Annotated in this window: 92 protein-coding genes and 2 tRNA genes (1 of these 94 running past the window's edge); 63 read left to right on the top strand and 31 right to left on the bottom strand. The window is 45.1% G+C overall.

Annotation, left to right across the window (positions count from 1 at the left end; genetic code table 11):
* The 4 genes from pcnB to sfsA form a co-directional block, all read right to left on the bottom strand.
* On the bottom strand, positions 1–1292 hold the 5' portion of the coding sequence (gene pcnB / locus ACWYVB_RS12150; RefSeq protein ID WP_046875073.1) for a polynucleotide adenylyltransferase PcnB. 76 nt of this gene lie to the left of the window's left edge; the window shows 1292 of its 1368 coding nt (coding positions 1–1292); the start codon lies at positions 1290–1292; the stop codon falls past the left edge of the window.
* Between the two features lie 101 nt (positions 1293–1393).
* Entirely contained in the window at positions 1394–2257 is an 864-nt protein-coding gene (gene gluQRS / locus ACWYVB_RS12145; RefSeq protein ID WP_395222257.1) for a tRNA glutamyl-Q(34) synthetase GluQRS, read from the bottom strand.
* 96 nt (positions 2258–2353) lie between these two features.
* Positions 2354–2800, bottom strand: coding sequence for an RNA polymerase-binding protein DksA (gene dksA / locus ACWYVB_RS12140; RefSeq protein ID WP_005386584.1), 447 nt, complete (start codon positions 2798–2800; stop codon positions 2354–2356).
* A 136-nt stretch (positions 2801–2936) separates the two neighbouring features.
* On the bottom strand, positions 2937–3653 hold the full coding sequence (gene sfsA / locus ACWYVB_RS12135; RefSeq protein WP_395222256.1) for a DNA/RNA nuclease SfsA: 717 nt from the start codon (positions 3651–3653) through the stop codon (positions 2937–2939).
* A 66-nt stretch (positions 3654–3719) separates the two neighbouring features.
* Here sfsA and hrpB point away from each other — a divergent pair, with 66 nt between their 5' ends.
* The 10 genes from hrpB (at position 3720) to ACWYVB_RS12085 (ending at position 20046) form a co-directional block, all read left to right on the top strand.
* A complete protein-coding gene (hrpB, locus tag ACWYVB_RS12130; RefSeq protein WP_395222255.1) occupies positions 3720–6188 on the top strand; it encodes an ATP-dependent helicase HrpB in 2469 nt (822 codons plus the stop codon).
* Entirely contained in the window at positions 6181–8553 is a 2373-nt protein-coding gene (mrcB, locus tag ACWYVB_RS12125) for a penicillin-binding protein 1B (protein WP_395222254.1), read from the top strand. Before hrpB ends, mrcB begins: the two co-directional genes overlap by 8 nt.
* A gap of 122 nt (positions 8554–8675) precedes the next feature.
* Entirely contained in the window at positions 8676–11006 is a 2331-nt protein-coding gene (locus tag ACWYVB_RS12120; RefSeq protein ID WP_395222252.1) for a patatin-like phospholipase family protein, read from the top strand.
* 268 nt (positions 11007–11274) lie between these two features.
* A complete protein-coding gene (acnB, locus tag ACWYVB_RS12115) occupies positions 11275–13872 on the top strand; it encodes a bifunctional aconitate hydratase 2/2-methylisocitrate dehydratase (protein ID WP_395222251.1) in 2598 nt (865 codons plus the stop codon).
* Between the two features lie 99 nt (positions 13873–13971).
* Positions 13972–14340 (top strand): YacL family protein, encoded by a 369-nt coding sequence (locus ACWYVB_RS12110; RefSeq protein ID WP_012841428.1) that lies wholly within the window; start codon positions 13972–13974, stop codon positions 14338–14340.
* A gap of 188 nt (positions 14341–14528) precedes the next feature.
* Entirely contained in the window at positions 14529–14867 is a 339-nt protein-coding gene (locus tag ACWYVB_RS12105) for a P-II family nitrogen regulator (RefSeq protein ID WP_005396729.1), read from the top strand.
* A gap of 27 nt (positions 14868–14894) precedes the next feature.
* A complete protein-coding gene (locus tag ACWYVB_RS12100; RefSeq protein ID WP_046875065.1) occupies positions 14895–16124 on the top strand; it encodes an ammonium transporter in 1230 nt (409 codons plus the stop codon).
* 152 nt (positions 16125–16276) lie between these two features.
* Positions 16277–17290 carry a Fe(3+) ABC transporter substrate-binding protein gene (locus ACWYVB_RS12095; protein WP_005386566.1) on the top strand — a complete coding sequence of 338 codons (1014 nt, stop codon included), beginning with the start codon at positions 16277–16279 and terminating at the stop codon, positions 17288–17290.
* A 99-nt stretch (positions 17291–17389) separates the two neighbouring features.
* Positions 17390–19015, top strand: a complete 1626-nt coding sequence (locus ACWYVB_RS12090; protein WP_395222250.1) for an ABC transporter permease — start codon at positions 17390–17392, stop codon at positions 19013–19015.
* Positions 19015–20046, top strand: a complete 1032-nt coding sequence (locus ACWYVB_RS12085) for an ABC transporter ATP-binding protein (protein ID WP_282149719.1) — start codon at positions 19015–19017, stop codon at positions 20044–20046. The genes ACWYVB_RS12090 and ACWYVB_RS12085 overlap by 1 nt, the downstream gene beginning before the upstream one ends.
* Positions 20047–20197: 151 nt before the next feature.
* On the opposite strand, the gene ACWYVB_RS12080 is transcribed toward ACWYVB_RS12085, so the two are convergent.
* From ACWYVB_RS12080 to hemL, 14 genes are all read right to left on the bottom strand, one after another.
* Entirely contained in the window at positions 20198–21610 is a 1413-nt protein-coding gene (locus tag ACWYVB_RS12080) for a phosphoglucomutase/phosphomannomutase family protein (RefSeq protein ID WP_395222249.1), read from the bottom strand.
* Positions 21611–21716: 106 nt separating this feature from the next.
* On the bottom strand, positions 21717–24125 hold the full coding sequence (locus ACWYVB_RS12075; protein WP_395222248.1) for a GH36-type glycosyl hydrolase domain-containing protein: 2409 nt from the start codon (positions 24123–24125) through the stop codon (positions 21717–21719).
* An 84-nt stretch (positions 24126–24209) separates the two neighbouring features.
* On the bottom strand, positions 24210–26129 hold the full coding sequence (locus ACWYVB_RS12070; protein ID WP_395222247.1) for a beta-N-acetylhexosaminidase: 1920 nt from the start codon (positions 26127–26129) through the stop codon (positions 24210–24212).
* Between the two features lie 8 nt (positions 26130–26137).
* Entirely contained in the window at positions 26138–27028 is an 891-nt protein-coding gene (locus ACWYVB_RS12065; protein ID WP_395222246.1) for a BadF/BadG/BcrA/BcrD ATPase family protein, read from the bottom strand.
* A 2-nt stretch (positions 27029–27030) separates the two neighbouring features.
* Positions 27031–28770: a glycoside hydrolase family 9 protein gene (locus ACWYVB_RS12060; protein WP_395222245.1), complete on the bottom strand. Its 1740-nt coding sequence runs from the start codon at positions 28768–28770 to the stop codon at positions 27031–27033.
* A 62-nt stretch (positions 28771–28832) separates the two neighbouring features.
* A complete protein-coding gene (locus tag ACWYVB_RS12055; protein WP_005394711.1) occupies positions 28833–29828 on the bottom strand; it encodes an ABC transporter ATP-binding protein in 996 nt (331 codons plus the stop codon).
* Between the two features lie 48 nt (positions 29829–29876).
* The gene (locus tag ACWYVB_RS12050; RefSeq protein WP_005394709.1) at positions 29877–30860 is read right to left on the bottom strand and encodes an ABC transporter ATP-binding protein; all 984 of its coding nucleotides are present in this window, start codon (positions 30858–30860) and stop codon (positions 29877–29879) included.
* A gap of 2 nt (positions 30861–30862) precedes the next feature.
* Positions 30863–31888 carry an ABC transporter permease gene (locus ACWYVB_RS12045; RefSeq protein WP_005394707.1) on the bottom strand — a complete coding sequence of 342 codons (1026 nt, stop codon included), beginning with the start codon at positions 31886–31888 and terminating at the stop codon, positions 30863–30865.
* A 2-nt stretch (positions 31889–31890) separates the two neighbouring features.
* The gene (locus ACWYVB_RS12040) at positions 31891–32877 is read right to left on the bottom strand and encodes an ABC transporter permease (protein ID WP_005394705.1); all 987 of its coding nucleotides are present in this window, start codon (positions 32875–32877) and stop codon (positions 31891–31893) included.
* Between the two features lie 170 nt (positions 32878–33047).
* Positions 33048–34730, bottom strand: coding sequence for an ABC transporter substrate-binding protein (locus ACWYVB_RS12035; protein ID WP_005394703.1), 1683 nt, complete (start codon positions 34728–34730; stop codon positions 33048–33050).
* A gap of 776 nt (positions 34731–35506) precedes the next feature.
* The gene (locus tag ACWYVB_RS12030; RefSeq protein ID WP_048625952.1) at positions 35507–38893 is read right to left on the bottom strand and encodes a hybrid sensor histidine kinase/response regulator; all 3387 of its coding nucleotides are present in this window, start codon (positions 38891–38893) and stop codon (positions 35507–35509) included.
* Between the two features lie 226 nt (positions 38894–39119).
* Positions 39120–40145: a 16S rRNA (guanine(1207)-N(2))-methyltransferase RsmC gene (gene rsmC / locus ACWYVB_RS12025; RefSeq protein ID WP_005394693.1), complete on the bottom strand. Its 1026-nt coding sequence runs from the start codon at positions 40143–40145 to the stop codon at positions 39120–39122.
* Between the two features lie 75 nt (positions 40146–40220).
* Positions 40221–41306, bottom strand: a complete 1086-nt coding sequence (locus tag ACWYVB_RS12020) for an AI-2E family transporter (RefSeq protein WP_394452030.1) — start codon at positions 41304–41306, stop codon at positions 40221–40223.
* A gap of 345 nt (positions 41307–41651) precedes the next feature.
* Complete coding sequence (gene hemL / locus ACWYVB_RS12015; RefSeq protein ID WP_012841437.1) at positions 41652–42947, bottom strand: glutamate-1-semialdehyde 2,1-aminomutase; 1296 nt, start codon at positions 42945–42947, stop codon at positions 41652–41654.
* Between the two features lie 246 nt (positions 42948–43193).
* Here hemL and erpA point away from each other — a divergent pair, with 246 nt between their 5' ends.
* The 3 genes from erpA to vmeK all read left to right on the top strand — a co-directional run bounded on the left by erpA (position 43194) and on the right by vmeK (position 47873).
* A complete protein-coding gene (gene erpA / locus ACWYVB_RS12010) occupies positions 43194–43535 on the top strand; it encodes an iron-sulfur cluster insertion protein ErpA (protein ID WP_005380031.1) in 342 nt (113 codons plus the stop codon).
* 105 nt (positions 43536–43640) lie between these two features.
* Positions 43641–44759 carry an efflux RND transporter periplasmic adaptor subunit gene (locus ACWYVB_RS12005; RefSeq protein WP_395222244.1) on the top strand — a complete coding sequence of 373 codons (1119 nt, stop codon included), beginning with the start codon at positions 43641–43643 and terminating at the stop codon, positions 44757–44759.
* 9 nt (positions 44760–44768) lie between these two features.
* The gene (gene vmeK, locus ACWYVB_RS12000) at positions 44769–47873 is read left to right on the top strand and encodes a multidrug efflux RND transporter permease subunit VmeK (protein WP_395222242.1); all 3105 of its coding nucleotides are present in this window, start codon (positions 44769–44771) and stop codon (positions 47871–47873) included.
* A 65-nt stretch (positions 47874–47938) separates the two neighbouring features.
* On the opposite strand, the gene ACWYVB_RS11995 is transcribed toward vmeK, so the two are convergent.
* Complete coding sequence (locus ACWYVB_RS11995) at positions 47939–49231, bottom strand: peptidoglycan DD-metalloendopeptidase family protein (protein WP_046875053.1); 1293 nt, start codon at positions 49229–49231, stop codon at positions 47939–47941.
* 130 nt (positions 49232–49361) lie between these two features.
* Between ACWYVB_RS11995 and tyrS the strand changes: the two genes are divergently transcribed.
* Both tyrS and ACWYVB_RS11985 read left to right on the top strand, forming a co-directional pair.
* Entirely contained in the window at positions 49362–50549 is a 1188-nt protein-coding gene (gene tyrS / locus ACWYVB_RS11990; RefSeq protein ID WP_065645535.1) for a tyrosine--tRNA ligase, read from the top strand.
* A 418-nt stretch (positions 50550–50967) separates the two neighbouring features.
* The gene (locus ACWYVB_RS11985) at positions 50968–51813 is read left to right on the top strand and encodes a magnesium transporter (RefSeq protein ID WP_012841442.1); all 846 of its coding nucleotides are present in this window, start codon (positions 50968–50970) and stop codon (positions 51811–51813) included.
* Here the strand turns inward: ACWYVB_RS11985 and dacB are convergent.
* Both dacB and ACWYVB_RS11975 read right to left on the bottom strand, forming a co-directional pair.
* Complete coding sequence (gene dacB, locus ACWYVB_RS11980) at positions 51792–53213, bottom strand: serine-type D-Ala-D-Ala carboxypeptidase (RefSeq protein ID WP_395222241.1); 1422 nt, start codon at positions 53211–53213, stop codon at positions 51792–51794. The two genes, ACWYVB_RS11985 and dacB, sit on opposite strands and share 22 nt — an antisense overlap.
* Before the next feature lie 186 nt (positions 53214–53399).
* Positions 53400–54434: a porin gene (locus ACWYVB_RS11975; protein WP_054867131.1), complete on the bottom strand. Its 1035-nt coding sequence runs from the start codon at positions 54432–54434 to the stop codon at positions 53400–53402.
* A gap of 545 nt (positions 54435–54979) precedes the next feature.
* Here ACWYVB_RS11975 and greA point away from each other — a divergent pair.
* Positions 54980–55453 (top strand): transcription elongation factor GreA, encoded by a 474-nt coding sequence (greA, locus tag ACWYVB_RS11970; protein ID WP_005380065.1) that lies wholly within the window; start codon positions 54980–54982, stop codon positions 55451–55453.
* 84 nt (positions 55454–55537) lie between these two features.
* Here the strand turns inward: greA and yhbY are convergent, their stop codons facing one another.
* On the bottom strand, positions 55538–55834 hold the full coding sequence (yhbY, locus tag ACWYVB_RS11965; RefSeq protein ID WP_005380066.1) for a ribosome assembly RNA-binding protein YhbY: 297 nt from the start codon (positions 55832–55834) through the stop codon (positions 55538–55540).
* A gap of 138 nt (positions 55835–55972) precedes the next feature.
* Between yhbY and rlmE the strand changes: the two genes are divergently transcribed.
* From rlmE to ACWYVB_RS11880, 17 genes are all read left to right on the top strand, one after another.
* Positions 55973–56602, top strand: coding sequence for a 23S rRNA (uridine(2552)-2'-O)-methyltransferase RlmE (rlmE, locus tag ACWYVB_RS11960; protein ID WP_005388985.1), 630 nt, complete (start codon positions 55973–55975; stop codon positions 56600–56602).
* A 108-nt stretch (positions 56603–56710) separates the two neighbouring features.
* Positions 56711–58684 (top strand): ATP-dependent zinc metalloprotease FtsH, encoded by a 1974-nt coding sequence (gene ftsH / locus ACWYVB_RS11955; protein ID WP_085342669.1) that lies wholly within the window; start codon positions 56711–56713, stop codon positions 58682–58684.
* A 52-nt stretch (positions 58685–58736) separates the two neighbouring features.
* Complete coding sequence (folP, locus tag ACWYVB_RS11950; RefSeq protein WP_065645530.1) at positions 58737–59567, top strand: dihydropteroate synthase; 831 nt, start codon at positions 58737–58739, stop codon at positions 59565–59567.
* A 19-nt stretch (positions 59568–59586) separates the two neighbouring features.
* Positions 59587–60927, top strand: coding sequence for a phosphoglucosamine mutase (gene glmM, locus ACWYVB_RS11945; RefSeq protein WP_005394663.1), 1341 nt, complete (start codon positions 59587–59589; stop codon positions 60925–60927).
* Between the two features lie 221 nt (positions 60928–61148).
* Positions 61149–61487 carry a preprotein translocase subunit SecG gene (gene secG / locus ACWYVB_RS11940; RefSeq protein WP_005380080.1) on the top strand — a complete coding sequence of 113 codons (339 nt, stop codon included), beginning with the start codon at positions 61149–61151 and terminating at the stop codon, positions 61485–61487.
* A 16-nt stretch (positions 61488–61503) separates the two neighbouring features.
* Positions 61504–61587 (top strand) — tRNA-Leu (locus ACWYVB_RS11935).
* A gap of 56 nt (positions 61588–61643) precedes the next feature.
* Positions 61644–61720: transfer RNA gene (locus tag ACWYVB_RS11930), tRNA-Met, on the top strand.
* A 225-nt stretch (positions 61721–61945) separates the two neighbouring features.
* Positions 61946–62401: a ribosome maturation factor RimP gene (gene rimP, locus ACWYVB_RS11925; protein WP_005394659.1), complete on the top strand. Its 456-nt coding sequence runs from the start codon at positions 61946–61948 to the stop codon at positions 62399–62401.
* A 36-nt stretch (positions 62402–62437) separates the two neighbouring features.
* The gene (gene nusA / locus ACWYVB_RS11920) at positions 62438–63925 is read left to right on the top strand and encodes a transcription termination factor NusA (protein WP_005380084.1); all 1488 of its coding nucleotides are present in this window, start codon (positions 62438–62440) and stop codon (positions 63923–63925) included.
* Positions 63926–63947: 22 nt separating this feature from the next.
* Positions 63948–66659: a translation initiation factor IF-2 gene (gene infB, locus ACWYVB_RS11915; protein WP_005380086.1), complete on the top strand. Its 2712-nt coding sequence runs from the start codon at positions 63948–63950 to the stop codon at positions 66657–66659.
* A gap of 114 nt (positions 66660–66773) precedes the next feature.
* Positions 66774–67169: a 30S ribosome-binding factor RbfA gene (gene rbfA, locus ACWYVB_RS11910; RefSeq protein WP_005380087.1), complete on the top strand. Its 396-nt coding sequence runs from the start codon at positions 66774–66776 to the stop codon at positions 67167–67169.
* Positions 67169–68122, top strand: a complete 954-nt coding sequence (gene truB / locus ACWYVB_RS11905; protein ID WP_395222240.1) for a tRNA pseudouridine(55) synthase TruB — start codon at positions 67169–67171, stop codon at positions 68120–68122. Before rbfA ends, truB begins: the two co-directional genes overlap by 1 nt.
* A gap of 141 nt (positions 68123–68263) precedes the next feature.
* Positions 68264–68533 carry a 30S ribosomal protein S15 gene (gene rpsO, locus ACWYVB_RS11900; protein ID WP_005380094.1) on the top strand — a complete coding sequence of 90 codons (270 nt, stop codon included), beginning with the start codon at positions 68264–68266 and terminating at the stop codon, positions 68531–68533.
* Positions 68534–68825: 292 nt separating this feature from the next.
* Positions 68826–70961, top strand: coding sequence for a polyribonucleotide nucleotidyltransferase (pnp, locus tag ACWYVB_RS11895; protein ID WP_005394655.1), 2136 nt, complete (start codon positions 68826–68828; stop codon positions 70959–70961).
* A gap of 179 nt (positions 70962–71140) precedes the next feature.
* Complete coding sequence (gene nlpI, locus ACWYVB_RS11890) at positions 71141–72061, top strand: lipoprotein NlpI (protein ID WP_012841449.1); 921 nt, start codon at positions 71141–71143, stop codon at positions 72059–72061.
* A gap of 99 nt (positions 72062–72160) precedes the next feature.
* Positions 72161–72583, top strand: a complete 423-nt coding sequence (locus ACWYVB_RS11885; RefSeq protein ID WP_005394653.1) for a MarR family winged helix-turn-helix transcriptional regulator — start codon at positions 72161–72163, stop codon at positions 72581–72583.
* Between the two features lie 124 nt (positions 72584–72707).
* The gene (locus tag ACWYVB_RS11880; RefSeq protein WP_395222239.1) at positions 72708–74054 is read left to right on the top strand and encodes an MATE family efflux transporter; all 1347 of its coding nucleotides are present in this window, start codon (positions 72708–72710) and stop codon (positions 74052–74054) included.
* 53 nt (positions 74055–74107) lie between these two features.
* On the opposite strand, the gene ACWYVB_RS11875 is transcribed toward ACWYVB_RS11880, so the two are convergent.
* The 3 genes from ACWYVB_RS11875 to ACWYVB_RS11865 all read right to left on the bottom strand — a co-directional run bounded on the left by ACWYVB_RS11875 (position 74108) and on the right by ACWYVB_RS11865 (position 78193).
* On the bottom strand, positions 74108–74986 hold the full coding sequence (locus ACWYVB_RS11875) for a U32 family peptidase (RefSeq protein ID WP_041853020.1): 879 nt from the start codon (positions 74984–74986) through the stop codon (positions 74108–74110).
* A gap of 20 nt (positions 74987–75006) precedes the next feature.
* Complete coding sequence (ubiU, locus tag ACWYVB_RS11870; RefSeq protein ID WP_005394650.1) at positions 75007–76020, bottom strand: ubiquinone anaerobic biosynthesis protein UbiU; 1014 nt, start codon at positions 76018–76020, stop codon at positions 75007–75009.
* 133 nt (positions 76021–76153) lie between these two features.
* On the bottom strand, positions 76154–78193 hold the full coding sequence (locus tag ACWYVB_RS11865) for a sensor domain-containing protein (RefSeq protein WP_152811654.1): 2040 nt from the start codon (positions 78191–78193) through the stop codon (positions 76154–76156).
* Positions 78194–78555: 362 nt separating this feature from the next.
* Between ACWYVB_RS11865 and ubiT the strand changes: the two genes are divergently transcribed.
* Both ubiT and ACWYVB_RS11855 read left to right on the top strand, forming a co-directional pair.
* A complete protein-coding gene (gene ubiT / locus ACWYVB_RS11860) occupies positions 78556–79083 on the top strand; it encodes a ubiquinone anaerobic biosynthesis accessory factor UbiT (RefSeq protein ID WP_005394645.1) in 528 nt (175 codons plus the stop codon).
* Positions 79067–79570, top strand: coding sequence for a GNAT family N-acetyltransferase (locus tag ACWYVB_RS11855; protein WP_104970909.1), 504 nt, complete (start codon positions 79067–79069; stop codon positions 79568–79570). Before ubiT ends, ACWYVB_RS11855 begins: the two co-directional genes overlap by 17 nt.
* 64 nt (positions 79571–79634) lie before the next feature.
* Here the strand turns inward: ACWYVB_RS11855 and ACWYVB_RS11850 are convergent, their stop codons facing one another.
* Complete coding sequence (locus ACWYVB_RS11850) at positions 79635–80081, bottom strand: hypothetical protein (RefSeq protein ID WP_012841451.1); 447 nt, start codon at positions 80079–80081, stop codon at positions 79635–79637.
* A 150-nt stretch (positions 80082–80231) separates the two neighbouring features.
* On the opposite strand from ACWYVB_RS11850, the gene ACWYVB_RS11845 reads away from it, so the two are divergent.
* The 10 genes from ACWYVB_RS11845 (at position 80232) to deoD (ending at position 90361) form a co-directional block, all read left to right on the top strand.
* Positions 80232–80642, top strand: a complete 411-nt coding sequence (locus ACWYVB_RS11845; protein WP_047008945.1) for a DNA polymerase III subunit psi — start codon at positions 80232–80234, stop codon at positions 80640–80642.
* Between the two features lie 55 nt (positions 80643–80697).
* Entirely contained in the window at positions 80698–81153 is a 456-nt protein-coding gene (rimI, locus tag ACWYVB_RS11840) for a ribosomal protein S18-alanine N-acetyltransferase (protein WP_005394641.1), read from the top strand.
* A 146-nt stretch (positions 81154–81299) separates the two neighbouring features.
* Positions 81300–82889, top strand: a complete 1590-nt coding sequence (gene prfC / locus ACWYVB_RS11835) for a peptide chain release factor 3 (RefSeq protein WP_012841453.1) — start codon at positions 81300–81302, stop codon at positions 82887–82889.
* A gap of 95 nt (positions 82890–82984) precedes the next feature.
* Positions 82985–83182, top strand: a complete 198-nt coding sequence (locus ACWYVB_RS11830; protein ID WP_046875042.1) for a DUF5363 family protein — start codon at positions 82985–82987, stop codon at positions 83180–83182.
* Positions 83169–83942 (top strand): TatD family hydrolase, encoded by a 774-nt coding sequence (locus ACWYVB_RS11825; RefSeq protein ID WP_395222238.1) that lies wholly within the window; start codon positions 83169–83171, stop codon positions 83940–83942. Before ACWYVB_RS11830 ends, ACWYVB_RS11825 begins: the two co-directional genes overlap by 14 nt.
* A gap of 204 nt (positions 83943–84146) precedes the next feature.
* Entirely contained in the window at positions 84147–85430 is a 1284-nt protein-coding gene (locus tag ACWYVB_RS11820; protein ID WP_006742377.1) for a NupC/NupG family nucleoside CNT transporter, read from the top strand.
* 581 nt (positions 85431–86011) lie between these two features.
* The gene (gene deoC, locus ACWYVB_RS11815) at positions 86012–86788 is read left to right on the top strand and encodes a deoxyribose-phosphate aldolase (RefSeq protein ID WP_006742378.1); all 777 of its coding nucleotides are present in this window, start codon (positions 86012–86014) and stop codon (positions 86786–86788) included.
* A 97-nt stretch (positions 86789–86885) separates the two neighbouring features.
* Positions 86886–88214 carry a thymidine phosphorylase gene (deoA, locus tag ACWYVB_RS11810; RefSeq protein ID WP_048625940.1) on the top strand — a complete coding sequence of 443 codons (1329 nt, stop codon included), beginning with the start codon at positions 86886–86888 and terminating at the stop codon, positions 88212–88214.
* Positions 88215–88282: 68 nt separating this feature from the next.
* Positions 88283–89503 (top strand): phosphopentomutase, encoded by a 1221-nt coding sequence (locus tag ACWYVB_RS11805; protein WP_395222237.1) that lies wholly within the window; start codon positions 88283–88285, stop codon positions 89501–89503.
* 138 nt (positions 89504–89641) lie between these two features.
* Positions 89642–90361, top strand: coding sequence for a purine-nucleoside phosphorylase (gene deoD, locus ACWYVB_RS11800; protein ID WP_006742381.1), 720 nt, complete (start codon positions 89642–89644; stop codon positions 90359–90361).
* 97 nt (positions 90362–90458) lie between these two features.
* On the opposite strand, the gene ACWYVB_RS11795 is transcribed toward deoD, so the two are convergent.
* Positions 90459–91064: a YtjB family periplasmic protein gene (locus ACWYVB_RS11795; RefSeq protein WP_104969748.1), complete on the bottom strand. Its 606-nt coding sequence runs from the start codon at positions 91062–91064 to the stop codon at positions 90459–90461.
* A 91-nt stretch (positions 91065–91155) separates the two neighbouring features.
* Here ACWYVB_RS11795 and serB point away from each other — a divergent pair, with 91 nt between their 5' ends.
* Entirely contained in the window at positions 91156–92136 is a 981-nt protein-coding gene (serB, locus tag ACWYVB_RS11790) for a phosphoserine phosphatase (protein WP_395222236.1), read from the top strand.
* Positions 92137–92200: 64 nt separating this feature from the next.
* Here serB and ACWYVB_RS11785 read toward each other — a convergent pair whose 3' ends face one another.
* On the bottom strand, positions 92201–94549 hold the full coding sequence (locus ACWYVB_RS11785; protein WP_237312462.1) for a PilZ domain-containing protein: 2349 nt from the start codon (positions 94547–94549) through the stop codon (positions 92201–92203).
* Between the two features lie 136 nt (positions 94550–94685).
* Here ACWYVB_RS11785 and radA point away from each other — a divergent pair, with 136 nt between their 5' ends.
* Both radA and fusA read left to right on the top strand, forming a co-directional pair.
* Positions 94686–96065, top strand: coding sequence for a DNA repair protein RadA (gene radA / locus ACWYVB_RS11780; protein WP_046875036.1), 1380 nt, complete (start codon positions 94686–94688; stop codon positions 96063–96065).
* A 215-nt stretch (positions 96066–96280) separates the two neighbouring features.
* Complete coding sequence (gene fusA / locus ACWYVB_RS11775; protein ID WP_012841459.1) at positions 96281–98371, top strand: elongation factor G; 2091 nt, start codon at positions 96281–96283, stop codon at positions 98369–98371.
* A 118-nt stretch (positions 98372–98489) separates the two neighbouring features.
* Here the strand turns inward: fusA and ACWYVB_RS11770 are convergent, their stop codons facing one another.
* The gene (locus ACWYVB_RS11770) at positions 98490–99440 is read right to left on the bottom strand and encodes a LysR substrate-binding domain-containing protein (protein ID WP_065645470.1); all 951 of its coding nucleotides are present in this window, start codon (positions 99438–99440) and stop codon (positions 98490–98492) included.
* 103 nt (positions 99441–99543) lie between these two features.
* Here ACWYVB_RS11770 and ACWYVB_RS11765 point away from each other — a divergent pair, with 103 nt between their 5' ends.
* Positions 99544–99753, top strand: a complete 210-nt coding sequence (locus ACWYVB_RS11765) for a DUF1127 domain-containing protein (protein ID WP_395222235.1) — start codon at positions 99544–99546, stop codon at positions 99751–99753.
* Between the two features lie 68 nt (positions 99754–99821).
* On the opposite strand, the gene ACWYVB_RS11760 is transcribed toward ACWYVB_RS11765, so the two are convergent.
* The gene (locus tag ACWYVB_RS11760; RefSeq protein ID WP_395222272.1) at positions 99822–101513 is read right to left on the bottom strand and encodes an AMP-binding protein; all 1692 of its coding nucleotides are present in this window, start codon (positions 101511–101513) and stop codon (positions 99822–99824) included.
* Positions 101514–101661: 148 nt separating this feature from the next.
* Complete coding sequence (locus ACWYVB_RS11755; protein WP_006742387.1) at positions 101662–102387, bottom strand: helix-turn-helix domain-containing protein; 726 nt, start codon at positions 102385–102387, stop codon at positions 101662–101664.
* 336 nt (positions 102388–102723) lie between these two features.
* Here ACWYVB_RS11755 and ACWYVB_RS11750 point away from each other — a divergent pair, with 336 nt between their 5' ends.
* The 14 genes from ACWYVB_RS11750 (at position 102724) to ACWYVB_RS11685 (ending at position 115227) form a co-directional block, all read left to right on the top strand.
* A complete protein-coding gene (locus tag ACWYVB_RS11750) occupies positions 102724–102903 on the top strand; it encodes a Flp family type IVb pilin (RefSeq protein WP_395222234.1) in 180 nt (59 codons plus the stop codon).
* 5 nt (positions 102904–102908) lie between these two features.
* Positions 102909–103400 carry an A24 family peptidase gene (locus ACWYVB_RS11745; protein WP_395194721.1) on the top strand — a complete coding sequence of 164 codons (492 nt, stop codon included), beginning with the start codon at positions 102909–102911 and terminating at the stop codon, positions 103398–103400.
* Between the two features lie 61 nt (positions 103401–103461).
* Positions 103462–104775, top strand: a complete 1314-nt coding sequence (locus ACWYVB_RS11740) for an AAA family ATPase (RefSeq protein ID WP_395194856.1) — start codon at positions 103462–103464, stop codon at positions 104773–104775.
* Positions 104776–104788: 13 nt separating this feature from the next.
* Positions 104789–105544, top strand: a complete 756-nt coding sequence (gene cpaB / locus ACWYVB_RS11735) for a Flp pilus assembly protein CpaB (RefSeq protein WP_006742389.1) — start codon at positions 104789–104791, stop codon at positions 105542–105544.
* A 7-nt stretch (positions 105545–105551) separates the two neighbouring features.
* Positions 105552–107015: a type II and III secretion system protein family protein gene (locus ACWYVB_RS11730; RefSeq protein WP_395194722.1), complete on the top strand. Its 1464-nt coding sequence runs from the start codon at positions 105552–105554 to the stop codon at positions 107013–107015.
* 13 nt (positions 107016–107028) lie between these two features.
* On the top strand, positions 107029–107253 hold the full coding sequence (locus ACWYVB_RS11725) for a hypothetical protein (RefSeq protein WP_395194723.1): 225 nt from the start codon (positions 107029–107031) through the stop codon (positions 107251–107253).
* Positions 107254–107278: 25 nt separating this feature from the next.
* A complete protein-coding gene (locus ACWYVB_RS11720) occupies positions 107279–108604 on the top strand; it encodes a pilus assembly protein TadG-related protein (RefSeq protein WP_285385488.1) in 1326 nt (441 codons plus the stop codon).
* A gap of 1 nt (position 108605) precedes the next feature.
* The gene (locus ACWYVB_RS11715) at positions 108606–109070 is read left to right on the top strand and encodes a TadE/TadG family type IV pilus assembly protein (protein WP_031781046.1); all 465 of its coding nucleotides are present in this window, start codon (positions 108606–108608) and stop codon (positions 109068–109070) included.
* Complete coding sequence (locus ACWYVB_RS11710; protein WP_005386454.1) at positions 109067–109600, top strand: TadE/TadG family type IV pilus assembly protein; 534 nt, start codon at positions 109067–109069, stop codon at positions 109598–109600. Before ACWYVB_RS11715 ends, ACWYVB_RS11710 begins: the two co-directional genes overlap by 4 nt.
* 4 nt (positions 109601–109604) lie before the next feature.
* Positions 109605–110813 (top strand): AAA family ATPase, encoded by a 1209-nt coding sequence (locus tag ACWYVB_RS11705; protein WP_395222233.1) that lies wholly within the window; start codon positions 109605–109607, stop codon positions 110811–110813.
* Between the two features lie 12 nt (positions 110814–110825).
* Positions 110826–112271, top strand: coding sequence for a CpaF family protein (locus tag ACWYVB_RS11700; RefSeq protein WP_006742393.1), 1446 nt, complete (start codon positions 110826–110828; stop codon positions 112269–112271).
* A gap of 9 nt (positions 112272–112280) precedes the next feature.
* Complete coding sequence (locus ACWYVB_RS11695; RefSeq protein ID WP_006742394.1) at positions 112281–113249, top strand: type II secretion system F family protein; 969 nt, start codon at positions 112281–112283, stop codon at positions 113247–113249.
* A gap of 2 nt (positions 113250–113251) precedes the next feature.
* Positions 113252–114193, top strand: coding sequence for a type II secretion system F family protein (locus ACWYVB_RS11690; protein ID WP_047008928.1), 942 nt, complete (start codon positions 113252–113254; stop codon positions 114191–114193).
* A gap of 20 nt (positions 114194–114213) precedes the next feature.
* Complete coding sequence (locus ACWYVB_RS11685) at positions 114214–115227, top strand: tetratricopeptide repeat protein (RefSeq protein WP_074191742.1); 1014 nt, start codon at positions 114214–114216, stop codon at positions 115225–115227.
* Positions 115228–115343 lie beyond the last annotated feature (116 nt).

Raw genomic sequence — 115343 nt, 5'->3', positions numbered from 1 at the left:
AGGTCGGCAGCCATTGCTTGACGCATTTCTCGGCCTGCATTTTGGAAAGTTTCCCACCACTTGGCAAGCTTCTGAGTGTCACCACCTTCAATTTCACCGCGCATTTCAAGAAAATCAAAGCCAGCTCTAAATTTATTGAGCTCCATCAGGCGGAATGCACGTTTACCGTTACGTCGAGGAAGGCGCAGCTGCAGCTGCCAAATCTCGCGAATGGTTGCTGTGTGGCGTCTTGGAATGGCAATTGTACGAACTTGTTCATCAAGAATGATGTTACTCGCTTCCATAATAGCGTCGTAATGGCCTAGGTTGCGCTCTTCCATCAGTTCATCGGCTTTCGCACACAGTGGGTACCACAGCATTGCAGCAAACATAAATGCTGGATTGATGCGTTTCCCATCTTCGATGCGCATGTCGGTAGAATCTAGGACAAGATCCAACATTTGCTCAGTGTGAGAGGAGTAATCTTCTGTAAAGTGCGCTGCAATCGTCGGGAAGAGCTGTTGGAATAGGTTGTACTCACGCAGTAGGTGGTAGGTTTCTAAGCCGTGACCGGATTGCAATAACTTGAGTGACTCTTCAAAAAGACGCGCTGACGGAATGTCACCGAGCAACGGTGCCATGTGTTCGATTGGTGCCGCGGTGTCTTCTTCAATATCAAAGTCCAACTTTACCGCGAAGCGAACTGCACGCAACATACGTACTGGGTCTTCACGGTAGCGTGTTTCTGGATCGCCAATCAGCCGAATGAGGCGATCTTCTAAATCCTCAATACCACGTGCGTAGTCGTGAATCGAGTAATCCGCGATGTTGTAGTACATCGAGTTAATCGTGAAATCACGGCGCTCAGCATCTTCATCGATGGTGCCGTAGACATTGTCCCGCAGCAGCATTCCTTCTTTCGATTGCTGAGAGATGCTCTTATTCTTTTGCTCTTGGTGGTGACCACGGAATGTCGCAACCTCAATGATATCTCGGCCAAACATAATGTGAGCCAAGCGGAAGCGGCGACCAATCAAACGGCAGTTACGAAATAGCTGTTTGATCTGTTCCGGCGTTGCGTTGGTCGCAATGTCAAAATCTTTTGGTTTCTGTCCAAGCAGTAAGTCTCGAACCCCGCCACCCACAAGAAAAGCATCGAAACCAGCACCATTTAGGCGGTACAGTACCTTCAGTGCATTATCACTGATCTGCTTACGCGAAATGTTGTGCTCTTCACGAGTTATTACATTGAGAGCGAGCTCTGGAATAGTGGCAGGTTCGCTTGGTGTATAGTCGTTTGTATTCATGTGCATCTGGCAATAACTGGGTTTAGTCCAATCTTGCTTTGGTTAGTTTTTGCGCCTCTAGGGCCTAATTTGCGGCTAATGATAGCCTACACAATGCCATTTGAGAATCACGCTGTGATCTCGATCTCTGTTGGAAGCTGTTCCAAGCGCCAGTTTTCGCAGCCCCAACGAAGAATCTCTTCTATGTTGGCCGCTTTTATGGCTTCAGGTATCTCGAAGCCCAAAAATGTCATGGCGCGTAATAGAGTAGGCTTTGGTGTCTCTATATCAATAGCCGTCGCGTGATTTTGTTTCGACAGTTTATTGCCGTTGTTGTCCATCGCCAATGGTAAATGAAAGTAGCTGACTTCAGGCTGCCCAAGTATCTGGTACAGACTGATTTGACGCCCTGTTGGCTCGATTAAGTCTGCACCACGCACGACTTCGGTGACGCCTTGGTCGATGTCGTCCAATACTACCGCAAGATTATAAGCAAATAATCCATCTCGACGTTTAATAATGAAATCTTCATTAACGAGTTGCTCTGGAATTTTAATTGTTCCACGCTTCTGATCGAAGAAATGAGCGACAGGCTTGGTCATTTTTAGGCGAATCGCGCCGTCTTTCAAGTTTTTATCGCGGCAAGTGCCAGGATAAAACCCGCCATGCTCTTTAATTTGCTTTCGAGTACATTGGCAATAATAGGCCTCACCATTTTCGAGCCATGTGTTTATTTGGGCTTGGTAAAGGTCATGACGTTCACTCTGGTATACCACCTCTCCATCCCAATGCAGCTGATAGGCTTTGAGCGCATCTAGGATAAGTTGCGCCGCACCTGGCATTTCTCTTGGTGGGTCCAAGTCCTCAATACGTACTAACCAGGTTCCGTTGTGTGCTTTCGCTTGAAAATAGCTGCCAAGAGCGGCAATCAGTGAACCAAAATGTAAAGGACCAGAAGGAGATGGGGCGAATCGACCTACATAGCGTGTCATGCGTGTATCTCGAATTTAGTAAACAAATGGGATGAAAAGGTAGTCAAAACAAAAAGGGAGCCTGAGCTCCCTTCAATAATCATAATGCTTGGTTGATTAACCTTGCATTTGCTTCTCTTTGATTTCTGCAAGTGTTTTACAGTCAATACATAGGTCAGCGGTTGGACGTGCTTCAAGACGGCGAACGCCAATCTCTACGCCACAAGACTCACAGAAGCCAAAATCGTCTTCTTTGATTTTATCCAAAGTCTTTTCAATCTTCTTGATCAAACGGCGTTCGCGGTCGCGGTTACGCAGTTCTAGGCTGAACTCTTCCTCTTGAGAGGCGCGGTCAACTGGATCTGGGAAGTTTGCTGCTTCGTCCTGCATGTGGTGAACGGTACGATCCACTTCAGCTCTCAGCTGGTCGCGCCAAGCTGTTAAGATTTTCGTAAAGTGTTCAACCTGCTCTGGTGACATGTACTCTTCACCAGGTTTTTCCTGATATGGCTCCACGCCGGCAATGGCTAGGATGCCTATCGTTTTCTTCTTTGATTCTGGCATACAGCATCTCCTACTTACACCTAGTCAACTGCTACGCAGTCAATTTAAGGCGGGTATCTATAGCAAAAAGAGGCGGTGCAAGCAAATACTGAATCGCAAAGTTATCGTCAATGTGAAGACGACATCATTTTTTCTCTTAATTGATAAAATCAATAGCGGAAATCAGCTTCATTCCAGTATCGCTCAGTTCAGCTTTGTAGCAGAGAACTTCCACTCCAGCGTCTTGTGCTTGTTTGAGTAATAGTGAATATTTCGCGTCTATATGGTGCGCCGCGGATACTTTTTCAATACCTGAATGTAAAACAGTGAATAAAAGTATGGCTCTACTTCCATTTTGTGCCATTTCTGTGAGCTCTCTCAGGTGCTTTTGTCCCCGAGTCGTGACCGCATCTGGGAAGTATCCTTGTCCAATAGAGTCGGTCTCATCAAGAAGAGTGACGCTTTTCACTTCTATATAGCACTTTGGCTTGTTGTCTGCGCTGAGCAAGATATCAATTCGGCTATTTTCATTACCGTATTTCACCTCAGTTTGAAGTGTGTCATAACCACAAAGCTCTGAAATGACATTATTTTCAATAGCCTCAACGGCTAATTGGTTGGCGCGCGCGGTATTGATACAAATGCGGTGGCCTTGTTCGGTTTCACTCAACTCCCAACTATTGGGGTATTTTCGTTTCGGGTTGTCGGAAGTGGAAAACCAAACTTTGTTTCCGGGTGTCGCACAACCTGTCATAGCGCCAGTGTTTGCGCAGTGGATAGTACTAATTTCACCGGTATCGAGTTCGATATCGGCAAGAAAGCGTTTATAGCGTTTGAGTAGAGTGGCGGACTCTAAAGCGGGTGTGAAATGCATTTGCTTATTTAGACAAAAATTTTTTTATGTACAATGTTGCCACCATTACACCATAAGGTATTTCCTTTGTCACAATTGCCGATTGAAGCCGTGATGCCTGAGTTGCTGACGGCGGTCAAAAATCAACATCAAGTGATCTTAAAAGCGGCGCCTGGTGCCGGTAAGTCGACCTACTTCCCTTTACAGCTCCTCTTAAACCATTCGGTTGTTGGAAAAATCATCATGCTCGAACCAAGACGACTCGCGGCGCGTAACATTGCCCGTTATCTTGCTGAGCAATTAGGAGAGCAAGTAGGTCAACGCGTGGGTTATCGAGTTCGTGGCGAGGCAAAGGTAAGTTCTGCAACGCAGTTGGAGATCGTGACCGAAGGGATCATGACTCGGATGATTCAAACTGACCCTGAACTGGATGGTGTTGATCTCCTGATCTTTGATGAGTTTCATGAACGCAGCATTCATGCCGATACCGCTTTGGCATTCAGTTTAGAAGTTCAAGAGGCATTGCGAGACGATCTCAAGCTGGTGGTAATGTCGGCAACGCTTGATCAACAAGCCTTACAGTCGTTGTTGCCGGAAGCCAGTTACATTGAATCAGAAGGACGCAGTTTCGACGTAGACATGCGTTACCAACCGTTAGGTGTGAATGATCATTTACCTACGAGTATGGCAAAAACAATAGAAAGTCTTATGAACAAAGAGTCCGGCTCTTTGTTGGCTTTCCTACCGGGCGTTGGGGCCATTAAACAAGTCGAAGAACGTTTATCTCATTTGGCGGATGATATTGAAGTGTGTCCGCTTTATGGGCAACTGAGCTTTACTGAGCAACAAAAAGCCATCACGCCGGCAGAACACGGCAAGCGTAAAGTCGTACTCGCGACCAACATCGCAGAAACTTCACTGACGATTGAAGGCATTCGCCTTGTGGTTGATTCTGGGTTAGAGCGTATTGCCCGGTTTGATTTGAAAAACGGTTTAACACGCTTAGAGCAAACACGCATTGCACAGTCTTCAGCGATTCAGCGTGCAGGACGAGCAGGGCGGATCGAAGAGGGCATTTGTGTTCGTCTTTATTCTGAAAGCCAGTTCAAGCAGCAACCGCTGGTTCCCCAACCTGAAATTTTGCATTCCGATCTATCGAGCTTAGTCATGGAGCTGGCCTTTTGGGGAGCGAGTGATATCAACGATCTCAAGTGGCTTGATGTTCCCGCTAATGCGTCATTGGAACAAGCGAAGCAGCTATTGGTGTCATTGGGACTACTGACGGAAAAAGGGCAATTAACGTCCGAAGGAAAACAGGCGCATGAACTAGGCGTTGAGCCTCGTGCGGCTGCGATGCTAATTAAAGCGCAATCTTACAGTGATAAGATGTTAAATGCTGCTTTGGCGGCGGTCGCACTGATTGAAGAGCCAGAGAGAAACGTTACCAATATCGCTCATAGCTTGCATCGTTGGCTTGTTGGTACTCATCCAAAAAAGTCGCTGTTGTTCAAGCGTGCTCAATCTCTGGCGTACAAATTAGATACGGTATTTGACCTGAAAGGCGTGGATGAAGAAGCATTACCGATGGTGTTAAGTTTGGCATTTCCAGATCGCATTGCGCAGCAGCGCACAAATCAATTTGGGCGATTTACTTTGGCTAATGGTCATGGTGCAGAATGTCGTCAGGAAGACATGCTAGGTGGCTGTGAGTATTTGGTTGCCGTTGACTTAATGCGTTCTCATTCTAACTCCAGTCAAATTCATTCGGCATGTGAATTGGATGTCAATATATTGCGAGCGACCTTTGAAGCGCTATTTTCGTCTGAAGAAGTTGTAGACTGGGATGAAAAAAGAGGGCGTCTAATGGCTGAGCGACAAACAAAACTCGGTCAGCTGGTGGTTGAACGCGAGCCTTTGCCAAGCCCTGGCAAAGAAAAAATGACACAAGCTTTACTCACGTATGTCCGCCGCCAGGGCTTACAGAGTCTAAACTGGACACCGGCAGCGGAGAGCTTGTTGGCTCGGATTCGTTGTGCGGTGGAATGGTTACCCGAGCAATCATGGCCAATGTTTGATGAAGCCAGTTTGTTGGATTCATTAGAAGAGTGGTTAGAGCCGTACATGACGTCCGTCAGTTCGGTTAACGATTTGAGCAAGATAAACTTGGTCGAAGCGCTGAACGCTCGATTAGGTTGGCCACTCAATCAACAGCTGGATGAATGGTTACCAGAGCATTACCAACTGCCGACAGGTTCAAAGAAGCGTATCCGTTACCAGTATGGCCATGAGCCGAAACTATCGGTGCGTATGCAAGAGGTATTTGGTGAGAGTGGCTCTCCTACGGTAGCACTTGGTCGTAAGCGTTTGGTGCTTGAACTGCTTTCGCCGGCACAACGTCCGCTGCAAGTGACGTCTGACTTGGCGGCTTTCTGGAACGGAAGCTATAAAGACGTTCAAAAAGAGATGAAAGGGCGCTACCCAAAACACGTTTGGCCAGATGACCCTGCCAATCATGTAGCAACTACGAAAACAAAAAGACAATTGAATAATGACTAACAGCAAGAAGCCTAGCGCGAAAAAAGCGCCAGCGAAGAAAAGTACAACCAATAAAGGAACGACAAAACCGACTCGACGCACACCGAGTAAAAAGCCGGCTAACGAGAAACATTCGTGGCTGAAAGTTTTGTGGTCATTTAGCTGGAAAGCCGGTATTGCGCTTGCCGCTGTTTTGCTGTTTGTTGGGATTTACTTAGATAGTGTGGTGAAAGAACGCTTTGAAGGTCAGCTGTTTGAGCTGCCAACGGTGGTTTATGCCCGTATCTTGAACTTAAATCCGGGTGAAAATATCACCATTCAAGAACTTCGTAACGAGCTGGATGTACTGAATTACCGTAAGGTAAGTCAGCCTCGCTACCCTGGTGAGTACTCTTCTTCTTCCACTCGGATTGAATTGATTCGCCGTCCATTCGAATTTGCCGATGGTCCTGAACCGGATCGTCACGTGATGCTCCATTTTTCAGATTCTGGTTTACAGCGTATTCAGTCTTTAGAGTCCCGAGGCGATCTTGGTTACTTACGCTTAGAGCCTAAGATGTTGGGTATGCTGGAGAAAGATCAAGATGAGCAGCGTCTGTTCTTGCGTCGTGATCAGTTCCCAGAAATTTTAGTTGATGCACTGCTTGCGACCGAAGACCGGGATTTTTATCAACACGATGGGGTGTCTCCACTCGCGATTGCACGAGCAATGGTTGCAAACATTAAAGCGGGTCGTACTGTTCAAGGTGGTAGTACGCTAACTCAGCAGTTGGCGAAAAACCTGTTTTTGACCCGTGATAAAACGCTGTGGCGCAAAGTTAGAGAAGCGTATATCGCGTTAATTTTGGATTACCGTTACAGCAAAGATCGTATTTTGGAAGCCTACCTTAACGAAGTGTACTTGGGGCAAAGCGGTGGTGAAGCGATCCACGGGTTTGGCTTGGCATCGCGTTATTACTTTGGACAACCGATCCAAGAGCTGCGAATCGATCAACTGGCGATGTTAGTTGGGATGGTAAAAGGACCGTCTTACTACAATCCAATTCGTTACCCTGAGCGCACGAAAGAGCGCCGCGATCTTGTATTACGTTTGTTGATGCAGCAAAACATGCTGACATCTGAGCAGTATGAGCAAGCCGTCAGTCGTTCGCTTGATACGCAGAGCAAACCACGTATTGCGAGCCGTCAGCCCGCTTATTTCCAACAATTGAGCATTGAATTGAAAGAAAAAGTGGGGGAGCGATTTAAAGCGGAAACCGGGCTGCGCGTGTTTACGTCTCTGGATCCGGTGTCGCAAAGTAAAATGGAGCAAGCCATCGCGAAAAAGATCCCGGAGCTAGCTAAACGAGGCGGTAAAGAATTGGAAGCTGCCGCTGTTGCGGTTGATCGTCATAGTGGTGAAATCCGTGCCATGGTCGGCGGTAAACGTGTTGGTTATGAAGGTTTTAACCGCGCGCTCAATGCCAGTCGTCCAATTGGTTCTCTAGTTAAACCAGCGATTTACTTGACGGCTCTAGAACAGCCGGAAAAATATAACCTAGGCACGACGCTGCACGACACGCCGCTAAGCCTGAAAAGCAGTAAAGGTAATGTATGGACACCGCGCAACTACGACCGAAAATACCGTGGTGATGTGCCACTTTATATTGCTTTAGCGAAGTCGCTCAACGTGCCAACTGTGCGCTTAGGCATGGCGCTTGGTATTCCAGAAGTATCCAGTACTTTAGAACGTTTGGGCGTCAACAAAGACGAAATCCGCCCAGTGCCTTCGATGTTTTTGGGCTCGTTTTCTTTGACGCCGTTTGAAGTCGCGCAGATGTATCAGACACTGACGAACTCAGGCAAACGTGCGAAACTGACCGCTCTGCGTTCAGTGATGGATATGGAAGGTAATGTGCTGTATCAATCCTTGCCTCGTTCATCAAGAGCCGTGGATGAGCAAGCAGCATGGCTAACGACCTACGCGATGAAACAGGGGGTTGCTCAAGGTACAGGCCGCTTCTTACAAAGTCAGTTTGGTTGGGCTGCACTGGCAGGAAAAACGGGTACCAGTAACGATAACCGCGATAGCTGGTTTGTCGGTGTTGATGGCCGTGAAGTGACGACAATTTGGCTAGGCCGCGACGATAACAAACCGGTTCATCTAACGGGATCGAGCGGTGCATTACGAGTGTACGCAGAGTATTTGAAGCAACGCATTCCTGAGCGTTTAGAGCTTCCATGGCCAAGAGAGATCACCACGTTAGGATTTAAGCCGACATCAGATGGTGGTTTAGAAATGAACTGTCGTAGTGATTATAAACTGCCAGTTTGGGATAAAACGGGTCAAATAAAGCAGCAGTGTGAGAAGAAATCAAACTGGCTTAACAGCTTATTTGATTGGTAGCATCGCCAAATCAACAACATTAGCTTGTCTCTCTGGTCAATTCTTAGTACATATTAGGGCGTGTTAGTGCGGTGCTGCTAGCACGCCCTACTTGATAAGAAATTCAACAAAGGAAGAAGTGAATGTTCAAAAAGCTGTTATCAAGCCCGTCGACTCGCCATTTCGCGCTTTGGGTTAGTGCCTTTTTGATCACCACTCCTTCAGTTTCCCTCGCAAACTCTCTAGCAAAAACGGATGACTTGGAGCCTCGCCCAAAGGTGGCGGTTGTGCTCGCTGGTGGCGGAGCAAAAGGCGCTGCCCATATCGGCGTTCTCAAAGCGTTAGAAGAGATGCAGATCCCGGTCGATATCGTAACGGGCACCAGTATGGGCGCTTATGTCGGTGGTCTCTATGCTACGGGGATGAGCGCTGATGAAATTGAAAGTTTTATCTACACCGTCGATTGGAGCAGTGGTTATCGAGATCGTGTCGACCGCAGTCAACGCCGAGTTCGTGATAAAGAGTATGAAGACCGCTATCAAATTAACACTGACCTCGGCTTAAGATTTGGTGAGGTTCGTGCCCCAACGGGTGTCGTGCAAGGCCAGAACATGTTGCGCGTATTGCGAGAGACTACAGGGAACTTAGGGCGATTCGATTCTTTTGATGATCTTGCCATTCCTTATCGCTCTGTGGCGACAGATATTCTTGCGCTAGAGGAAGTGGTTCTTGGCAATGGTTACCTCGTGGACGCCATGATGGCCAGTATGTCTGTACCAGGAGCGCTCCCTCCCTATAAGCTCAATGGCCATATGCTTGTCGATGGTGGTGTCGTTAATAATATGCCTGTCGATGTGGCTCGCGCTATGGGGGCAGATGTTGTTATTGCTGTTGATATTAGCACCGACTACAAAACCGAAGATGAGTTTACCGGGCTGTTTACTGTAGCGGATCAACTTTCTAATTACCTAGTCCGTCGCAGTACGCAACAGCAAGTGGACGAGCTTGAACCTCAAGATATTTATATTCGTCCCAATGTGGGCACCATGGAAACGGTCGAGTTCGACAAAATGCCTTGGGCTTTTCAAGCGGGTTACGATATTACCAAGCAGCTTGAAGATAAGCTGCTTGGTCTAAGTTTATCGAACGCAGAATACCAAAAGTACATCGATCACAAGCAAGAGGTACGTAAGACGCTGGTTTACGGTGATAAACGCATTGTTGATGACATTGTGATAGTGAATAACACCCACTACAGCGATGTATTACTTACTAACCGTATTCAATTGAAAACAGGTCGTCGTATTCCAACGGCTGAAATAGAAAAAGCCGTTGAAAATCTCTATGCGTTGGATCGTTTTGAGTTAATCACTTATCACTTTGAAGATGTTGATGGTAAAACATTGTTGGTTTTTGATGTTAACGAAAAGTCGTGGGGGCCAAATTACGTTAACTTTCGATTTTTCCTTGAAGATGACTTCGATACGGATAGCCAATACGGCATCGGTATGTCGACCAATTTTACTAATTTAAATTCGCATGGTGCGGAGTTGGCGTTCAACGTAGAAATGGGCACGGATAAGCTGATAGAAGCTGAGTTGTATTCGCCTGTTTTATCTAGCCAAACGCTTTTTGTTGCTGGCCGTGTTGGATACAGCAGTGAAGATAGAAACTTACCTTTTAGCGAGTTTGAAAACCCGGACCTCAGCTCAGTTAACGACTTCTTACCCGTTTCCTATAATGACTTTGCTTCAGAACTGGCTATTGGCATTCAACCTACGTTATGGCAAGAGTTGCGCCTTGGTGCTCGTTACTCTACAGGAGATATTGAGCTGTCTACCTTGGCCTCGGCAGGGCAGCTAGACTTCGAGCGCAAAGGTATATTTGCGAGCTATCGACTCGATACGCTTGATGATTTTGCATTTCCTACTCGCGGACTGCTGGTCGATCTTGAATATTTCGTATCTCATGACAAGAGTCCGGAAGGCATCACTCTGCTCGACACGGAAAAGATGATTGAAGATACTGTGTATGAAATCTCCGCGCGATTCAAAGGTGCGGTCAGTCATCAGCGTCATACTTTAGTCGGACATGCAGAATATAGCTTTGTAGAAAGTAAAAATTCATCGGTTCCACTTGATCCGAGAGAGTTAGGCGGCTTTTTAAACCTATCTGGCATCCCAAGAAATAGCTTGATTGGACAGAACCTGTTTTTTAGTAGCTTGGTGTACCGATACAAATGGTTCGACAATGACTTTGGACTATTTGAAGCGCCAGTCTACCTCGGTGCATCAGTGGAATACGGTGGAGTTTGGTCAGATAATGATCTGAAGCTGAATGAAGCGCCACTTTACAATGCTGGCTCTATTTTCTTTGGTGTTGACTCACCAATCGGGCCAATTATGTTGGCTTATGGTCGTACCGAGCAAGATTTGGATGCTGTGTATTTGATCGTAGGAACATCGTTTAATTAATCGGGTATGAGAAAGCAAAAACTTGGCATATTTGGTCAAAATTAGCAGAACTTTAGTCGTAAGTTGCTATGTTGGTCAAAATGATAAGATTTTAATTTAAGGTTAAATTTGCTATTATTTTGCCCACAGTTTGGCCTCTACGGCGCTGTTTCTCAATCATAATTGAATGAAAACAAGGGCAATGGAGAGCCAAGTTTCCAAGGATGTTCACTCCTTTACTTTAACAATAGTAATAATAGAGGAGGAACCGCAATGAGAGGAAAAAGTCGTGCTTGAAGCCTACCGTAAACACGTCGAAGAGCGTGCTGCTGAAGGAGTTGTTCCTAAACCGCTAGACGCAGAACAAGTTGCTGGACTTGTAGAACTTCTGAAAAATCCCCCGCAAGGTGAAGAAGAAGTCATTCTTGACCTACTTGAAAACCGCATCCCACCAGGTGTAGATGAAGCCGCTTATGTAAAAGCGGGTTTCCTAACCGCTGTAGCAACAGGTGAAGTTAAATCACCACTTGTGAGCCGTGAAAAAGCGGCTGAACTGCTAGGCACTATGCAAGGTGGTTACAACATCGAGCCGCTAGTTGAGCTACTTGATGACGAAGCACTGGCAGAGATTGCTGTAGAAGCATTGTCTCATACACTTCTGATGTTTGATGCTTTCTATGATGTAGAAGAGAAAGCAAAAGCAGGCAATGCGCATGCACAGAAAGTACTTCAATCATGGGCTGATGCTGAGTGGTTCCTTTCTAAGCCTAAGCTTGAAGAAAAAGTCACTCTAACCGTATTTAAAGTAACAGGTGAAACGAACACGGATGACCTTTCACCTGCACCTGACGCTTGGTCTCGCCCTGATATTCCAGTACACGCACTGGCGATGCTTAAAAACGAGCGTGAAGGAATAAACCCTGATCAACCGGGTACTATTGGCCCGATCAAGCAAATTGAAGAATTGAAAGAAAAAGGTCATCAATTGGTTTACGTTGGTGATGTTGTTGGTACTGGTTCTTCACGTAAATCTGCAACCAACTCAGTACTTTGGTTCATGGGAGATGATATCCCTTACGTTCCAAACAAACGTGCTGGTGGTTATGTGCTTGGTGGTAAAATTGCACCTATCTTCTTCAACACAATGGAAGATGCGGGCGCACTACCAATCGAAGTCGACGTGACTAAGCTCAACATGGGCGATGTTATCGATGTTTACCCATATGAAGGTAAAGTTTGTAATCACGAAACAGGTGAAGTTTTAGCTGAGTTCTCGCTGAAAACGGAAGTGCTGATTGATGAAGTTCGTGCTGGTGGTCGTATCCCATTGATCATCGGTCGTGGTTTGACAGACAAAGCGCGTCAATCGCTAGGTCTTGAGCCTTCGGATGTATTCCGTAAACCTGGTGAAATCGCAGATTCTGGCAAGGGTTACACGCTTGCACAGAAAATGGTTGGTAAAGCGTGTGGCGTAGAAGGCATTCGCCCTGGTACCTACTGTGAACCGAAGATGACGACAGTAGGTTCGCAAGATACTACCGGCCCTATGACTCGTGATGAACTTAAAGACTTGGCGTGTTTGGGCTTCTCTGCTGACCTTGTCATGCAGTCTTTCTGTCACACCTCTGCGTACCCAAAACCAGTAGACGTAAACACGCACCACACACTTCCGGACTTTATCATGAACCGCGGTGGCGTATCTCTTCGCCCGGGTGACGGTATTATCCACTCATGGCTAAACCGTATGCTACTGCCGGATACTGTCGGTACTGGTGGTGACTCACATACTCGTTTCCCGCTAGGTATTTCATTCCCAGCAGGTTCGGGTTTGGTTGCCTTTGCTGCTGCGACAGGCGTTATGCCACTAGATATGCCTGAGTCAATCTTGGTTCGCTTTAAAGGTGAAATGCAACCGGGTATCACACTGCGTGACCTTGTTCATGCCATCCCTTACTACGCGATTCAGCAAGGTCTACTAACAGTAGAGAAAGCGGGCAAGATCAACGAATTCTCTGGCCGTATCCTTGAGATTGAAGGCCTAGAAACGCTAACGGTTGAGCAAGCATTTGAGCTATCTGATGCTTCTGCTGAGCGTTCGGCGGCAGGTTGTACTGTGAAACTGTCTCAAGAGTCGATCGAAGAGTACCTAAACTCTAACATCGTAATGCTGAAGTGGATGATCTCTGAAGGTTACGGTGACCGCCGTACTATCGAACGTCGTATTACAGCGATGGAAGAGTGGCTAGCAAATCCTGAGCTGATGCAAGCAGATAAAGATGCTGAATATGCACATGTGATTGAAATCGATATGGCTGAAATCAATGAGCCAGTACTATGTGCCCCGAATGATCCGGATGACGCTCGCTTGTTGTCTGAAGTACAAGGCACAGCGATTGATGAAGTGTTCATCGGTTCTTGTATGACGAACATCGGTCACTTCCGCGCTGCTGGTAAGCTGCTAGATAAGTTCAACGGACAGCTTGCAACTCGTCTATGGATCGCTCCGCCAACGAAGATGGACAAGGATCAGCTAACGGAAGAGGGTTATTACGGTATCTTTGGTCGTGCTGGGGTTCGAATCGAAACACCAGGATGTTCACTGTGTATGGGTAACCAAGCGCGTGTTGCAGACAAATCAACAGTGATGTCGACCTCAACGCGTAACTTCCCGAACCGTCTAGGTACTGGTGCGAATGTTTACCTGTCGTCTGCGGAACTAGCTGCAGTAGGTGCAATCCTTGGTAAGATTCCAACCAAAGAAGAGTACTTGGAGTATGCGAAGCAAATTGATGCAACCGCTACAGATACTTACCGCTACTTGAACTTCCATAAAATGGATCAGTACACCAAGAAAGCGGATGAAGTGATCTTCCAAGAGCCTGCATAAGTTTAACTGCACAATTAAAAAGCACCTCAAACGAGGTGCTTTTTTTATGGGCGCAATTCGCTATACTCCGCACCAAATTGATACGAAAAGGCAATCTCGATGGAATTTGAATTCATCCGTAACACGTTGATGGGCGAGTACTACGTAAAATGCAGCATGGGGCATGAGATTGTTGGGCGCTGGCTACAAGAAGAAATTGGCAAAGATCCTATGAAGATTGCTCAGGTTGAAAAGCTAATTGAGCAGTCATTTTCAGCGCCTTCTCAAGAGCATAACCTAACAGGTACAGAAATTAGCTTGATGATTCAGGGCGATGAAGTCCTAGTGCAAGAAAACGCATTGGCCCATGACCATGATGTTGAGATGGAAAGTGAATTCGATTTCTACAATGCAGAAAGTACAGCAAGCTGTGGAATAGAGGACTTCATGATTCTTATCGAGCGATGGAAAGACTTTTTGAACATTTAGTGCACAGTTTTGGGTAACTTTCCTTCTGTTGCTTTAAATTTGTGAAAAGGGCGCACCGATATGGTGCGCCCTTTTTGTTTATAGATATGTAAATTGACGTTAGTTTTTATTATTCAATGACTTAAAAACTTGGCACGTAGATTGGATTATTAGAAGTGTTTCAGGATGAAAGCTTCGGAGAGAATTGAATGAAAATAATCAATGCCATTATTAAGCCGTTTAAATTAGACGATGTGCGAGAAGCATTGGCTAACGTCGGTATCGAAGGGATGACGGTATCAGAAGTTAAAGGGTTTGGTCGTCAAAAAGGCCACACGGAACTGTATCGCGGCGCTGAGTATCAGGTCGATTTCCTACCAAAAGTGAAAATTGAAATCGCTACTCACGCGGATAATGTTGAGCGAGTGGTTGAAGCGATTACAAAAGCTGCGCAAACAGGAAAGATTGGTGACGGTAAAATTTTTGTCTACGACCTGAACCAAGCGGTGCGTATCCGAACGGGCGAAATGGACGCAGAAGCACTTTAAGAATTCAAGGGATTGGAGAAACTTATTATGGAATTAACAACAACAGTAACCGAGTTACGTTACGCACTTGACACCTTTTTCTTCCTCATTTCCGGTGCGTTGGTAATGTGGATGGCAGCTGGTTTTGCGATGCTAGAGGCTGGTCTTGTGCGCTCTAAGAACACAACAGAAATTCTTACGAAGAACATCTGTTTGTACGCAATTGCATGTACGATGTTTCTAATCGTTGGTTACAACATCATGTATGTCGACAACGGAGAAGGAGGCTGGTTACCTTCATTTGGTGCGCTGATTGGTACCCAAGGAGAAGGGGCTGATCACTCTCTAGAATCTGACTTCTTCTTCCAAGTTGTCTTCGTTGCAACTGCAATGTCCGTCGTTTCTGGTGCGGTGGCTGAACGTATGAAGCTTTGGTCTTTCTTGGTTTTCTCTGCGATTTTGACCGCATTTATCTACCCAATGGAAGGTTATTGGACATGGGGCGGTGGTTTCCTAGCAGAAGCTGGATTTAGCGACTTTGCAGGTTCAGGTATCGTACATATGGCTGGTGCTTCTGCAGCTCTCGCTGGTGTGTTATTGCTTGGTGCTCGTAAAGGTAAATATGGCAAAAACGGTGAAATCTACCCGATTCCAGGTTCAAACATGCCTTTGGCAACACTAGGTACTTTCATCCTTTGGTTTGGTTGGTTTGGGTTTAACGGTGGTTCTCAGTTGATGGTTTCAGACTTTGAGAATGCAACAGCGGTAGGTCAGATCTTCCTAAACACCAACGCAGCAGCTGCTGCAGGTGCTATTGCGGCGCTATTTGTATGTAAAACGACTTGGGGCAAAGCGGATTTAACGATGATTCTCAATGGTGCGCTAGCTGGCTTGGTTGCTATCACCGCAGATCCTCTATCACCATCGCCATTATATGCAGTTGCTATCGGTGCAGTATCTGGCGCGCTAGTCGTATTCAGCATCATTGGCCTAGATAAACTAAAAATTGATGACCCAGTCGGTGCGATTTCAGTGCACGGTGTTTGTGGCTTCTTTGGTTTGATGGTTGTGCCTCTAAGCAACGGCGATGCTACATTCGGTGCGCAGCTTTTAGGTGCTGTCGTTATCTTTGCTTGGGTATTTGGTGCCAGCCTAGTTGTGTGGGCTATCTTGAAAGCAACCGTTGGAATTCGCGTCACGGAAGATGAAGAAATGGAAGGTATGGACATGCATGATTGTGGCGTCGGTGCTTACCCAGAATTTGTCACTGTGAAGTAATCAATAGCCTGTAATAAATAGTTACACTCTCAACATATAAAAACCTGCTCCGATGAGCAGGTTTTTTAATATTTGTCATTGTCTTCTTATTGAACATACATATAATAACGCAACTGATAAACGTTATCATTAGCATGGTAAAGGATTAAACAATGAAAAAACTGCTAACTCTTTCAGCATTAACTTGCGCAACCTTAGCTCCAACAGCAATGGCTGCTGAAGAAGTGAACGTCTACTCTTACCGTCAACCTTTCCTAGTTGAACCTATGTTCAACGAGTTCACTAAAGAAACTGGCATCAAAGTAAACGTAAAATTTGCTAAAAAAGGCTTAGCAGAAAAGCTAGCTCAAGAAGGCGAGTACAGCCCAGCTGACGTTATCCTTACGACAGACATCAGTCGTCTAGCTGAACTGACAAACAAAGGTTTAGTTCAGAAAGTAGATAGCAAAATCATTGAAGAAAACGTACCAGCTCAATACCAAGATAAAGAGAATGAGTGGTTTGCTCTAACTCTACGCTCACGTAGTGTTTACTCTTCACGTGATCGCGTAGGTAAACTAGGCGCAGATTTCAACTATGCAGATCTGGCTAAGCCAGAGTTCAAAGGTAAAATTTGTACTCGTAGCGGTAAGCACCCGTACAACGTTTCTCTAGTTTCAGCAATGATTGCTCACAATGGCGAAGCAGAAACCAAAGAGTGGTTGGAAGGCGTGAAAGCAAACCTTGCTCGCAAACCACAAGGCAACGATCGTGCACAAGTTAAAGCGATCAAAGAAGGTCTATGTGATGTTTCTCTAGGTAACAGCTACTACCTAGGTAAAATGGTTAACGACAAAGAGCAAAAAGCTTGGGCAGATGCAGTTTACATCAACTTCCCTAACCAAGAGACTACAGGTACTCACGTAAACATCTCTGGTATGGCGATGGCGAAGTACTCTCCAAACAAAGACAATGCTGTGAAGCTAATGGAATTCCTAACGGGTGACAAAGCGCAGCAGATGTATGCAGAAGTTAACTACGAGTACCCTGTTAAAGAAGGCGTGAAGCGTTCTGAACTTGTGGAATCTTGGGGTGACTTTAAAGCAGACAAGCTTTCTCTAGACGATATTGCAGCCAATCACGAAGCGGCAATTAAGCTATTAGACGAAGTGAAATTTGACCTTTAATTCCTTGTGGGGGTATAACAGTACCCCCATTTGATTAAAGGATATGAGATGTATTTGCAACAGCATTTGTATTTCATACAGCCTTGCAGTAATTAGGCGATGAAAGATAAACACTCTTTATGGAAAACCAGTAGTGGGGTAATAACTCTGTTACTGGTTTTGCCGATCTTAGCGATCTTCTACACCGCAATTGGTGAAACGGATGATTTGTTTGCCCATTTAATGGCGACAGTCATGCCGACTTATATTTTTAACACGGTTGCGCTCACTATTGGCGTAATGGTGTTGTCCTTAATTCTTGGTATACCAAGCGCTTGGATAATGGCCATGTGTAAACTGCCGACCGAAAAATGGTTGCAGTGGGCATTGGTGCTACCTCTTGCGATGCCAGGTTATATCATTGGTTATATTTTTACTGATTGGTTTGATTTTGCAGGACCGATTCAGATCTTTTTGCGTGATGTAACCGGATGGGGACCTGGCGAGTATTGGTTCCCTGATATTCGCACCTTGCCTGGCGCGACCTTTGTGTTGGCTTTAGTGCTGTACCCTTACGTGTATTTGCTGTGTCGAGCTGCATTTATGGAGCAAAATGTCTCTTTGTTGCAAAGCGCGCGTTTGCTCAAATGCTCTCCATGGGAAAGCTTTTGGCGCATCTCGATGCCGTTAGTAAGGCCTTCTATCGCAGTGGGCTTGTCGCTGGTCGCAATGGAGACTATCGGTGACTTTGGTACTGTAAGTTACTTCGCTGTGAATACGTTAACTACAGCGGTCTACGATACTTGGTTGGGGTACTCTAATCTTAATGCAGCAGCCAAGATTTCTGCCATGATGCTCGTCATTGTAGTACTGCTTCTCAGTGCCGAACGCTACAGTCGTCGCAAACAAAAGCTTTTTCAAAGCCAATTTAACAGTCACGAAGATTTTCGTTATGAGTTGACGGGCTGGAGAAAGTGGACCGCGCTGGTTTGGTGTTGGGGCTTGGTTTCGGTCGCGTTTATTTTGCCATTACTACAGCTGATTGATTATGCGATAACTTACTTTGCGCAGAGTTGGACCCCCGAGTTTCGTGAATACGCATGGAATAGTTTGGTCGTGTCGGTTATTGCCGCCATTATTGGTGTTGCTGTCGCACTGATCGTTAACTTTACCCATCGCGTCAATGGCAAGCGCGAAAGCTTGGCATTTATGCGTCTTTCTTCGATGGGGTATGCAGTGCCAGGAACCGTATTAGCGATTGGTGTGATGGTCGCAGTACTGTTTATGGATCACCGCGTCAACGACCTTGCTAAAGCCATGGAATGGGGCAGACCGGGACTTATTTTTTCTGGCTCCATGTTCGCCCTGGTTTTTGCCATGGTTGTGCGCTTTTCAGCGGTGGCGATTGGTAGTATCGAAAGTAATTTAAATAAAATTTCGCCTTCGTTAGATATGGCGTCTCGCACCATGGGTTGTAAGCCTAATGCCATGCTGTGGCGTGTGCACTTTCCGCTGGTTAAACGTGGTGCACTGATTGCGGCTCTGTTAGTGTTTATCGAGTCGATGAAAGAGCTCAATGCGGCTCTATTACTTCGTCCATTTAACTTTGAAACACTAGCCACATACGTTTATAACTTCGCCTCGGATGAGCATTTAGAATTGGCCGCTTTGCCAGCGGTTCTGTTGGTTCTTGTTGGGTTGATCCCGCTTGTTGTTGTTAACCGTTCACTGGAGCAAAATCACTGATGAGCTGCGCATTATCAATTAAAAACCTAACTTGCCAATATGATGATCAAACCGTACTGGAATCATTATCTCTTGAGGTGGAACAAGGGCAAATTGTCTGTTTACTAGGTGCAAGTGGTTGCGGAAAAACAACACTATTAAAAGCCGTTGCAGGGCTATTGCCATTAACGTCAGGCGAAATGAGCTTAAATTGCGTCACGATTGATGATGGGGAGAACTGGTTGCCACCAGAACAGCGTAATATCGGGATGATTTTCCAAGATTATGCGCTTTTTCCTCACCTGACGGTGGAGCAAAATATTGCCTTTGGCTTAAAGCATTACTCGACAAAAGAGAAAAATGGCAAAGTTCAAGAGATGCTTGAGCTCGTGCATTTGCAAGGCTTTGGCGATCGTTATCCACATCAGTTGTCTGGTGGACAGCAGCAGCGTGTTGCGATTGCTCGCTCATTAGCTTACAGCCCAGACTTATTGTTGCTAGATGAGCCGTTCTCTAATATTGATACGCAAGTTCGCCATGAGCTGATAAGTGAGATCCGTAAGATTTTTAAGGCGCAAGGCGTGACTGCCATTTTTGTTACGCATAGCCGTGAAGAGGCTTTTGCCTTCGCGGATAAAATGGCAGTGATGAACAATGGTGTTATCGAGCAGTATGGTACGGCATCTGAGCTTTACTACCAGCCTTCAAGTAAGTTTGTTGCGGATTTCTTAGGTGGTGGTAGCTATCTGGCCGCTAAACGAGTTTCGGATTCAGAATATGAAACCCACTTGGGTGTGGTTGAAGCCACAGCCCAACAAGAGATCCCAGTGCAGTCTGAATGCTCTTTGTTGCTAAGGCCGCAACATGTGCAAATTCAATCCGATGAAGAGAGCTCAGTAACGGTGCTGGAGCAGCACTTTATGGGCGACCATTGCCGCTACGTGATTGATGCGAATGGCGACCGTTTGTTGGCTACAGCATCGCAGGCATTAAATATTGGTGAGTCTGTTGCTGTGAAAATTGAAACGCAGGGCGTGCTGGCATTCGCATAACGTTACTGGGTACCTTTACTACTTCTCTTATTCCTTCCTACACACAATAAAAAAGCCCGGCAGTGATGCCGGGCAAGTATTCTTCCCCTTAGCGACAGCTTGAATTACATGACAAGCGTAGCCGAAGTGCTCGAAGCGGGCACAAGGTCAGCTATAAAGATAAGAAGTCTTTAAACTGTTGAAGAACACGTTCCGCAGTGTCCTTATCTTGCATTTCTGCAAAAATACGCAGTAGTGGCTCAGTGCCAGAGAAGCGGGCAATGATCCAACCGCCGTTCTTGAAGTAGACTTTCGCACCATCTTCGTAGCTGACTTTTTCGATCTCAAACTCAAACTCAGGCAACTGCTTTTCAACATAAATTTTGTTGAACAGTGCGTCTTTTTGCGCCGGTTTGAACTTGCAATCGCCTTCTGCCATATAGGCATAGCCGTACTTACCGTAGATTTCATCTAGCAACTCAGACAGCTTCTTGCCGGTTACTGAAATCATTTCAACTAACAAGCTAGACGCGAAGACGCCATCTTTACCTTTGATGTGGCCGCGAATGGTTAGGCCGCCAGAGCTTTCCCCACCAATCAGTGAGTCATCCGCTTCCATTTGAGAACTGATGTGCTTAAAGCCTACTGGTACCTCAAAGCATTTTTCACCGTGGTCTTCAGCAATTTTATCTAGAAGATGAGTCGTCGCGATGTTACGTACCACGGAACCTGTCCAACCTTTGTACTCCAATAAGTAATAATAAAGTAGAATCAGGACTTCATTCGGATGAATGAAGTTACCTTTTTCGTCAATAATACCAAGACGGTCCGCATCGCCATCGGTACCGATGCCAATATCGTAACCTTGCTCTTTTACTAGGTGCATCAAACGGTAGAGTGTCGCAGCACTTGGCGAAGGCATTAACCCACCGAAGTCTGGGTTTTTTCCATCGTTAATCACATCAACGTCACAGCGGCCGTTGATTAATACGGTTTGCAGTGCATTTTTTGCGACACCGAACATCGGGTCAATCAAAACGCGTAGGTTGGCTTTTTTGATCGACTCGATATCAATAAAGTTAATTATCGAATCTACGAATTCGTTCATCGGGTTGATAATTTGAATCAGCTTATCTTCAACCGCTTGTTCAAAATCGACACTTTTTACATCTTGTGCAGTGAGCGTATTGATTTGTGATTCGATTTTCTGGGTGATGATTTCATCTGCATCACGACCGCCTTCAATGAAGACTTTAATGCCGTTGTAATCGGCCGGGTTGTGCGATGCCGTAATACATGCAGAGTAAGCGCAGCCCATTTCCTTCGCTTTAAACATTACGATTGGCGTCGGAACAAACTTATCGATAAAGCTAACGACGATGCCGTTTGCTGCTAAAACTTCGGCAAACCAACGGCCAGCTTTGTCAGACAGAAAACGTCGGTCATAGCCAATGACAAAGCCGCGATCAGCAACAGATTCGTTATTCGTAATGTTTGCGACTGCTTGAGCCACCAAACGTACATTATCTTTGGTGAATTCTTCACCGATGAATGAGCGCCAACCGCCTGTACCAAATTTGATCATGATTCGAACCTCAATAAGGGCGGCAATACACCGCGCCTTAAAATTTTGCTAGCGAACCCAATGCACAAGCTAAGAAGCAAAAGTGAATTGGGACGTTTTGAAGCGATTAACCTAGTGTTACGATCACTTCGTTGACGGAACCTTCCGCTTGCACTGGTACTGATGCGCCAGTGATAGCTTCACCATTCAGAGTGATAGATTTCACGCCTTTGCTTACTGAGTCTGGGTTAACAACTTTGATGTTGTAAGTCGCGCCTAGCCACTGACGAGTGACTTCAAATTCAGGCCAGTTAGTTGGAATACATGGATCGATAGTTAGACCATCAAAACCAGTGCGCACACCTAGGATAAAGTTGGTCACAGCGAAGTATGCCCAACCAGATGTGCCGGTTAGCCATGGGTGGTTTGCACGGCCGTGATCTTGGTGGTCTCGACCCATAATGAACTGCACGTAGGAGTACGGTTCTGCGATACGTTTTTCGATGATGTCGTTTTGGTTGTATGGGTTGAGTGCATCGTAGAACTTCATCGCACGGTCACCGCGCCCCAATTTTGCTTCAGCAACCCAAGCCCATGGGTTTGGATGTGAGAAGATCGCACCGTTTTCTTTTACGCCTTGGTAAACGCGCGTTACAAAGCCGATATCATCATTTGGTGTTGCGAATGATGGTGAGTTCAGATGTAGGCCGTATTCAGAGAATAGATTCTCGTCGACTGCGTCCATTGCCTTTTCACCGCGCTCTTGAGATACCGCACCAGACAGCACCGCAAGAGTGTTTGACTCAAGGTGTACACGGCCTTCTTTTTGTTGCGCTGTGCCAATCTTGTCGCCGTTTTTCGTTAGACCACGGATATACCAGCCGCCTTCTTCGTCCCAAAGGTGTGTTTCACACGCTTCACGCACGTTTGCTGCCATCTCGGTGTATTTCTCAACGTCAGCTTCTTTGCCTAGGTATTTTGCAAGGTCGATGAACTCTTGTAGCGCCCAGAAGTGTAGGAAAGACACCATTGAAGACTCGCCGCCACCTAGGTTTAGACAGTCGTTCCAGTCGGCACGTAGACCTTTACAGATGCCCGTTTGACCCACGTATTCAGCTGAGAAGTCTAGCGCAGCTTTCATGTGGTCATACACGGTTGCATCACCGCCATCCGCGTAAGGAATCACTTCGTCGAAGAAGCTGTGCTCACCGGTTTCCATCACGTATTTACAGATGGTTGGTACTAGCCATAGGTGATCATCAGAGCAAGTGTCTTCAATACCGTGGATCTTATCTTCATCGGACGGAGTAGGAACAACTGTTGGAGACTTAGATGGTTTAACATTTGCTTTTTCAGGATCGAACCAATCAGGATCGAATAGGTGTAGGCCGTAACCCGCTTTTACTTGGCCGCGTAGTAGGTCCACAATGCGCTTGCGTGTCATCGCTGGGTTTGCATGTGGTACGGAAATCGCGTCCTGCGCGGTGTCACGGTAACCAAGACCAGTACGCCCGCCGACCTCAATGAACGAAGCAAAGCGAGACCAAACCACACATGTTTCTGCTTGGTATAGCGTCCAAGCATTGATCATGGTGTCTAGGCCTTCGTTTGGCGATTTCACTTGGAACTTGCCACAACGCTCATCCCAGTGTGCTTTGATGCCAGCAAATGCATTGTCGACTTCAGCAAGGTCTTGGTACTTAGCACGCAAACGTTCACCGTTACCTTTACCGATACCCAGAATGTAAGCAAAGCGAACTTCTTCACCTGGTTGGATAGTAAATTGCTTGTGCAGAGAGCCACAGTGGTTGTAACACGTTTGTGCGGTGTTAAAACACTTACCTTGTTCTACTGCTAGTGGGTTTGCTTCGTCGCGGTATAGACCTAGGAAGCTATCACGTTGACCGTCGTATGAATCTGGATCAAACGTCGACGCTAGGTAGTAGAAGCCTTCGAAATCGTTAGTGTTGTAGTACAGGTCGTATTCAATCACGCCTTCGTTGTATGACGTACCAGCAGAGTAGAGAGACATCTGGTGGTTTTGGTTATCAGATTGAATGTGGCTGAACGAGAACTCAACAAATGAGAATGCGCTGATCGTACGCGGTTTGTCAGAGGTATTCTTGATGACCACATCCCAAATTTCTGCATCTTCGCCTTTTGGTACAAAGAGTGTTTTGGTTGCACTAATGCCGCTGTATTCGCACTTGAATTTAGAGTACGACAAACCATGACGAACTTCGTAGTTCGCTTCGTCTAGGCTTTTGGCAACTGGTTGCCAAGAGATTGACCAGTAATCACCCGTCTCATCATCACGTAGGTAAACGTAGTGTCCTGGGCGATCGAATGTCGCGTTTGGACGGAATTTAGTAACACGGTTGTATTCTGGAGAGTTGTAGAACGAGTAGCCACCCGCGTTGTGCGAGATAACGGTACAGAATTTTTCTGTACCTAGGTAGTTGGTCCAAGGAGCAGGTACATCAGGGCGAGTAATGACGTATTCGCGATTCCCGTTATCGAAATAGCCGTATTTCATTTGTGTCTTTCCTTTTTACTAAGCTGCATCTGCAGCCAAAATTTAAAAACTCTTCAAGCGTGATGTTTCGACATCAGTTTTGTATTACTTCCACGGTTTACGGTAATTCACTCCCTGCAAATCAAGCAGAGGTAGATGGCCTTTCAAACGTGATAAATAGTCGGTCCAATCTCGGTATTGTTTGTCTGTCCAACATGCTTCTGCCATTGCGGTTAAGCGCGGGAAGACCATGTAGTCCATACGAGACTGGTTGTTAATGATTTCGCACCACAATGCTGTTTGAATGCCCCAAATGCGTTTGCGTATTGGATCGTCAGCTGGCACTTCAGCGAGTGGTTCATAGTTGTAAGCTTTTTCTAGCGGCAACGGGTTGGCCCAATCCACGCCCGGTTCTTCTGGTGCGTAATCTTGGGTCATATCTAGGTAGGTGGTTTGTGCAGGTTGTAGCACCACATCGAAACCTTGGCGCGCGCAGTTCAACGCCGCTTCTTCGCTTAACCACGAATAGATCACTGTGTCTTTGCTAACTTTGTCGCCATGCTGTGCTTCTTCCCAACCCAGCATGCGCTTGCCCAATTTACGAAGTTTGTCTTCGGCATGACGCAAGAAGTGCCCTTGCAACTCTTTGTAGTCGCTGTAACCTTGTTGCTCCATTAGTGCTTGGCACGCAGGGCTTTTTGACCAAACCCCGTTAGGTACTTCATCCGCACCGATATGAACATAAGGCGCAGGGAACAACGCGGAGACTTCTTCCAACACTTTATCGATAAACTCATAGCTCCCCGGCAGAGCTGGGTTAATGACGTTGTCGTTGTAATGCTGAATACTGCGGTATTCGGTGGTATCTTCTGCTTCTACCAATAGGTGTGGTAACGACTTGATGGCAGCTCGGCAGTGGCCTGGTACATCGATTTCAGGGATAACAGTGATGCCTCGTTTCGAAGCAAAGGAAACCACGTCTTTGATGTCTTCTTGAGTGTAAAAACCGCCGTAACACTCAGCAAGGTGCGTGTACTGTGGCTCATTGGTTTCATCCAACCCACGCCATGCGCCAATATCGGTTAGTTGAGGCAATGATTTGATCTCAATTCGCCAACCTTCATCATCGGTAAGGTGCCAATGGAATGTATTGAACTTGTAGTGAGCCAACTGGTTGATCAAACGTTTGACTTGCTCAACGGAGTGAAAATGGCGAGCACAATCTAGCATCATACCGCGGTAACGAAAACGTGGTCGGTCTTTGATTGAACAGCAAACCACTTCCATTGAGGCTGGTTGATCGCCAACTTTGATCAGTTGCAATAACGTTGCACAAGCATGGGTAAAACCAGACGAAGATCCTGCTTCAATTTTGATCGACTCTTCTGCTACCTTCAGCTTGTAAGCGCCTTCATCCAAGGTTGGGTTGCCTTTGAAGATGATCTGACTGCCATTGTCTGATGCGAACTCAAATTGATGAATGCGCTTAAGCTCTTCAAGTAACCACTCTTTAGCTGAATTGGCTAGGTTTGAATAAACCGCAACGCCAGCTTGATGATTAAAGCTAAAGCAGTGATCGCTGACTTCTATATGGTTTGGTTTTGGCAATAAAGGCTGCGCATGCGTCAAGCTGGAAGGGATTTCACTACGTTCACGGTACGGTGAAGCCAATACGATCGGCGTGACATCGACTTGAGCTCGCTGAAGGTTGCCGTTGACTTCAAAGTTGACCAAGGCTTCATTGAATCCATCAGAATAGTAACGGAATGGGTTCGAACCAATACTGAACTCGCAGTAAAAATGATGGTTAGCTGCCAGCACCAACCCTTCTGGTTTGAGGGTGCAGTAGCTGCCAATTTGCTTGAGCTGACCATTCGAAATACTATCCGGCAGAATGTAGCGATCAAAAGCAAAAATCAGGCTCCAATTGTGGAGATCTTGATCGCTCAAATTATGGAAAGTCAGTCCGAAACGGCAGTTTTGCTTTTGCTCTGATAGGACGACGAGATCAACACGATATTCCATATCTACTCCTACGCCGCACTGAGCGAGTAAAGGTTATGTTCAGGTTTACCTGCAAACATAATTGCGCCTTCAATCGCGTCAAACTGTGGCTCAACAACCCATTGCTGAACGGGTGGCGAAAGCCAACGTAAAATACGTTCAGCAATGCTGCCCATTAAACAAATACGCGTTGCGCCGCACTTGTTTAATGCCACGAGAAACATTTCTATATCAGCTGCAGTTTGCTTCAGCATCTCAATTGCTAGTGCATCACCTTGTTCTGCATGTTGGAAAATTGCAGGAGAAAACTGGCCATAATCACGAGGAAGCGCTTGTTTAGACCAAGCCACCACGTTATCGACGTCATTTTCGAAATACGCCATGACGTGTTGTGCTAGAGGCGTTTTCTCTCTGATGCCATCTTCTGCTAACAACACTTGTTGAACTAGGCGAAGCCCCATCACTGCGCCGCCACCTTGATCCGAAATAGGGAATTCGCGACCACCGACAACGTGCTGCTCCAATCCTTTAAGATAGATGCCACAAGAACCCGTTCCTGCGATCATGATTGCGCCATCTTCGCCATTGTGTGCACCAACGCACGCGCCGTAAGCATCAGTATTAAGAGTCATACTGGCAAACGGATGAGGAAGAGACATGAAGGCTTGCCAAGATGCTTTGTGCTCAGCACCTGCAAGGGCTAAGCCGACATGCATCGATGCGAAATCTTGTTGTGTCAGGCCACCTTGCTCGGCAGCCGAAGTGATGGATTCAAGAATCGAAGCCATTGCAATTTCAGCGCCTAGCATGATGTTGGCGCTTCCGCTTTTGGCCTCGCCAAGAAAATTACCTTGTGAATCTTTAATCCTGGCTCGACATGACGTGCCGCCACCATCGATACCAACAAAATACATCCCCATGATTATTGTTCCTTAATATTTTTAGAGGTTGCCAACTGAGAAATATGCTGAGCTTGACTCATTATCGCGAGTAAGTACCAAGCGCCATGCGGGATCCATTGTTCACCCCAGCGCCAGTTTTGTAACATGTCGTCTTTTTGTGCTGGTGGGTTAAAAGCGATGTCTTCCTCGTCTTCAAACCCGCCAGTGATTCCGTTACACACACCGCCTTTAGCATTGAAGAAACCATATTGAGGAAGGTAATCAGGGTTGTTACGACCGTGGCCGTCAAGCATGCACATGTCGTATGGATTTAAGCCTACAATCCAGTTCAATGCATCTTGAGCAAACACGGAAAGTTGTTGCTGTATTTCTTGCGACGCTATATGCGGTTGAGCAAGATACGCCATGGTCGCGAGTGAGCCCAATCGAGCATTCTCGCCTTGCCACCAATAGCCGGATTCATTGTTGTGTGCGACAAAAAATGCATCGCGTTTTGACTCATTTACGCCTTTAACATACTGGCGAGGGTAACCGAATGGGTTGGTCACTTTATTGGATATTTTGATCTCAAACTCACACGCTCGGTTAACGATGCGTTTTACAGATTCTGTCTGTACGGAGTCGTCTTCAATTGATAGATATTCGCACAAGGCAATAACGGGTAGGCCAGCTTCAGCTGCGTGAAAGTATGGACGACTGCCGTCTTGGTTTGCAGACCAAAAGTGTTGAATCTGCTCGTCGCTCATTTGGCGGGCAACTAAGCGTTGTGCCCACCAACGGCTCTCTTCCAAGTAGCGAGTTTCTTTGGTGGCTTTAAACAGTTCTACACTGGCTAGTAGCGCACAGTATTCGTCGATAATGTTTTCTTCACCATCATTGAGGTACTGCGTATTGTGCTCTTTTAAGTGCCAGTAACCATTTTCAGCAGCGTTGCGGTATTTTTGTTGATCGTATTCGCCGTGAACACCTAAACGCGACGCCGCGGCCAGCGCTGCGATGGTTACACCGCCGCCTTGTCGAAAGCCTGCTTGGTAGTCGTCAAATTTGTGACCAAGTTGCGTTTCGTAGGCACAGATTTCTCGTTGCGCAGTATCTTTGCTCCACTTATCAAAGACCGTCATGTAGAAGAAGCCTTTTTCGTTTTGCATACGAACAAGGAAGTCTGCACCGAACAGGGCTTCTTCAATAAGACGTGTACGTGTGAAGGCTGCAATGTCTTCGCTTCCTTCAAGCAATGAAAGCCCTTTTAGGATGTTCCAAACCACCATTGGGGTTTGTTGAGGGTTCAAATAATTAGCGTATGAAAGATGACTTAAATATTTACTAACGTCTCCAGATGCGTCGTACCAGCCTCCGTGTACATCAACCGTTTGGTTGGCGTTGAGCACTGGCACTTGTCGATCTTGTTGATCGAAAATTCCACCACAACGTTGTGATTTGAAGTAGTGGATCACATCCGACAAAGTTTGATCCAACAGAATATGTTCGCCAATGGTGAAAGAGGAAGAGCGCGTATCTTCCACTTGCAGGAAATAGTCGCCTGAATCTGTGAAAGGTGAAAAGTCGATGAGGTAGAAATAGCCCTGATGCCAGTTCGCCACTTTACCCTGTTCTTCAACCGCAAAAGTTGCCACGGTTTGCTCGGTAGTGGCACAAATCAATTGGGCAGTGTAAGAAGACAAGTGTGGTTGTTCGGTCTGGACAATGGCTTTCTTTGGGCCCAGATGTTCATAACCAATGTGGTTAGTCAGTAGCAGCATTCAATGTCTCCGGGAAACGATAAAACAGGAATGGGTCAGGCTGAACCTGACCCTCGTTATAATTAATCTTCAAATAAGTAACAGCGAACAAAGTGGTTCTCAGAAAGCTGAGTGACGCCCGGTAGTCGTTCGCGACATTTATCGGTTGCGTGTACGCAGCGTCCTGCAAATGGGCAGCCGACTGAATCTGGTGTCCAAAGTGGGATTTCCCCTTTGTTGCCTTTCAGCTTCTCGTGAATAGACTTCGATGGATCTGGAACCGCAGATACCAAGAGTTGCGTATATGGGTGCTGAGGATCGTGAATGATTTCCTCAGTATCCCCCCATTCAACCATGTGACCTACGTACATAACCGCGAGATCTTCAGCAATGTAACGCGCCGTTGCGATGTCGTGAGTGATGTAAAGCAGAGACATTTGTTTCTCGAACTTCATCTCTTCCATCAAGTTAAGAACACCAGCACGAATTGACACGTCCAGCATTGATGTTGGCTCATCTGCCAATACCACTTCTGCACCTACAGCGATGTTACGAGCTAGGTTTACACGTTGACGCTGACCGCCAGATAGCTGGTGCGGGAACTTTTGCGCGGTTTCTTTTGGCGGAATCAGACCAACTTGTTCTAGTAGGTCATACACACGCTCTTCCAGTTCCTTTTTGTTGCCTGGTGCAATCTTTTTATGGATCAGCAACGGGCGAGCAATATGGTGAAAGATATTGTGTGTAGGGTTTAGTGAGCCAAATGGGTCCTGCCATACCATTTGTACGCCTTCACGGTATGTCATCAAGTCATGTCGAGAGGTAATATCTTGGATATCACGACCTCTGTATTCGATCACCCCCTCTGTAGGGGCGTACATTTTAGCTATCATTTTAGCGGTAGTAGATTTACCAGAGCCTGATTCACCTACTACTGACAAACCGCGGCTCTTGTACATCTTGAATGACACGTCGTTGATCGCGCGCATTTTTGACTGCTTGATTGAGTTACTATTTAAAGGGAAGTCCTTAACGACATGTTTACCCTCAATCAGCAGTTCGCCGAGTTGTTTGCTCATAATTCTCTCCAGTGTAATTTTGTTCTTAGCTAGCGTTATTTTTTGTTGTTAAACCTTAGCTTGAGCAATCGTGTCGCCGTATAAGTGGCAATTTGAAAAACGACCAGGTTCAATTTGACGCAGCTGAGTTGGTACTCGTGTACAAGCTTCGTGGACGCGGTCGCAGCGAGCTTGGAATCGGCAGCCTTGAGGAATCTCTAATAGATTCAAAGGGTTGCCTGGAATACCAGTTAATTTGGTTTTAGGACCAGTTAGTGGAGGGAAAGAGCTACCCAAACCTTTGGTGTAAGGGTGGTAAGGACTTTCCAGAATTTGCTTAGAAGGGGCAACTTCAATCAACTCACCGGAGTACATAATGCCGATTCGATCCGAGAACTCGACCATGAGTGACAAGTCGTGGGTAATGAAAAGGATCGAGAAGCCGAACTCTTCTTTCAGTGCATAGATTTTTTGTAAGATCTCACGCTGAACCACAACATCGAGTGCCGTCGTTGGCTCATCCATGATGATCATCTTTGGATTGAGAGCCAGAGCAATCGCAATGACTAAGCGCTGGCGCATACCACCAGAAAATTGGTGTGGGTAGTCATTTAAGCGGCTTGGGTGAATATCAACGATTTCCAGCAGACCTTCGGCGCGCTTTTTCGCTTGTTCACGTGTCATGTTGGTGTGGCGCATGATGACATCGCAAAACTGCTCTTCCATCGTAAGCACCGGATTTAATGCGTTCATAGCACTTTGGAACACCATCGACATCTCGCTCCAGCGGAATGATTGCATACGTTCATCGCTGTACTTAATGATGTCTTCACCGTTGAAGATGACCTCACCACCAGTGATGAATGCTGGCGGCTTATGAAGACGCATGAGCGAGAAAGCAACTGTGGATTTACCACAGCCAGATTCACCAGCCAGGCCAAAGACTTCACCAGGCGCAATGTCAAAGCTAACGTTGTTACAGGCGCGGACATCGCCCGCATCTGTGATGTAATCTACGCATAGGTTACGGATAGAAATTAGTGGTGCAGTCATGATTATTTATCTCCGCTCCATAGTGCATTTTGTGGTGCCATTTCAGGCGCGCGCTCTTTCTTGTCTTTCTCTGCCAGTTTCTTCCAGCGTTTCATGCCTTTGTGAGAACGAAGCTGTGGGTTAGCAATTTCATCAACGGCAAAGTTAAGTAGAGCAAGACCAGTCACCAAAAGAGTTAAGGCGATACAAGGTGCTAATACTTCCCACCATGCGCCAATCAACATTGCTGATGAGGTTTGCACGTTGTAAAGCATGATGCCCCAACTGATGGTGTTGGCATCGCCCAGGCCCAAGAACGAGATTACAGCCTCAGTATTGATAGCGAGCATTACTGAGCCGATGAAGCTTGCACCGACAATCGGGATTAGGTTTGGTAAAATTTCAACGAAGATGATGCGGAATGAAGACTCGCCCAATACTTCAGCGGCTTTCACAAACTCTTTCTCGCGCAGAGCCATGGTTTGAGAACGGACAACACGTGCGCCCCACGCCCAAGAGGTACCAGCGATAATCAAGGCAATGGTGAGTGGACCTGCTTCGCCAATAAAGGCTGCCAGTACAAAGAGCAATGGGTATTGAGGGATTACCAGCATGATGTTCATCGCTGCACTCAATATGTCATCCACTTTGCCACCGAAGTAACCTGCCGAGATACCAATGACCGTTGCTAGGAAACATACGATGATGCCAGCACCAAAGCCGACACCCAGCGATACGCGAGCACCGTAAGCCACTTGTGACCAAATATCACGACCCATACGTGAAGTCCCCAGAACGTGATCAGCCTTTTTCGACATAATCAGCGTACGACGATCATCTGCTAGATTTTTAGCTACCCAGCCATCAGGATTATTTTGCGCTTGTTTTACGACAAAGCTAGGGTATTCGTGTGGATTACCGGTTCGCTTGTCTGGCGCATGTTTCGTAAGTAAAGGAGCTGCGATCGCAACGAATACGAATACGGTAACAATACCAAGACCGATTCGAGCGAATGAGTTACCTAAAATAAGTTTGAATAGTTCTTTCATGATTATTTGCCTCCCGTACGTAGGCGAGGGTCTAGAATCATGTACAGCATGTCAGCCATTAAGTTGAAGCACAGCATGAACATCGTCATGATAATTAACTGACCTTGAAGTACTTGGTAGTCACGAGCGTGAATTGCGTTAAGTAGCACGGTGCCTAAACCTGGGTAGTTGAAAATCATCTCGATGATCAATTGACCACCAATGGCCATACCCAAAGACATAGATAGCGCGGTTACACTTGGAAGTAGCGCGTTACGTGCGGCGTAATTGAAGACGACACGGTTCTCGCTCAGCCCTTTGCCTTTCGCCATCGTGATGTAGTCTTCGGCGAGAAGGTTGATCATGTTGTTACGCATATTGACGAGGAAGCCGCCGATCTGAACGATGGTTGCACAGAATAGAGGCAGTACTGCGTGGTAACCCACGTTTTTGATGAACTCCCAGCTTGACCAATCAGGGATAGTACCTGGCGTGTAAGCATAGCCAGATGGGAACCATTTTAGGCCGATCGCAAAGGTAAACAGCGCTAACATTGCGATAACCATCTGTGGGATAGCTTGAATGATCAATGTACCAGGCGTTACGAATGCATCGTACTTACTACCACGCTTCCATGCGGCAAAAATGCCGAGTACAGAAGCGATTGAGAAAGAAAGTACAACCGCAGTACCAGCTAGGAAGAGAGACCAGCCAAATGCACTACCTAGTAAAGAGTTAACTGAAAGAGGGTAGAACTGGATTGATGTACCTAGCTCCCAACTTAGAATGTTTTTAATGTACGAAAAGTACTGAATGTAAATCGGCCCATCAACGAAACCGAGCAGTTCTTTCATTGCTGCTATTCGTTCTGGCGTCACCTGTACAGAAGCGTTAGCAAACATCATGGTAACTGGGTCACCAGGCATTGCTCGCGGAATAATAAAGTTTAACGTCGCTGCAACTAAGAGCGCGACAAGATAGAACGACAAACGTCTTAAAAAATAACCCATAACTCACACCTTACTCACCCAGATTTTTTCCCTGTTTCTGGTTTCAGGTCGCTCCTAGCGAAATTTAGAGCGAAAAATCCCCTGACGACGAGCGCCACATATTGGTTTCGTTAACAAGGGATTTTTATAGGCGGCACACGGGATGTATGCCGCTTGAAATGAACTTCTACTTATTTAACTGGTTTTAGGTCCAGCACGTGAAGTAGACGCTCTGGGATACCAGCCCAAATGTTTGGACGGCCCTTAGGATTTTCTTCGTTCCACCAACCAGTGAAGCGAGTTGTGTTGTATTGATACATGTACGCGCCAGATAGCACAGGAATGGTTACTTGGTCCTGAGCAATAATCTTCTGGATACCATGAGCGATTTCTAGCTGTTCTTGCTTATCAGCGGTTTTGTAGAAGCTGTTAAGAAGACCGTCTAACTTATCGTTCTTGTAGAAGTGCATTGCAAAGCGAGGCATACCGTCACCAGACTGTAGCTTCGAGTTGTAGCCGCTGTCCCAGTACAAGTGTGGATCCGCACCGTGGAAGTAGTTGGTGTAAGCAACGTCGTATGTACCTTCTAGCATTGCTTGGTTGTATACCGAGAAATCTGGAGTACGAGCACGTGCTTTAATGCCTACTTCTGCTAGTTGCTCAACAGCTAGTTGTACAGTGTTGTTAAAGTCAGTCCAACCGTTTGGCGATTGAATGAGAAGCTCGAAAGACTTGCCAGATGGTGTATCTACAAAGCCATCTTTGTTTACATCTTTGAAGCCTGCTTTAGCAAGAAGCTTTTTCGCACCTTCGGCGTTGTATGTGTTGTAACCTTTGTACTTGTTGTGCGTCTCTTCGTCAGACCAAGCTTCGAATGCGTAGCCTAGACCTGAAGCAAAGTCATTTACTGTACCGCCACCGTAGAATGCAATGTCGATAATCGTTTGACGGTCTAGCGCCATAGAGAACGCACGACGGAAGTCAACGTTAGTAAGTGCTTCGTTTTTCGCCGCGTCTGGGTTTTTGAAGTTCACTACAAACGCTTGAGTACCCGCTGGTGGGTACCAGTAGTGGTGATTCGGACTTGCTGCAGCGTAAGTGCGGTCGATGTCTGGTACGAATGAAGACGTCCAGTCCATTTCGCCGTTAACGATTTTGCCCAAGAATTGGTCGTTGTTCGCGATTTGTGGCACTCGTAGACAGTCTACATCTAGGTTATCAGCATCCCAGTAATTCGGGTTCTCACACTGAATGTATAGTTGCGGTGTAAAAGTGTCGATTTCGGTAAATGGACCACTACCTACAGGATTTTCGTTTGTGAATGTTGCTGGATCTTTCACTTTGCTCCATACGTGCTTAGGTACAACTGGTACTTTCGCAATTTCGTAAGGAACGTTTGAGTTTGCTTCGCTTAGACGGAATTTAACTTTGTAGTCGTTAACTTTCTCTACGCCAGTAACCCAAGAGTTGATACCAGATTGGTCTAGCTCTGGCTTCTCTTTAACTAGGTTGAAAGAATAAACTACGTCATCAGCGGTAAACGCTTTGCCGTCAGACCATTTTACGCCCTTACGAATATCGAAGGTCACGCTCATTAGGTCATCAGCCATGGTAAAGTTTTCTGCTAGACGAAATACTGGCGTGTTACCGTGCATTTCGTTAAAAACAACGAGCGGCTCGTAAATAAAGTCGGTTGTTGTGTGCAGGTTAGTTGCACCCAAGAAAGGGTTAAAGTTACGAACGAAAGTTGTAAACTCTTTAGGGTGGATAGTCAGTTCACTGCGTTCAGCCGCAGTAGCTACCGATGCAAAACCTGTAGTAGCCGTTGCAATAATTGCTGTTGCTAGTGCTGTTTTTTTAATATTGGCAAGCATAGCTGTTCCTTACTATTTGCTTTCATTTCACTAAATGGAATTGAATGTCATCAATTGATAAACACTCTCCAAGACCTACCTCTTGTTTATGCATTACTCATTACAACATTGAGTTTCGCCAAGAGTGGCCTGTAGGCCTTAGGCAGGAGTAAGAAAACACCTTATCCATAAAATAATCAAACTCGATTCTCGTTAAAAACGTTAAAATATCGTCACTCTCCGTTATAAACGTTATTTTGGCTAAATTTGACTAGAGATAGACCAAAAAATAAACGTTGATATTCGTCGCAGTTTATATCCTCATTAATAGTGAGTGTTAGTAATTGCTAACCTATAATCTATTTAAAATAAAAGCCTTATGATTCTCTTCCTGGTTCGGAGATCTCGCTCACATGCAGAAAATGTGTTAATTAATTAGCTAAAAATTAATCTGCCGTTCTGTTGTGATTGAGTTCGCAATCTCTGTCAATTGTTGGTTAAAAACCGTTTGTTATCTGAAAAATAGTCTCTTTTATCGACAGTTTTCTCTCATTTATTGCTCTTTTTTTATTGTGAAAATGAAGTGTTTTATTCGCTCGACTCAACCTAGTTTGGGTAAGTTATATCGATAGAAGCGTATGTTTGGAATGCCTACCATGAACAACTTTGTCCAGAGGCTTATTCGGCATTTTAATGTGGTAACGGTAGAGAGTCGCTGTATTGTTCGTCTTTAGAGAAAGAGAAGGCTTGGATAATAAAAAGCCCAGCGTATGCGCTGGGCTAGTTTTTGATAGGTATTAGCTGGTCAACAGTCGCTGTAGTTTATCTCGTTGAGCTTCGATGTACGCACGCTCAGGACTCTGTTCTTTACAGTGTTCAAGGATGAATTCTATCGAGCTCAATACCGTTCTCCAACGTGGCGTTTTTGGCAGCGTTTCTATACGCATGTATTTATCCAAAGTGCGTGTTTGCAGAGTGCTACGGTCAAGATAAACGCGCCATAAGCCACTTTGTTCGGCAAATGCGAATTTACTTTCACCAGTGACTGACTCCCAATACTCTAAGGCATGTGTCATTGCGTCGACCAGAATTTCTCGCATTAGCTCTTGTTTGTCTTTTTTGTTACCAAGCGCTTTGTCTGCAAGGCGTGTAAACTCTCCACCGAGTTCTTTCAGCTTCTGCAGTTGGTCTTTATCGCCATCAAAAGCATAACTTGAAAGCACCTCTACTGCGGTTTCTAGGTTGTGTATGCGAGCGGCATTGGCTCCTCCGCCAACATTAAAGATATACATGACATCTAAGCCTGAGCCTTCAGGTAGTTTAAGAATGTCTGCTTCGATGTTTTGACGAATATCTTCAATATAGATATCAATCTTGCCACAGTAATGAGGTTGTTTGACGGTCAGATACTTAGGTGCAATCAACTCATCGGCAGATGAACGTTTTAATTGTTCTAAGTTACGCTTGAATAGCTTGCAAGCAGCTTCATTAGCAAACCGGATACGTTTATCTTCACGCAAACAGATAATCGCTTCAGGAGCCGATTCCAGTTGTTCCAACAATCGCCCTTGAGTTTCTAATAAGCTTGCCTCTACAGCCGCTCGTTGGCGAAGTTCAGATTCAAGTATCTTATTCTCCATGTGGCGCATTTCAGCTTGGCTTGCCGTTAAGTGCGCTTGGATGCGCGCAGCTAGCTCTTGTTTATTGAATGGCTTAGATAAATAGTCGTTGGCTCCTGCTTCAAAGCCTCGTACACGATCTTCTGTTTGACTAAGCGCGGTGAGCATAATGATAGGTAGCTCGGCATGGTCATAAGTTTCACGTAATTCACTGCAGACTTGATAGCCGCTCATGCCTGGCATCATGATATCCAATAACAGGAGTTCCGGTTTTTCCTGCTCAACGAGTGCTAATGTTTCTGGTCCATCAGAGACGGTACGTACGCGATAGCCCTCTAAACGTAAGAAGCTCTCAAGCACACGCAGGTTTACTGGCTCATCGTCAGCGACATACAGTAACGGGCCGTCTGGATTCTCTGGCAGTGATAAGTCTTCATTGTTCTCTACATCGATTTCAGGAATCTGGAAGTGTCCGTGTGCTGCAAGGGTTTGAGTTGTTTGGATCTCTTCTTCACTGGCAAGTGGTAACGTGAAACTGAAGGTGGTGCCGACCATAGGCTGGCTGCTGACGTATAACGAGCCACCCATCAACTCAATCAATTGACGGCTAATCGAAAGCCCGAGCCCCGCACCTTGACGATAGCGACTTGCGTCTTGTCCTGCTTGGATAAGTGGCTCGAAAATATGTTCAAGATGTTCTGCGGGAATACCTTGCCCAGTATCCACAACTTGCACACGAACATGATCATCAACCACATTGGCGGAGATAACGATTTTACCTTCTGAGGTGTACTTAATCGCATTACCGATCAGGTTATATAACACTTGTTCAAGGCGTTGAGGATCGGCAGACACCGCTTTCAAATCCGCTGGTACTTGGTTGATGATACGGATGGTTTTATTTCCGAGTAAATGGCTGGAAAGCTCTAGTACCAGTCGCGTTGCACTGGCTAAACTCACCGCTGACTTCTGGATATCCATGCTTCCGTAACGCATTTTATGATAATCCAATAAGTCATCAACAAGGTTTGCGAGACGTTGCCCACTTTTAATGATGATATCAAGCTGATATTTTTGGCTAGCAGGAATAGCACCGTTAGCGCCGGACGCTAAAGTCTCAGCGATTCCGACCATGCCGTGCAATGGTGTGCGGAGTTCATGAGAAGTGGTGGCTAAGAACTCATCTTTAAGTTTGTCGGCCAATTGCAGTTCATCATTTTGTTTTTGAATGATCTGGATGTTGCTCTCGAGCTCTTCATTTTGCTTCTTAATGGTTTGAATTTTCTCTCGAATAGAGCGTTGCATTCGTTCAAAACTCAGCGCAAGACGGCCAATTTCATCTTTGCGAACCGTATTAAAGGTGGTGTCATCAAGATCTCCGGCAGACACTTTTTCGGCAGCCCAAGTTAACTTCAGCAACGGAGAAGTAATAAAGTTTGATAAATAATGGGAAGCGATTACCACTAGAATGATGGCGATCAGCATGGCGATAACAAACAGTTTTTCGAGTTGATGAATACGAGCGAAAGCTTCGTTTTCTGGTAATTGCACGACGAGTGCCCAAATAACACCACGCGTCTCAATCGGTGCATAAGCAGCGATGATCTCTTCACCTAAACCGTTCGTGTAAGTGCCGACGCCAAATGCACCAGAGAGTGCTTTATCGATCACTTCTAAGCTGTTCTTAATGTCATCTTGCTTGGTGTTAATTGTGCGAGGTTGGTGATCATTTCCAACCAGTAAGGTGTTAATGGATGACTCTCGGTTGGCGTCTGCGGCTAACTTCGTGATGCCATTATTTGGTAAGCGGAACATAGCATAGCTGTGTAGGTAGCCTTGCTGAACAATTGGAGCACCTAACCAAGCGACTTGTTTACCACCTTCCAGTTCGAAATCAGACACAATAACAGGGGTGTAGTCTTCATTCACCTTACGGCGTTCAGTGACGTCATCAGCTAGACGCTTGAAGGTTTTGCCAAGTGCTGAGTCTTTGTAGGGACCTGATAATAAGTTTGTTCCGTAGTTATCGTCTTTGTTGATCGAGTAGGTGACATTACCGTTGATATCGACCAGCAAAATATCATTAAAATCAGAGCGCTTGAGGAGCTCCAAGTAGGCCCAGTGGTAACGTTTATGTAAGAGTCGGTAACGTTCACTTCCGACATAGTTGGAAGACTCGGGTAACGTTGACGTTTTGATTTGATCTCCGCTGCCTTCAATGTAGCGCTGTTGGGCATTTTTACGAGATTCTTCAATGTCATTACCTAAACGACTAAAAGCATTGACGAGACCGTAGAATCGACCACCACTGGCGTAAGCCAGTTCAGAGCGCACAAAGCCCATGACTTCGGTTTCCCGCGCCTCAAAGTAGTCGATAATTTGCTGTTGTTTTGTATCTCGAACAGACAACAAGTGTGAGGTGCTTTGTTCTTGCAGATCTTTACTGTGGGACTGTAGGAAAAAGATCGCAGTAATAGTAAGAGGTGTGATACTGAGCACCAGAAATGCGGTCATCAGTGTACTCTGAAGGCGCTTAAATTTCTGTTTTTTGTAGAATTTAAACATGGATAAGATTACAACTCATAAAGGGCAGTTCTAAAATGTACTTCGCTGCCGAGGTTCTCGTTAAAAACGGATAAGAAGTTCAACTAGATAGAATTAACAAAATTAACGAGTTTTTTTTCTTTGACAAGAAAGTTAGTTGTAAAGCGTGCAGGGTGACGCAGTTTTTCTTATGAGTGTTGAGTTTTTGAGAAAAAATCGCGCAGGTTTGTACCTGCGCGAGGGAAGATTATGACTTTTTCGCGTAGTAGATAGAAAACTTATTGGTCTTATTTAGCGTCTCGCAATTATTAAACGCTCGCTCAATAATTGGTGGATATTTTAAGAAGCTATTCGCGACAATGATCATTTCACCATGGTTATCGAGATACTTTGGAGCCTGACCCAAGAGTGTTTCTGCTGCGTTGTAGTTCGTATCCAAACCACTGTGGAAAGGTGGGTTACTGATGATAAAACGATAATCGTCGGCAGTGTCTGAGTAAATATCAGAGGCGAATACATGGCCGGTTAATCCATTGGCTTTTAGTGTGGCTTGACTCGATGTGATGGCATACGCGTTAATGTCACACATCTCAATCGCAATTTCCGGATTGGCTTTTGCCATGAAAGCACCTAACACCCCAGCACCACATCCAAAGTCGAGGACTTTACCTGATAGAGTAGGTAGGGTTTCGAGTAATAGGCGGCTACCTAAATCGAATTCGCCATGACTGAATACTCCAGGCAAGCTCTTAACAGTTAGTGATTGCTCACCAAGTGTGACCGTATAGGTTTTAAACCAGTCTGCTTGATTGAACGGCTTTGGTTCATTGAGGCAAGTGCCCCAGTAAAATGAACAGCGACGAGCGGAATCGTATTTATTGACCGGGCCATACTCTTTGAACATCTTCTCGATGCTTTTAACACCTGAGCGGTTTTCGCCAACCACTACAATTTCAGTGTTCACGCCTAGTTTCGCCATCAACATCGCCAGAAGGTATTCGGCTTCGGCTTTGGCTTTAGGCCAGTACAAAAGCACCATGTCTGCTTGTGTCTCAGTATTAAACTCAGAACCAAAATGGCTTTTAACCTTGTTATGAGTGCGAATTTGACGGTAGAAGCTGTAGTTTGAAGTGAAGACTTCCACAGATTCACAGTGTTTGGTCAGTTCAAGTGGAAAGAGATCTTCGACTTCACCTGCAACTAAAACATGTTTTCCGTTGAAGTACTCGAGCTGACGCTGAGCTATTTGGCTAGGAGCGATATAAGCAGACATAAATTGGGTTCATCAGAAATAATTGGGGCAGATTTTCGCACAATCTGCCCCAAGCTTGAAGTGATTAAGCTGTGACTAGCTGTTGTCTTGCTGGTTGAGGAAGTCTTTGAATTCTTCTTCGTAGATATTAAACAGTACCATTGTCACGGCAAAAATCAGTGGACCGTAAATTAGGCCGATCAATCCAAACAGGTGCAGACCACCCAGTAACGAGAAGAAAATCATTAGGGTGTTCATGCCTGCGCTGCCTTGCATTAGCAGCGGACGCAATAGGTTATCAATAGAACCAACGACGACCACACTCCACACCGTCAAGAAGATAGCCCAAGTCATATCGCCTGTTAAGAACAAGTACGCCGCTGCAGGAATCCAGATTAGTGCGGTTCCGACCACTGGGATGAATGATGCAAAGCCCATCATCGTTCCCCAGAATAACCCCGGGAAGCCAGCAAGCCACATACCGATACCGCCAGCCAGACCTTGAGCAATCGCTGTCATGAATGAGCCCATCACGGCTGATTTAGAAACTTGCTCTATCTCTGTCAATATGCGGTCTTCTTGGCTACGTGAGAGTGGCAGAATATGACGAATCGCAGAGATAATTTTGTCGTGGTCACGAAGCAGAAAAAACAGCACAAACAGCATCAGGAAGAAGTTCATCAGGAAGTTGGTGGCGTCTCCTAAAATTTTGGCACTGATAGCAACTAGGTTAGAGCCAAACGATGTGGCAAATTGACCAATTTTTTCCGCAATGGCTTTTGGCTCGATTTTATCGAAAGGTAAGTACTCATTAACTATAGCTAAACCTTTGATAACGAAAGGATGTTGGAATATATCTTGGATGCCGCCATTAGTGACCCAGTTGTACGTATTTTGTGAAAAAACAGAGCCTTGTTGAACAATGGCTGCAAACACAAATAGCAGTGGGATAACGATAATAAACGTCAAGACGACACATGACAGCAGTGCGGCCATATTGGGGTGCTTGGGAATTTTTCGCTCAAACCATTCGTGTACCGGAAACATGAGCAAAGAAATGATAAAAGCCATCACAATGGAATTGATGTATGGCTCAACCAATAAGTAGCAAGCAAAAGCAGCGGCGAGTAAAGAGACCATTAGCACTCGGTGACTCGACGTTATTTTTACATTATTTGGCATGAGATTAGTCCAACTTACAGGTGACGTTTACGGTTTGCGCCTTCAAAGATGGCGTTGAACCTTTATTACTTTGCACTCTTAACTCTTTCAAGCTTATGACAATGCCGAATTAGAGCAGAGCAATATACCTTGTTATAATGACCACAAATCAGTCGGTTATCAATCAAGAGATGAACTATGGGTTGTTGCAACGGTGATAAAAAGTGTCAAACCGAGAAAAAAGCCAAACGAATACCGTGGTTTGGCATTGTTATTGGTGTTTTAGCAGTATTGGTTATATTGAATTGGCAATAAAAAAGGACCGTGATAGTCCTTTTTAAATTAGTTATCGCAGCTTTTAAGCGATTATTTTGCTTCTTCTGCAAGAGTTGCAAAACAGCGGTCAGCTGCTTCTAGCGTGGCATCGATTTCTTTTGAACCGTGAGCAAGGGAAGTAAAGCTCGCTTCGAACGCTGAAGGCGCTAGGTAGACACCGTGTTTGAGCATTAAGTGGAAGAAGCGCTTGAAGCGTTCCACATCGCACTTCGTTACGTCTTCGTAGCAAGTCACTTTTTCTTGGTCAGTGAAGAAGAAGCCGAACATGCCGCCCACTTGGTTCACAACCAGAGGAATACCGTGTTTCTCTGCTAGAGACTTAAAGCCATCTGCTAGTTGTTTGGTTTTTGAAGCTAGGCGTTTTTCGTTGCCTTCTTCTTTTAGAAGGTTCAAACATGCATAGCCTGCAGCCATTGCGACAGGGTTGCCAGAAAGCGTACCTGCTTGGTAAACCGGACCCGTTGGCGCAACGTATTGCATTACTTCTTTACGACCACCGAAAGCACCCACTGGCATACCACCACCGATCACTTTACCCAGTGTCGTTAAGTCTGGCTTGATGTTGTAGTGCGCTTGTGCGCCACCAAGTGCCACGCGGAAGCCTGTCATTACTTCATCAAAAATCAGTAGGGCGCCTTCTTGATCACAGATTTCACGTAGACCTTCGTGGAAGCCTTCCACTGGTGGGATACAGTTCATGTTGCCTGCAACTGGCTCAACGATGATACAAGCGATTTCGCCTTTGTTAGCAGCGAATAGCTCGCGTACAGAATCTAGGTCGTTGAATGTTGCTGTTAGCGTGTGCTTAGCAAAATCTGCAGGAACGCCAGGAGAGCTTGGTTGACCAAGAGTCAATGCGCCAGAGCCCGCTTTAACTAGCAAGCTGTCAGCGTGGCCGTGGTAACAACCTTCAAATTTCATGATCTTGTCGCGACCAGTGAAGCCACGTGCAAGGCGAATCGCGCTCATAGTCGCTTCGGTACCAGAACTTACCATGCGGATTTGCTCCATTGATGGAACAAGTTCAGAAACTAACTCTGCCATCGCGATTTCAAGTTCTGTTGGCGCACCGAAGCTAAGGCCGCGTTGCGCTGCGTCAATGACGGCTTCGCGGATAACCGCGTGGTTGTGGCCAAGAATCATTGGACCCCAAGAGCCAACGTAATCAATGTACGCTTTACCATCGGCATCAAAAATCAGTGGACCGTCTGCTCGTTCGATAAATAGCGGAGAGCCGCCAACGCCGTTGAATGCACGAACTGGTGAATTGACACCGCCAGGGATGGTTTGCTGAGCTTTTTGATACAGCTCTGATGATTTGGTCATGGGGTTATCCTCTTTTGATTGCTCGGACCAAGTGGAGCGCATTGTACCTAGCTATAATCAAGTTAGAAACGTTTTGCTTAATTTATGTGTTGTTTCGCAGTGTAATCTTATATATCCGCATCTGTTATAAAGAATCGGCGGTGAATACTTGAACGAGTTTGTCAGGTATTGGATAATCGTCTCAATTAGCACAAATTTGACGTCTTGCTTCAGGCTTGACGCATTACACGAGTGAGAGAGGTCTTCGTGAGCGAAGTAAACGTACCATTATCTTTTTCTGACGCAGCAGCATCTCGCGTTAAAGCATTGATTGCTGAAGAAGAAAACCCAGCATTGAAACTGCGCGTATACATTACTGGTGGCGGCTGTAGCGGCTTCCAATACGGCTTTACTTTTGATGAAAATGTAAACGAAGGCGATACGACAATCGTAAACAGTGGTGTAACACTGGTTGTAGACCCTATGAGTCTGCAATATCTCGTTGGCGGCATTGTTGACTACACAGAAGGGTTAGAAGGAGCGCGCTTCTTTGTAAACAACCCAAATGCAACGACAACATGTGGTTGTGGTGCATCGTTCAGTGTGTAATTAACACCAATCAGGCAGCCAGTGGCTGCCTGAACTTTACGTAGAAGGATGTCACGTAAAGTCGCTCTCGCAGAATATGCAGAGAAATAATAAAAAGGACTTTATATGTCTGGATCGTCTTTCGGACGTCGCATTGTCGAGCGCCCGTGGCTAGTATCTCTTATCCTCATATTGCTTCTTGTTGCATGGCTGGCAATCGGTCAACTGAAAGCACAAGATGATAATCTCAATTCTTCATCCTCTTCAACGAACACCACGCCACTTGCAAAGGTGATGTTCGACACCTTTATTGCTGAACCCACAAGTAAAACCATCGAACTGTATGGGCGGACTGCACCCAATCGTCAAGCGCGCCTTGGCGCTGAAGTCGCCGGTAAAATAGTCAGCCTCAATATAGAAAAAGGTCAAACAGTCAAGCAGGGGCAAGTGATCGCAAGCATCGACAAGCGCGATCTTGGTATTCAGCTCAAGCGGGCTCAGGCGATGCTGTTGGTTAAAGAGAAAGAGTTTAATGCAGCTCAGTCGCTAAAAAGTCGCGGACTACAAGGCGAAGTTGCGTTTGCGACAGCACAAGCGGCATTGGTGGATGCTCGAGCGAACTTGAGTAACGTGCAAACGGCATTAAGAAATACCGAGGTGAAAGCACCATTCGATGGCATTGTTGATCACCACTTTGTTGAGTTAGGAGACTTTGTAGGGATTGGCGATCCTATTGCGACGGTTATTGATTTGGACACTTTGGTGATTGAAGCCGATGTCAGTGAGCGGCATATACAATACCTTAAGGAAGGCCTACAAGCCGATGTAAGAACCATTAACCAACAGCATTATCAAGGTCGGGTACGCTACATTGGGCGTGTTTCTTCTGTTTCTACTAACACCTTTCCAATTGAAATCGAAATTGATAACCAAGACGCAAGAATTCCGGCCGGTATGAGCGCTGAAGTACAGCTGCCGTTGAGTGAAGTGTTGGCGGTAAAGATTACGGCTGCAATGCTAGCACTCGATGAAGAAGGTAATTTAGGTGTTAAAACACTGCGTAATGAGCATGTTGAGTTTGTTCCGATTCAGCTCATTAAGGCCGAGGATGATGGTGTTTGGCTCTCTGGGTTAGGAGAGCGAGCCGATATTATCGTGCTGGGGCAAGGGTTTGTTCGCGATGGCGATCAAGTACTGGCCAACAAAGTTGATGACGTAGTTGTTGAAGCGGCTAGTGAGCAGTAAGGAGCACTTATGTACACTCTGATTGATGCTGCGTTATTCCGCGCTCGCACCATGCTGACATTATTGGTGATGATCTTAATTGCCGGTGTCATTACTTACGTCACAATTCCCAAGGAGTCGAGCCCTGATATTACCATTCCTATTATCTACGTTTCCGTTGGACATCAAGGCATTTCTCCCGTCGATGCCGAGCGTTTATTAGTTCGCCCAATAGAGCAAGAGTTGCGCTCTATTGAAGGCGTAAAAGAGATGACCTCTGTGGCATCAGAAGGTCATGCTTCGGTGACGCTGGAATTTAGTGTTGGAGTGGATCTTGATAAAGCGATGGCAGATGTCCGAGACGCCGTTGATCTTGCGAAGCCAAAATTACCAGAGGACAGTGATGAGCCAACGGTAAATGAAGTCACGTTTGCATCTGAAGAGCCTGTTTTGACTGTTGTTCTATATGGCACCGTACCAGAGCGGACCATTGTACAGATTGCCAGAACGCTACGTGATCGTTTGGAGAGTTTCCGTCAGGTTCTTGAGGTTGAAATCGCAGGGGATCGTGAAGACATCGTGGAGATAGTTGTCGATCCGCTATTGATGGAAAGCTACGGTCTCGATCAAGCGGATATTTATAATTTAATCGCCTTGAATAACCGAGTGGTTGCAGCGGGATTTGTCGATACTGGGTATGGACGCTTTTCGGTAAAAGTCCCATCGGTGTTTGATTCACTGAAAGATGTGCTTGAACTGCCAATCAAAGTGAATGGCAAAGAGGTGATCACCTTTGGCGATGTGGCGACAGTACGACGTGCATTTCGCGATCCTGAAAGTTTTGCTCGTTTAGATGGTGAATCTGCCATCGTTTTGGACGTAAAAAAACGGGCAGGGGAAAACATCATTGAAACGGTCGAGCTGGTAAAAGAAGTACTGGCTCAGGGACAACAACGAGCCGAGTGGCCCGACAATTTGCAAGTCAAATACACTTGGGATCAATCCGACGATGTCAAATTGATGCTCAGTGATCTACAAAACAATATCTTATCCGCAATTATCCTCGTCGTGATCGTCATTATTGCTATATTGGGGGTTAGGACCGCGCTTCTCGTAGGTATTTCTATTCCGGGATCGTTCTTGACTGGGTTGTTGGTGTTATCGGTATTTGGGTTGACGGTCAATATCGTCGTACTGTTTGCCTTAATTATGGCGGTGGGCATGTTGGTGGATGGTGCCATTGTGGTGACAGAGTTTGCTGACAGGCGCATGCAAGAAGGTACGCTACGTAAAGAAGCCTATCGAGATGCAGCAAAGCGGATGGCATGGCCAATTACCGCATCCACTGCAACCACATTGGCTGCGTTTGCTCCGTTACTTTTCTGGCCAGACATCACAGGTGAGTTCATGAAGTACTTACCACTTACTTTAATTGCTACCTTGGCCGCTTCGCTGATGATGGCTTTACTGTTCGTTCCTGTCATCGGTGGGATCATTGGCAAGCCTCAAGTAGTCAATCAGAAAGCTCAGCGAGAAATGGTTGAGCTGCATAACGGCAACTTTGAAAAAGCGACAGGCATTACCAAGCTTTATTACCAGACTCTGTCGGTGGCGATTCGTCACCCATGGAAAGTATTACTCAGCGCGATACTGCTAGCGGCAGGTGTCGGTTTTACCTACAACAAAGCTGGCTTGGGCGCAGAGTTTTTCCCTGAAGTGGACCCTGCCTTTTTTACCGTTAAAGTTCGCTCTTATGGTGACCTGTCTATTCACGAAAAAGACGTTGTTATGCGCGAAATCGAGAAGGTGATGCTCGGTCATGACGAGTTTGAAAGTGTCTACACGCGCACGGGGTCGAGCGATAATGGGGACGAGATTGGCCAGATTCAAATAACGCCTGTGGATTGGCAGTATCGACGCAAAGTGAAAACCATTATTGAGGAACTAAAAGAGACGACAGACCGCTTTTATGGTGTTGAACTTGAATATAAATTCCCGGACGCAGGACCGCCTGTCGAGCATGATCTCGTGATTGAAGTGTCATCACGAAATTTGAGTGTTAGTGCGTTAGATGAAGCAGCCAAAAAAGTACGACATTGGGCTGATGGTAATCCTGCACTGACCAACTTGAGTGATACCACTAATAAGGAAGGGATTGATTGGCAAATTGATATCCAGCGAGATGACGCCTCTCGCTTTGCAGCGGATGCTACTTTAGTCGGGAATACCGTCCAGTTTGTTACGAACGGCTTGAAAATAGGCGATTATTTGCCCGATGATGCGGATGAAGAAGTCGATATTTTGGTGCGCTATCCGCAAGATAAGCGCGACATAGGTCGATTTGATCAACTGAGAGTGAAAACGGCAGCTGGTCTGGTACCGATTACGAATTTTGCTCAAATCAAACCAGATCATAAGCAAGACACTATTCGTCGGGTCGACGGTCATCGAGTTATCAATATTAAAGCGGATATGGTGGAAGGTTACAATTTGGCGCTTGAGTTACCTAAGATTGCCGCTGGAATGGAACAGCTCGACTTACCGGAAGGCATTGAATATAAGATTCGGGGTCAAAATGAAGAGCAAGAAAACTCATCAGCATTCTTGCAAAATGCTTTTATTGTCGCGCTTGGTGTGATGGCTTTGATTTTAATTACGCAGTTTAATAGCTTTTATCAAGCTTTCTTAATCCTTAGTGCAGTGCTGTTTTCTACCGTTGGTGTCTTCGCTGGGTTGCTTATTTTCCAAAAGCCATTTGGTATCATTATGTCGGGAATTGGAGTGATTGCGTTGGCTGGTATCGTGGTAAACAACAATATTGTTTTAATCGATACTTATAATCAGATGCGTAAACGTGGTTTAGAAAAATCTGAGGCTATTTTACGCACAGGTGTGCAGCGTTTAAGACCCGTTTTACTCACGACGGTGACCACCATACTAGGCTTATTGCCAATGGTGCTAGAAATGAACATCGACTTAGTTAACCAAAAAGTGGAATTTGGCGCGCCAAGCACTCAATGGTGGTCTCAACTTGCGACGGCTGTCGCGGGTGGATTGGCGTTTGCGACTTTGCTAACACTGGTTCTGACACCATGCTTGCTCATGCTCGGGAGAGAGCATCACTCCGAAAAGTAAGCTTCATCGTAATGATATTAAAGAAACAAAAAGGGCAGCTGAGCTGCCCTTTTCAATACATCAATTTACTTCATTGCTAACAGTTTGCTGTAGCGCTCAAGTTTGTCCATGCTAATTTTTGCGTTTGCCATGAAAGTTTGTCTTGCTTTGCCTGTTAGGGATTTAGATTGTGGCAAATTCACCGTACGCGGGTTTTTGTGGACACCATTCACAAGGAACTCATAGTGCAAGTGAGGGCCTGTTACACGACCTGTTCCGCCAAGCGTACCAATGGTTTGACCTTGCTTAACGCGTTGACCAGCTCGTACTGTACGTTTAGTTAAGTGCAGGTACTTGGTAATGTAAGTATTGCTATGTTTAATGAAAACGTAGTTACCATTAAATTTGTTGTAAGACGATTTTTGAACGACACCATCGCCAGCCGCCCAAATCGGGGTGCCCACTGGTGCAGCATAGTCCGTGCCTCTATGAGGACGAACGCGTCCTGTTACAGGGTGTAAGCGGCGTGGGTTGAAGTTAGACGAAACTCGACGGAAATCCAACGGCGCGCGCAAGAACGCTTTTTTCATTGCTCGTCCATTTTCGTCGTAATACTTGCCACTTTTCTGATCCAGTATTGCAGTGAAGGTATCGCCTTGGTTTTTAAATATCGCAGCAATGATTTTTCCGCGGCCGATTACTTCACCTTCTACCACTTCCTCTTGGTAAAGCACTCGGAAGCTGTCGTTTTTACGAATATCTAAAGCAAAGTCGATATCCCAGCCAAATATGCCGGCCAGTTCCATGATTTGGTTGCCATTTAATCCTGAAGAGATTCCCGCATTCCAAAAGTTTGATTTGATGGTGGCTTCAGCGTAGTTGTACTGGAAGTCGACTTCTTTTTTATCGACTTCTGAGACGTATTTGCCGTCTTTTAACGTGATACGAAAAGTTTCGAATGCGCTTAATGTTCTTCTTAACTGTACTAAGTCGTTGTTTTCATCAAAACCGAATTGCAATCGATCGCCAGGTCGAAGTCGGGTTAATTGCTTTTCCACTTCTTTGTCTGATGAGACAAGCTCATGCAATAGACGGGCAGAAAGCCCCACGCGACTAAACAAGATGGCGGCACTCTCACCATTTTTCACTTTGTACGTTTCCCAACGCAGTACAGCGGGGGACGCTGGAGACGAACTGTTTAGTGCACTGAGTTCTAGGGAAACTGGCACAGGATAATGTTGACCAACTTTTAATCGGCTCTGCTGTGGGTCTAGGTCTTGCGGATCAGGTAAAAAGAAGAGCGCGAAGATAATCAGCGCACTAAAAAAACCGATCAATACTTTGTGCAAGAGTGGAAGTCGGACAAAAATCGAATGCATGAGGTACTTGATTGCTAAATTAAACGGAAAAATTCACAACTACCTAGTCTAACGTGTTTCAAAATGCATCGCTATTCAAGTAATATGTTCAGCTATTATATTTTTGCCAAATCTGTGGGAGTGAACAAGAATGGCGAGCATTGAAGCTGCACTAGCCGAGATTAAGCGCGGTGTTGAAGAGCTGATTCCAGAAGAAGAGCTTATCGCAAAACTAAAAGAAGACCGTCCTCTACGTATTAAATTGGGTGCGGATCCTACGGCTCCAGATATTCACCTAGGTCATACGGTTATTTTCAATAAGCTTCGCTTGTTCCAAGAGCTAGGTCATGAGGTGACGTTCCTAATTGGTGACTTCACTGCAATGGTTGGTGACCCAACAGGTAAAAACACAACACGTCCACCGCTAAGCCGCGAAGACGTATTGCGTAATGCAGAAACTTACAAAGAGCAGGTATTCAAAATTCTAGACCCTGCAAAAACTAAGATTCAGTTCAACTCTGAGTGGTTATCTGAGCTTGGTGCAGAAGGTATGATTCGTCTTGCTGCAAACCAAACTGTTGCTCGTATGCTAGAGCGTGATGACTTTAAAAAGCGTTACGCGGGTGGTCAGCCAATTGCTATTCATGAGTTCATGTACCCACTTCTACAAGGTTGGGACTCAGTAGCAATGGAAACTGACGTTGAGCTTGGTGGTACTGACCAGAAGTTCAACCTGCTAATGGGTCGTGAACTGCAAAAGTCTCACGGTCAAAAACCACAGGTTGTACTGATGATGCCTCTTCTAGTGGGCCTTGATGGCGAGAAGAAGATGTCTAAGTCAGCAAACAACTACATCGGTATCAGCGAAGCGCCAAGCGAGATGTTTGGTAAAATCATGTCTATTTCTGATGACCTAATGTGGAGCTACTACGAGCTGCTATCTTTCCGCCCTCTGGAAGAGATTGCTCAATTCAAAGCTGATGTAGAAGCGGGCAAAAACCCTCGTGACATCAAAGTATTGCTAGCAAAAGAAATTATTGCTCGTTTCCACAGTGAAGCTGATGCAGATGCGGCAGAGCAAGAATTCGTAAACCGTTTTGCGAAGAACCAAATTCCTGATGAAATGCCAGAATTTGATTTTGATGCAGGTCGCCCAGTGAGCAATCTGTTGAAAGAAGCTGGCTTATGCCCATCATCGTCAGATGCGATGCGTATGGTTAAGCAGGGCGCTGTGAAGATAGATGGTGAAAAAATTGCGGACAGCAAATTTGCTCCAGCAGCGGGTACTTACGTGTTCCAAGTAGGCAAACGTAAATTTGCACGTATTACTATTCAGTAATCAATAATCGCTGCAAATGAAAGCGCCTGATGGGCGCTTTTTTTGTATAAAAATTTAGCGAAAAAGACAAAGTAAAACTTCCAAACATGTTTAACTTTGCTACTATACTCTCGCTGCCAATAATGGCAGCGTTATCGGAGATTTACATGAACAATACCGACCATCCTCCCAGTCGTTGGGTGAGTAAGAGCAAGGGAGCGAAATAACCCGCTTCGGTATTGGCGATCTCCGCCTTACCTAAGTGGTGAGGCATCTTTTCTAATTTTCTTCTCGTTATTTCCTTCATACATTCTGAATAGACAGTGCATCCGCATTGGTTTTCTCTGTGCATCTTAATTGTTGTGTGACTTTAAGCATGCAAGATTGACTTTGCGTGCCTTGTCGATGGTCGTTACCAATGCCAATCGGGAGATTCGCCATGACGGTAATGAACAACACTTTTATTGAAACAACACCAAACTTTTCTGAAGTAGAAATTGGTGCAGCTCGCAATGCATTTTTGCAGTATGAGCAAGAGCAACAAGTCCATTTGCTTACGATCATGCCGATTGATGAGGCAGTAGGTATTTTACAGCATTGCTCTGTCGGTTATGTGAATAGTCTTATTGCTCAACTTGAGCAAGCAGGCCATGACAAACGCGCACGTCATTATGCTCACCAATTAGGTCTGCATATGTCTGAAGTTGATACACCTGATGGTTATTTATCGACTAGTGTTTTGGGGCACGTGAAGCAGCGTATTGGGTGGATCATTGCACTGGCACTTTTAGGGATTGTGTCGGGTTTGATCATTGCTCAGTATGAGGACACTCTTAGCCAGCTCGTTTTGCTTGCGGTGTACATGCCTGTGATCGCTGCGGCTGGTGGTAATACAGGAACACAAGCTGCAACTTTGGTGATTCGTGCTCTTGCAACTGGAGAGCTAAAAAAACGCCAATGGTTAGAAGTTTTGTGGAAAGAGAGCCGCGTTGCTCTATTTATTGCGTTAGCTATCGCTATCGTGATGATTGGACGCATTATGTTATTTAGTGCCGGTCAATCAACAGGGGGCTTTGAACTTACCGATATCGCATTGGCAATAGCGGTTGCGTTATTCATCCAAGTAACAATTTCTACAACATTAGGTGGACTGCTACCAATTATTGCACGAGCTTGCAAGATGGACCCAGCGGTATTGGTGAGTCCAGTTCTTGCGTCTATCGTCGATATTTCAGGGATGTGGATATACTTTAATGTGGTGAACTATTTCTTGGGTATCGCCTGACTAAAGTTCACAATATCACTATAAAAAAGCTGCTCAAAATGTGTAATAGGGGCGATGACAGGTTTGTTATCGTCCCTTTTTTCTGGGAAGTAGTCTGAAACAAACTGAACAAAAACGGTATTAGGTTGACCATTTTTATCCAAGCCATATCCGGCCATGTTGTAAGTTCCGTAGAGGGAGCCGCTTTTGGCGATCAATTGTCCTTTAATTGGCAACTTTCGCATACTTTGTCGGTACTTTAGTGTGCCTGACTCACCTGACTTCGGCATGATGGCGATCAGTTTAAGCTCGTCTTCGTGCTGCCAAATATAACGAAGAATTTCCGCCATTTTGGTGGCGGAGATACGATTGTTTCGCGAAAGTCCTGAGCCGTCTTCTAGGCGCGCATTACGAATATCAATACCAGTGTTGGCGAAAATGATCTGCTTGATCGCCTCTGTACCGTTGGCAAAGCTACCTGACTGAACAAAAAACTTAGCGCCAAGTGTTTTGGTTAATGTATCTGCAATCAAGTTATCAGAGTTTTTAAGCATCTCTTCCAGAATGTCTGGTAATGCCTCTGATTGATGCATGGCGATTAGCTTGCGCTGTTTTTCCGGAGCCGAACCGATCCGAATCTTTCCTGATAACTCAATATTGAGCTGCTTAAGCAAAGCTGCCAATCTATGGCTGGTATAAAGTTCGGGATCTTGAACGGCAAATTTAAGTGGCAATGGTTTCTCCCTCTCAACTAAGCATCCAGTTAGCTTGTAGTTGTTATCAGGGGTTGCGACTAAGCCTAAATCGCAATGACGACTTTTCTTAATCGTTTTAGAAACGGTCTCGACAGTACTTGTTACACGAATAGGTTGATGCTCAGGTACGTAGACTCGAGTCCCACCGTCTTTTTGCGTATAGATAGAAGCCTGCACACAGTTGTTATTGAGTGTGATGGTCGATGCCGGAGCGCTGTAGCAAACTCCCAAGATATCCCACGGCCAGCCCACTGCACGGTTGTAACCAGTGAATGCGCTGTTATCGAGCCATAAGTCACCGTCAATACGTTTTAAGCCATTTTTCTTGGCTAGGGTAAGAAGTGATTTTAAATCGTTGGTTTGGAGCGTTGGATCGCCGACAAAGTAAATCACTGCGTCTGAGCTCGACGCTTCTAGTTTGGTTCGAAAGCGGAAGTTATCACCCAGCTCTAACTTTGCCGCTAATGCTGTGACGATTTTTAATGTACTGGCTGGTGGGAACAGTTGTTCGGTAGGATGAACACCGTCAAGTTCAGCATTTTCACTGAGTTTTTCCGCGACTAAGCTGATGCGAGAGCCTTCCGGCAACACTTCTTGATGAGGGTACGCTTGTGAAAAAGCAGAAAGTAATGAAGAGAATATGAGCAAGGGCCAACGTAAACGCATAATGATACTTTCTAAGGTGAGTTATGTGATTGAGTATACGCAAGTCCTTTCAATATGCTAGGTAACTAAAGAAATGCTTTATATGTCATCAGGAATGAGACATGAGAGAAAGGCGTGCGGCTTAAAATGGAGTATAAAAAATGCCCGCTTGAAGCGGGCATTCGATATTCTAGTCAAAGACCGGAATTAGAAGTCGTAACGTAGACCTAGAGCTAGCTCGTCTTCAGCATCAGCTTTAGATGCTGTAGTGTTGCCACCAACTTTACCTAGTTTATCGCCAGAGTCGATTAGGTTGAAGTTGTATGAAACGTAACCACGGAAGTTAGGCTTGAAGTAGTAAGATGCATCAACAGCGAAGTTGTTAGCAGAAGTTTCGTTGTTAGTTTCTGCGTTGTTGTACGTTGTTGTGAATACTGTTTGACCTAGAGTGTAAGCACCAGCTAGTTCGTAACCAGTGTAGTCACCTTCAGTTTTCGCTTTTTCACCGTCAGTGAAGATACCAGCGAAGTATAGGTCACCCATAGTGTAAGATGCAGCTAGCATGTATTCGTTAGCTTCGTCTTGGTCTGCGTAACCAGCACCTAGCTCAAGACCTGTGTCTGCTACTGCGTAGATTGCAGATAGAGAGTAGCCGTCTTGTTTGTTGTCTGAGTAGTGATCAACGCGATCGTTTTCACCAGCAGGAGTACCGTCTGCTTTTAGCTCTGTACGGTCAGCGAAGCGGTAGCTTGCTTTAACACTTAGGTTTTCGAATTGACCTTTGTAAGCCATCATGTTGTCTGTACGGTCTGCTACAGCTAGTTTGTCTGCTGCAGAGTTACCGTGGTAAGCCATGATATCTGTGAAGTCAGTGATAACGCCTAGTGCACCTTCAGTTTTACCGTATGCGAACTCACCGTAAGCACCACCAAGACCAGCGTAAGCAAGACGAGTTTCTAGATCGCTCTTGTCGTCGCCGTCTACAGTACCGTTTTGAGCAGTCTCAAATTCACCTTCCCAGAAACCAACACCGTATAGGTTGTCATTGATCTCTTGTTTACCAAGGAAGTTTAGACGGATGCGAGATTTGTCTTGAGCGTCGCCATCTTTCATAGATAGACGTGCTTCAGCACGGCCGCCCATTTCTAGAGAAGTGCCGTCTTGGTTGTAAAGTTCAGCTGCGTTTACGCCAGTTGCCATAGCTGCTGCAGATACAGAAAGAGCAATTAGAGTCTTTTTCATCTTATTTGTCCTAGTTAGCTGTCCATAATCATTGTTGTATGGGGGAGAGGTAATCTCTCACAAGTTGTTGGTCTATAATCGGCCAGTAAGCGGTATAATTCGCCCTTGTAAGCCTTTGATCTAACAACTCGCTGGACATGTTTTACTGCTAAAGTTTCCGTATGAGTTAGTAAAATGATATAAATCGTATCGATGAACACTGTTCGATTATTCTGGTTTTTGATTTAACTTTTTGTTTTAAATGATATTTTGTGGCTATAACATTCGTCTGACATTGATTAGTTTTTATCTTTTTTGATGTTTTTGGTGTAATGAACAGTGTTGTTTTTCAACAAATTGCGACAGTGATGCACTCTAGAATCGTTCTAAAAGTGACTTATATCATTATGCCGAAAATGCATAGTCTTACAGCCTTTCGAATTAAGATGATTTCGTCCGGGAGTTTGTTTACACTAAATGAAATACATCTTTAAGCGCACTACCCAGCCCTATGGCAGGGTGGGCTTTTTTTTGTCCAAAGACCCATTTGGGCTTGAGGTTATAAAATGGAAAAAGTTCCAATGACACTACGTGGCGAGCAAAAGCTACGTGCAGAACTCGATCGTCTACTTAAACTACGTCCTCAAATTTCAGAGGCAATCGCTGAAGCTCGTGAGTTAGGTGATTTAAAAGAGAACGCAGAATATCACGCCGCTCGAGAAGAGCAGGGTATCTGTGAAGCACAAATCCGTGACATTGAATACAAACTGTCAGTTGCTCAAGTAATTGATGTAACGAAGATGGAGAACACGGGTAAAGTTATTTTTGGTTCAACCGTAACCTTGATTGACATCGACACCGAAGAAGAAAAAACATACCAAATTGTTGGTGATGACGAAGCAGACATTAAAGCTGGCCGTATTTCAGTAAGCTCACCAATTGCTCGTGGCTTGATCGGTAAGATGGAAGGCGATGAGGTTGCTATTCAAACTCCGGGTGGCGCGAAAGACTTCGAAATCGACCGAGTAGAATACATCTAAGTTGTTGAGAGTAATTTTGTTACTCCAATAAAACGCAAAAAGGTCGCCAATGGCGACCTTTTTTCTTCAGCAACGTAAGTAGAATTACTTACGAGGGATTTCGATTTTACGCTCTTCAGACTGGCGGTATAGCACAAGCACTTTACCAATAGTCTGAACTTTTTCTGCGCCCGTCTCACGTACGATAGCGTCGATGATTAGCTGTTTTGTTTCACGATCTTCTGAAGCAACTTTTACTTTGATCAGTTCGTGATGGTTAAGAGCGATTTCAATTTCTGCTAGCACGGCTTCTGTAAGTCCATTTGCGCCCATTAGCACGACAGGTTTTAAACTGTGAGCTAGGCCTTTAAGGTGCTGCTTTTGTTTGGTGCTTAGGTTCATTACGCGGCCAATTTTCTTTAAAATAAGGGTTGAAAAAAGCTATTTTAACGCCATCTATTGCTGAAGACTATAATTTATTGAGTAATAGGTAGCGCCTATTAAAACAATAGCTCCAATTTGCGCCTTGTTGGGATTAAAATGAGTAAACAAAAACATTCGGCTAGTTCTGGTCGTTGGTTGAAAGAACACTTTGATGATAAATACGCGAATGAGGCTCGTAAAAAAGGCTATCGCTCACGTGCTTATTTCAAGATCGATGAGATTCAAACGAAAGATAAATTGTTAAAGCCTGGGATGACAGTCGTCGATTTGGGTGCGGCACCGGGCGGGTGGTCTCAATATGCTGCTAAGATAGTAGGAGACAGTGGTCAGATCATTGCGTGTGATTTGCTTCCTATGGACCCGATTGCAGGTGTCAGCTTTTTACAAGGCGACTTTCGCGATGATGCAGTATTGGAAGCTTTGCTAGAAAGAATCCAACCTTCAATGGTAGACGTAGTAATGTCTGACATGGCACCTAATATTGCGGGAAATAACTCTGTTGACCAACCTCGTGCTATGTATTTAGTTGAATTGGCTTTAGATATGTGTCGACAAGTTCTAGCGCCTAATGGTAGCTTTGTCGTAAAGGTTTTCCAGGGGGAAGGCTTCGATCAGTATGTGAAAGAAGTCCGAGACATGTTTAAAGCCGTAAAAATTAGAAAACCAGACTCATCGCGAGCTCGCTCTCGAGAAGTCTTTGTTGTAGCCACTGGTTACAAAGGTTAACCATTTTGCTCTCTTGAGAGCGTGTTAACACTATAGCTACAGTGAATGAACTGTAGTACCCTACCTTTAATTACAATTAGTTATCGAGAGGCTTACACCTTGAGTGACATGGCAAAAAATTTAATTCTGTGGCTTGTTATCGCCGTCGTATTGATGTCGGTATTCCAGAGCTTTGGCCCTGGAGAAAGCAATGGCAGAACCGTGGATTACACCACGTTTGTACAGGAAGTTGGCCAAGGCCAGATTCAAGAAGCAACTTTTAAAGACGGTGAAATTAGCTTTGTTCGTCGTGGCGGCGGTGCCAAAATGGTCACTTACATGCCAGTGTATGACCAAAAGCTTCTAGATGACCTAATTAATCAAAACGTGAAAGTACAGGGCACGCCTCCAGAAGAGCAAAGCTTGCTTGGTACTATTTTCATTTCTTGGTTCCCAATGATCTTACTGATTGGTGTATGGATTTTCTTCATGCGTCAAATGCAAGGCGGCGGCGGTAAAGGCGCTATGTCTTTTGGTAAGAGCAAAGCTCGAATGATGAGCGAAGAACAAATCAAGACAACTTTTGCTGACGTCGCTGGTTGTGACGAAGCAAAAGAAGACGTGAAAGAGCTGGTGGACTACTTGCGTGATCCAAGCCGCTTCCAAAAACTGGGCGGTAAGATTCCTACTGGTGTGTTAATGGTTGGTCCTCCTGGTACTGGTAAAACGCTTCTAGCGAAAGCCATTGCTGGTGAAGCAAAAGTACCGTTTTTTACCATCTCGGGTTCAGATTTCGTAGAAATGTTTGTGGGTGTCGGTGCATCTCGTGTACGTGACATGTTCGAACAAGCTAAGAAAGCAGCGCCTTGTATTATCTTCATCGATGAAATCGATGCGGTAGGTCGTCAGCGTGGTGCTGGTGTTGGTGGTGGTCATGATGAACGTGAACAAACACTAAACCAAATGCTCGTTGAGATGGATGGTTTCGAAGGTAACGAAGGTATTATCGTTATCGCTGCGACTAACCGTCCGGACGTGCTAGACCCTGCGCTACTGCGTCCTGGTCGTTTTGACCGTCAAGTGGTAGTTGGTCTTCCAGATGTACGTGGTCGTGAGCAGATTCTAAAAGTACACATGCGTAAAGTCCCTCTAGCAGGTGACGTAGAGCCTTCTCTAATCGCTCGTGGTACACCAGGCTTCTCTGGTGCTGATTTAGCAAACCTAGTCAACGAAGCGGCGCTATTTGCTGCGCGTGGTAACAAGCGTAACGTTTCTATGGTTGAATTCGAATTAGCGAAAGACAAAATCATGATGGGTGCCGAGCGCCGTTCAATGGTGATGTCTGAAGAGACAAAAGAGTCAACGGCTTATCACGAAGCAGGTCACGCAATTGTTGGTCGTTTAGTACCTGAGCACGATCCAGTGTACAAAGTGTCGATCATTCCACGCGGTCGCGCGTTGGGTGTGACTATGTACCTACCGGAGCAAGACCGTGTCAGCATGTCTCGCCAGCATCTAGAGTCTATGATCTCTAGCTTGTACGGTGGTCGTCTAGCGGAAGAACTCATCTACGGTGCTGATAAAGTCTCAACAGGCGCGTCAAACGATATTGAACGTGCAACTGATATTGCTCGTAAGATGGTTACTCAATGGGGTTTCTCTGAAAAGCTTGGTCCTCTACTGTATGCAGAAGATGAAGGCGAAGTGTTCTTAGGACGTAGTGTAACTCAGACTAAACATGTGTCTGACGATACAGCGAAGTTGATTGATGATGAAGTTCGTCAGATCATTGACCGCAACTATGACCGTGCGAAGAAGATTCTTCAAGAAAACATGGATATCATGCATGCGATGAAAGATGCGCTGATGAAGTATGAAACCATTGATGCTCGTCAAATTGATGATTTAATGGAGCGCAAAGCTGAAATTCGTGAGCCTGCGGGTTGGAGTGATAACTCAACTAGCAAACCTGAAGACAGCGAGAAGCCTCAAGCAAAGCCAGAAGTTAAAGAAGAAGCAACGGACGCTGCGAAAGATGCAGAAAAGTCTAGCTCTTCAGAAGCGACTTCTAGCGAAGCGCCTGAAAAGAAAGACTCTGAATAAAGAGTGTTGATAATAATAAACCCCGAGTTATCTCGGGGTTTTTGTGTTTATGATGATGATTACAGCAAATAACAAATCTTTAGATCTTTCCCGTCCACATGTTATGGCCATTCTAAATGTGACTCCGGATTCCTTTTCGGATGGTGGTAAATACAACTCGATTGAACTCGCCCTTGCTCAAGTTGATAAAATGATAAAGGCTGGTGTAAGCATTGTTGATGTTGGTGGGGAGTCGACAAGGCCTGGCGCGCCAGATGTGTCTTTAGAAGAAGAACTTCGACGTGTTGTCCCAGTAATCAAGGCCATTCGTGAAAAGTACGATGTGTGGATTTCGGTCGATACCAGTAAAGCGGAAGTTATGCGTCAAGCTATTGATGCTGGTGCAGATTTGATCAATGACATTCGATCTTTGCAAGAACCTGGTGCTCTCGAAGTCGCAGCAGAAGCAAAGCTTCCAATTTGTCTGATGCATATGAAAGGTCAACCTAGAACCATGCAAGTTGCACCTCATTATGATGATTTGATGAGCGACGTATCTGCCTTTCTAGAAGAACGTATCGCGGCATGTGAAGCAGCAGGGATTGATAAATCTCAACTGATTCTCGATCCTGGATTTGGCTTTGGCAAAACGATAGAACACAATTATCATATGCTCGCTCATCTTGAAAAGTTTCATGAATTCGGCCTGCCAATTTTGGCTGGCATGTCTCGTAAATCAATGATTTTTAAATTGTTGGATAAGCCTGCGGCTGAATGTACAAATGCGAGTGTCGTTTGCGCTACGATTGCAGCAATGAAAGGCGCGCAGATCATTCGTGTGCATGACTTTGAAGAGACAATCGAAGCAATGAAAGTTGTTGAGATGACGAAAAACAATATTTAAAAATAATAAAGGAAAGTTTATGTCGAATAAAAGACGTTACTTTGGTACTGACGGTGTGCGCGGTAAAGTAGGACAATACCCAATCACTCCGGACTTCGTACTTAAGCTTGGCTGGGCTGCTGGTCGTGTACTAGCAAAACAAGGCACAAAGAAAGTTATTATAGGTAAAGATACGCGTATCTCCGGTTATATGCTTGAATCTGCATTAGAAGCAGGCCTTGCTGCAGCGGGACTTAAAGCAACATTTACTGGTCCAATGCCAACCCCAGCAGTGGCATATTTAACTCAAACTTTCCGCGCAGAGGCGGGGATTGTGATTTCTGCATCGCATAACCCATATTACGACAACGGCATTAAATTCTTTTCTTCTGAAGGTACTAAGTTACCTGACGATATCGAGTTGGCGATTGAAGCTGAGCTGGATAAAGACATTGAATGTGTTGAGTCTGCAGAACTTGGTAAAGCCACTCGTCTAAATGACGCTGCAGGCCGTTACATCGAATTCTGTAAGAGTACTTTCCCATCTGAATTGAGTCTTGCAAACTTTAAAATCGTGGTAGATTGTGCGCACGGTGCAACGTACCACATTGCTCCAAATGTCTTCAAAGAGCTTGGCGCAGAAGTTATTGCAATGGGCGTAGAGCCTAACGGCATCAACATTAATGAAGAAGTGGGCGCAACAGATGTTCGTGCGCTTCAAAAGCGTGTCGTTGAAGAGCAAGCGCACCTTGGTTTAGCATTTGATGGTGATGGTGACCGTATCATTATGGTCGACCACCTTGGCAACAAAGTCGATGGCGACCAAATCGCTTACATTATTGCTCGTGATGCTCTTCGTCGTGGCGAGCTAAAGGGTGGTGTAGTTGGTACGTTGATGACTAACTTGGGCATGGAAAATGGCTTAAAGCAGCTAGGCATTCCATTCGTACGTGCCGCTGTTGGTGACCGTTATGTCATGGAACAACTGCTAGAAAAAGGCTGGAAAATTGGTGCTGAAAACTCAGGCCATGTGATCTTATTAGATAAAGTCACCACGGGCGATGCGATTGTTGCAGCACTGCAAGTACTTGCTTCTGTAGTTGGCAGTGATATGTCTTTGCATGAGCTATCGCAAGGCATGACGTTGTATCCTCAGGTTCTAGAAAATGTCCGCTTTGCAGGGGAAAGTAATCCTCTTGAAGCTCAAGCAGTACTAAACGCCGTCGCCGAAGTAGAAGCTACGCTGGGTGATAAAGGACGTGTATTGCTGCGTAAATCTGGCACAGAGCCTTTGATTCGCGTTATGGTGGAAGGTGAGGATGGCGAGCTAGTTCAAAGCTCTGCATTGAAAATTGCCGAAGCTGTAAAAGCAAGTTGTTAATCATTGCGTTAAAGTATGCAGTGAATGAAAAGGGCATCTTTTGCCCTTTTTTTGAGCGCTTAGCGCATTGGCATTGATTTTTTACTAATTTTCCCTTGTCAGCGTTACCGGCTTTCGCTAGTATTGCTCCGCCTCCCGTTAGGAGGTCGCTAGCCTTGTTCAATTATGATTTATTCTCTTGAACGGCGCTGGCTCAACAATTTGGAACATAGGTGGAAAAAATGTTTTCAGTTCTACTTGTGATTTACCTGTTGGCAGCGCTTGGTGTGATTGGCCTTGTGTTGATTCAACAAGGTAAAGGCGCAGATATGGGAGCCTCGTTCGGTGCTGGTGCTTCAAACACAGTGTTTGGTGCTGGCGGCTCAGGTAATTTCTTAACCCGAACAACTGCTATTTTAGCAACCGTATTCTTTATCGTTAGCTTGTTGCTTGGTCGTATGTCTACGCACCAGACTGAATCACAATGGGTAGACCCAACATTAGGTCAACCAGTTGTTGAACAAGTTAAGGATGCAGCGAGTGAAGTTCCAGCCCCTGCGGGTGATGAAATTCCTCAATAAGCTGTAAGGTTTTGATGCCGAGATGGTGAAATTGGTAGACACGCTAGCATGAGGTGCTAGTGCCTTAGGTGTGAGGGTTCGAGTCCCTCTCTCGGCACCATGTATTTACAAACTTGTAAATCACTTGTTTGCGAGTATAATGCTCAGCAAGTCGGACGCGGGGTGGAGCAGCTTGGTAGCTCGTCGGGCTCATAACCCGAAGGTCGTCGGTTCAAATCCGGCCCCCGCAACCAATCTCTTTCTTTAAGAAGAAATCGTAGATTGGCAAGTTTGCGTAGTGCTAACCACACTACGAGTTAAGAGAAGCACTTGTTGGCTATTCTTAACGTATCAGGGTCCAGCAGCATAAAACCCCGACTATCGGGGTTTTTTGTTATCTGAGCTTTTTGAAATAGCTCAGAGACTGCTTGGTTTTTTGATTGGGCTCTGAGCCCTTTTTTTGTTTCTGGAGTGGTTAAATGACTGGTTTAGAAAGACAACTTACTGAAATGCTTGAAGCACCAGTAGAGGCATCAGGCTATGAGTTGGTTGGATTAGAATTCATTCGTGCAGGCGCGCACTCAACGTTACGCATCTACATTGACCATGAAAATGGTATTAACGTGGACGACTGTGCAGAAGTTAGCCACCAAGTTAGTGCGGTTTTAGACGTTGAAGATCCAATTTCTGTTGCTTACAGCCTAGAAGTGTCTTCTCCAGGTTTAGAAAGACCACTTTTTAAAGCAGCACATTACGAGCAATTTATTGGTCACGAGGTCAGCATCGTATTGAAAATGGCTGTAGCAAACCGTCGTAAGTGGAAAGGTATTATCCACGGCGTTGATGGCGAAACAGTGACAATTACTGTAGACGGTCAGCAAGAAGAGTTTGCTCTAAGTAACATTTCCAAAGCTAACCTGATCCCTAAATTTTAGTTCCCTAAAAAAGTTTAAGCTTAGAGGCTAAATACAATGAGTAAAGAAATTTTAGCGGTAGCAGAAGCGGTATCGAACGAAAAAGCGGTACCTCGTGAGCGTATCTTTGAGGCTCTTGAGATTGCTCTAGCAACTTCTACAAAGAAAAAATACGAAATCGAAATCGACGTACGTGTTGCCATTGACCGTAAAACTGGTGAGTTTGTGACTTACCGTCGTTGGTTAGTTGTTGATGATGTTGAGAACCCTACAAAAGAGATCTCATTAGAAGCAGCACAGTACGAAGATGACTCAATCGAACTTGGCGACTACGTAGAAGACGAAATCGAATCAGTAACGTTTGACCGTATTACGACTCAAACTGCTAAGCAAGTTATCGTACAAAAAGTTCGTGAAGCTGAGCGCGCACAAATCGTTGAACAGTTCATCGACAATGAGGGTGATCTAATCACTGGTGTCGTGAAAAAAGTAAACCGTGACACAATCGTGCTTGATCTTGGTAATAACGCTGAAGCGGTAATCCTGCGTGATGACCAACTTCCTCGTGAAAACTTCCGTCCAGGCGACCGCGTACGTGGCCTTCTTTACAAAGTCGCGCCTGAAGCACGTGGTTTCCAATTGTTCATCACTCGTTCTAAGCCAGAAATGTTGGCAGAACTGTTCCGTGTTGAAGTGCCTGAAATCGCAGAAGATATTATCGAGTTGAAAGGCGCGGCACGTGATCCTGGTTCTCGCGCTAAGATCGCTGTCAAAACAAATGACAAACGTATCGACCCTGTAGGTGCGTGTGTTGGTATGCGTGGTGCACGTGTACAAGCTGTTTCTGGCGAACTTGGTGGTGAGCGTATCGATATTGTGCTTTGGGATGATAACCCAGCTCAATTCGTTATCAACGCAATGGCGCCAGCTGATGTTGCTTCTATCATCGTTGATGAGGATGCACACTCAATGGACATCGCAGTTGAAGCTGACAACCTAGCGCAAGCTATCGGTCGTAACGGTCAAAACGTGCGTCTAGCATCTCAACTAACAGGTTGGGAACTGAATGTTATGACAGTTGCTGATCTTCAGAAGAAACACGCTGAAGAATCACAAGCATCTATTGAAAACTTCATGAAGTACCTAGATATTGAAGAAGACTTCGCTCAACTTCTTGTTGAAGAAGGTTTCTCAACGCTAGAAGAAATCGCATACGTGCCAGTTAACGAGCTACTAGAAATCGATGGTTTGAATGAAGAACTAATCGAAGAGCTTCGTGGACGTGCAAAAGATGCACTAACGACGATCGCACTAGCACAAGAAGAGTCTTTTGAAGGTCTAGAACCAGCTGAGGACCTACTTGCACTTGAAGGTCTTGAGCGTGAGATGGCATTTAAATTGGCAGCGAAAGGTGTAGCGACACTGGAAGATCTTGCTGACCAAGGTATTGACGATTTAGAAGGTATCGAAGGCCTGACCGAAGAACGTGCAGGTGAGCTAATTATGGCCGCACGTAACATCTGTTGGTTCGGCGAAGAAGCATAATTTTCGGCAAGGAGGAAGCGGCATGACACAATTAACAGTTAAAGCACTGAGTGATGAGATTGGTACGCCAGTCGACCGCTTGATTGAACAACTTGCTGACGCTGGCATTAAAAAGGCGAGCTCTGACAATGTTACTGATGAAGAGAAGCAGAAGCTTCTCTCTCATTTAAAGAAAGAACACGGTGATAAATCAGGTGATTCAGAGCCGACTCGCCTTACGCTTCAGCGTAAAACTCGTAGTACACTTAGTGTGAACGCGGGTGGTGGTAAGAGTAAGAATGTTCAGGTTGAGGTGCGCAAAAAACGTACATACGTGAAGCGCAGCACAATTGAAGATGAAGCGAAACGTGAAGCTGAAGAAGCAGCACAACGTGAAGCAGAAGAAGCAGCAAAACGTGCAGCAGAAGAAGCTGCAAAACGTGAAGCTGAAGAAGCTGCAAAACGTGAAGCTGAAGAAGCTGCAAAACGTGAAGCGGAAGAAAAAGCGAAACGTGAAGCTGAAGAAAAAGCGAAGCGAGACGTAGATACGAATGCACAACGTAATGCTGAAGAAAAAGCAAAGCGTGATGCTGAAGAGAAAATTAAGCAAGAAGCAGCGCGAAAAGAGGCCGACGAGCTTAAACGTCGTCAGGAAGAAGAAGCTAAGCGTAAGGCTGAAGAGGAAAGTCAGCGCAAGCTTGAAGAAGCTCGCGAATTGGCTGAAAAGAATAAAGAGCGTTGGTCTGCTGCAGAAGAGAAAAAGGGTGATATGGAAGATACAGATTACCATGTAACGACTTCACAATACGCACGTGAAGCCGAAGATGAAGCAGATCGCAAAGTAGAAGGCGGTCGTCGTAAGAAGAAAAAAGCAGCTTCGGGTAAAGACGACCAAGCTCGCGGTGGCCGTAACAACCAACGTGGCGGTAGAGGTCGTAAGGGCAAACTTGCTAAGCCGACTTCAATGCAGCACGGGTTTGATAAGTCAGCAACGGTTGCTAAGCAAGACGTTGTAATTGGCGAAACGATCGTTCTATCAGAACTCGCTAACAAGATGTCGGTTAAAGCGACAGAAGTTATCAAAGTAATGATGAAGATGGGCGCTATGGCGACTATCAACCAAGTGATCGACCAAGAAACAGCACAACTTGTTGCTGAAGAAATGGGCCATAAAGTAGTTCTTCGTAAAGAGAACGAACTGGAAGAAGCAGTACTATCTGACCGTGATACAAACGCAGAAGCAGTTCCACGTGCTCCAGTTGTTACTATCATGGGTCACGTTGACCACGGTAAAACGTCAACACTTGACTACATCCGTCGCACACACGTTGCTTCTGGCGAAGCGGGTGGTATTACTCAGCACATTGGTGCGTACCACGTTGAAACAGACAACGGCATGATCACGTTCCTTGATACTCCTGGACACGCAGCGTTTACTGCAATGCGTGCTCGTGGTGCTCAAGCGACAGATATCGTTGTTCTTGTAGTTGCAGCAGACGATGGCGTAATGCCACAAACAGTAGAAGCGATTCAGCACGCGAAAGCGGCAGGCGTTCCTCTAATTGTTGCTGTAAACAAGATCGATAAAGAAGACGCGAACCCAGATAACGTTAAGAACGAGCTTGCTCAATACGACGTTATTCCTGAAGAGTGGGGCGGTGAGAACATGTTCGTTCACATCTCTGCTAAACAGGGTACAAACATCGATGGTCTTCTAGAAGCAATCCTTCTTCAGTCTGAAGTTCTTGAACTTACAGCTGTAGCTGAAGGCATGGCATCTGGTGTTGTTGTTGAATCTCGCCTAGATAAAGGTCGTGGTCCAGTTGCAACAGTACTTGTTCAATCAGGTACACTAAACAAAGGCGACATCGTTCTTTGTGGTCAAGAATACGGCCGTGTTCGTGCAATGCGTGATGAGCTAGGTAAAGAAATTACTTCGGCTGGCCCATCTATCCCTGTAGAGATCCTAGGTCTTTCAGGTGTACCATCTTCAGGTGATGAAGCAACAGTAGTTCGTGACGAGCGTAAAGCGCGTGAAGTAGCTAACTACCGTGCTGGTAAGTTCCGTGAAGTGAAACTTGCTCGTCAGCAGAAATCTAAACTAGAGAACATGTTCTCTAACATGACTGCTGGTGAAGTTGCTGAACTTAACGTTGTACTTAAAGCAGACGTTCAAGGTTCTGTAGAAGCAATCGCAGACTCACTAGTTAAGCTATCTACTGACGAAGTTAAAGTGAACATCGTTGGTTCTGGTGTTGGTGGTATTACGGAAACTGACGTAGTACTAGCGGAAGCTTCAAACGCAATCATCCTTGGCTTTAACGTTCGTGCAGATGCTTCTGCTCGCCGTGCTGTAGAAGCCGCAGCTGTTGACTTACGTTACTACTCAATCATTTACCAATTGATTGACGAAGTTAAACAAGCAATGGGCGGTATGCTTGCTCCAGAATTCAAGCAAGAGATCATTGGTCTTGCTGAAGTTCGTGACGTGTTTAAGTCACCGAAACTGGGCGCTATCGCTGGTTGTATGGTTACAGAAGGTGTGATCAAGCGTAACAACCCAATCCGTGTACTACGTGATAACGTTGTTATTTACGAAGGTGAACTAGAGTCACTACGTCGTTTCAAAGATGACGTTCAAGAAGTTAAGAATGGCTACGAATGTGGTATCGGCGTTAAGAACTACAATGATGTTCGCGTTGGTGACCAAATCGAAGTCTTCGAAATCGTTGAAATTAAACGTACTCTAGACTAATTGACTAAAATTACTAATATTGTCTTTGAAAGATAAGTAGTAATTGGTTGTTGAATACACCATGGGGGGCTGGCTTTGACCAACCCCCCATTCTTTCTATATAAGAGTAAAGATATGTCAAAAGAATTTAGCCGCACGCAGCGCGTTGCACAGCAGCTGCAAAAAGAACTAGCGATGATCCTTCAACGTGAAGTTCGTGACTCTCGCCTTGGCATGGTGACGATCTCAGACGTAGAAGTCTCTCGTGACCTAGCGTACGCAAAAGTATTTGTGACCTTCCTATGTGTGGGTGAGCAAACACCAGAATCATGTCTAGCAGCGCTACGTGAGCACGAAGTGCACATTCGCATGATGTTAGGTAAGCGTATTCGTCTACGTTTAACGCCAGAAATCCGCTTCCACTATGACAATACGCTTGTCGAAGGTATGCGTATGTCTAACCTAGTGTCTGAAGTCGTTAGTTCAGACAAACAAAAGCAAAAAGATTCTGGTCGTGAGGACGAAGAATAATGGCTCGTCGTCGTAAAGGTCGTCCAATTAATGGCGTTATACTGTTGGACAAACCAACAGGCATCTCTTCCAATGATGCACTGCAAAAAGTAAAGCGAATCTACTTTGCTGAGAAAGCAGGCCACACTGGAGCCTTGGACCCATTAGCGACAGGCATGCTGCCAATTTGCTTGGGTGAAGCGACAAAATTTTCTCAGTTTCTTCTTGATTCTGATAAACGCTACCGTGTGATCGCAAAGCTGGGTGAACGTACCAATACGTCTGACTCGGATGGTGAAGTTGTAGAGACGCGTCCAGTCGATGTTACGTTAGACAAGCTAGAAGCGTGCATCGATCAGTTCCGTGGTGAATCTGATCAAGTGCCTTCCATGTTCTCTGCGTTGAAGTATCAAGGTAAACCCTTGTATGAATACGCTCGTAAAGGCATCGAAGTTCCGCGTGAATCTCGTAAGATCACGGTATATGAGATTGTTCTTCACCGTTTTGAAGGCGATGAAGTAGAGATGGAAGTGCACTGCTCTAAAGGTACCTATATTCGTACTATCGTTGATGATCTGGGCGAAATGTTAGGTTGTGGTGCGCACGTAACTATGCTTCGTCGTACTGGTGTTGCTAAATACCCTTACGAGAATATGGTAACACTTGAGCAACTAAATGAGTTGCTAGAGCAAGCTCACCGCGAGGAACGAGCGCCTCGAGAACTACTGGACCCACTGCTTTTGCCAATGGATACAGCGGTAGAAGACTTACCAGAAGTCAACTTGGTGCCTGAACTGGCGCATATGGTCCAACATGGGCAGCCCGTTCAAGTATTTGGTGCTCCAACTGAGGGCTCACTTCGCCTTACTATGGGTGAAGAACGCTTATTTATTGGCGTTGGCGAAATGAACGAAGATGGCAAAATCGCTCCTAAGCGATTGGTCGTGTTCCGAGATGACGTTGCATCCAAGTAAATGATTGAAAATACCGGCCTGAGTGTCGGTATTTTTATATTGCACGAGATAGGAAATTTCCCTATAATCCGCGCTTCGCGTAGCGGCTGAATCAGAGATTGGCTGCTACAACTTTAAACCTACTCTTATTAGGAGAGAATTATGTCTCTGAATGCAGAAACTAAAGCAGCAATCGTTGCAGAATACGCACAAGGCGAAGGCGACACTGGTTCACCAGAAGTTCAAGTAGCTCTACTTACAGCTTCTATCAACCACCTACAAGGTCACTTCAAAGCGCACAAAGGCGATCACCACAGCCGTCGTGGTCTTCTACGCATGGTTTCTCGTCGTCGTAAGCTTCTAGATTACCTAAAAGGTAAAAACCTAGCTCGCTACCAAGACCTAATCAAACGTCTAGGCCTACGTCGCTAATCAGCGACTGCATAGCAGTTTGTCTAAAAAGGGGCTTTATGCCCCTTTTTTGTTGCCTAAATTTAGCCAAATTAGACTTATGCCGTTATAATACTGGCGGCTAAACCTTGTAAGAGGTTTTCTCAAAAGCTCATAGCATTACAGTCAACCACGTCGACCAAAAGGTCGCGACTATTCAAAAGGAATTTCCGAGTTTCTTTTTACTAGTCGCGATTCGTAATGCCTTGAGTGTCAATTAACACATCTAAGATTTCTTTAAGCACTAAAGGAAGATTAGAAACAAGGAATAACAATGTTCGAAAAACCAGTTGTTAAAACGTTCCAGTACGGTAACCACACAGTTACTTTAGAAACTGGCGTTATTGCACGTCAAGCTACAGCAGCAGTTATGGTCACAATGGATGATACGTCTGTATTCGTATCTGTTGTAGGTAAAAAAGAAGCCGTTGCAGGTCAAGACTTCTTCCCACTAACGGTTAACTACCAAGAGCGTACTTACGCTGCGGGTAAAATCCCAGGCGGCTTCTTCAAACGTGAAGGTCGTCCTTCTGAAGGCGAAACGCTAACAGCTCGTCTAATCGACCGTCCAATCCGTCCGCTATTCCCAGACGCGTTTAAAAACGAAGTTCAGGTTATCGCGACAGTAATGTCTGTAAACCCAGATGTTCAGCCAGATATCGTTACAATGATCGGTACTTCTGCTGCTCTTGCTATCTCTGGCATTCCATTCAACGGCCCTATCGGTGCGGCGCGTGTTGGTCATATCGATGGTCAGCTTGTACTTAACCCTAGCCAAACTGAACTAGAAACTTCTAAGCTTGATCTTGTTGTTGCTGGTACAGAATCAGCCGTACTGATGGTTGAATCAGAAGCGGACAACCTAACTGAAGAAGAAATGCTAGCAGCGGTTGTTTACGGTCATGATCAACAACAAGTTGCTATCAAAGCTATCAACGAATTCAAAGCAGAAGTGGCAACTCCTGCTTGGGATTGGGTAGCTCCTGAAGAAAACACAGCGCTTAAAGATAAGATTGCTGAGCTAGCAGAAGCGAAGCTTGTTGAGGCTTACAAAATCACTGAGAAGATGGCTCGTTACGACCGTATCAATGAGATCGCTGCGGAAGTAAATGAAGTTCTTCTTGCTGAAGATCCAGAAGCGGATACAAAAGAAATTCACACTATCTTCCATGATCTAGAGAAGACAGTCGTACGTCGTAGCATCATCGCGGGTAACCCTCGTATTGATGGCCGTGAAAAAGACATGGTTCGTGCACTAGATGTACGCACTGGTGTTCTTCCTCGCACACACGGTAGCGCGCTATTCACTCGTGGTGAAACTCAGGCTATCGTGACGGCAACTCTAGGTACTCAGCGTGATGCTCAAATCATTGATGAGCTAACAGGCGAGCGTAAAGATCACTTCCTACTACACTACAACTTCCCTCCATACTGTGTAGGTGAGACTGGTTTTGTAGGTTCTCCTAAGCGTCGTGAAATCGGCCACGGTAAACTGGCTAAACGTGGTATCGCAGCAGTAATGCCATCAGTAGATGAGTTCCCATACACAGTACGTGTTGTATCGGAAATCACTGAATCTAACGGTTCATCTTCAATGGCTTCTGTATGTGGTACGTCTCTTGCGCTTATGGACGCAGGTGTGCCAATCAAGTCTTCTGTTGCGGGTATCGCAATGGGCCTTGTTAAAGAAGGCGACGACTTCGTTGTTCTTTCTGACATCCTTGGTGACGAAGACCACCTAGGTGACATGGACTTTAAAGTAGCAGGTACTAACACTGGTATCACTGCACTTCAAATGGACATCAAGATCGAAGGCATCACTAAAGAAATCATGCAAATTGCGCTTAACCAAGCTCAAGGCGCACGTAAGCACATCCTATCTGTAATGGATGAAGCAATCTCTGGTGCTCGTGAAGACATCTCTGAATTTGCTCCTCGTATTCACACGATGAAGATCAGTGCAGAGAAGATCAAAGACGTTATCGGTAAAGGTGGTGCAGTTATCCGAGCTCTAACTGAAGAGACTGGTACAACTATCGAAATCGAAGACGACGGTACTATCAAGATTGCTGCAACTGAAGGCACTGCTGCGAAAGAAGCTATCCGCCGTATCGAAGAGATCACTGCTGAAGTTGAAGTTGGCCGTATCTACACGGGTAAAGTTGCACGTCTAGCTGACTTCGGTGCATTCGTAACGGTTCTTCCAGGCAAAGATGGTCTTGTACACATTTCTCAAATCGCAGAAAAACGTGTTGAGAAAGTGTCTGACTACCTAGCTGAAGGCCAAGAAGTTCAAGTTAAAGTTCTTGAAATCGACCGCCAAGGCCGTGTACGTCTAAGCATGAAAGAAGCGGTAGAAAAGCCAGCTGAAGAAGCTGCTGCTGAAGCACCAGCTGCGAAAGACGAGTAAGACAAAATGAGACTTTCAGCCTTTTATTAGATTAAGGGCCTGAAAGCATGTTATAAAAGGGGAGCATTTTCGCTCCCCTTTTTTTGGTTTATTTCGACGCATTAACCTCAAACGAGGTTATCGCCTATATTGCATTAAGAGAAATAAATTTTGAGCGGTCCAAACAGGAGTATCAATTAGTGAAATGGTTTCAAACCGCAAGTTTATGTGTTGCTATCGCGCTGACCGGTTGTGCAAATACTTCTCAGCAATCAGCACAAAAGTGGCTATATCCACCGATGGCGGTGCCACTTCAGCCTAGCGTTCAACAAGAAGTACAAATCGCGCGTTTATCGCAGTTGCTACAACGTCCTGATCTCAGTGATGAAGTACGCGCTAAAATGCATTATGAGCGCGGTAGCTACTACGATAGCGTTGGTTTGCGTGATCTTGCCCGTTTGGACTTTAACCAGTCTTTGCAGTTGAATCCTGCTCAACCGGATATCTTCAATCTTTTGGGGGTGTATTTCACCCAAGTGGGTGAGTTTGACGCGGCTTATGAAGCGTTTGACTCGACCATAGAGTTGGCTCCGGATAATACCTATGCTGAGCGCAACCGTGCGATTGCACTGTATTATGGTGGCCGAATCGATCTCGCTTTAGAAGATATGACCAAGCACTATCAAGAAATGCCAACGGATCCTTTTCGTTCATTATGGCTGTACATCATCGAAGCTGAGCAAAATCCAGAGCAAGCAAAAGCCAATCTTCAACAGCGTTATTTACGAGATCGTAGTGAAGAGTGGGGATGGGTTCTTGTTGCTATCATGCTACGAGACGTCTCGGACGAAGACGCTCTTAAAGCTATTATGGATGGAACGAGAGAGAACTATCGCCTAGCTGAACGATTGACGGAAACGTATTTCTACCTTGGAAAGCGTAATCAGCTTGAAGGTGACATCGCAAGTGCCATCTCACTTTATAAGCTCGCGATTTCGTTCAACGTTTATGATTATGTTGAGCACCGGTATTCCTTCTTGGAACTGGCACAAATCTACGATCAATTACAGCAAGACAGATTGGCCAAGCTAAAGGCCGCTAAGAAGCAGGAAATTGAATGATTTAGAGCAGCTCGATGAGAGCGGCTTTTTTTATGATTGAACTTGATGAGTGACTCATTTAAAATAGTTAGCCTTGCTAACTAAGTGGTGGTGGATTTTATGGCACTAGAAGAAAGCTTGATTGATTTAGAGCGTTTTTGCGCCAAAGCTTGGCGTGTTTATGCCAAAGAAGATCCGTTATCACATCTAAGCTTTAATGAGTTCGATTATTTACGTGTGATTCAGGTTTACCCTGAGGGTGTACGAATAACCGATCTTGCAGAAGAGTTGCAAGTGACTAAGCCTTCCGCATCGACAATGGTTGTTCGTTTGGAAAAAAAGGGTTTGGTGAAACGCATCGCATGTAATGAGGATGCCCGTGCTAAGCGTGTATTGCTGACAGAAGAAGTCGCAGAAAAAATGTCTTTGGAGCAGGTGGTTTACAAAGATATCTCTGAACAAATGATGCAACAATTAAATCAGCAAGAAGCTGAGCAGTTACAAGCTTTACTGAATAAAGCATTGAGCAATAAGTCATTTTAAATTAAACCAAAGGCCTCCGCTGTACGCATTAACCTTTGGTGTTTCATTTTTCTTTTATTTAATTCAACCATTTAGTTAGTCTTGCTAATTAAATGGTTAGCTTTGCTAACTACTGGTGGCAGTCATGCAAAACTCAATTTATAGACAGTTTTGGAAATATACGATTCCAACCGTCGCAGCAATGCTCGTGAACGGTTTATATCAAATAGTTGATGGCATTTTTATTGGCCGTTATGTTGGTGCTGACGGATTAGCAGGGATCAATGTTGCGTGGCCGATCATCGGTTCTATCCTTGGTATAGGGATGATGATTGGGGTGGGGACTGGTGCGCTAACGTCGATTAAGCAAGGAGAAAACGATCATGAGGGCGCGAAGCGTATTTTAACGACCGGATTGGGGGGGTTGGCGATATTGATGCCGGTCGTTGCTACCATATTGTTCTATTTTTCAGATGAATTTATTCGCTGGCAGGGGGCGGAAGGGCGAGTGTTTGAACTCGCGCTGCAATATCTGCATATTCTGATTGTCGCGTGCGTATTTACGCTAGGCTCTATCGCGGTTCCATTTCTTTTACGCAATGACGACAGCCCGAATTTAGCAACGATGCTGATGGTCATCGGTGCTGTCATTAATATTGTATTAGACTACTTATTTATTGCTTGGTTGGGGTGGGAGTTAACCGGAGCGGCCATTGCTACAGCGCTGGCACAATTGGTGGTAACCGTGCTTGGTATTGGTTACTTCTTTACTTCAAAAGCGACCTTACGCCTTCGAATCAGTGACTTTAAGTTTCAAGTTGATGTTGCACCAAAGATTATAATGATCGGTACATCTAGCTTCTTTATGTACGCGTACGGTTCTGTGATGGTGGCAATGCACAACGCATTATTTGCTCAGTACGGAAGTGCAATGTTGATCGGGGCGTATGCCATTTTGGGATATATCGTGACGGTTTACTATCTGATTGCAGAGGGAATCGCGAACGGTATGCAACCTCTAGTGAGTTTCAATCACGGGGCGCGCAACCCGGCGAACGTCAGGAAATTACTGCAAGTCGCAATGGGGACATCTGTGCTTGGTGGTGTAGCGTTTGTGGGTTTGATGAACCTTTTCCCGTACGAGTTGGTCTCGGTGTTTAACAATGCTGATCAACAGTTGATTGATAGCACGGTGATCGGGATTCGTTTACACATGTTTGCGTTGTTCCTAGATGGCTTTTTAGTCGTGGCGGCTGCGTACTACCAATCGGTAAACAAAGGCAGCAAAGCCATGTTTGTGACATTAGGCAACATGTTGGTTCAACTGCCGTTTTTATTCGTTATGCCGAAACTGTTTGGCGTGACAGGTATTTGGCTGGCTTTCCCATTGTCCAATATTGCGCTGAGTTTAGTCGTGGTCAGTATGTTGTGGCGGGACGTGAAAAAGCTGCTAAACGAAACTTCGGCTGAGCCAACAGTGCAAGCCTGTTAACAATGGCTGATAGAGAAAAGCGAGGTTGGGCCTCGCTTTTCTTTTTTGGAGAGCTAAATGTTTTTTACTTCTAAGCCAGCTAGCTGATGCCAATAGCCATTGCATTGGCGGCTTTCGAGTTTTTCAGGGTTGTCGCCATGCTCGTTTGAGCGAAAATGCTCTAACTCAGAAAGTGTACTCACACCTAGAGGGCTTAAGCGGACCACATCAACTAGCCCTTGCATGCTTGGTAAGTCATTGATCAGGTTATAACAATACCCTGATTGTGTTTGAATACCGTTAAGGTTAAAGACTTCTTGCCCTTCTTGGCTACTGACCTGGATTCCTGTTGGGTATTTGATACAGCAGGTTTCGCAATCGTCTTTCGCTCGGTTTTCAGCTCGGGCTGTGAAACAGCGAGCGGAATACGCTAAAGGTAAATAACCGTGGCTAAATACCTCAACTTCAAACTTGTTACGAATACCAAGCTCGTCACACTGAACTAAAGTATCGTTTAACCATTCGCGAGAGAGCTCGACAGGCATACACCAGCGAACCATACCTTGCTTCAAAAATAAGTTGAGCGTGTGTGCGTTATAAGTATTGATTGCAGGACCAACGACGAAAGGCACTTTATGCTCTGATGCTAATTGAACCGCCGATACGTCATTAGCCTCAATGGCGAAGTCACCGTTATTGATGTACTTCTTCATGATGTTTACTTCACTCGGTGCTTCCAGTAGCGCCATCGTAGAGATAACGACTTGCTTGCCAGAGGCAGATAAGTCTTTAGCGATTTCCAACCAGTGGGCTGATTTCATTTCTCTGCGTTTAGAGCAAACCGATTCACCCAGGTAAATAATGTCTGCAGAGCTTTGTTTTGCTTGTTGGTAGAAGGCTTCTACATCTTGTTTTGGCCAAAAATAGAGTAGTGGGCCAAGTGCGTATTTCATTGAGTTATCCATCTTAACCTCTACTGCCATTTACGGTGGTAAGCACCTAAGGTGGTTTGCGTTCCTTCCGACACATTTGCGAGCGTCGCATCCCATGCGGCTTCAACTTGGTAAGCTTCTGGGTTGGCTTGGTAGCGATCGATCGCGGCTCGCCATGTTCGAGTGACTTGCTCTACGTAAGCTGGGCTGCGTTGGCGCCCTTCAATTTTTACAGATGCGACATTAGCGGCAAACAGTTCTGGCAGCATCGAAAGGGTGTTCAAACTGGTTGGCTCTTCCAGAGCATGATAGCGTTTTTTCTCACCATCAATTTCTGTTTCAAAACGACCTTTACAGAGCGTAGGATAGCCTGCGTTTTCTCCTGCGCAGTAGCGGTCAATTAGGATATTATTTAGACGAGACTCAAGGCCTTGATCAGTTTCTTGCCAACGAACGTATTTGGCAGGAGAACAGGCACCCACAGTGTTTGGGGACTCACCCGTCATGTATGATGACAAATAACAACGGCCTTCGGACATAATACAAAGGCTACCAAAAGCAAAGACTTCTAGCTCGACATCGCTAGTGATGTTGCGCGAAAGCTGCTTCACCTGATGAATCGATAAGACGCGAGGCAGCACCACACGTTTTACGTTGAAGTTCTGTTTATAAAAATCAATGGCTGCGATGTTGGTCGCTGATGCTTGCACTGAAAGATGTAGTTCCAGATCGGGATATTTGCGAGCTGCATACTCCAGAACTGCAATGTCTGCAACAATCAGCGCGTCCACACCCAATGCCGCTGCATTGTCTACCGCGTTCGTCCAGCGCTCAAAGCCATTGGGATGAGCGAAGGTATTCAACGCGACATGAATTTTTTTGTCGCGGTCGTGAACGTATTGCACCGCTTTTTCTAACTTTTTGCCGTTAAAGTTGAGGCCAGCAAAGTGACGGGCGTTGGTATCATCTTTGAAGCCAATGTAGACGGCATCGGCACCGCAATCAATCGCAGTTTTTAACGCAGGCAGGTTACCCGCGGGACACAAGAGTTCCATATGCTCACAATCATTGAGAATAAAAAGGTGTCCGCATTTTATGAAGAATTATGAATAGCGAAATTGACCTAAGTTAGGTTTAGCTCAATAAAGTCGATATTTACCCCTTGAGAGTAAGGGTATCGAGTCGGGGTTAGTTCTTGTGACGACGATTCTGTACAAACAGCTCTTCAATTTCATGTTTTGGCTGTGGGCGATAAAAATGGAATCCTTGAATCGCATTACATTGAAGGTTAGAGAGCAAAGTAGCTTGCTGGTGGGTTTCCACCCCCTCGGCAACGACCGTCAAGTCGAGTGACTTACCCAGATTAATGATGTTTTCAATCACAGTGACCTGTTTGGGTAGCGTGTCGATATCGTTAATAAACGCGCGGTCGATTTTCAGCTCGTCGATAGGGAAGCGCGCTAAGTAGGAAAGGGAAGAGTAACCGGTACCAAAGTCATCGATAGAGAGGGCGAAGCCCAGTTTCTTAATCGCATTCAGCATTTGCAGTGTATGTTCGCTATCACTCATCACGGCACTTTCGGTTAGCTCGAAGGTAATGCAGCTTGGGTCAAGCTCGGTAGTGCGAAGTAACTTTTCCATAAAGTCGATCAGCTGTGGGTTACCAAATTGCTCGGGAGAGAGGTTGATAGCGACACGACCTGGCAGTATGCCTTGTTGTTTCCAACGTTTTACCGTATTGAAAACATCACGCATCACGACGCGTCCAAGGTGTTCGATTAACCCTGCACGCTCGGCGACAGGAATGAATGAACCTGGGCTAATGTAACCTTCGACAGGGTGTTTCCAACGAACGAGCGCTTCGGCACCGTTAATGCTGAAGTCACGCGCGTTAACCTTTGGTTGATACCACACTTCTAACCCGTTCTGCTGCAATGCTTTTTGCAGTTCGATTTCAAGCCACAAACGCATGCGCGCTTCTTTGTTCATCTGGTCGTTAAATTTGATCAGGCGATTTCGGCCACGATCTTTGGCTTCATACATCGCTGTATCAGCATTTTGTAGCAGGATTCGCGCATCTTGCCCGTCTTCAGGGTAACGAACGCTACCAATTGAGCACGCAAGGCGTTTACTGAAGTGGTGCAAGTCGAAAGGCTGGTTGATCAACGAGATAATGCGATCTGACAAAATTTCAGCCATGCGGGTATTTTCTGGTTCTGGCAGAATGACGCCAAACTCATCGCCACCCAAATGACCAATAATCGCTTGATTTGGCAGTAATCGTTTAAGACGGGCTGATACCTCTTGAATCACTTTATCGCCAATGTGGTGACCAAGTGAGTCATTAATATTTTTGAAGTTATCGATATCCAAATAGAACACCAGAAGCGGTGTTTGCTTTTTGATCAGCTGTTCCAAACGTTTGGTAAAACCAAAGCGGTTGTACAGTTTGGTGAGCGAATCAATATGTATGTCTTCATTCGATGCAGAAGACAAATTCTTAGGTGTATCGTCAGCGTCTTGGATCAAGATGATTTGAGACTCGCTGCCTAATATCGCCGTAGAATCTGCGTGTAACTGAACTTTTCGTTCAAAGCCACATCTCGCGCTGGTTAAGCAAACAAAAGGCTTTTCAGAAATTAATGTACTCAAACGATGACTAAACACTTTCTTGCTGTTTTCATCGATGAATAAACGGCTGAGCTCTTCGCCTAGCAACTCATGGGGAGAGTTCAGTCCCAGAAGGCGTGCTGATGCAGGGTTGGCAGAGATGATAATGTCATCTTCGATAAGCAGCAGACCGTCAGGCAGTAGTTGTGTTAATTTCGCAAACTTACTTTCGGACTCCTCTAAGGAGCGTACGAGGATCTGCTTTTCTGAAGTATCCACGGCGTGAAAAACGACAAAGCGAATTTCGTTACCTTCAAAAACCGGTGACAGACTAAAGTGCAGGCTGGTTTCAAGGTCGGTTTCATCGAGGGTGATTTCGGCTTCGACATGCGTTCCTTTGAATGCACGCTGATAGTAAGGGGCCAGCTTTTTATAAAACTGCTCACCCAGTACCTGGCAATCGTTTAAGCCGATGATTTCCTCATGACTTAAACCTGCGATATCGCAGTAACGGTCACTTACCATTCGATAATTGTGTTTTTTATCAAGAATGGCAAAGAAGAAAGGGCTATTTGAGGTTAGCGTGGCAAACCAATGTTTTAATTGCTGGGAAGGCATTAGGGTATTACCGATCTCCAATGAGCCAGATTATTCGTCCGTGTATAAAAAGCGACACCCTGATAAGCCTGCGGCGGTCTACTATCAAGTCCAGTATCGCTTGCCATTAAAGGGCTCGCGGTTTTAACTTTACAGTCGACAATCACATGGATACGCTCAGATAACTATAACTTTGAAAATACGGTTGTAAAAGTGTTTATCCACCTGTTCGCATCAATAATACACGTAACTTCAAAAAAAGAAGCGTTAGTGAACAATAATCCACCAATCTAAAATAAGCACTTTATTGATACATAACAGTAATCTCATTGCCACGATTGCTTAATATAGGCAACCTAATGACAAAGTAACGGATAATGAACGTGTTAAACAAGATTCGCAGTCAACTAGTAAAGAACGCAGCTAACATTTTGCGTTCTCCAGTCCAGTTATTACCACAGCCAATTCAGCAAAAAGCATTGCTGGAAGGGCTAAAAATGGTGTTTAAAGAAGCCTTGGAAGATGGTGACTTTGAGTTCCTTGAAGACAAGTGGTTAAAAGTTGCGATTAAAGACTTGAACTTAGCATGGTACATCAGCTATCAAGACGAAAAATTAGTGGTAGCTGAAAAACCAGTTCAGGAAGATGTGAGTTTTAGTGGTAATCTAAACGACCTAGTACTGATTGCTGGTCGTAAAGAAGACCCTGACACACTGTTCTTCCAACGTCGCCTTTCAATTGAAGGCGATACTGAGCTTGGCTTAGAAGTGAAAAACTTAATGGACAGTGTCGACTTAGAGCAGTTACCGAAAGCAATGCAAGTCGCTTTGAATCAATTGGCTGATTTTGTTCAGAAAGGAGTTCAAGCGCCTGCACAACCAACCGGAGTAGCGAATGCTTATTCGAACTGAAGCCCCTGCGGACATTCTTACCATTGACCGCTTATTGAAACACGCCTTCCCGACGGAAGCTGAAGCTAAGCTTGTGATGCGTTTGCGCGAAAACAGCAAATTCACACTTTCCTTAGTCGCGTGTACAGATGAGGGAGAGGTGATAGGCCATGCTTTATTTAGCCCAGTGACCTTAAATGGTGAAGATTTGTCGTGGCAAGGGCTGGCGCCATTGGCTGTTCATGAAGATTACCGTCGCCAAGGCATCGCTGCAGAGTTGATCAAAGAAGGTTTTGATTCATTGCGTGATTTTGGCTATCCAGTGTGTGTGGTGTTGGGCGATCCTGATTATTACGCGCGCCAGGGCTTTCAATCATGCGACGAGATGGGATTCGAATGCGCTTGGGATGTTCCTAAAGGTGCATTTCGTATCGCAGAATTGGTCGAAGGTCAATGTGCCGGACTCTCCGGACGCATAGATTACGCGCCAGAGTTCTCTGAGCTGTAAATGAAAGAAGCCCACTAACTCAGTGGGCTTCTTTCTTAGTTCATTGAAAACTGAGATAGGGAGATTAGGATGACTGGTCACTTTTCTTCTTACCCCAAACCTCTATTTTTGCTTTCTTACTTAGCCCTAAAACATTGAGTTTTCTGCTGCCCCAACTGCTGTAAGTCATTTCAATCTGTTTTAGCTTCGCTTCTTTTGAGCCAGGAAGGCTCCATGCACGAGTCGATAATCCACTTGTTAGCACACCCATAGAGGTTAGCTTTTTCTCACTACCGTCCGTCATCACGACTTTTAAGTCGTTAATGTCTACCGTGCCCTGCACACATTTCAGTTTAATTTTACTGAAGCTGCGATTTCGAAATAGGCTATTTGGTGTCACGGTATCCGTTTCTGTTTGGAATTTGACGGTTTTCGTTGCAATCAGCTCCCACTCATCGCTGCTATTAGCAAAAACACTCATGCTGGTGGTGGCTACCAGTGCGCAAAGCAGCAGTGTAGGTAAGAATTTCATAATGTACCTCATATGTTATACCTACGGTGTGGCCATTGTCATAGGCAGAACAGTTCAATCATTCCAATGTATTGAGGTGTTCCTTGAAGTCCTTTAGGTATAATCACGATTATTTGTTAGGATTGCCCTCGTTCAAATAGGTGACGGAAAATGTCAATTAACGAGAAACAGTATTTACACGAAATGGGCATCAGCACATGGGAGCTGGTACACCCAGATAGATTGGCAGGTTACCAATCGCCAAAAATCGATTTGCAAAGTTCTTGCAAACTCCTGTTGATCTCTCCGGTATGTCCAGAGAATGAGACGGCGGTTTTGTTTGAAAACATCCTAAAGAGTATGAAGTTAACGCTTGACCAAGCGTTACATATTGAGCCAGAGCGATTTCCATTACTTGGCCAGCACGAGCTTGAGTGGGTTTGGTTTGCAGGGTGTGAAGCCGAAGTATTGCCTGACACTAAACAATTGACATCGCCATTGTTGCAAGATGTGGATGGGAATACCCAACAAAAACGTGCACTTTGGCAACAGATTTGTTCTTACAACAATTCGAGCAAATAAGCATTAATCCCCGTTTTACTGCAATTGGTATTGCACATGAACCCCTAGGTAAATAATGACAACTAAAATCTTACCAATGTGCGCTGAGCACTTAGATCAAGTTTGGCAAATTGAGCAGCAAGCACACTCGCATCCGTGGGCAGAGTCTTTGGTACGTGATTTATCCAGCCGTGGAGCATGTCATCATGTGATGCTCGATGGCGAGATGGTGATTGGCTACTTCTATGCGCAGAATATTGTCGGTGAAGTTACGTTGCTGAATATTGCTATCGCGCCGCATCTTCAGGGTAAAGGCTATGGTCAAAAACTGTTGGATGCGTTCTTAGAACATTGTGAGCAATCAAAAGCGGAGAGTGCTTGGCTTGAGGTGCGAGAGAGTAATAAGCCTGCTATTTATATTTATGAACAAGCTGGATTCAATGAAGTTGATCGACGTCATAACTATTACCCTGCGAAAACTGGCACGGGAAAAGAAGATGCGATCATCATGAGTTATCTCTTCTTTCACTAACGTTAACGCATCCCATTAGGGAAGTCGCCCCTAAAGCGATCAGTTGCCCCTGAGGCAATAATAAGCGAGAATACCGCGCAATATTGAATCTAAAAAGCGTGTTTGCTTTTCGAGCAAGCATTCAGACATCAAAGAAGACCAGTTTCATGTCAAATACACCTTTTCTAAGCGAAGTGTCTAAACGTAGAACGTTCGCTATTATTTCTCACCCGGATGCGGGTAAAACCACCATTACTGAAAAAGTCCTTTTATTCGGAAACGCGATTCAAAAAGCAGGTACGGTTAAAGGTCGTGGTAATGCACAGCACGCAAAATCAGACTGGATGGAAATGGAAAAGGAACGTGGTATCTCGGTAACCACGTCTGTGATGCAGTTCCCTTACAATGATTGCCTGGTAAACCTACTTGATACTCCTGGACACGAAGACTTCTCGGAAGATACATATCGTACTCTAACGGCAGTCGACTCGTGTTTGATGGTTATCGATGCAGCGAAAGGTGTCGAGGATCGTACTCGTAAGTTGATGGAAGTAACCCGTCTACGTGATACGCCAATCGTGACCTTCATGAACAAACTTGACCGTGACGTTCGTGATCCAATGGAAGTATTGGACGAAGTAGAAAACGAATTGGGCATGATGTGTGCGCCTATCACGTGGCCAATCGGCTGTGGTAAAGAGTTTAAAGGTGTGTACCACATTCACCGTGATGAAACGATTTTATACGAATCTGGTCACGGTCATGAGATTCAAGAAGTTCGAATCATCAAAGGTCTAGATAACCCAGAGCTTGATGAAAAAGTCGGTGCAGGCCTTGCGGAAAGTGTTCGAGAAGAGCTTGAGCTTGTTATGGGTGCTTGCCCTGAGTTTGATTTGGAAATGTTCTTAACAGGTGACCTGACGCCAGTTTACTTCGGTACCGCATTAGGTAACTTCGGTGTAGACCACATGCTAGACGGTCTAACAGAGTGGGCACCAGCACCGAAAACGCGTCAAGCGGTTGAGCGTGAAGTTGAAGCGACAGAAGAGAAGTTCTCTGGTTTCGTATTCAAGATCCAAGCAAACATGGACCCGAAACACCGTGACCGTATCGCATTCATGCGTATTGTATCGGGTACTTACACGCAGGGTATGAAGATGAACCACGTTCGTCTTGGCAAGCAGGTGAGTATCTCTGATGCAGTAACCTTTATGGCGGGTGACCGTTCACGTGCAGAACACGCTTACGCGGGTGATATCATTGGTCTGCATAACCACGGTACTATCCAGATTGGTGATACCTTTACTCAAGGTGAGTCACTGAAGTTCTCTGGTATTCCGAACTTCGCCCCGGAACTGTTCCGTCGTATTCGCCTGAAAGATCCACTAAAGCAGAAACAGCTACTAAAAGGCTTGGTGCAACTATCAGAAGAAGGTGCGGTACAGGTATTCCGTCCACTACAAAACAACGATCTGATCGTTGGTGCCGTTGGTGTACTTCAGTTCGATGTTGTTGTGGCTCGTTTGAAGTCTGAATATAACGTTGAAGCGATTTATGAAGGCATCAACGTTGCAACTGCGCGTTGGGTTGAGTGTGATGATGCGAAGAAACTGGATGAGTTCCAACGTAAGAACCAAGCAAATTTAGCATTGGATGGTGGTGATAACTTAACGTATATTGCGCCAACAATGGTTAACTTAAACTTGGCGAAAGAGCGTTTCCCTGATATTGATTTCCGTGCGACGCGTGAGCACTAATCAAAAAGCGGTTTGGGTAAGCTTTAACGCAAACTAGATTTTAAAACGCCCTTGGCTATAAACTTAGCCAAGGGCGTTTTTTATAAGGATGAGATATGAACTGGTTTAAACGAGGATTGAAGCGTTACGACGACTGGTGCAAGGAGATGGGGCTAACCCCCGATCAAAAACGCAGCTGCGTTCCGTATCGAAAAGATCCTGCCCATCAAAATGAAGAGAACAGTGAAGCTCTGCTATTTTCTGATTCTCAGTTTGTCGGTACAGATAAAAAGTCTCAAGATGAAGCTCTTTGATACCCATTGTCACTTTGACTTTGATGTATTCCAAGGTGACTTTGCACATCAACTTCAGCTAGCTCAAACGCAAGGTGTGACAAGAATTCTGATTCCTTCAGTGGGACCTCAAAACTGGGCTCGTATTCAAACCTTGGCAGATCAACATGCCAATTTGTATTACGCCCTTGGGTTTCATCCGTATTTTCTTGAAGATAACGTCGAGCAGCACTTTGCTGAATTGGAACATTATCTAAAACAAAATGTTCCCCAGTGCGTGGCAATAGGAGAGTGTGGGCTAGATTTTGCCATTGATGTTGACCCACAGTTGCAAGAAAAGACACTTGAAGTTCAATTTGAACTGGCTAGACGCTTCGAACTCCCAGTTATTTTACACAGCCGAAAAGCGCACAATCGCCTTATTCAAATGGTTAAAGCGGCGAAGCTCCCTCGGGGAGGTGTGCTACATGCTTTCTCTGGGAGTTATCAGCAAGCAATGGAGTGGGTCAAAATAGGTTTTTTTATCGGTGTAGGAGGAACCATCACCTACCCAAGAGCGAAGAAAACGCGCGACGCAATTCAAAAATTACCACTCAAACATCTCGTGATCGAAACAGATGCACCGGATATGCCTATACTTGGATATCAAGGGGAGTCGAATCACCCAGCCAAACTCATTCATGTCTTTAATGAGCTCGTAGAGTTGCATAACGGCTCAAAGCAATCGATTGCCTCTCAGTTATGGAAAAATAGCAATTTTGCTTTCTCGATATGTGAATAAAATCTAAAGATGTGGTTTGAAATAGAAAACGTTTTCCTGCTTATTGTGAATTAACTCACAAAGCTGGCTGAATCAATCATGAATCTTATAGGAAAGTGTGAGGCTGGCATTACTTTAATTGATTCTGCATGAGTATAATTGCTCCCGCTTTATAGCTCCATTTTGTAACACGCCAATAAATAACTTATAAGGAAGTCATAAACTATGAGCCTGTTTATGAGCCTAATCGGTATGGTAGTGCTTCTTGCGATTGCAGTGGCATTTTCTAATAACCGAAAAGCTATCAATCTAAGAACTGTGGGTGGCGCATTCGCTATCCAATTCGCATTAGGTGCATTTGTTCTGTATGTACCTTGGGGCCGTGATCTACTAAACGGTTTCTCTTCAGGTGTTTCTAACGTTATCAACTACGGTAACGATGGTTCATCATTCCTGTTCGGTGGTCTTGTTTCTGACAAGATGTTCGAAGTATTCGGCGGCGGCGGTTTCATCTTCGCATTCCGTGTTCTTCCTACACTGATCTTCTTCTCTGCACTGATTTCAGTTCTTTACTACATTGGCGTTATGCAATGGGTTATCAAGATTCTTGGTGGCGCACTACAAAAAGCGCTGGGCACTTCACGTGCGGAATCAATGTCAGCAGCAGCAAACATTTTCGTAGGTCAAACAGAAGCACCTCTAGTTGTTCGTCCATTCGTTCCAAAAATGACTCAATCAGAGCTATTCGCGGTAATGTGTGGTGGTCTAGCTTCTGTTGCTGGTGGTGTACTAGCGGGCTACGCTTCAATGGGTGTTCCACTAGAGTACCTAGTAGCAGCATCATTCATGGCGGCACCAGGTGGTCTACTATTCGCTAAAATCCTTCACCCAGAGACTGACCAGCCTCACGAAAGTATCGAAGAAGCGATGGACGGCGGCGACGACAAACCAGTAAACGTAATCGACGCAGCAGCGGGCGGTGCGGCTTCTGGTCTACAACTTGCGCTTAACGTAGGTGCAATGCTAATCGCATTCGTTGGTCTAATCGCGCTGATCAACGGTATGCTAGGTGGCATCGGTGGTTGGTTCGGCATGCCAGAACTAACGCTAGAGCTAATCCTAGGTTACGCATTCTCTCCACTAGCATTCCTAATCGGTGTTCCATGGGCTGAAGCAGTAACTGCTGGTTCATTCATCGGTCAGAAAATCGTAGTGAACGAATTCGTTGCTTACTTGAACTTCACACCATACCTAGGTGAAAACGCTCAAGTAATCGCGGCAACTGGTGAAGTAATGTCTGAGAAGACAACAGCTATCATCTCATTCGCACTATGTGGTTTCGCGAACCTTTCTTCTATCGCGATTCTACTTGGTGGTCTAGGTAGCCTTGCACCAAACCGTCGTAGTGACATCGCTCGCATGGGTGTTAAAGCTGTTCTTGCAGGTACGTTGTCTAACCTTATGGCAGCGACAATTGCAGGCTTCTGCTTAAGCCTTGCAGCACTATAATTAGAATCGGTTCTTAATATATAGACGCCGTTTTACATCATGCCCTGTAGCAAGAGATTGCTGCGGGGCATTTTTCGTTTTTCGGGCTCCAAAATCTCACCGGGTGCCGACCTCAGTCTATGAGTTACGCAGCCGATGGAATAGGGGCTAGGAAATTTTGAGATACAAACCGTTTGCGCTCTATTTGGTGCTACAGTTTTGCGGTGAAACTCTATAATGTATTAATCACAGGATAGTGGTTAAGGTTGATACTTAATCACGTAATGAATATTACATAATCGATGGGCAAATGACTTGCCCAGCAATATCAGATCTAATAGGCGTTTTGCTGTGTGATGTGATATTAAAGACACCGCAATCATAGATTGTTGTGCCATAGGCCAAACTGGTACTGTGCGGTGACAAGGATAGCAATTGGCATATGAAATTTTCGCTGTATATGCCGAGTCTTCAGGGAACCAAGTCCGTTCATTAATAGACTGTTTAGCCATTTACTCACATTGTCTCGACTTGTTGATTATAGTTAGAGACGTGATGTAAGGCTGAGTAGTGAATTTTTTGAATATTGATCGGAGATAGAAATGAGCGATTTAAAAGCAGCAGCGCTACGTGCACTTAAACTTATGGACCTAACTACGTTGAATGACGATGACACTGATGCAAAAGTGATTTCATTATGTCATGACGCGAAAACAGCAGTAGGCAACACAGCTGCAATTTGTATTTACCCTCGCTTTATTCCTATTGCTAAGAAGACACTTCGTGAGCAAGGTACGCCAGAGGTTCGCATTGCAACAGTAACGAACTTCCCACACGGTAACGACGACATCGAAATCGCTGTTGCTGAAACAAAAGCGGCGGTTGCTTACGGTGCAGACGAAGTTGACGTTGTTTTCCCATACCGCGCGCTAATGGCGGGTGATGAGAAAGTAGGCTTCGAACTAGTTAAGCAATGTAAAGAGGCTTGTGGTGATATTCTTCTTAAAGTGATCATCGAAACGGGTGAACTAAAAGAAGAAGCACTAATCAAGAAAGCATCTCAAATCTGTATTGAAGCAGGTGCTGACTTCATTAAAACTTCAACTGGTAAAGTGCCAGTAAACGCAACACCAGAATACGCACGCATGATGCTTGAAGTTATTCGCGACATGGGTGTTGCAGAAACTGTTGGTTTCAAACCAGCAGGTGGTGTGCGCACTGCTGAAGACGCAGCTGCATACCTAGCAATGGCTGACGAAATCCTAGGTGACAACTGGGTTGATGCCCGTCACTACCGTTTCGGTGCGTCTAGCCTGCTAACTAACCTACTAAATACATTAGAAGTGACAGACGAAACTGCTGATCCAGCAGCGTACTAATCCCAATAATATGTCTGAACGGTAGCACCTAAACGGGTGCTACCAAACCTCTTCTATCCTACTTAACCATGGCTCACTGAGAGCATGGGAGGCACTAATGTATTTACCACAAGAAATCATTCGTAAAAAACGTGACGGTGAAGTACTTACCGCAGACGAAATCAACTTCTTTATTCAAGGCGTAGCAAATAACACCGTATCTGAAGGTCAGATCGCGGCGTTTGCTATGACGATTTTCTTCAATGAAATGACCATGGATGAGCGCATCGCCCTAACGTGTGCAATGCGTGATTCGGGCATGGTTATCGACTGGAGCCACATGAACTTTGGTGGCCCAATTGTCGACAAACACTCTACTGGCGGTGTGGGTGACGTAACGTCTTTGATGCTTGGCCCTATGGTGGCAGCATGTGGCGGTTTCGTACCAATGATCTCTGGCCGTGGTCTTGGCCACACAGGCGGTACGCTAGATAAGCTTGAGTCTATTCCAGGCTACAACATCACACCAAGCAACGATGTGTTTGGGCAAGTAACTAAAGACGCAGGTGTGGCGATCATCGGTCAAACAGGTGACCTTGCTCCAGCGGATAAGCGTGTTTACGCGACTCGTGATATTACCGCAACCGTAGACAACATTTCTCTGATCACGGCTTCCATTCTTTCTAAGAAATTGGCGGCGGGTCTGGAGTCGCTAGTAATGGACGTTAAAGTCGGCTCTGGTGCATTCATGCCAACTTACGAAGCGTCTGAAGAGCTAGCGAAATCAATCGTTGCAGTAGCAAACGGTGCGGGTACTAAGACCACTGCAATCTTGACAGACATGAACCAAGTATTGGCCTCTTCGGCAGGTAATGCGGTGGAAGTTCGTGAAGCGGTTCGTTTCCTAACGGGTGAATACCGTAACCCACGCCTACTTGAAGTCACCATGGCTTCTTGTGCAGAAATGCTGGTACTTGGCAAACTGGCTGAGAACACAGAAGATGCACGTGCGAAGTTGATGGAAGCACTAGACAACGGTAAAGCAGCAGCATGCTTCGGCAAGATGGTTGCGGGTCTTGGCGGCCCAGCAGACTTCGTAGAAAACTACGATAACTACCTAGAAAAAGCGGAAATCATCAAGCCTGTTTACGCGACGGAAACGGGCATTGTTTCAGCAATGGACACGCGTGCGATTGGCATGGCTGTCGTTGCTATGGGGGGTGGTCGCCGTGTTGCTACTGATGAAATCGACTATGCCGTAGGTTTCGACGAGTTCATCCGCTTGGGTGAAGTTGCAGATAGCGATAAACCTCTTGCCGTTATCCACGCTCGCAGTGAAGAGCAGTGGGAAGAAGCGGCAAAAGCACTGCGCAGTGCAATCAAAGTAGGTGGTGAGTACACACCAACTCCAGAGGTTTACCGCCAAATTCGTGCAGAAGATATTTAATAGAACAAGTAATTACACAAGGCCTACTCAACCATAATAAAAAGCCGAGTGGGCCTAAGGAACGAGCAATGAAAAGAGCATTTATTTTAGTACTAGACTCATTCGGTATTGGTGCAACCGCTGACGCTGAGAAATTTGGTGATGTAGGTTCAGACACACTAGGCCACATCGCAGAACAATGCGAAAAAGGCTTAGCAGATAACGACCAACGTCAAGGCGCACTTCGCCTTCCAAACCTATCTAAGTTAGGTTTGGCAATGGCACACAAAGAATCAACAGGTCGCTTTGCTCCTGGCCTAGACGCAGAAGCAGAAATCATCGGTGCGTACGGCCACGCAGCAGAGCTTTCTTCTGGTAAAGACACGCCGTCTGGTCACTGGGAAATCGCAGGTGTTCCCGTTCTGTTTGACTGGGGTTACTTCACAGACAAAGCAAACAGCTTCCCTAAAGAGTTGACGGATCGCATCCTTGAGCGTGCTGGTCTTGACGGTTTCCTAGGTAACTGCCACGCATCTGGTACTCAAGTTCTTGATGACTTGGGTGAAGAGCACATGAAAACTGGGCAGCCAATCTTCTACACCTCTGCGGACTCTGTATTCCAAATCGCCTGTCACGAAGAGACATTTGGCCTGGATCGTCTACTAGAGCTTTGCCAAATTGCGCGTGAAGAACTAGAAGATTACAACATCGGCCGTGTAATCGCGCGCCCATTCATTGGCCCGGGTAAAGGTCAATTTGAGCGTACGGGTAACCGTCGTGACCTATCTGTAGAGCCACCATCAGCGACTATCTTACAAAAGTTAGTTGATGAGAAGGGTGGTCAAGTTCATTCCATCGGTAAGATTTCAGATATTTATGCTGGTTGCGGGATCACTAAAAAAACCAAAGCAACAGGCATTCCAGCACTATTTGAAGCAACGAAAGAAGCGATCAAAGAAGCGGCTGATAACACCATCGTATTCACTAACTTCGTCGACTTCGATTCAGCTTACGGTCACCGTCGTGATGTGGCGGGTTACGCTGCAGCGCTTGAGTACTTTGATAGTCGCATCAATGAAGTGCTAGAACTGATGGGTGAAGATGACGTGCTTATCCTAACAGCAGACCACGGCTGTGATCCAACATGGCCAGGTACTGACCATACTCGTGAGCACATCCCAGTATTGGTTTACGGTCAAAAAGTGCCAGCAGGCTCTCTTGGCCGCCGCGAAACATTCGCAGACATCGGCCAAACATTGGCGAGCTACTTCGGTACTTCTCCAATGGATTACGGTAAGAATTTCCTATAATTAGGATATTGAAAACTAGGAGCTGAATGCTCCTAGTTTTATGTTTGCAGTATGCAAGTACTGCTTGTCGGAAATGAGAATACTCTGGCTTATATCGCCTTAAGCGCGGAGCGCTAGAGAAAGGTTAAGGAAAAGAAAATGGCAACTCCACATATCAATGCTGAAATGGGTGCATTCGCAGACGTCGTACTGATGCCGGGTGACCCGCTACGTGCAAAATACATCGCAGAAACCTTCCTTGAAGACGTTGTGCAAGTGTGTGATGTGCGTAATATGTTCGGTTACACAGGCACATACAAAGGCCGTAAGATCTCGGTAATGGGCCACGGTATGGGTATCCCATCATGCTCGATTTACGCAACGGAGCTAATTAAAGACTTCGGCGTGAAGAAAATTATCCGTGTTGGTAGCTGTGGCGCAGTAAACGAAGACATCAAAGTGCGTGATGTTGTGATCGGCATGGGCGCGTGTACGGATTCTAAAGTGAACCGTATCCGTTTTAAAGGTCATGACTTTGCAGCAATCGCAGACTACAAAATGGTTCGCGCGGCAGAAGACGCAGCAAAAGCACGTGGCATTGATGTGAAAGTCGGTAACCTATTTTCAGCGGAGCTTTTCTACACGCCTGATCCAGAAATGTTCGACGTAATGGACAAGTACGGCATTGTTGGTGTTGAAATGGAAGCGGCGGGTATTTACGGTGTAGCGGCAGAATACGGTGCAAAAGCTCTGACAATCTGTACGGTTTCAGATCACATCAAAACGGGTGAGCAAACAACTTCTGATGAGCGTCAAACAACATTCAACGACATGATGCTAATCGCACTAGATTCAGTATTGCTAGGCGATGAAGAATAAGCGACAAAGAGTCATCTTAGTTTCTTGACATTAAGAACTAAAAGAACAGCCCGCACAATGCGGGCTGTTTTTGTATTAGATGTTGATTACCGACTGACTATTTGGTTAGCAGTAGGTTTTGCGTTTTTTTACGGCGGATAGGCTGTCTACGTAAAATCATAATGAATAACATGCCGCACACAAAACTCATTAGCACCATCATGTACATGTAGCGATCACTTTTACGATAGTGGTGGTCAGAAATCGCGGTTACACGACCTGTCTCAAAGGTAACGCGAACAAAACCGATGAGTGCTTCATCGGCAAATACTGGTTCAACCAACTGCTGGCGGCCAATGGAAGCTGTTGCCAAAGGCGTGTCTAAGCCTAAAACTTCGCGTACCGATAGCGCATCTTCACTAGACGCTAAACGTACGCCTTGTGCATCATATATTGTCGCATCAAACACCAAACGGTCTTGTGCTAGCTGGTTTGTCAGCTTAAGTAAGCGTTCTTGATCTTTGGTCAAAATCATTTCACTGGCAGAAAGAGACGCCTGTGAAATCAAAACTTTGGTGAGTGTCTCAAGCTGCTGTGCTTGAATTTTCTCGTTGCCCTTACTGATCACAACACTGTTTTTGATCGTGATAAACAACATCACACACAGTAGGATTAGTGCCAGAATTCTTAGGGCATTCCTTACTGAGAACAAGGATTCACTCATGCTCTTTACTCATCCATTTAAAATAAAACAAAGACTTGCCTTTTTAGTTTGTTGAGGTAACGTTTTAGCAAAGTCATAAGGGATTATATACATGGACGCGTCAAAAAGCTTGCCTATCAGAAAACATACGACACTTTTAAAACGATTACCTGAGACTCGATTTGCCTCCCAACTAGATAAAGCAAAAGCAAACTGGATAGTGTTTGCAGAATACCTTTCGCCACGTCATTTTGAAGACATTGATTTCTTCACAGGTGTCTACAACCCCGTGTTAGAAACGTGGAAAGTTGGCCAATATGAAGTCGCCTTGATGGCAGGAGAGTTGACCCCTCAACACGAAACGATCTTACAAAGCCTCAACTTGGATTACGCCTCGCTTAATGAAGTTCCAGATCTCTCAACCCAAGGTTTGATCGTATTTGACATGGACTCAACGGCAATCCAGATAGAGTGTATTGATGAAATCGCAAAATTGGCCGGAGTCGGGGATGAGGTGGCAGAAGTTACTGAACGTGCGATGCAAGGTGAACTGGATTTTGAGCAAAGTTTGCGTCAACGCGTAGGCAAGCTCAAAGGTGCTGATGAATCAATCCTTGAACAAGTTCGTTCCCAATTGCTATTTATGCCGGACTTTGAAGCGTTAATCGCAACGTTAAAAGCACTAGGTTGGAAAACAGCGATTGCTTCCGGTGGTTTTACTTACTTCTCGGATTACATCAAAGATAAAGTCGATTTAGATTTTGCTCGCTCTAATCAGTTGGAAATCATTAATGGTAAGTTCACGGGGAACGTACTTGGCGATGTGGTTACCGCGCAGATGAAGTCAGATATCCTGGTGGAGTTGGCGGATGAATACGAAATTGAGCAGCACAACACGGTTGCTGTCGGTGATGGCGCTAACGATCTTGTGATGATGTCGGTAGCTGGTTTAGGTATCGCGTACCACGCAAAACCTAAAGTGGAAGCTCAAGCGCAATCTGCGATTCGCTTTGCAGGCTTAGGCGGTGTGCTCTGTATTTTATCTGGTGCACTGGTGAAGCAGCAAAAGGTCAGCTGGAAAGCAAAACCTTAATTTATCCATTCAAAAACACCGCCTTTCTGGCGGTGTTTTTCGTTGACTTGGTATGGCTCTAAATTTACTCGGTTAACTCTAATCTAATTACAACCTCTTCCGTAATGTCTTCAAACTCACTGTAACCGACCAAAGCGGTCAGCTCCTTTTCTAATTTGCTCGCTTGATGTACGCCAAATTGGGTTAAGTCACTTAAGTCTTGTTGCAGCAACGATGTCATCGGATCGAAAATTGGGGCTGTAGATAAGCGAATCACGTAGAAGTCACCCATCATTCGCGCTTTCTTTATAAATTGAATCCGTTCTTTTACGCTATTGAACTCTTGATGAAGCTTAGACTCAATGCCTGTAATTTTATTGCCGACTTTGGCTGCGCTAATGTAGATATCCTGATGCCTTGCTTGAGCTCCCTCTACACGCTTTATCGGCTCTGCGATTAATGTGCTTGTTCGACCTTTAAAGATAGGTTCAAGTGACAACAGTTGATCATGTCCAAGGCGGGCAAAAAGCTCAATGTGCTTAGGTAGCGGCAAATTCACCCCAATAACGGGGGTTTTGATTGAAGACGACGCTGTTTTACTGATAAAAATGGGTGTGCTCAGAGTTCGAGAGAGCAACATGCTGTGCAGTCTTTCAAGTAACGCATTACTCGGTAGCATCTCTTTTTGCGGGATCAACTTATCTTGATTGTGCTCGATAATGCTGTTGAAAAAGGCGATCACTTTAATGGTGTGGCTGCTTTCATCAATAACTAGCTGTACGCTACAGCCATCTGGACTAACACGAATTACCCGATATGGCACCGACGTTAAAGGCAGCTTTTTGTCGTAGAGTTGTAACTCTCGGAAGTTGATCTGAACCTCTTGCCCAGAGCGCAACATAGTAGGTTCGTCCAGTTTAATGCCGAGCCCTCGCTTTGAAATATCGACGGTGCTGCCACTCGCTGTGACGGGCCCAGAACATAGTTCTATTGGGGTCTTAAATCGGTAACGTGGCTCTTTACGACGAGACTTGGCATCAAAATAAATGCCTTTCGGGTTGCCTATAATTCTTCTCGGATGGCGAAATGCATTTAACGTATTCGCGGGTAAGCGCGGCTTTTCAGTGAGCAGATAATCCTGCCCTGATTTTTCGTCAGCAATTTCTTGCAAGATGCCAATATGAGTCAATGATTGGGACGTTTCAGCCAACTCCGGAGAGAAAGCGGCTAAGTCTTCCTGTTCTTGCTCTGACAGTTCAAATATCGAAATTCTAAACGCGCGCCAACTTTCACGTTTAGCACCTAAATGCCAAAATAGCTGGCGTTGTTCACGAGTGGCCTCAGGACGAAGCATCGAATAGAAATAGGTTCGGTTTTCGTGCTCGTGAGTAAATGAATAAAGGACATTGGTGGTGCCTTTAACGCCAGGTTTAATGAGTGACGCGACTCGCTTCTCATTAAATAAGGACCCAAACATTTGCTGGTTCCTTTCATCATGCCAGTACTGCCAAAGCTTTTGATTGTTTGGCGTCAACATAGCGAGTTTCAGCTCACTGCCATCAAAGAATAGGGGTAAGCTGCTGGTGTGCTTGAGCGCGATGTGCTCATAACCACGAGTTCGAGCTCGAATGATCTTATCTTGATTATCGTGACGAGCTCTTTTAGCTGCGCTGTTGAGCGCTTCATCGATCACTCGAGTAACGACATTGGTTTCAGTTAAACGTATGGTTCTGAGGTATCGAACTGAGTCATTCTCGTAACAGTCATCGACCGCAAGTATGCGGTACGCCAGCGGTTTCTCGATACCGGCAACCTGAGATTTGCTGGCAAACTCAGTAAACGTGACCTGAATAATCTCCCCAAGGTTATATTTAAACGCACTTGGGACTTTGAACTTTGCGCCAGAGCAGGATAAGTCAATGCTTAACCCATGCAGAAGTTGCCCTTTAGATCGGCAAATCTCGACTTGAGATTGGACTTTCAAGCGCTTTTCTTGGCGCTTTAAGTCATAGCCGAGGTGAACGGGCTCTGCTAAGAAAGGGCTTTTAGGATCCGTTAACGATTGCGTTTTTTGTTGAGTAAGACGTTTGCTCATTACGCGAAAGTTATTCCGTGTGTTGACCAAAGCTTCCCACATTCCCTCAGTGTAGCCGCCAAACTTTTTGATGTTTTTATGGTAAGCGTTGAAAGCAACGTCATCTAACCAATGTGGAATACCATCCAAAATATACTCGCGACATTCACCTTGGACGCGACCGCGCAGATCGATGCTTTTTTTGCACGGAGCCATCAAGCGGTTAAGTTCCATTTTCACTAAGATTTTGGCCGAAGGCGGCTCTTCCTCGGTCAATTGGCCAAGGACAAAGTCAAAGTCATCCGAACCGTAAACGGGAATGAGTCGTTCTGCGATCGAGAGAATTTCAGATTGCTGCATTATTTCTGTTAGAGTATGTCGTTACTTTAAATTGTATCGGCTAAGCGAAGTAAAACTTAAGTATATCAATAGTTCATTTCAGTTAAGGTCTGACTTGGCTGTGCTTAGTCACATTTGTAGAAAAAATCGAGGCATCATGGCGAAAGCAAAACGAGCGTATGTTTGTAATGATTGTGGCGCGGATTTTCCCCGTTGGCAGGGGCAGTGTAACGCATGTGGTTCGTGGAATACGATAACAGAAGTCCGTATCGCTGCATCGCCAACGGTTGCTCGTAATGAACGTTTATCCGGCTACGCGGGCTCCGCAACAGAAGCTACAGTTCAAACGTTATCTGAAATTGATCTGCAGGAAGTGCCACGCTTCACCAGCGGGTTTAAAGAACTTGACCGCGTATTAGGTGGGGGCGTTGTACCCGGCGCCGCTATTTTGATTGGTGGTAACCCTGGCGCTGGTAAATCCACCTTGCTGCTGCAAACCATGTGTAGTTTGTCTGCGCAAATGCCAACGCTCTATGTAACAGGTGAAGAATCGTTGCAGCAGGTAGCAATGCGAGCTTCTCGACTGGGCTTGCCGAAAGAGCACTTAAAGATGTTATCGGAAACAAACGTCGACAAAATTTGCCAAATCGCCGAAAAAGAGCAACCTCGCATTATGGTGATTGACTCGATTCAGGTAATGCACGTTTCAGATGTTCAATCGTCACCGGGCAGTGTTGCTCAAGTACGTGAATCTGCGACTGCTCTGACACGATACGCAAAACAGAATAACGTCGCGGTATTTATTGTTGGTCACGTAACAAAAGATGGTACCCTTGCGGGCCCTAAAGTTCTTGAGCACATTATAGACTGTTCAGTGCTGCTTGATGGTGGTACTGATAGCCGCTTTCGCACATTGCGTAGTCATAAGAACCGCTTTGGCGCTGTGAATGAGCTCGGTGTTTTTGCAATGACAGGCCAAGGGTTGAAAGAAGTGAGTAACCCATCCGCGATTTTCCTTTCTCGTGGTGAAGAAGAAACATCAGGTTCTTCTGTTATGGTGGTTTGGGAAGGTACGCGTCCTCTATTAGTAGAGATTCAAGCGTTGGTGGATTACTCCCAATTGGCAAACCCTCGCCGTGTTGCGGTCGGTTTGGAGCAGAACCGTTTATCACTTTTGCTCGCTGTGTTGCATAAGCATGGTGGCTTACAAATGGCAGACCAAGATGTCTTTGTTAATGTGGTTGGCGGTGTTAAGGTGACGGAGACGAGTGCCGATCTTGCGTTAGTTATGGCGCTTTTATCGAGTTTTCGTGACCGTCCACTACCCAAAGATGTGGTTATTTTTGGGGAGGTCGGGCTTGCAGGCGAAATCCGTCCTGTGCCAAGTGGGCAAGAACGTTTGAATGAAGCGTTCAAACATGGTTTCAAGAAAGCCATTGTGCCTGCAGCCAACATGCCGAAAGGCGGCATTCCTGGCATGCAAATTCACGGCGTTAAGAAATTGTCGGAAGCTATAGAGGCTTTTGACGAGCTGTAATGCTCATAAGAATGGTATTTGTGTAATCACAAACTGTTCTATCCGTCCTCAATAAAATGCGAATAAAGTACATAAATTGCTGTGTTTGACTATGCTTTGGGGACGGAAATTTCACGTTAAAATTTTTTTTCTTCCATCCGCACGCAAGGGTATCAGTATTGACAGAATGTGATATACTCTGCGCGCACTTTATACCTTATTAACAGAGTAAGACAATGACTGATTTATCAAAATACAGAAACATTGGTATTTTTGCTCACGTAGACGCGGGTAAAACTACCTCTACAGAGCGTATCCTAAAGCTAACTGGTAAGATCCATAAGATCGGTGATACACACGACGGTTCAACTACAACTGACTTCATGGAGCAGGAAGCTGAACGTGGTATCACAATCCAGTCTGCAGCAACAACTTGTTTCTGGAACGATCACCGTCTAAACATCATCGATACTCCTGGACACGTTGACTTCACTATCGAAGTTTACCGTTCTCTAAAAGTACTTGACGGTGGTATCGGTGTATTCTGTGGTTCTGGTGGTGTTGAGCCTCAGTCAGAAACTAACTGGCGTTACGCTGACGAATCACACGTATCACGTCTGATCTTCGTTAACAAACTAGACCGTATGGGCGCAGATTTCTACAAAGTTGTAGATCAAGTACAAAACGTACTAGGTGCTACACCTCTAGTTATGACTCTACCTATCGGTATCGAAGAAGATTTCGTAGGTGTTGTAGACGTACTAAGCCAACAAGCTTACGTATGGGATGAGTCTGGCCAGCCAGAGAACTACGAAGTTCAAGATATTCCAGCAGACATGGTAGAAAAAGCTGCTGAATACCGTGAAATGCTAATCGAAACTGCTCTAGAGCAAGACGAAGATCTAATGATGGCTTACCTAGAAGAAGGCGAAGAGCCATCTCTAGAAGACATCAAACGTTGTATCCGTAAAGGTACTCGTGATCTAGCATTCTTCCCAACTTACTGTGGTTCAGCGTACAAGAACAAAGGTATCCAACTTATTCTTGACGCGGTAATTGATTACCTACCATCTCCAACAGAAGTTGATCCACAGCCTCTAACTGATTCAGAGACTGGTGAGCCAACTGGTGAAGTTGCGACTGTATCTGCAGACGAGCCACTACGTGCGCTTGCATTTAAGATCATGGACGACCGTTTTGGTGCTCTAACCTTTATCCGCATCTACTCTGGTAAGATGAAGAAAGGTGACACAGTACTTAACTCTGCAACTGGTAAAACAGAGCGTATCGGCCGTATGGTTGAGATGCACGCAGACGAGCGTAACGAGATCGATTCAGCACAAGCTGGTGACATCATCGCTGTAGTTGGTATGAAGAACGTTCAAACTGGTCACACTCTATGTGATCCTAAGCACGAATGTACTCTTGAGCCAATGATCTTCCCAGATCCAGTAATCTCTATCGCAGTTAAGCCTAAAGATAAAGGCGGTTCTGAGAAGATGGGTATCGCGATCGGTAAAATGGTTGCAGAAGATCCATCATTCCAAGTTGAGACTGATGAAGATTCAGGCGAAACTATCCTGAAAGGTATGGGTGAACTTCACCTAGACATCAAGGTAGATATCCTTAAGCGTACTTACGGCGTTGAGCTAGAAGTTGGTGCTCCACAGGTTGCTTACCGTGAAACTATCACTCAAGCAATCGAAGACAGCTACACGCACAAGAAACAGTCTGGTGGTTCTGGTCAGTTCGGTAAGATCGATTACCGCATCAAACCAGGTGAGCCAAACTCTGGCTTCACGTTCAAGTCAACAGTTGTTGGTGGTAACGTACCTAAAGAATTCTGGCCTGCAGTTGAGAAAGGCTTTGCGTCAATGATGGAGCACGGTGTTCTAGCTGGCTTCCCAACTCTAGACGTTGAAGTTGAACTATTCGACGGTGGTTTCCACGCAGTTGACTCTTCAGCAATCGCTTACGAAATCGCTGCTAAAGGCGCATTCCGTCAGTCTATGCCTAAAGCTGGCGCGCAACTTCTTGAACCAATCATGAAAGTTGACGTGTTCACTCCAGAAGATCACGTTGGTGACGTAATCGGTGACCTTAACCGTCGTCGTGGTATGATCAAAGACCAACAAGCTGCGTCTACTGGCGTACGTATCAAGGGTGATGTACCTCTATCAGAAATGTTTGGTTACATCGGTACTCTACGTACAATGACTTCTGGTCGTGGTCAGTTCTCTATGGAGTTCTCACACTACGCACCATGTCCAGCAAACGTTGCTGAGCAAGTAATTGCTGACGTTAAAGAGCGTAACGCTAAGAAGTAATTCTTAAGTTAACTCTATAACTTGAAAGCCCCGCCTAGTGCGGGGCTTTTTGTATCTAACCGCTTATACACAGCGCGTTTTTGTTTCGCTGATATACGTCTTTGGTGTTGTTTACCGACTATTCTGAAGCTGAGCCAGTATTACTAACATTGAGGTCGATGGTTTTAAAATCTGGTATCACTGACTTTTCAAATGTTTCTATTTCTTCTCTCAACCATTGTGCAAACAATTGGGCTTTAGGTCGCTTTAAGTAGCCTTTTGGAGCGCACAGGTAATACGCAAATTTGGGTTTAATGGCTATATCACCAATTCGGACCAGTTTGCCTGAACGGAAATATTGATGAGCTAAACTGTGTTTGACGAGCGCTACGCCTTGTAGTGATAACGCAGCTTCTAACACTAAGTGTGAGCCACTGTATTTTAAAGCAGGCTTTGCCGCTGAATGACCAAGTCTCGCTAACCACATGTTCCAGTCCAGATCTGGCCAAACGTCTTCGATGAGCTCTGCTTTGCTTAAATCTTCAATGCGATAGATGCCGTGCTCTTTCTGATATACCGGATGACAGGCAGGATAAAAAGCTTCATCCATCAGCCATTGTGATTCTAAATTAGGGTATTTTCCTAAACCGTAACGGACACACAAATCGATCTGACTATCTTGAAAAGACACCAAATCATTGGTTGGTTCTAATAGTAAGGCGATATCAGGGTGACGCTGACGAAAAGCCGTAATTTTCGGGACTAACCAATGGTGAGCGAAAGAGGGGAGTGTTGATATCGAAAGGTGGTTAGGATTAGGATCTTGATTAACCAATCTAACCCCTTGCTGCAAATGAGCAAACCCTCTTTCTGCCTGAGTAAACAGCAGCTCTCCCTCAGGTGTGAGCACGATTTTTCTGTGCTGGCGAACAAATAAGTCCGTTCCTAAAAACTCTTCAAGATGACGAATTTGCTGACTAATGGCAGCTGGCGTAACAAACAATTCTTTTGCCGCTGTTTTAAAGCTTCCTTCCTTTGCTGCAACGAAGAAGTAATACAAGCCCTGTAAGGGAGGCATTCGATCTTTCACATTAGTTTTCCTTAACTCAATGGCAGATTCTATCGTTTGAGGATATCAGCCTAGTCGCTGATTATTAAGTGGTCAACATTGTTATAGTATAGGAGTTGGTTACATGGAAAACATGACACACACTTGTGAGCGCACTTTACTAGCTGACCATCAGACCGGATTACAGTTAATTTATTCTAAACTTGTTAGTTGGAGAAGAAACTACAAGACACGTCGTCACTTGAGAGAGTTACCAGAGCATCTTTGGGACGATATTGGATTAGATGAAAAGGAAATTAATAGTGAAGTGAGGAAGCCTTTTTGGAGAGAGTAGTTTATGAGTTTGATTCAAGCTCAGAATTAAACTGCACTCCCCAATGATATTGAGGAGTGCAGACAAGGCTATAAGTCTTCTTCCCACACAACCAATTCACCTTTCGGCCAGTTGTGACCAATTTCATGATACTTTTGCTCAAGCACATGACGTTTAATTTTGAGTGTTGGCGTCAATACGCCATTTTCAATGCTCCAAGGCTCTTTAATCATTAATACGCCTTTGATTTGCTCATGAGAGGCGAGTTCTTGATTCATTTTTGCAATGACTTTGCGGGTGGTTCGTGCGTACCGCTCCCGATCAAAGTTAGGAAAATCATGTGGAACAACCAAAAGAATCGGGGCTGGTAGCCCTAAACCGATGAGGCACATCATCTCTACGCGACTGTATTCGAAAAGTTTTTTCTCGATAGGAACCGGAGAGACAAATTTACCTTTGGCGGTTTTAAAGTTATCTTTTTTACGGCCTTGAATGGTTAGGTAACCATCTGAGTCGATAGAGCCGATATCGCCTGTGTGTAGCCAGCCCTCTGAATCAAAAGACTCTTGGGTGGCAATGTCATTTTTGTAGTAGCCAGAAAATAGCCCTTTGCCACGTACCATGATTTCATCATCGTCAGCGATTTTTAACTCAATACCTGGTCCAGCATTACCGACACTACCAATTTTGTCAGCTCTAAATGGGTAGTTGAGCGTGCTATAGGCAAATGATTCTGTCATGCCCCAAGCTTCAGTAATATTGAGTCCTACAGAGTGGTACCATTCCAGCAGTGCTGGTGATACCGGGGCAGAGCCACAGCCTAATACTCGAGCCTGATCCAACCCCAATCCTTCTGCGAGCTTTTTCTTGATCAGAGAATTGACGAATGGGATTTTCAATAGAATGTTGAGCTTCTTCTGTGGAAGTTTGTCTTGAATACGTTGTTGGAATAGCGTCCATAATCGCGGGACTGAGATAAACAGAGTCGGGCGGTGCATTTTTACATCTTCGATAAAGGTATCCAATGATTCTGGAAATGCTGTTGGTACACCACCCATGATGGATGAGCCAAAAATGTAGACGCGCTCTGTAATATGAGCCAAAGGTAAGTAAGAAAATAGACGATCATTTTCTTGAATACCGATATGGTTTATCAGTTGTTGTACGGACCAGTTAAACGCTCCGTAGGTCAGCATCGCACCTTTCGGTAATCCTGACGTGCCAGAGGTATACACCAAAGACATTAGCTTATAGTCGTAGTGCTGTGGACGCTCTTCACTTGGCATTGCATCGGCAATGAGTGCTTGGTATTCGTACTGACATTTTGGCGCAGTATCGTAGGGGAGCGCGATACTAATGATCTCCGGCATTGCATCAATGACTTGCTGGGTTGCTTTAGGATCATCGAGTTTTCCGCCAATGAGCGCTTTACTTTCACTATGAGTCACACAGTATTCGATGGTGTCCGCGCCGGCGGTAGGAAAGATTGGCACACTGACATAATCGCCAAGCATCATCGCAAGATCGCAAATAAACCACTCTGCACAGTTTTTAGACACTAACGCCACTTTGTCGCCAGGCTGTACTCCGAGGTTGCGTAGTGCACTGACGAGTTTTAAGGCTTGATCGGCAACATCAGCGAACGTGTATTCAACAAATTGTCGGTTAATAATTTGTTTTAGATAGACCTCATTTGGGCGCTCTTGAGCCCATTTGAGAATCATTTCATTTGGTGGTGGGAGAGCGCAACCAGCAGCGCTGTTTAGATTCGGCTGATTCATTTTTAGTGACTCCATGTCTTCTCGTTGTATTTATAATTGTTAACGCATTGTTAACTTTAGCATGTTAAATAACGACACGGGAATGCATTTTGATGAAATATGTGGGGAGGATAGCGTTAGTTACCCCTAAAGTCGGTACTAATAGCGCCTAAAACTGTTGCCGATAATTCGCTGGGGACAGGCCTGTTTTTTTCTTAAAAATTCGAGAAAAGTAAGAGACATCTCGGTATCCACATTGATAAGCAATATAGGCAATTTTCATGGATTCATTTTCAACGAGCATTTTCTTTGCTAATGAAATGCGTTTCGCAGTGACATAATCACGAAAGCACATACCAACTTTGCGATGAAATACTTTGGAAAAGTAGTTCGGTGAGTAGTGACAAAGCGCAGCAGCTTCCTCTTCTCTTAGGTCTTTATGGACGTTATTGGCGATGTAATGAACCACGTCAGAAAAATTCGACTTTCCACTTCGAGAAAAGAGTTTATCGACCGAAATTTGTTCTTCGTCGACCTTGCTGTGCAAAAAGTATTTCAATTTTATCTGTGATAGCCAAATCGGGAGGGTGATTTCATTCAACGTATAATATTCCGCACAAATATGCTTTGGCGGTAAGTGAGGCTCGATATCGGTTGGATGTATAACGATCAGTTTTTTGTCGAGATTTTCACAGAGCGTGATGACGCCTTTCAGGTGCTCTCGATGATCGCAAGTCATGTAGTAGAAGAAATAGCTGTGTTCTTTATCGCTAAGCACAGAGATATCTTTGCTACAGTCCATAATCTCAAAGCTCTTATCAAACTCACAGCGAAGTGATTCCGGCAGCGAGCAAAGAGTCTCTCCAATCCAATAAGCTTTGGTCAGTCTATCCATATGAATCCCGCTCAGTACGTACTACACCAACGTTAGTATGTATTGAGGTCAGTCGAGCCTCATTCCTTGAGCTTGAGACCTCACCCTTTCGTTTATTAAGCTTAGGCTTATATAGTCATACTGCAAGTGTGAAATATGTCACATAGATCTTAGTGGGGTGTCTCACTATTGATACATTTTAGCTCTGAAGCACAGGTGGGCAAGAAAGTACCAACCTTTGGCAAAAAAGTCCTAACCCCCCTAATTCTCGGTGACTAATGTTTAAGCATGATTCGGGTGTATATGATACCTGCGTCATGGACAAGCGAGATATGGTTAAATAAAGGGGACTATCTTATGGATAACTTTCGCAATCTAATCAAGGACTTCATGGAAGATGAAGAGGGGCTAACACTTTTGGAGTACATCTTAGGTGCGGCACTAATTGTAGCAGCGATGTTGAGCACAGACTTTTGGGGAATTCTCGCAGACAAGTTTGTAGAAGTCTCAAGCGATATTAATACTGCTGGTGAATAAGATTAATGCTTGAGACTGAGTTAATTATTTGGTCATTGCTTATTGCGATTGGAGTCTCAGACGCTCAGAAACACAAAATACCAAATAAAGCGGTGCTTATGCTTTTGGTTGCTGTTACTGCAAACGTAATTTACAACCCAGCCACAAGTGGTTTGGATCATTTATATGGTGGGCTGGTTGCGTTTGCAGTGTGTTTCGCGCTGTATCTGTTCAAAGCAATGGCTGGAGGAGACGTCAAGTTACTCGCCGTCGTAGGAACATGGCTCGGTCTGAGTAATCTTGGGGAAGCGTCTACTGGAATAATGCTTGCTGGAGGCATCGTGGGCATTTTTTATCTAATGTTACACGTGTCATCGACTAGTGTTGCTCTATCACACCAGATAAAAGGGTATTGCTTAGAAAAAGTAACACCAGGCTTTAGGTCTAATAAGCCGTTAGTCATTCCTTTCGCGCCGATAATCGTAATTGGATTAGCTTATTTCTCCTACACCCATTAAATAATAATAAAAAATGGCATGCAGCATCAGTTGACTAGGCAACTTCAAGAGGGGAAGTATGATGGGCTCTGCGTATTGGGAAAAACTAGTGCCACAAATCAATCCACCAAAGGTGCCTTCCGCAGTGGAAGGTCTTGGGATCCCAGCTTCAGTCGTTGAAAACCTAGTTCTGAAACATCTGGCTGCTTATCCCAAATGTGATTTAGTTGAACTGACTCAACGTTTGTGTGTGGTTTCAAACATCGTTGAGCTTGCACTCGCGCAGTTGAGAAAACGCAGTTGGGTTGAGGTGTATCAGCCTGCGTCAGACAAACTAAGTCATTCGTATTCTAATGTTCGCTATAGCCTTACCGAATTTGGTTTGGCTGAGGCGGATATTGCTTATCGAAAAGATCCCTACATTGGCCCAGTTCCTGTGTCGTTGGAAGATTATTGGACGGTTGTGGAAGGGCAAGATCTGCGTAAAAACCCGATCATGCGCGCTGATGTGGAGCGTGCGTTGTCCGATGTATTTGGCTCCGAGCATTTAATTCCAGTGCTTGGCCCGGCGATTAACTCAGGTCGAGCAATGCTGCTATACGGGCACGCTGGTACTGGTAAGAGTTACGTGGCTGCGCGTGTTTTGAATGCGATGAGTACGTCGGTTTTCATTCCTTACGCTATTTATGCTGATGGCAACATCATCAAAGTTTTTTCCGAGCACCATCACCGTCGTTTAGACAACTCCCATTCTCAAGTATTCGTTAAGTTGGAAACGCATTACGACAAACGCTGGGTTCTGTGTGAAAGACCAAATATCCAAGTCGGTGGCGAACTTACGATGGATATGTTGGAAGTTAACCATAGCGAGCATAATCGTGTATGGATTGCGCCACTGCAAATGATGGCTAACAACGGAATCTTGGTGATTGATGACCTTGGTCGTCAGTCAATGCCTGTTGATGCCCTGCTAAACAGATGGATCGTTCCAATGGAGTACTTATTTGACCACCTAGCCTTGCCAAATGGTCAACAAGTCACGGTGCCGTTTATGCTCACTCTGGCATTCTCCTCCAACTTTGCACCAAGCAAAATTGCAGACCCCGCTTTTTTACGTCGTTTGGGTTACAAGATCGAGTTTACACCGCTTGGTTTGACAGATTATCAAGCGCTTTGGGTTTCGCTTGCTAAAGACTACCAAATGACGCTTGTGCCTGAGTTTTTCGATACGTTAAGTCAGTTACATCGCGACAATGATGTCGCCAACTACCCTTGTTTACCAAAAGACTTACTCGGTATTAGCCGCGATATTTTGGTGTTCGAAGGGAAAGAGAAGGTCGTCTCATCAGACATTTTAACCCGTGCCTGGGGACTGTACTTCACAGTGGATGAATAGGGAGATCTAAATTATGAGTCGGACTCAAGTCATCATGTTGCTGTTGCTCTCCATTGTTTTCGGCCTTGCCGCCGTTTTGATAGCTAAACAATGGATGGATGGCAGAAACCAACCAACTGTCGAGTTAGAAGAGGTCGAAAGACACCCAGTTTTAGTTGCCGCCATGGAACTAGAGCCAGGGACCATTCTATCTGAGAAACATTTGTCTACTAAGCTCATGGAAGTGGATTGGATAGACGATGAAACGCTAAAAGTACAAGAACAGGCATTGGGAAGAATTGTTGCCAATACCATTTATGCGGGCGAGCTGGTTAACTCGAATCGTCTTGCATTGCCCGGTGAGGGCGCGACACTTGCTGCTTTAATCCCTGAAAACAAACGAGCAATCACCATTCGTGTCAATGACGTTATCGGTGTGGCTGGGTTCTTGTTACCGGGCAATAAGGTCGATGTATTGAATACCGTGAGTTATGGACAAGGTAAAAACGCCACAACAAAAACGGTGCTTAAAAACATCAACGTCCTTGCGGTCGACCAAACAGCCAAAACCAATGATAACAAACCCGTTATTGTGCGTGCGGTGACTTTAGAAGTAACACCGAAAGAGGCTGAAAAGCTCCTATCGGCGAACAGCAAAGGCGACATTCAACTTGCTCTACGCAACCCTCATGAAGTGGATAAACCTGTTGTAGCAAGAAAATACACGCCACGACCTAGTGTGACCATTATTAAGGGATCTCAGGCATCCAGTGTCCGAGTCAGCAATTAGGTGAATTATGAAAACAATAATATTACTCGTTAGCCAGTTACTTTTTGTCAGCTTGTCTGTTAACGCAGCCACGGTGCAGTCAGGAAAAGTCGTGACCGTTGCGCATCACCAATCAACCCAATTGATGATATCCGGCCAAGCGAAGAAAGTGACATTAGGGGATCCAGAAGTCTTGGATATTTTAGTGCTCAGATCGAACGAGCTGTTTCTTATTGGTAAGAAGTTAGGTACCACGAATGTGTCGGTGTGGGATCGCCGAGGCCGGTTAATTGAGCAGTTTAACGTGGAAGTCACGCATGATCTAAACACGCTTAAGTCGAAGCTTTATCAGTTCTTGCCGGATGAAAATATCGAGGTGCACAGTGCGCAAGAAAAAGTGGTACTTAGAGGCTTGGTCAGCAGTCAGCAGAATATGGACACTGCGGTCAAAATTGCTGAAACCTTCGCTTTAGGTGAAGCGGCAGATGAAGAAGATGACAGCTCTAAAGATGATGACAGCATGGTGATCAATCTACTTTCTATTGGCGGGGCTCAACAGGTGACGCTAGAAGTGACCGTTGCCGAAGTGCAGCGCACACTAGTAAGACGCTTTGACTCAAACTTCCACTTTTTCCAAAGAAGTGGAGACTTTACCTGGGGTGGTACGACTGCTGGTGGCGGTATTGATGGCATTGGACCGATTTTGAACGTTCCAACAGTCGAAGATTTCGGTTTTCTTGGGTCGTTTATCGACAGTAATACCTTGTTTACCTTCGCGCTTGATGTGGCGAAACAAAATGGCGTGGCGAAAGTGTTAGCAGAGCCTAGCCTTACCGCATTAAGTGGTACGCAAGCCGAGTTTGTCGCTGGTGGTGAATTCCCAATTCCAGTACCAAATGAAGATGGTATTACCATCGATTATAAAGAGTACGGTGTTCAACTCGACTTCGTTCCGTTTATTTTGAGTGATAAGAGAATCAACCTCAAATTGAACGTCAATGTGAGTGAAATCTCCAACTCAGGTGTGCTGACGTTTAATCCAAACGAAGTGAATGCCACGTTCTTTATTCCGCCAATCACCAAACGAAGTGCTGGCACCACGATTGAGCTGGCTGATGGCCAAACCATTGGTATTGCAGGCTTATTGAGTGAAAACGCACGTAATGTCGCGGATGGCATACCTGGAGCGAGTGATTTACCTGTTTTGGGGCGCTTGTTCAAGAGTGAAGAATTTACCTCTGGGGAAACAGAACTAGTCATTCTGGTTACTCCTCGATTAGCAACCCCAATTGACCGACGTCGAATCACGCTACCAACAGATGGCTTTGTGGCTCCAAACGATGTGGAGTTCTATTTGCTTGGTAAAGGTGCTGAGTTGGATTTCGATAGGTACCAGCTAAACGACATCAGTGAAGAAAATACTAACAACAATTTTATTCAATACGGTTCGTCAGAAGGTGGCTCTGAGGGCAAGTTTGGGCACAGTCTATAAGTGGGAGAACAAGATGAAAAGCATAATGATAATGACCATTTGTTTCACATCATTCGGCTTGTTTGGCTGTGCGAATGACCCCGAGCTTGGTATCTCGGTTAGCCAGCTGCGCGCTGAACAAACTCTGAATCCAGAAGCCTGGTATGAGAATTTGGGCTACTTACCGGAAGGTAGTGGTGAGCGCACACAAGTTAGCTTAGAGGTATATAACAACAATGGGGTAGCCAAAAATGATTAAGTGATACGTTCACTTAGGAGGGGCTATGCGAAGGAATATGCATATAGCACCAAGGAGAGCTCAGAAAGGGATTACCTTGGTATTAATTAGTTTAGTTTTATTATTTTTACTTGGTGTTGCAGCCTTTGGTATTGATTTGAATCACCAAGTACTCAATAAAACAAGACTACAAAACGCGGTCGACTCCGCTGCATTAGCGGCTGCGGTTGTCGTCGATGAAAGGACCGACGCGGCAGATTTGGCTGAGCGGCTTAGTTTAGCGACGCAGGCGGCGAATGATGCTCTGACTCATTCTGCTGCGTCTGATGGTAACCAAGAATTAGTTTACACGGGGGAAAACATAGATGTAACTTTCTCAAATTCGAACGCTAAAGGCTCATTTGTTGAAGCTGGAGAGTTCTCTTTGGGCAGTGACAGTGACATCTATGTTCGTGTTGCCGTTAGTAATGTTCTTTTGACACAGTATTTAAGTGGCATGTTTGGGCTCGACAAAGGGAAAGGGGTGTCAGCGAGTGCTGTTGCAGGACCAAGTGCGCCAAGCATTACTACATGTAACGTGTCGCCTATTGCTATGTGTGGCGATGTAAGCTCAGCTGATCTGGCGTGGGGATACATTCCTTCTTCAAACCCAGACTACAATGGCGCACAAGATCGAGATGCTGACACTATTCATGTATTGAAACCATCAGGGCACACGGATGGTGGCATTGGTTCGGGTAACTATCACCTTTTAGACTTTGGTTCCGGTAAAAATACAGTAAGAGAAATGCTGGCAGGGGATACTGAGGAGTGCATAACAGTCGGTGATTTAGTCACAACAGAGACTGGTAAAGGTACGGGACCAGTAGCTCAAGGTCTAAATACGAGATTTGATGGAGGTAAGCCAGATGAAGGCATTACTTCAGATAAGTACATCGAAGAGTCCAACGTAACATACGACAATTACCAACAACAATATCAGGATGCGGAAGACCCGGCCGTTGATAACGATGCGTTTTATTATGCTGATTATGTCGAAGGGTTAGCCGCTTGTACGGGTGGGCCTGGCGCGTGCAAGTCGCAATATTACCGAGCGGATGGGAAAACCGATAGAAGGGTATTACGAGTGCCGATCGTTCGTTGTGATGAAGCTCCAAAACAAGGCGGCAAGATGGATTTAGAAGTACTGGGCCTAGGATGCTTTTTTGTTACTCAGGAAGTGCAAAACAAGGGGAATGAATCGGAAATATTCGGTCAGTTTCTAGAGGATTGTACGGTAAAAAATGCGTCGTCTGGGGTAGATCCGGATGAAGATGGAGTTGGGCCATACAAAATCGTTCTATACAAAGACCCGTCAAGTGGAGGGTCTTAATATGATGTACTCCAATAGAAAGCATCAGATGAAAAAGATGGCTAACCAGAAAGGACTGGCAATTATAGAGTTTATTCTTGCATTGCCAGTGCTACTGATGCTGACCGTATTAGTTATCGACGTGAGCCGAGCTTTTATTCAATACACAGAGGTCAACAAAGCGTTGCAAAATGGCGCACGGTATGCCGTGGTTGATACTTATGGCACGTTAGATTTTGAAGGTATAGCTGAAGAATCTGATATTAAAAATGTGGTGATCTATGGTACGCCGAGTGGCGTTGGTACGCCAGTAATCGACTATATTGAAGCTGCTGACATTATTGTGACTCAACCAACGGACACCAATAAGGTTGTCACCATATCAGCTACTTATAATTATGAGCCTATTTTCTCAACCTTACCTTTTACCGGAACCTCTTTGGCTTTCAGTATTGGCTCTTCTGCGTCAATGAGGACTAGCCCATGAAACAATGGATAAGGAAACAGAAAGGACTGACCCAAGTTGAGTTTTCGTTAATTGCACTTGCGGTAATGTTAGTACTGTTCATGATTATTGAGTTTGCAATCTACTTTTATTCAGTGCAAATGGTCAACGAAATTACCAGGCGAGCGGCACGACTTGCCACGGTTTGTTTTATTTCTGAACGTGATGAAATACCTAATCATCAAGCTTTGGAGAGTCTATATCCTTCAGGTTTTACCGCTAATAATTTACAAATCGAATATTTAGATGATACAGGTGCAACTGTTGATGTGTCGGATTTTTTGAGTACTCCACCTGCAGCATCTACAGTGTTAGATGCTCAGTTTTCAAAAATAAAATATGTTCAAGCAAGAGCAGTTGATTATGAATTTAAGTTTTTTGTGTTGGCTGCGCTTATTAGTGCAGTAGGAAAAACGCCTGCTTTTGAAACTGTATTGCCGGCAGAAAGCTTAGGTGTATTAAAGCCTGAAGCTGATAACCCAGCTGTTTATTCGGATTGTTCCGCGGAGTAGCTTTATGTTGAAACCAGTCAAAATGGATAATGAAATACATAAAAGTTTAAAAACTAACTTGATAGTTTGGATAGTTTATTCTACGTCAAACTTTAAAATTAATATTGCTGATGAATTATCCGAATGTGTCAATCTAAATATTGATTGGATAGAGCTAGAGTCTTTTAATTTAGACTTTGTTAAAAATAAGCAAATTCCCGATCTTATTTATATTGAAACCGGTGAAAGTTGGGCGCAGAAAGTGGCTCATGTGTACTCTAGTGACAGTAGCTTACAGCATAATCACACCGCTTTGATTGTCTTTGGTGATGAAAACGATACGGCATCTCTCAAAATGGCATTGAGGCTTGGTGCAACAGACTATTTGTCGCGTTCTGTTGATCTTGGTGAGCTTTATCCGCTATTAAAATCGACCGCGGATGAAAAGATTGCCAATAAACAAATGGGCGATTTAACTTTATTTATCAATACAAAAGGTGGTTCGGGTGCAACAACACTGGCGATCAACACCGCGATAGAACTGTCAAGTTACGCGAAGAGTAAAGTATTGCTCATTGACTTAGATATGCAGTTTAGTGATGCGGCCGATTATTTAAACTGTAAGCCAAAATACAATATTAATGATGTGATTGATTCTGTTAATGATTTGGATGAGTTATCACTAGAAGGTCTCGTATATCAACATCCTTCAGGTTTGAATTATTTGTGCTTTAACCAAAATGATACCAAGGATAATCATAAACACGCAGTTCAAGTCAGTAAGTTATTACCTATTCTGAGACAGTTTTACTCACATATTATTGTGGATTTGTCTCATGGTGTTGAGCATGTTTATCAACAAATTGTTTCTCCGGCTACGCATATCTTTTTAATTATGCAGCAGAATGTTACTTCGGTTAAGCATGCTGTCAGCTACATACGTTCTTTAGAATTAGACTATGGTTTAAGTAGTCATCAGGTTGAACTGATTGTTAATCGTTTTGAAAAGAAATCAACAATATCTTTGAAAGACATTGAAAATGCAGTTAGTGGACATGCGATACATTTAGTACCTAATAATTTTGCTATTGCTATCGAGAGCGCTAATTTGGGTAACCCAATTGTTCAATCTAAGAAAAATAGTGCGCTGAAAGCTTCTTTGGCTGAAATATCGCACTTATTAGAAAGTCCGACCAAAGAGAATCAAAGTTGGATCAAAAAACTATTTTCTTAGTAAGGGGGAGTTATGTTTTTCAAACGGAAAGGCGTCGGGAGTTCTTTCAATTCCGTAGATGAAACAAAAGAATCTAAAGTTGTGAATGTCGAGTTGGCAAAATCTGACGAAGATACGTCAGATGAGCAAAGGGCTTTATCGCCTGTTGAAGCCAAGATGAAAGCGATCGAGGAGCAGAAAAAACAGCTAGAACAAGATCTCTCGATCAAACACTACTATCACAAAAAGCTACTGGACACCTTGGATCTCGGGCTTCTATCGCACTTGCAAGAAGATCGCGCGAAAGAGGAGTTACGCGAAGCGGTCGTTCAGCTCATTGCTGAAGATCAAACACACCCGTTGAGCTCTGAAGCTCGCAATCGCGTGATACATCAAATTGAAGATGAAGTGTTTGGTCTAGGGCCGCTGGAACCGCTGCTTGAAGACCCAACGATCTCAGATATCTTGGTCAATGGTCCGAAAAATATCTTTGTCGAACGTTTTGGTAAGCTCGAGAAAACGCCACATACCTTCTTAGATGAGCGCCATCTGCGCAACATCATTGATCGCATTGTTAGCCAGGTTGGACGAAGAATCGATGAAGCCTCACCAATGGTGGATGCTCGACTCAAAGACGGTTCGCGTTTCAATGCGATTATTCCTCCTCTTGCCATTGATGGCCCTTCCGTTTCTATTCGACGTTTTGCAGTTGAACGTTTGAATATGGATAACCTATTAGAGCTTGGTTCGTTATCTCCAGAGATGGCGAAGTTTCTCAATGCGGCGGTCGTGGGGGAAATGAATATCCTGATATCTGGTGGTACAGGCTCTGGTAAAACAACCACGCTGAATATTTTGTCGGGCTTCATTCCAAGTGATCAACGTATTGTGACCATTGAGGATTCGGCAGAGTTACAACTCCAACAACCACATATTATCCGCTTAGAAACACGTCCTTCTAATATCGAGGGTAAAGGTGAAATATCTCAGCGCGATTTAGTGAAAAACTCGCTACGTATGCGTCCTGACCGGATAGTTGTTGGTGAGGTTCGTGGCTCAGAAGCGGTGGATATGTTATCGGCAATGAACACGGGTCATGATGGGTCGCTGGCCACCATTCACGCTAACACACCAAGGGATGCGTTGAGCCGTATTGAGAATATGTTCTCGATGGCGGGTTGGAATGTGTCGACCAAAAACTTGAGAGCGCAGATTGCCTCCGCCATCAATATTGTCGTGCAAATGGATCGCCAAGAAGACGGTAAACGCCGCATGGTCAGCGTACAAGAAATCAATGGCATGGAAGGCGACGTTATCACTATGTCGGAGATCTTCACCTTCCAAAGAAGAGGGGTCGATCAAGAAGGCAATGTGTTAGGTGATTACATGGCAACAGGGATTGTACCAAGCTGTCATGACCAATTAGTAAAACGAGGCTTAGACGTACCATTTGAAATATTCAATGAAAAAGCCCGTTAGGAGATTGCTATGGATAGTCAATTCCCCCTTTTTCTTGTGCTGCTTTTTTTGTCCGTATTCTTTATTAGCCAGGCGTTAATTTTGCCTTCTGCGGGTAAAAAGGTTAAGCATAAGCAGTTAATTAAGCGGATACACGAAAGCCATAAACACATCGATCAAGAGAGTATTTCCCTACTAAGGGAAAACTCGCTCAAAAACCTTTCTCCATTAGAGCGATGGCTTGTGAGGTTCAGCCTATTCGATAACTTTAAGAAGAAATTGGAATTGGCTGGGATACACATGGGGTTCAGTCGGTTTATTTTTCTCACCTTCCTCGGCGGGGTTGCGGTTGGGCTATTTCTGTTCTTATTCGGGCAAGTTTGGTACCTCTGTGCCGGTGTTGCTGTCGCTTGTTGGGTGTCGGTTTACTTCTACCTACAGAAAAGAATTGCAGATCGTTTAATGAAGTTCGAAGAGCAACTGCCAGAGGCGCTCGATATCATTAAGCGAGTACTACAGGCCGGTCAGCCAATTACACAAGCGTTTGGGGAAGTAGGCAGAGAGGTCAGTGCGCCGCTTGGCCCTGAGTTCATGAATACCTTTAACTTACTCAACTATGGTTATGACCTCCGCTTGGCGATTATGCAAATGTCGGAAAGAACCCCTACGGTATCCATGCTTGCTTTCTCGAGTGCGGTGTTACTGCAAAAAGAAACGGGTGGTAACTTAGTCGAAAACATTGAAAAGCTCTCTCATATCCTACGTGCTCGTTTCAAACTCGCTCGAAAAATCAAAACCATTTCTGCGGAATCTCGAATGTCGGCATGGGTATTAGTATTAGCGCCTTTTGGGTTGTACGTCATCATTTCACTCGTTCGGCCTGAGTATATTGAGCTGCTTCATACGCACCCAATGGGGATCAAAATGGTGATTGGTGGGATGGTGGCCTTATTTATCGGGACGCTGTGGATTCGTAAAATCGTCAATATTGAGGTGTAGCTATGGAAAGCATTCAAGGATGGTTAAACGGTTTTGCTGTCGGCCAAGAGACGTTACTCATGGGGTTGATCCTCATCACCACCGTGTTAGTGGTGATGACGCTGGGCTCGATAATTATCGGGGTCAACTCGCCAATTAAAAGAAAGTTAGCCGAACTGTCTGGTGATAAAAAGGAAGTCTCTCACCACAACAAAAAAATGGCTGACACATTGGAGTCGTTAGCGCCTTTAACTTCGCCAACCAGTGAAAAAGAGCGCCAAACGACACGCAATAAACTGATGCATGCTGGGTTTCATGAAAGCAATGCATTGTCGATGTTTTATGCCATTAAATCGGTCACAACAATACTAGGTGTGATGGTGGCAGCACTGGTGTATTTCTCGATTCCGGAATCTAAATATCTGTACACCTACATGGCGTTATCCGTATTTATTGGGCTTCTGATTCCTGATTTTATTTTGCGCCGAATGGTCAACAAGCGTCAGCAAGCGATTCGTGCAGGTGTGCCCGACATGCTCGATTTGCTGGTGGTTTGTACCGAATCAGGGCTTGGCTTTAATGCGGCTTTGCGTCGCGTTGCAGATGAGCTGGTTATCTCTCACCCAGAGCTTGCCGATGAAATCGACACGGTGTGCAACAAAATTAAAGCGGGTAAACCAATGCCTGAAGCCTTAAGGGAGCTAGTATTAAGGACAGGGTTAGAAGAATTGATGGGGCTGGTGAGCATGCTTAGTCACGCCTCTCGAATAGGTGGGAGCTTAGTTAACTCCTTGCGTGAGTATACCGAAGACTATAGGGATAAGCGTCAACAAGCAGCAGAAGAAATTGCTGCAAAAATCCCAGTCAAAATGATGTTTCCAATGGTGCTGTTTATTTGGCCATGTTTTTTCATCGTGGCTATTGGACCTGCGTTAATTTCATTGGCTGAGGCATTTTCTAATTAAAAAGCAAAATAGGGATCGTTATGTGGATTAAGAAATACGTCATCATCTCGTTGTTGGTGCTTACCGCATGTTCAACAACTGAACAGTCATCAGACTTCGATTCAACGCTGTACTCAGGTAAGCCCGTTGAGTCACTCACCAATGATGAACCTCCAAAAACAGAGGAGGAGGCAATCTCTCGAGGGGATATTGCATTAAGCAATAAAAATGTCGACTTAGCGTTGTATGAATACATTCGCTCGCTCTCTTTCCCGAATGCGGTCCATAAAGACAAAACCTTATACACCGTGGGGCGTATCCATTTGGCAAGAGAGAATTCAGAGCTTGCGGATAAATCATTTCGAGCATCTTTAGCAGAGAACCCTGATCACATTGGTTCCCTCACAGAACTTGGCACTCTGTATACGAAACGTGGCGAAAAGGATGTCGGGAAGAGTTACTACATCCGCGCTTTGAATGCTGACCAAATTCGTATGGATGGCGACCCTATTATCACCAAAGACAATATTACAGCTGGGAGCGTTGCAACGTATCGCTATGATGATAAATCACCGGTTTCTGCTTACTCCGGTCTAGGTGTGCTTTACGACATTCGTGGCGACCACGATATTGCGCAGGCATTAATTAGAAAAGCGTTGGATATTGATTCAAGAAACGTCAACGCTTTAGTCAGCCTAGGCTATTCCTACTACATGGAAAAAGCTTATTCAAAAGCGGCGCACTTTACTCAAGCTGCGCTGAGCATTAAGCCGGGGGATGAAAAGGGAATCAATAACTTGGGTCTCATTGCACTGGCAAAAGATCAACCACGACAAGCGCTGAGTATTTTTAGTCGACACATGACAGAGCCGGAAGCACTCAACAATGTTGGTTACTTCTTGATCCTTCAAGGCAAACCAGGCGAGGCGATTCCTTATCTACAACAGGCTATTGATAAGAACCCTGCCTACTATGAACTGGCAAATAAAAACTTAGAGCGAGCATTAGCAATGGTCAGAGAGCGAGGAGATACCTCTACCGCGCTTCTCCAATAACTTCACAGTCTATTTAAAAAGAAAGCCACTCAGCAAGATGTTATATACAGTAACACAAAGGGTGTATATTGTGTATTAAGGCAGAGAAATCTGCCTTTTTATTGCACAACGAATCT

The sequence above is a fragment of the Vibrio sp. JZG10 genome (genome assembly GCF_054064075.1).
The sequence above is the reverse complement of the archived record's forward strand: the minus strand, read 5'-3'. Positions and strand labels throughout refer to the sequence as shown.

What these genes read in the sequence shown, in the direction of transcription:
- gluQRS (WP_395222257.1), bottom strand. Translation starts at nt 2,257, where the DNA reads ATGACACGCTATGTAGGTCGATTCGCCCCATCTCCTTCTGGTCCTTTA.
- dksA (WP_005386584.1), bottom strand. Translation starts at nt 2,800, where the DNA reads ATGCCAGAATCAAAGAAGAAAACGATAGGCATCCTAGCCATTGCCGGC.
- sfsA (WP_395222256.1), bottom strand. Translation starts at nt 3,653, where the DNA reads ATGCATTTCACACCCGCTTTAGAGTCCGCCACTCTACTCAAACGCTAT.
- mrcB (WP_395222254.1), top strand. Translation starts at nt 6,181, where the DNA reads ATGACTAACAGCAAGAAGCCTAGCGCGAAAAAAGCGCCAGCGAAGAAA.
- ACWYVB_RS12120 (WP_395222252.1), top strand. Translation starts at nt 8,676, where the DNA reads ATGTTCAAAAAGCTGTTATCAAGCCCGTCGACTCGCCATTTCGCGCTT.
- ACWYVB_RS12110 (WP_012841428.1), top strand. Translation starts at nt 13,972, where the DNA reads ATGGAATTTGAATTCATCCGTAACACGTTGATGGGCGAGTACTACGTA.
- ACWYVB_RS12105 (WP_005396729.1), top strand. Translation starts at nt 14,529, where the DNA reads ATGAAAATAATCAATGCCATTATTAAGCCGTTTAAATTAGACGATGTG.
- ACWYVB_RS12100 (WP_046875065.1), top strand. Translation starts at nt 14,895, where the DNA reads ATGGAATTAACAACAACAGTAACCGAGTTACGTTACGCACTTGACACC.
- ACWYVB_RS12095 (WP_005386566.1), top strand. Translation starts at nt 16,277, where the DNA reads ATGAAAAAACTGCTAACTCTTTCAGCATTAACTTGCGCAACCTTAGCT.
- ACWYVB_RS12090 (WP_395222250.1), top strand. Translation starts at nt 17,390, where the DNA reads ATGAAAGATAAACACTCTTTATGGAAAACCAGTAGTGGGGTAATAACT.
- ACWYVB_RS12085 (WP_282149719.1), top strand. Translation starts at nt 19,015, where the DNA reads ATGAGCTGCGCATTATCAATTAAAAACCTAACTTGCCAATATGATGAT.
- ACWYVB_RS12080 (WP_395222249.1), bottom strand. Translation starts at nt 21,610, where the DNA reads ATGATCAAATTTGGTACAGGCGGTTGGCGCTCATTCATCGGTGAAGAA.
- ACWYVB_RS12075 (WP_395222248.1), bottom strand. Translation starts at nt 24,125, where the DNA reads ATGAAATACGGCTATTTCGATAACGGGAATCGCGAATACGTCATTACT.
- ACWYVB_RS12070 (WP_395222247.1), bottom strand. Translation starts at nt 26,129, where the DNA reads ATGGAATATCGTGTTGATCTCGTCGTCCTATCAGAGCAAAAGCAAAAC.
- ACWYVB_RS12065 (WP_395222246.1), bottom strand. Translation starts at nt 27,028, where the DNA reads ATGGGGATGTATTTTGTTGGTATCGATGGTGGCGGCACGTCATGTCGA.
- ACWYVB_RS12060 (WP_395222245.1), bottom strand. Translation starts at nt 28,770, where the DNA reads ATGCTGCTACTGACTAACCACATTGGTTATGAACATCTGGGCCCAAAG.
- ACWYVB_RS12055 (WP_005394711.1), bottom strand. Translation starts at nt 29,828, where the DNA reads ATGAGCAAACAACTCGGCGAACTGCTGATTGAGGGTAAACATGTCGTT.
- ACWYVB_RS12050 (WP_005394709.1), bottom strand. Translation starts at nt 30,860, where the DNA reads ATGACTGCACCACTAATTTCTATCCGTAACCTATGCGTAGATTACATC.
- ACWYVB_RS12045 (WP_005394707.1), bottom strand. Translation starts at nt 31,888, where the DNA reads ATGAAAGAACTATTCAAACTTATTTTAGGTAACTCATTCGCTCGAATC.
- ACWYVB_RS12040 (WP_005394705.1), bottom strand. Translation starts at nt 32,877, where the DNA reads ATGGGTTATTTTTTAAGACGTTTGTCGTTCTATCTTGTCGCGCTCTTA.
- ACWYVB_RS12035 (WP_005394703.1), bottom strand. Translation starts at nt 34,730, where the DNA reads ATGCTTGCCAATATTAAAAAAACAGCACTAGCAACAGCAATTATTGCA.
- ACWYVB_RS12030 (WP_048625952.1), bottom strand. Translation starts at nt 38,893, where the DNA reads ATGTTTAAATTCTACAAAAAACAGAAATTTAAGCGCCTTCAGAGTACA.
- rsmC (WP_005394693.1), bottom strand. Translation starts at nt 40,145, where the DNA reads ATGTCTGCTTATATCGCTCCTAGCCAAATAGCTCAGCGTCAGCTCGAG.
- ACWYVB_RS12020 (WP_394452030.1), bottom strand. Translation starts at nt 41,306, where the DNA reads ATGCCAAATAATGTAAAAATAACGTCGAGTCACCGAGTGCTAATGGTC.
- hemL (WP_012841437.1), bottom strand. Translation starts at nt 42,947, where the DNA reads ATGACCAAATCATCAGAGCTGTATCAAAAAGCTCAGCAAACCATCCCT.
- ACWYVB_RS12005 (WP_395222244.1), top strand. Translation starts at nt 43,641, where the DNA reads ATGTCTGGATCGTCTTTCGGACGTCGCATTGTCGAGCGCCCGTGGCTA.
- vmeK (WP_395222242.1), top strand. Translation starts at nt 44,769, where the DNA reads ATGTACACTCTGATTGATGCTGCGTTATTCCGCGCTCGCACCATGCTG.
- ACWYVB_RS11995 (WP_046875053.1), bottom strand. Translation starts at nt 49,231, where the DNA reads ATGCATTCGATTTTTGTCCGACTTCCACTCTTGCACAAAGTATTGATC.
- tyrS (WP_065645535.1), top strand. Translation starts at nt 49,362, where the DNA reads ATGGCGAGCATTGAAGCTGCACTAGCCGAGATTAAGCGCGGTGTTGAA.
- ACWYVB_RS11985 (WP_012841442.1), top strand. Translation starts at nt 50,968, where the DNA reads ATGACGGTAATGAACAACACTTTTATTGAAACAACACCAAACTTTTCT.
- dacB (WP_395222241.1), bottom strand. Translation starts at nt 53,213, where the DNA reads ATGCGTTTACGTTGGCCCTTGCTCATATTCTCTTCATTACTTTCTGCT.
- ACWYVB_RS11975 (WP_054867131.1), bottom strand. Translation starts at nt 54,434, where the DNA reads ATGAAAAAGACTCTAATTGCTCTTTCTGTATCTGCAGCAGCTATGGCA.
- greA (WP_005380065.1), top strand. Translation starts at nt 54,980, where the DNA reads ATGGAAAAAGTTCCAATGACACTACGTGGCGAGCAAAAGCTACGTGCA.
- yhbY (WP_005380066.1), bottom strand. Translation starts at nt 55,834, where the DNA reads ATGAACCTAAGCACCAAACAAAAGCAGCACCTTAAAGGCCTAGCTCAC.
- rlmE (WP_005388985.1), top strand. Translation starts at nt 55,973, where the DNA reads ATGAGTAAACAAAAACATTCGGCTAGTTCTGGTCGTTGGTTGAAAGAA.
- ftsH (WP_085342669.1), top strand. Translation starts at nt 56,711, where the DNA reads ATGGCAAAAAATTTAATTCTGTGGCTTGTTATCGCCGTCGTATTGATG.
- folP (WP_065645530.1), top strand. Translation starts at nt 58,737, where the DNA reads ATGATGATTACAGCAAATAACAAATCTTTAGATCTTTCCCGTCCACAT.
- glmM (WP_005394663.1), top strand. Translation starts at nt 59,587, where the DNA reads ATGTCGAATAAAAGACGTTACTTTGGTACTGACGGTGTGCGCGGTAAA.
- secG (WP_005380080.1), top strand. Translation starts at nt 61,149, where the DNA reads ATGTTTTCAGTTCTACTTGTGATTTACCTGTTGGCAGCGCTTGGTGTG.
- rimP (WP_005394659.1), top strand. Translation starts at nt 61,946, where the DNA reads ATGACTGGTTTAGAAAGACAACTTACTGAAATGCTTGAAGCACCAGTA.
- nusA (WP_005380084.1), top strand. Translation starts at nt 62,438, where the DNA reads ATGAGTAAAGAAATTTTAGCGGTAGCAGAAGCGGTATCGAACGAAAAA.
- infB (WP_005380086.1), top strand. Translation starts at nt 63,948, where the DNA reads ATGACACAATTAACAGTTAAAGCACTGAGTGATGAGATTGGTACGCCA.
- rbfA (WP_005380087.1), top strand. Translation starts at nt 66,774, where the DNA reads ATGTCAAAAGAATTTAGCCGCACGCAGCGCGTTGCACAGCAGCTGCAA.
- truB (WP_395222240.1), top strand. Translation starts at nt 67,169, where the DNA reads ATGGCTCGTCGTCGTAAAGGTCGTCCAATTAATGGCGTTATACTGTTG.
- rpsO (WP_005380094.1), top strand. Translation starts at nt 68,264, where the DNA reads ATGTCTCTGAATGCAGAAACTAAAGCAGCAATCGTTGCAGAATACGCA.
- pnp (WP_005394655.1), top strand. Translation starts at nt 68,826, where the DNA reads ATGTTCGAAAAACCAGTTGTTAAAACGTTCCAGTACGGTAACCACACA.
- ACWYVB_RS11885 (WP_005394653.1), top strand. Translation starts at nt 72,161, where the DNA reads ATGGCACTAGAAGAAAGCTTGATTGATTTAGAGCGTTTTTGCGCCAAA.
- ACWYVB_RS11880 (WP_395222239.1), top strand. Translation starts at nt 72,708, where the DNA reads ATGCAAAACTCAATTTATAGACAGTTTTGGAAATATACGATTCCAACC.
- ACWYVB_RS11875 (WP_041853020.1), bottom strand. Translation starts at nt 74,986, where the DNA reads ATGAAATACGCACTTGGCCCACTACTCTATTTTTGGCCAAAACAAGAT.
- ubiU (WP_005394650.1), bottom strand. Translation starts at nt 76,020, where the DNA reads ATGGAACTCTTGTGTCCCGCGGGTAACCTGCCTGCGTTAAAAACTGCG.
- ACWYVB_RS11865 (WP_152811654.1), bottom strand. Translation starts at nt 78,193, where the DNA reads ATGCCTTCCCAGCAATTAAAACATTGGTTTGCCACGCTAACCTCAAAT.
- ACWYVB_RS11855 (WP_104970909.1), top strand. Translation starts at nt 79,067, where the DNA reads ATGCTTATTCGAACTGAAGCCCCTGCGGACATTCTTACCATTGACCGC.
- ACWYVB_RS11850 (WP_012841451.1), bottom strand. Translation starts at nt 80,081, where the DNA reads ATGAAATTCTTACCTACACTGCTGCTTTGCGCACTGGTAGCCACCACC.
- ACWYVB_RS11845 (WP_047008945.1), top strand. Translation starts at nt 80,232, where the DNA reads ATGTCAATTAACGAGAAACAGTATTTACACGAAATGGGCATCAGCACA.
- rimI (WP_005394641.1), top strand. Translation starts at nt 80,698, where the DNA reads ATGACAACTAAAATCTTACCAATGTGCGCTGAGCACTTAGATCAAGTT.
- prfC (WP_012841453.1), top strand. Translation starts at nt 81,300, where the DNA reads ATGTCAAATACACCTTTTCTAAGCGAAGTGTCTAAACGTAGAACGTTC.
- ACWYVB_RS11830 (WP_046875042.1), top strand. Translation starts at nt 82,985, where the DNA reads ATGAACTGGTTTAAACGAGGATTGAAGCGTTACGACGACTGGTGCAAG.
- ACWYVB_RS11825 (WP_395222238.1), top strand. Translation starts at nt 83,169, where the DNA reads ATGAAGCTCTTTGATACCCATTGTCACTTTGACTTTGATGTATTCCAA.
- ACWYVB_RS11820 (WP_006742377.1), top strand. Translation starts at nt 84,147, where the DNA reads ATGAGCCTGTTTATGAGCCTAATCGGTATGGTAGTGCTTCTTGCGATT.
- deoC (WP_006742378.1), top strand. Translation starts at nt 86,012, where the DNA reads ATGAGCGATTTAAAAGCAGCAGCGCTACGTGCACTTAAACTTATGGAC.
- deoA (WP_048625940.1), top strand. Translation starts at nt 86,886, where the DNA reads ATGTATTTACCACAAGAAATCATTCGTAAAAAACGTGACGGTGAAGTA.
- ACWYVB_RS11805 (WP_395222237.1), top strand. Translation starts at nt 88,283, where the DNA reads ATGAAAAGAGCATTTATTTTAGTACTAGACTCATTCGGTATTGGTGCA.
- deoD (WP_006742381.1), top strand. Translation starts at nt 89,642, where the DNA reads ATGGCAACTCCACATATCAATGCTGAAATGGGTGCATTCGCAGACGTC.
- ACWYVB_RS11795 (WP_104969748.1), bottom strand. Translation starts at nt 91,064, where the DNA reads ATGAGTGAATCCTTGTTCTCAGTAAGGAATGCCCTAAGAATTCTGGCA.
- serB (WP_395222236.1), top strand. Translation starts at nt 91,156, where the DNA reads ATGGACGCGTCAAAAAGCTTGCCTATCAGAAAACATACGACACTTTTA.
- ACWYVB_RS11785 (WP_237312462.1), bottom strand. Translation starts at nt 94,549, where the DNA reads ATGCAGCAATCTGAAATTCTCTCGATCGCAGAACGACTCATTCCCGTT.
- radA (WP_046875036.1), top strand. Translation starts at nt 94,686, where the DNA reads ATGGCGAAAGCAAAACGAGCGTATGTTTGTAATGATTGTGGCGCGGAT.
- fusA (WP_012841459.1), top strand. Translation starts at nt 96,281, where the DNA reads ATGACTGATTTATCAAAATACAGAAACATTGGTATTTTTGCTCACGTA.
- ACWYVB_RS11765 (WP_395222235.1), top strand. Translation starts at nt 99,544, where the DNA reads ATGGAAAACATGACACACACTTGTGAGCGCACTTTACTAGCTGACCAT.
- ACWYVB_RS11760 (WP_395222272.1), bottom strand. Translation starts at nt 101,513, where the DNA reads ATGAATCAGCCGAATCTAAACAGCGCTGCTGGTTGCGCTCTCCCACCA.
- ACWYVB_RS11755 (WP_006742387.1), bottom strand. Translation starts at nt 102,387, where the DNA reads ATGGATAGACTGACCAAAGCTTATTGGATTGGAGAGACTCTTTGCTCG.
- ACWYVB_RS11750 (WP_395222234.1), top strand. Translation starts at nt 102,724, where the DNA reads ATGGATAACTTTCGCAATCTAATCAAGGACTTCATGGAAGATGAAGAG.
- ACWYVB_RS11745 (WP_395194721.1), top strand. Translation starts at nt 102,909, where the DNA reads ATGCTTGAGACTGAGTTAATTATTTGGTCATTGCTTATTGCGATTGGA.
- ACWYVB_RS11740 (WP_395194856.1), top strand. Translation starts at nt 103,462, where the DNA reads ATGGGCTCTGCGTATTGGGAAAAACTAGTGCCACAAATCAATCCACCA.
- cpaB (WP_006742389.1), top strand. Translation starts at nt 104,789, where the DNA reads ATGAGTCGGACTCAAGTCATCATGTTGCTGTTGCTCTCCATTGTTTTC.
- ACWYVB_RS11730 (WP_395194722.1), top strand. Translation starts at nt 105,552, where the DNA reads ATGAAAACAATAATATTACTCGTTAGCCAGTTACTTTTTGTCAGCTTG.
- ACWYVB_RS11725 (WP_395194723.1), top strand. Translation starts at nt 107,029, where the DNA reads ATGAAAAGCATAATGATAATGACCATTTGTTTCACATCATTCGGCTTG.
- ACWYVB_RS11720 (WP_285385488.1), top strand. Translation starts at nt 107,279, where the DNA reads ATGCGAAGGAATATGCATATAGCACCAAGGAGAGCTCAGAAAGGGATT.
- ACWYVB_RS11715 (WP_031781046.1), top strand. Translation starts at nt 108,606, where the DNA reads ATGATGTACTCCAATAGAAAGCATCAGATGAAAAAGATGGCTAACCAG.
- ACWYVB_RS11710 (WP_005386454.1), top strand. Translation starts at nt 109,067, where the DNA reads ATGAAACAATGGATAAGGAAACAGAAAGGACTGACCCAAGTTGAGTTT.
- ACWYVB_RS11705 (WP_395222233.1), top strand. Translation starts at nt 109,605, where the DNA reads ATGTTGAAACCAGTCAAAATGGATAATGAAATACATAAAAGTTTAAAA.
- ACWYVB_RS11700 (WP_006742393.1), top strand. Translation starts at nt 110,826, where the DNA reads ATGTTTTTCAAACGGAAAGGCGTCGGGAGTTCTTTCAATTCCGTAGAT.
- ACWYVB_RS11695 (WP_006742394.1), top strand. Translation starts at nt 112,281, where the DNA reads ATGGATAGTCAATTCCCCCTTTTTCTTGTGCTGCTTTTTTTGTCCGTA.
- ACWYVB_RS11690 (WP_047008928.1), top strand. Translation starts at nt 113,252, where the DNA reads ATGGAAAGCATTCAAGGATGGTTAAACGGTTTTGCTGTCGGCCAAGAG.
- ACWYVB_RS11685 (WP_074191742.1), top strand. Translation starts at nt 114,214, where the DNA reads ATGTGGATTAAGAAATACGTCATCATCTCGTTGTTGGTGCTTACCGCA.